The organism is Ruicaihuangia caeni (genome assembly GCF_029952955.1).
GTDB lineage: Bacteria > Actinomycetota > Actinomycetes > Actinomycetales > Microbacteriaceae > Ruicaihuangia > Ruicaihuangia caeni.
In genome coordinates this window covers 805577-920919 of the sequence record NZ_JASATX010000001.1, presented here as the reverse complement: position 1 = coordinate 920919, position 115343 = coordinate 805577, and the positions used below count along the sequence as shown (strand labels likewise).

The 115343-nt window shown below is 68.2% G+C and carries 97 protein-coding genes and 1 tRNA gene (2 of these 98 running past the window's edge); 31 read left to right on the top strand and 67 right to left on the bottom strand.

The features are described from left to right. Positions 1-450, bottom strand: partial view of a universal stress protein gene (locus QF206_RS04220; protein WP_281487927.1) — the 5' portion only. It extends 399 nt beyond the left edge of the window; 450 of the gene's 849 nt are visible here — the first part of the coding sequence; it begins with the start codon at positions 448-450; its stop codon lies beyond the left edge, outside the window. A 168-nt stretch (positions 451-618) separates the two neighbouring features. Between QF206_RS04220 and QF206_RS04215 the strand changes: the two genes are divergently transcribed. The 3 genes from QF206_RS04215 to QF206_RS04205 are packed head-to-tail and all read left to right on the top strand — an operon-like array spanning position 619 to position 6387. Next, complete coding sequence (locus QF206_RS04215; RefSeq protein ID WP_281487926.1) at positions 619-1374, top strand: hypothetical protein; 756 nt, start codon at positions 619-621, stop codon at positions 1372-1374. A 58-nt stretch (positions 1375-1432) separates the two neighbouring features. After that, complete coding sequence (locus QF206_RS04210) at positions 1433-2983, top strand: DNA polymerase Y family protein (RefSeq protein ID WP_281487925.1); 1551 nt, start codon at positions 1433-1435, stop codon at positions 2981-2983. After that, positions 2983-6387: an error-prone DNA polymerase gene (locus tag QF206_RS04205; RefSeq protein ID WP_281488131.1), complete on the top strand. Its 3405-nt coding sequence runs from the start codon at positions 2983-2985 to the stop codon at positions 6385-6387. Before QF206_RS04210 ends, QF206_RS04205 begins: the two co-directional genes overlap by 1 nt. Positions 6388-6432: 45 nt before the next feature. On the opposite strand, the gene QF206_RS04200 is transcribed toward QF206_RS04205, so the two are convergent. The 5 genes from QF206_RS04200 to QF206_RS04180 all read right to left on the bottom strand — a co-directional run bounded on the left by QF206_RS04200 (position 6433) and on the right by QF206_RS04180 (position 14120). After that, positions 6433-8004 (bottom strand): chitinase, encoded by a 1572-nt coding sequence (locus QF206_RS04200; protein ID WP_281487924.1) that lies wholly within the window; start codon positions 8002-8004, stop codon positions 6433-6435. Next, the gene (locus QF206_RS04195; protein ID WP_281488130.1) at positions 8001-10031 is read right to left on the bottom strand and encodes a glycosyltransferase family 2 protein; all 2031 of its coding nucleotides are present in this window, start codon (positions 10029-10031) and stop codon (positions 8001-8003) included. The genes QF206_RS04200 and QF206_RS04195 overlap by 4 nt, the downstream gene beginning before the upstream one ends. A 641-nt stretch (positions 10032-10672) precedes the next feature. Beyond that, on the bottom strand, positions 10673-12439 hold the full coding sequence (locus QF206_RS04190; protein WP_281488129.1) for a DEAD/DEAH box helicase: 1767 nt from the start codon (positions 12437-12439) through the stop codon (positions 10673-10675). Positions 12440-12502: 63 nt separating this feature from the next. Further along, complete coding sequence (locus tag QF206_RS04185; protein ID WP_281487923.1) at positions 12503-13768, bottom strand: DNA polymerase IV; 1266 nt, start codon at positions 13766-13768, stop codon at positions 12503-12505. Between the two features lie 91 nt (positions 13769-13859). After that, positions 13860-14120: a GlsB/YeaQ/YmgE family stress response membrane protein gene (locus QF206_RS04180; protein WP_281487922.1), complete on the bottom strand. Its 261-nt coding sequence runs from the start codon at positions 14118-14120 to the stop codon at positions 13860-13862. Between the two features lie 115 nt (positions 14121-14235). On the opposite strand from QF206_RS04180, the gene QF206_RS04175 reads away from it, so the two are divergent. Then, positions 14236-15021 carry an SGNH/GDSL hydrolase family protein gene (locus QF206_RS04175; RefSeq protein ID WP_281487921.1) on the top strand — a complete coding sequence of 262 codons (786 nt, stop codon included), beginning with the start codon at positions 14236-14238 and terminating at the stop codon, positions 15019-15021. A 92-nt stretch (positions 15022-15113) separates the two neighbouring features. Here QF206_RS04175 and QF206_RS04170 read toward each other — a convergent pair whose 3' ends face one another. Beyond that, positions 15114-16397, bottom strand: a complete 1284-nt coding sequence (locus QF206_RS04170) for a D-alanyl-D-alanine carboxypeptidase family protein (protein WP_281487920.1) — start codon at positions 16395-16397, stop codon at positions 15114-15116. A 28-nt stretch (positions 16398-16425) separates the two neighbouring features. Further along, on the bottom strand, positions 16426-17229 hold the full coding sequence (locus QF206_RS04165; protein WP_281487919.1) for a TrmH family RNA methyltransferase: 804 nt from the start codon (positions 17227-17229) through the stop codon (positions 16426-16428). Between the two features lie 127 nt (positions 17230-17356). Between QF206_RS04165 and QF206_RS04160 the strand changes: the two genes are divergently transcribed. Further along, positions 17357-18214, top strand: a complete 858-nt coding sequence (locus tag QF206_RS04160; RefSeq protein WP_281487918.1) for a Sir2 family NAD-dependent protein deacetylase — start codon at positions 17357-17359, stop codon at positions 18212-18214. Here the strand turns inward: QF206_RS04160 and QF206_RS04155 are convergent. Both QF206_RS04155 and QF206_RS04150 read right to left on the bottom strand, forming a co-directional pair. Next, complete coding sequence (locus QF206_RS04155) at positions 18183-19349, bottom strand: glycosyltransferase family 4 protein (protein WP_281487917.1); 1167 nt, start codon at positions 19347-19349, stop codon at positions 18183-18185. The genes QF206_RS04160 and QF206_RS04155 overlap by 32 nt on opposite strands. Further along, positions 19346-20284, bottom strand: a complete 939-nt coding sequence (locus QF206_RS04150) for an alpha/beta fold hydrolase (protein ID WP_281487916.1) — start codon at positions 20282-20284, stop codon at positions 19346-19348. The genes QF206_RS04155 and QF206_RS04150 overlap by 4 nt, the downstream gene beginning before the upstream one ends. A gap of 71 nt (positions 20285-20355) precedes the next feature. On the opposite strand from QF206_RS04150, the gene treS reads away from it, so the two are divergent. Continuing rightward, positions 20356-22080 carry a maltose alpha-D-glucosyltransferase gene (gene treS / locus QF206_RS04145; RefSeq protein WP_281487915.1) on the top strand — a complete coding sequence of 575 codons (1725 nt, stop codon included), beginning with the start codon at positions 20356-20358 and terminating at the stop codon, positions 22078-22080. A 72-nt stretch (positions 22081-22152) separates the two neighbouring features. Then, on the top strand, positions 22153-22842 hold the full coding sequence (locus QF206_RS04140) for a 3'-5' exonuclease (RefSeq protein WP_281487914.1): 690 nt from the start codon (positions 22153-22155) through the stop codon (positions 22840-22842). Between the two features lie 145 nt (positions 22843-22987). Here the strand turns inward: QF206_RS04140 and QF206_RS04135 are convergent, their stop codons facing one another. The 3 genes from QF206_RS04135 to glgA form a co-directional block, all read right to left on the bottom strand. Beyond that, on the bottom strand, positions 22988-23242 hold the full coding sequence (locus QF206_RS04135; protein WP_281487913.1) for a type B 50S ribosomal protein L31: 255 nt from the start codon (positions 23240-23242) through the stop codon (positions 22988-22990). Positions 23243-23372: 130 nt separating this feature from the next. Then, positions 23373-24155 carry an ABC transporter ATP-binding protein gene (locus QF206_RS04130; RefSeq protein ID WP_281487912.1) on the bottom strand — a complete coding sequence of 261 codons (783 nt, stop codon included), beginning with the start codon at positions 24153-24155 and terminating at the stop codon, positions 23373-23375. Between the two features lie 85 nt (positions 24156-24240). After that, a complete protein-coding gene (gene glgA, locus QF206_RS04125; RefSeq protein WP_281487911.1) occupies positions 24241-25446 on the bottom strand; it encodes a glycogen synthase in 1206 nt (401 codons plus the stop codon). A gap of 45 nt (positions 25447-25491) precedes the next feature. Between glgA and glgC the strand changes: the two genes are divergently transcribed. Next, the gene (gene glgC, locus QF206_RS04120; RefSeq protein ID WP_281487910.1) at positions 25492-26730 is read left to right on the top strand and encodes a glucose-1-phosphate adenylyltransferase; all 1239 of its coding nucleotides are present in this window, start codon (positions 25492-25494) and stop codon (positions 26728-26730) included. Between the two features lie 77 nt (positions 26731-26807). Continuing rightward, a complete protein-coding gene (serB, locus tag QF206_RS04115) occupies positions 26808-27452 on the top strand; it encodes a phosphoserine phosphatase SerB (RefSeq protein ID WP_281487909.1) in 645 nt (214 codons plus the stop codon). Positions 27453-27570: 118 nt separating this feature from the next. Here the strand turns inward: serB and fabG are convergent, their stop codons facing one another. Further along, complete coding sequence (gene fabG, locus QF206_RS04110; protein ID WP_281487908.1) at positions 27571-28284, bottom strand: 3-oxoacyl-ACP reductase FabG; 714 nt, start codon at positions 28282-28284, stop codon at positions 27571-27573. 158 nt (positions 28285-28442) lie between these two features. Here fabG and QF206_RS04105 point away from each other — a divergent pair, with 158 nt between their 5' ends. From QF206_RS04105 to QF206_RS04095, 3 genes are all read left to right on the top strand, one after another. Beyond that, a complete protein-coding gene (locus tag QF206_RS04105) occupies positions 28443-28793 on the top strand; it encodes a DUF3099 domain-containing protein (RefSeq protein ID WP_281487907.1) in 351 nt (116 codons plus the stop codon). A 110-nt stretch (positions 28794-28903) separates the two neighbouring features. After that, positions 28904-29035, top strand: a complete 132-nt coding sequence (locus QF206_RS12440) for a hypothetical protein (RefSeq protein ID WP_340309583.1) — start codon at positions 28904-28906, stop codon at positions 29033-29035. Beyond that, positions 29032-29877, top strand: coding sequence for an SURF1 family cytochrome oxidase biogenesis protein (locus QF206_RS04095; protein ID WP_281487905.1), 846 nt, complete (start codon positions 29032-29034; stop codon positions 29875-29877). Before QF206_RS12440 ends, QF206_RS04095 begins: the two co-directional genes overlap by 4 nt. Positions 29878-29980: 103 nt before the next feature. Here QF206_RS04095 and QF206_RS04090 read toward each other — a convergent pair whose 3' ends face one another. The 6 genes from QF206_RS04090 to sufB are packed head-to-tail and all read right to left on the bottom strand — an operon-like array spanning position 29981 to position 35637. After that, positions 29981-31579, bottom strand: coding sequence for an ABC-F family ATP-binding cassette domain-containing protein (locus QF206_RS04090; RefSeq protein ID WP_281487904.1), 1599 nt, complete (start codon positions 31577-31579; stop codon positions 29981-29983). Between the two features lies 1 nt (position 31580). Then, entirely contained in the window at positions 31581-31913 is a 333-nt protein-coding gene (locus tag QF206_RS04085) for a metal-sulfur cluster assembly factor (protein WP_281487903.1), read from the bottom strand. 4 nt (positions 31914-31917) lie between these two features. After that, positions 31918-32682 carry a Fe-S cluster assembly ATPase SufC gene (gene sufC / locus QF206_RS04080; RefSeq protein ID WP_281487902.1) on the bottom strand — a complete coding sequence of 255 codons (765 nt, stop codon included), beginning with the start codon at positions 32680-32682 and terminating at the stop codon, positions 31918-31920. A 24-nt stretch (positions 32683-32706) separates the two neighbouring features. Beyond that, positions 32707-33033 (bottom strand): non-heme iron oxygenase ferredoxin subunit, encoded by a 327-nt coding sequence (locus QF206_RS04075; protein ID WP_281487901.1) that lies wholly within the window; start codon positions 33031-33033, stop codon positions 32707-32709. Next, positions 33033-34217, bottom strand: coding sequence for a Fe-S cluster assembly protein SufD (gene sufD, locus QF206_RS04070; protein ID WP_281487900.1), 1185 nt, complete (start codon positions 34215-34217; stop codon positions 33033-33035). Before sufD ends, QF206_RS04075 begins: the two co-directional genes overlap by 1 nt. Position 34218: 1 nt before the next feature. Next, entirely contained in the window at positions 34219-35637 is a 1419-nt protein-coding gene (gene sufB / locus QF206_RS04065; protein WP_281487899.1) for a Fe-S cluster assembly protein SufB, read from the bottom strand. A 234-nt stretch (positions 35638-35871) separates the two neighbouring features. Here sufB and QF206_RS04060 point away from each other — a divergent pair, with 234 nt between their 5' ends. Continuing rightward, a complete protein-coding gene (locus QF206_RS04060; RefSeq protein WP_422785347.1) occupies positions 35872-36819 on the top strand; it encodes a COX15/CtaA family protein in 948 nt (315 codons plus the stop codon). A 388-nt stretch (positions 36820-37207) separates the two neighbouring features. Here the strand turns inward: QF206_RS04060 and QF206_RS04055 are convergent, their stop codons facing one another. Then, positions 37208-38128, bottom strand: a complete 921-nt coding sequence (locus tag QF206_RS04055; protein ID WP_281487898.1) for a heme o synthase — start codon at positions 38126-38128, stop codon at positions 37208-37210. A gap of 229 nt (positions 38129-38357) precedes the next feature. Between QF206_RS04055 and tkt the strand changes: the two genes are divergently transcribed. Genes tkt through pgl form a run of 6 tightly spaced genes read left to right on the top strand, consistent with a single transcriptional unit; the run spans position 38358 to position 46554 of the window. Next, entirely contained in the window at positions 38358-40451 is a 2094-nt protein-coding gene (gene tkt, locus QF206_RS04050; protein ID WP_281487897.1) for a transketolase, read from the top strand. A 26-nt stretch (positions 40452-40477) separates the two neighbouring features. Beyond that, on the top strand, positions 40478-41590 hold the full coding sequence (tal, locus tag QF206_RS04045) for a transaldolase (protein ID WP_281487896.1): 1113 nt from the start codon (positions 40478-40480) through the stop codon (positions 41588-41590). Further along, positions 41587-43179: a glucose-6-phosphate isomerase gene (locus QF206_RS04040; protein ID WP_281487895.1), complete on the top strand. Its 1593-nt coding sequence runs from the start codon at positions 41587-41589 to the stop codon at positions 43177-43179. Before tal ends, QF206_RS04040 begins: the two co-directional genes overlap by 4 nt. Before the next feature lie 47 nt (positions 43180-43226). Further along, complete coding sequence (zwf, locus tag QF206_RS04035; RefSeq protein ID WP_281487894.1) at positions 43227-44768, top strand: glucose-6-phosphate dehydrogenase; 1542 nt, start codon at positions 43227-43229, stop codon at positions 44766-44768. Next, the gene (locus QF206_RS04030; protein WP_281487893.1) at positions 44765-45736 is read left to right on the top strand and encodes a glucose-6-phosphate dehydrogenase assembly protein OpcA; all 972 of its coding nucleotides are present in this window, start codon (positions 44765-44767) and stop codon (positions 45734-45736) included. Before zwf ends, QF206_RS04030 begins: the two co-directional genes overlap by 4 nt. After that, on the top strand, positions 45733-46554 hold the full coding sequence (gene pgl, locus QF206_RS04025; protein ID WP_281487892.1) for a 6-phosphogluconolactonase: 822 nt from the start codon (positions 45733-45735) through the stop codon (positions 46552-46554). The genes QF206_RS04030 and pgl overlap by 4 nt, the downstream gene beginning before the upstream one ends. Positions 46555-46699: 145 nt before the next feature. Here the strand turns inward: pgl and QF206_RS04020 are convergent, their stop codons facing one another. From QF206_RS04020 to coaE, 12 genes are all read right to left on the bottom strand, one after another. After that, complete coding sequence (locus QF206_RS04020) at positions 46700-47065, bottom strand: RNA polymerase-binding protein RbpA (RefSeq protein ID WP_281487891.1); 366 nt, start codon at positions 47063-47065, stop codon at positions 46700-46702. Positions 47066-47083: 18 nt separating this feature from the next. After that, the gene (secG, locus tag QF206_RS04015; RefSeq protein WP_281487890.1) at positions 47084-47335 is read right to left on the bottom strand and encodes a preprotein translocase subunit SecG; all 252 of its coding nucleotides are present in this window, start codon (positions 47333-47335) and stop codon (positions 47084-47086) included. A gap of 65 nt (positions 47336-47400) precedes the next feature. After that, positions 47401-48189 (bottom strand): triose-phosphate isomerase, encoded by a 789-nt coding sequence (gene tpiA, locus QF206_RS04010; RefSeq protein WP_281487889.1) that lies wholly within the window; start codon positions 48187-48189, stop codon positions 47401-47403. Then, a complete protein-coding gene (locus tag QF206_RS04005) occupies positions 48180-49394 on the bottom strand; it encodes a phosphoglycerate kinase (RefSeq protein WP_281487888.1) in 1215 nt (404 codons plus the stop codon). The genes tpiA and QF206_RS04005 overlap by 10 nt, the downstream gene beginning before the upstream one ends. Before the next feature lie 71 nt (positions 49395-49465). After that, the gene (gene gap, locus QF206_RS04000) at positions 49466-50473 is read right to left on the bottom strand and encodes a type I glyceraldehyde-3-phosphate dehydrogenase (RefSeq protein ID WP_281487887.1); all 1008 of its coding nucleotides are present in this window, start codon (positions 50471-50473) and stop codon (positions 49466-49468) included. 97 nt (positions 50474-50570) lie between these two features. After that, entirely contained in the window at positions 50571-51197 is a 627-nt protein-coding gene (locus tag QF206_RS03995; RefSeq protein WP_281487886.1) for a superoxide dismutase, read from the bottom strand. A 109-nt stretch (positions 51198-51306) separates the two neighbouring features. Then, positions 51307-52287 (bottom strand): DNA-binding protein WhiA, encoded by a 981-nt coding sequence (gene whiA / locus QF206_RS03990; RefSeq protein ID WP_281487885.1) that lies wholly within the window; start codon positions 52285-52287, stop codon positions 51307-51309. 46 nt (positions 52288-52333) lie between these two features. Further along, positions 52334-53209, bottom strand: coding sequence for an RNase adapter RapZ (gene rapZ / locus QF206_RS03985; protein WP_281487884.1), 876 nt, complete (start codon positions 53207-53209; stop codon positions 52334-52336). Positions 53210-53240: 31 nt separating this feature from the next. After that, a complete protein-coding gene (gene uvrC, locus QF206_RS03980) occupies positions 53241-55160 on the bottom strand; it encodes an excinuclease ABC subunit UvrC (protein ID WP_281488127.1) in 1920 nt (639 codons plus the stop codon). Between the two features lie 71 nt (positions 55161-55231). After that, the gene (gene uvrA, locus QF206_RS03975) at positions 55232-58066 is read right to left on the bottom strand and encodes an excinuclease ABC subunit UvrA (RefSeq protein WP_281488126.1); all 2835 of its coding nucleotides are present in this window, start codon (positions 58064-58066) and stop codon (positions 55232-55234) included. Between the two features lie 148 nt (positions 58067-58214). After that, on the bottom strand, positions 58215-60278 hold the full coding sequence (gene uvrB, locus QF206_RS03970) for an excinuclease ABC subunit UvrB (RefSeq protein ID WP_281487883.1): 2064 nt from the start codon (positions 60276-60278) through the stop codon (positions 58215-58217). A 71-nt stretch (positions 60279-60349) separates the two neighbouring features. Then, positions 60350-60988, bottom strand: a complete 639-nt coding sequence (gene coaE, locus QF206_RS03965) for a dephospho-CoA kinase (RefSeq protein ID WP_281487882.1) — start codon at positions 60986-60988, stop codon at positions 60350-60352. 72 nt (positions 60989-61060) lie between these two features. Between coaE and QF206_RS03960 the strand changes: the two genes are divergently transcribed. Beyond that, positions 61061-61669, top strand: coding sequence for a DUF4126 domain-containing protein (locus QF206_RS03960; protein WP_281487881.1), 609 nt, complete (start codon positions 61061-61063; stop codon positions 61667-61669). Between the two features lie 27 nt (positions 61670-61696). Here the strand turns inward: QF206_RS03960 and QF206_RS03955 are convergent, their stop codons facing one another. From QF206_RS03955 to rpsA, 7 genes are all read right to left on the bottom strand, one after another. Next, a complete protein-coding gene (locus QF206_RS03955) occupies positions 61697-63067 on the bottom strand; it encodes an NAD(P)/FAD-dependent oxidoreductase (RefSeq protein WP_281488125.1) in 1371 nt (456 codons plus the stop codon). Positions 63068-63101: 34 nt separating this feature from the next. Then, positions 63102-64349 (bottom strand): flavin monoamine oxidase family protein, encoded by a 1248-nt coding sequence (locus tag QF206_RS03950; RefSeq protein ID WP_281487880.1) that lies wholly within the window; start codon positions 64347-64349, stop codon positions 63102-63104. Continuing rightward, entirely contained in the window at positions 64346-65743 is a 1398-nt protein-coding gene (locus tag QF206_RS03945; protein WP_281487879.1) for a cytosine permease, read from the bottom strand. Before QF206_RS03945 ends, QF206_RS03950 begins: the two co-directional genes overlap by 4 nt. Further along, positions 65740-65886, bottom strand: a complete 147-nt coding sequence (locus QF206_RS03940; protein ID WP_281487878.1) for a hypothetical protein — start codon at positions 65884-65886, stop codon at positions 65740-65742. The genes QF206_RS03945 and QF206_RS03940 overlap by 4 nt, the downstream gene beginning before the upstream one ends. 36 nt (positions 65887-65922) lie before the next feature. After that, positions 65923-67563, bottom strand: coding sequence for an amidohydrolase (locus QF206_RS03935; RefSeq protein ID WP_281487877.1), 1641 nt, complete (start codon positions 67561-67563; stop codon positions 65923-65925). Positions 67564-67648: 85 nt separating this feature from the next. After that, complete coding sequence (locus QF206_RS03930; protein ID WP_281487876.1) at positions 67649-68281, bottom strand: TetR/AcrR family transcriptional regulator; 633 nt, start codon at positions 68279-68281, stop codon at positions 67649-67651. 121 nt (positions 68282-68402) lie between these two features. Then, positions 68403-69851: a 30S ribosomal protein S1 gene (rpsA, locus tag QF206_RS03925; protein WP_281487875.1), complete on the bottom strand. Its 1449-nt coding sequence runs from the start codon at positions 69849-69851 to the stop codon at positions 68403-68405. 364 nt (positions 69852-70215) lie between these two features. Between rpsA and QF206_RS03920 the strand changes: the two genes are divergently transcribed. Genes QF206_RS03920 through QF206_RS03910 form a run of 3 tightly spaced genes read left to right on the top strand, consistent with a single transcriptional unit; the run spans position 70216 to position 73499 of the window. Beyond that, complete coding sequence (locus tag QF206_RS03920) at positions 70216-71073, top strand: DUF2510 domain-containing protein (protein WP_281487874.1); 858 nt, start codon at positions 70216-70218, stop codon at positions 71071-71073. Positions 71074-71079: 6 nt separating this feature from the next. After that, complete coding sequence (locus QF206_RS03915; RefSeq protein WP_281487873.1) at positions 71080-72717, top strand: hypothetical protein; 1638 nt, start codon at positions 71080-71082, stop codon at positions 72715-72717. Positions 72718-72722: 5 nt separating this feature from the next. Next, entirely contained in the window at positions 72723-73499 is a 777-nt protein-coding gene (locus QF206_RS03910) for a sensor domain-containing protein (protein ID WP_281487872.1), read from the top strand. A 46-nt stretch (positions 73500-73545) separates the two neighbouring features. Here the strand turns inward: QF206_RS03910 and QF206_RS03905 are convergent, their stop codons facing one another. After that, positions 73546-74886 carry a protein kinase domain-containing protein gene (locus QF206_RS03905; protein WP_281487871.1) on the bottom strand — a complete coding sequence of 447 codons (1341 nt, stop codon included), beginning with the start codon at positions 74884-74886 and terminating at the stop codon, positions 73546-73548. A gap of 16 nt (positions 74887-74902) precedes the next feature. On the opposite strand from QF206_RS03905, the gene QF206_RS03900 reads away from it, so the two are divergent. Continuing rightward, a complete protein-coding gene (locus tag QF206_RS03900) occupies positions 74903-75586 on the top strand; it encodes a vWA domain-containing protein (protein ID WP_281487870.1) in 684 nt (227 codons plus the stop codon). Further along, on the top strand, positions 75583-76806 hold the full coding sequence (locus QF206_RS03895) for a BTAD domain-containing putative transcriptional regulator (RefSeq protein WP_281487869.1): 1224 nt from the start codon (positions 75583-75585) through the stop codon (positions 76804-76806). The genes QF206_RS03900 and QF206_RS03895 overlap by 4 nt, the downstream gene beginning before the upstream one ends. Here QF206_RS03895 and QF206_RS03890 read toward each other — a convergent pair. After that, positions 76764-81566: an FtsK/SpoIIIE domain-containing protein gene (locus QF206_RS03890; protein ID WP_281487868.1), complete on the bottom strand. Its 4803-nt coding sequence runs from the start codon at positions 81564-81566 to the stop codon at positions 76764-76766. The genes QF206_RS03895 and QF206_RS03890 overlap by 43 nt on opposite strands. A gap of 164 nt (positions 81567-81730) precedes the next feature. Between QF206_RS03890 and QF206_RS03885 the strand changes: the two genes are divergently transcribed. From QF206_RS03885 to QF206_RS03870, 4 genes are read left to right on the top strand one after another with little or no spacing between them, the layout of a single operon-like run. Beyond that, on the top strand, positions 81731-81991 hold the full coding sequence (locus tag QF206_RS03885; RefSeq protein ID WP_281487867.1) for a WXG100 family type VII secretion target: 261 nt from the start codon (positions 81731-81733) through the stop codon (positions 81989-81991). 17 nt (positions 81992-82008) lie between these two features. Further along, positions 82009-82281, top strand: coding sequence for a hypothetical protein (locus tag QF206_RS03880; protein WP_281487866.1), 273 nt, complete (start codon positions 82009-82011; stop codon positions 82279-82281). Next, a complete protein-coding gene (locus tag QF206_RS03875) occupies positions 82278-83369 on the top strand; it encodes a hypothetical protein (RefSeq protein WP_281487865.1) in 1092 nt (363 codons plus the stop codon). Before QF206_RS03880 ends, QF206_RS03875 begins: the two co-directional genes overlap by 4 nt. Next, on the top strand, positions 83366-84178 hold the full coding sequence (locus tag QF206_RS03870) for a hypothetical protein (protein WP_281487864.1): 813 nt from the start codon (positions 83366-83368) through the stop codon (positions 84176-84178). Before QF206_RS03875 ends, QF206_RS03870 begins: the two co-directional genes overlap by 4 nt. 12 nt (positions 84179-84190) lie before the next feature. On the opposite strand, the gene QF206_RS03865 is transcribed toward QF206_RS03870, so the two are convergent. From QF206_RS03865 to polA, 3 genes are read right to left on the bottom strand one after another with little or no spacing between them, the layout of a single operon-like run. Further along, positions 84191-85909 (bottom strand): DUF885 domain-containing protein, encoded by a 1719-nt coding sequence (locus QF206_RS03865; protein ID WP_281487863.1) that lies wholly within the window; start codon positions 85907-85909, stop codon positions 84191-84193. Then, positions 85906-86175: an HPr family phosphocarrier protein gene (locus tag QF206_RS03860; RefSeq protein WP_281487862.1), complete on the bottom strand. Its 270-nt coding sequence runs from the start codon at positions 86173-86175 to the stop codon at positions 85906-85908. The genes QF206_RS03865 and QF206_RS03860 overlap by 4 nt, the downstream gene beginning before the upstream one ends. Before the next feature lie 39 nt (positions 86176-86214). Continuing rightward, the gene (polA, locus tag QF206_RS03855) at positions 86215-88893 is read right to left on the bottom strand and encodes a DNA polymerase I (RefSeq protein WP_281487861.1); all 2679 of its coding nucleotides are present in this window, start codon (positions 88891-88893) and stop codon (positions 86215-86217) included. Between the two features lie 36 nt (positions 88894-88929). Between polA and QF206_RS03850 the strand changes: the two genes are divergently transcribed. Next, positions 88930-89442, top strand: coding sequence for a PaaI family thioesterase (locus QF206_RS03850; protein ID WP_281487860.1), 513 nt, complete (start codon positions 88930-88932; stop codon positions 89440-89442). 54 nt (positions 89443-89496) lie between these two features. Here QF206_RS03850 and QF206_RS03845 read toward each other — a convergent pair whose 3' ends face one another. After that, positions 89497-90099 (bottom strand): ANTAR domain-containing response regulator, encoded by a 603-nt coding sequence (locus QF206_RS03845; RefSeq protein ID WP_281487859.1) that lies wholly within the window; start codon positions 90097-90099, stop codon positions 89497-89499. Between the two features lie 63 nt (positions 90100-90162). Between QF206_RS03845 and QF206_RS03840 the strand changes: the two genes are divergently transcribed. After that, positions 90163-90248, top strand: a tRNA-Leu gene (locus tag QF206_RS03840). A gap of 75 nt (positions 90249-90323) precedes the next feature. On the opposite strand, the gene pyk is transcribed toward QF206_RS03840, so the two are convergent. From pyk to coaBC, 21 genes are all read right to left on the bottom strand, one after another. Next, entirely contained in the window at positions 90324-91766 is a 1443-nt protein-coding gene (pyk, locus tag QF206_RS03835; RefSeq protein ID WP_281487858.1) for a pyruvate kinase, read from the bottom strand. Positions 91767-91931: 165 nt separating this feature from the next. Beyond that, positions 91932-93413 (bottom strand): glutamate synthase subunit beta, encoded by a 1482-nt coding sequence (locus tag QF206_RS03830; RefSeq protein WP_281487857.1) that lies wholly within the window; start codon positions 93411-93413, stop codon positions 91932-91934. Continuing rightward, positions 93406-97938 carry a glutamate synthase large subunit gene (gltB, locus tag QF206_RS03825; protein ID WP_281488124.1) on the bottom strand — a complete coding sequence of 1511 codons (4533 nt, stop codon included), beginning with the start codon at positions 97936-97938 and terminating at the stop codon, positions 93406-93408. The genes QF206_RS03830 and gltB overlap by 8 nt, the downstream gene beginning before the upstream one ends. 350 nt (positions 97939-98288) lie before the next feature. Next, entirely contained in the window at positions 98289-99272 is a 984-nt protein-coding gene (lgt, locus tag QF206_RS03820; protein WP_281487856.1) for a prolipoprotein diacylglyceryl transferase, read from the bottom strand. Between the two features lie 63 nt (positions 99273-99335). Further along, positions 99336-100118: a tryptophan synthase subunit alpha gene (trpA, locus tag QF206_RS03815; RefSeq protein ID WP_281487855.1), complete on the bottom strand. Its 783-nt coding sequence runs from the start codon at positions 100116-100118 to the stop codon at positions 99336-99338. Further along, positions 100115-101371 carry a tryptophan synthase subunit beta gene (gene trpB, locus QF206_RS03810; protein WP_281487854.1) on the bottom strand — a complete coding sequence of 419 codons (1257 nt, stop codon included), beginning with the start codon at positions 101369-101371 and terminating at the stop codon, positions 100115-100117. Before trpB ends, trpA begins: the two co-directional genes overlap by 4 nt. Next, positions 101371-102144: an indole-3-glycerol phosphate synthase TrpC gene (gene trpC / locus QF206_RS03805; protein ID WP_281487853.1), complete on the bottom strand. Its 774-nt coding sequence runs from the start codon at positions 102142-102144 to the stop codon at positions 101371-101373. The genes trpB and trpC overlap by 1 nt, the downstream gene beginning before the upstream one ends. A gap of 1 nt (position 102145) precedes the next feature. Further along, positions 102146-102376, bottom strand: coding sequence for a DUF6704 family protein (locus QF206_RS03800; protein ID WP_281487852.1), 231 nt, complete (start codon positions 102374-102376; stop codon positions 102146-102148). A gap of 39 nt (positions 102377-102415) precedes the next feature. Next, positions 102416-103003, bottom strand: coding sequence for a Trp biosynthesis-associated membrane protein (locus tag QF206_RS03795; protein ID WP_281487851.1), 588 nt, complete (start codon positions 103001-103003; stop codon positions 102416-102418). A 44-nt stretch (positions 103004-103047) separates the two neighbouring features. Continuing rightward, positions 103048-104571, bottom strand: coding sequence for an anthranilate synthase component I (locus tag QF206_RS03790; RefSeq protein ID WP_281487850.1), 1524 nt, complete (start codon positions 104569-104571; stop codon positions 103048-103050). Positions 104572-104573: 2 nt separating this feature from the next. After that, positions 104574-104975, bottom strand: a complete 402-nt coding sequence (gene hisI / locus QF206_RS03785; protein ID WP_281487849.1) for a phosphoribosyl-AMP cyclohydrolase — start codon at positions 104973-104975, stop codon at positions 104574-104576. Beyond that, positions 104972-105733 (bottom strand): imidazole glycerol phosphate synthase subunit HisF, encoded by a 762-nt coding sequence (hisF, locus tag QF206_RS03780; protein ID WP_281488123.1) that lies wholly within the window; start codon positions 105731-105733, stop codon positions 104972-104974. The genes hisI and hisF overlap by 4 nt, the downstream gene beginning before the upstream one ends. A gap of 74 nt (positions 105734-105807) precedes the next feature. After that, positions 105808-106647, bottom strand: a complete 840-nt coding sequence (gene hisG / locus QF206_RS03775; RefSeq protein ID WP_281487848.1) for an ATP phosphoribosyltransferase — start codon at positions 106645-106647, stop codon at positions 105808-105810. Positions 106648-106710: 63 nt separating this feature from the next. Then, positions 106711-106974, bottom strand: a complete 264-nt coding sequence (locus QF206_RS03770) for a phosphoribosyl-ATP diphosphatase (RefSeq protein WP_281487847.1) — start codon at positions 106972-106974, stop codon at positions 106711-106713. A 177-nt stretch (positions 106975-107151) separates the two neighbouring features. Continuing rightward, complete coding sequence (locus QF206_RS03765) at positions 107152-107520, bottom strand: FKBP-type peptidyl-prolyl cis-trans isomerase (RefSeq protein WP_281487846.1); 369 nt, start codon at positions 107518-107520, stop codon at positions 107152-107154. A 90-nt stretch (positions 107521-107610) separates the two neighbouring features. Then, on the bottom strand, positions 107611-108282 hold the full coding sequence (gene rpe, locus QF206_RS03760) for a ribulose-phosphate 3-epimerase (RefSeq protein WP_281487845.1): 672 nt from the start codon (positions 108280-108282) through the stop codon (positions 107611-107613). 53 nt (positions 108283-108335) lie between these two features. Continuing rightward, on the bottom strand, positions 108336-109679 hold the full coding sequence (locus QF206_RS03755; RefSeq protein ID WP_340309582.1) for an RsmB/NOP family class I SAM-dependent RNA methyltransferase: 1344 nt from the start codon (positions 109677-109679) through the stop codon (positions 108336-108338). Positions 109680-109861: 182 nt separating this feature from the next. Beyond that, positions 109862-110782 (bottom strand): methionyl-tRNA formyltransferase, encoded by a 921-nt coding sequence (gene fmt / locus QF206_RS03750; protein ID WP_281488121.1) that lies wholly within the window; start codon positions 110780-110782, stop codon positions 109862-109864. A gap of 165 nt (positions 110783-110947) precedes the next feature. Next, on the bottom strand, positions 110948-113041 hold the full coding sequence (locus tag QF206_RS03745; protein WP_281487844.1) for a primosomal protein N' family DNA-binding protein: 2094 nt from the start codon (positions 113039-113041) through the stop codon (positions 110948-110950). Then, a complete protein-coding gene (gene metK, locus QF206_RS03740) occupies positions 113041-114234 on the bottom strand; it encodes a methionine adenosyltransferase (protein ID WP_281487843.1) in 1194 nt (397 codons plus the stop codon). Before metK ends, QF206_RS03745 begins: the two co-directional genes overlap by 1 nt. 117 nt (positions 114235-114351) lie before the next feature. Beyond that, positions 114352-115343, bottom strand: the 3' portion of a protein-coding gene (gene coaBC, locus QF206_RS03735; protein ID WP_281487842.1) for a bifunctional phosphopantothenoylcysteine decarboxylase/phosphopantothenate--cysteine ligase CoaBC. The gene runs 214 nt beyond the window's last position; the window shows 992 of its 1206 coding nt (coding positions 215-1206); the start codon falls outside the window, past its right edge; its stop codon occupies positions 114352-114354.

The following is a 115343-nucleotide window of genomic DNA, read 5'->3' as shown; positions in this document are numbered from 1 at the left end:
GACGCCCACGACGACGCCGCGCCGCTCCGCGCCGTCGGTGGAGGGGATGACCGCCACGGGCGTTGTCACGCTCTGAACGATGTGCAGGCTGCGAGAGCCGAGCATGACGCGCTCGAACCGTGAGGGCTTGTGGGTGCCGATGACGAGCAGATCCGTCTCGGAGGCGCGCTGTCGCAGCTGGTCGACTGGGTCGCCGCGGAGCAGCACATCGCGGATGGCGTCTTCGGCGAGGGCGGGACGCGCCAGCTCGCGCGCGCGTGTGAGCGCCTTGCGGCTCTCGGCGAGGATGAGCTCCTCCGACCAGGTGAGGCGTCCCACCCATTCGTCGTCGATGACGTGCACGAGATCGAGGGTCGCGTGATGATCGGCTGCCCACTTCGCGGCCCAGGCGACAGCCTCGTCGCTGAGACCGGACGGGTCGACTCCGACGGCGACGGTATGAGTTGCCATGGCGCGTTGCTCCCCTCGTGCTGCGACCGCCGCGGCGCGCCGGTTCTGCGTTCAGCATACGCAGCGACCTGCTTCGAGTCTTCGCTTCGGTGATCTGCAGCCCATTGTCAGTAGGCGGTGACACACTCGAACATATGTTCGATACTTGAGAGAGGGAGGTGTAGAACGGTGAGAGCAGCGGGGATGGAGACGGCGGATGCCGTGCGCGAGCTCCGCGATCGGATACGGCGGCTTGAACAGCCTCGCTTGCGTGAGCGCACTCTTCCGACGCTTCCCGGGCTGGCTGAAGTGCTGCCGGGGGGTGGATTGCGGCCGGGGGCGAGCTATTCGATCGAAGGCTCTGCCCGTCTCGCCATGTCGCTCATGGTCGGGCCTGCGTCGGCAGGCGCCTGGTGCGGGGTCGTCGGCATGCCCGAGTTCGGGGTCGAAGCAGCGGCTGGCGTCGGGCTCGAGCTCGAACGCGTGGTGCTGATCCCCCGGCCCGGCGAGCACTGGCTCGCTGTCACCGCCTCGCTCGCCGATGCGCTCTCTGTGGTGCTCGTCAAACCCACCGCGCGCGTCGGTCATGCGACCGCATCCAAGCTCAGCGCGCGGTTGCGTCAGCACGATGCGGTGCTCATCGCCTTCGGCGATTGGCCTGAGGCAGAGGCCCGCCTACGTCTTGAAGAACCCCGCTGGCAGGGGCTCGGCCAAGGCAGCGGACATCTCACCGATTGCGAGGCCACGGTGACGGCGGTCGATCGTTCCGGGCGATCTCGCAGCGCCAGGTTCTCGGTCGGAGAGGCATCCACAGGCATGTTCGCCGTCGCTTCCGATGAGGTCGTGTCCGGCCGGCTCGAATCCGACACACTCCACTCCGGTATGCGCGGTTTGTCTGGAGCAGTGCGCGCGGCCGGCCGCTCCCGACTTCAACGGGTCTCTTGAACCGACCTCGAACCGAGTCTCCCGAACCGTCATCAACTGAACTGGGCTCCGAACCACCATGCACCGCTCCGACCATTCCCCCACCCGCACCCTGGTGCTCTGGGTCCCCGATTGGCCCGTGCTCGCCGCCGCGCAAGCGCATGGGGTGCCCGCCGATGCCCCGATCGCGCTTCGGTATCGCGGCATGGTGCACGCCTGCTCGAGCGCCGCTCGCGCGGAGGGGGTGAGGCGGGGGCTGCGCATTCGCGAAGCGCAGGCCCGATGCACCTCGCTTCAGGTGTTCGATCACGATCCGGCGCTCGAAGCCAGACTGTTCGAACCCGCGATCACTCGCCTCGAAGCCTCTACTCCTGGGGTGCAGGTGCTGCGTCCGGGGGTATGCGCCATTCGCGCTCGAGGCGTCAGCCGCTACTACGGTGGCGAGCAGGCGGCGGGGCTCGCGCTCGCCGGGCAGCTGGCCGAACTCGTGCCGACAGCATCCGCCGGTGTCGCCGATGGCCCCTTCGCGGCCGAGCATGCCGCGAGGCAGGCCGGTGCCGGCCGTGTGCTGGTCATACCGCCGGGTGACAGTGCCGAGTTCCTCGCGCCCTTGCCGGTGTCGGTGCTCGGCGTGCCCGAGCTCACCGGACTGCTGCAACGGCTCGGCATCCGCACGATCGGTGCATTCGCCGACCTCGACGCGCTCGATGTCGCTGAACGATTCGGCGCCGAAGGCCTGCGCCTGCACGGCATCGCCTCGGGCAGTGATGGCAGGCGGGTGCAGCCGCGAGTGCCGCCGGAAGAGTTCGAGACCACGATCGCGTTCGAGCCTGCCGTCGAGCGCATCGACCAGGCGGCCTTCGCGTTCCGTGAGCCCGCCGAGCGGTTCATCGCGCAGCTCACTGCGGCGCGTCTGGTGTGCACAGCGCTGCGCATCGAACTGGAGACCGACGACGGCGGCGGTTCCGAACGCGAGTGGTTGCACCCGCGCACCTTCTCGCCCGCCGAAGTGGTCGACCGGTTGCGCTGGCAGTTGCAGGGCGGTTCGACGGGCAGCGGCCTGCTCTCAGGGCTCGTGCACGTGCGCGTCACGCCGGTCAGTGTCGACTCGATCGGCAACCACGAGCGCGCGCTCTTCGGCGATGTCTCTGATGAGCGGGTGCACCACGCGCTCTCCCGAGTGCAGAGCATGCTGGGGCATGAGGCCGTGCTCACCGCCACCATCGGCGGAGGCCGGCATCTCTCGGAGCGTGCGGTGCTGGTGCCCTGGGGAGAGCGGGCCACGGTGCCCCGCAACCCTGCGCAACCCTGGCCGGGCAGCCTGCCCGACCCGCAGCCCTCGCTGGTCTTCCCTTCCCCGCTGCCGGTCGCGGTGTTCGACGAGCGCGGTGGTGAGGTCAGCGTTGACGCACGCGGCGCACTGTCGGCACCGCCCCACCGCCTCACCACGACGACCGGCGGCACCCGACGGATCGAGAGCTGGGCGGGGCCCTGGCCGCTCGAGGAACGATGGTGGGATGCCGCAGCCGCGCGCCGAGAGTACCGCTTCCAGCTCGTCGACTCGACGGGAGCTGCCTGGCTGCTCGTGCTCGACCAGCACGGGTGGCAGATCGAAGCGAGGTACGACTGATGGGCTGGAACAATCCGCCGATCAGCTGGTCGGAGTACGAGCGGCGCCTCTCCGGGGTGCCCGCATCCGGACGCCCGCCCGGCAATGGCTCGGGCGCGACCGAGCCAGCCGGAGCTCAGCAGCCGATGCAGGCGACGGATGCTGCGAGCACGGCTGGAGCGCCGGCCTCGAGCGTGCGCTACGCCGAACTGCACGCCCACTCGACCTTCAGCTTCCTCGACGGTGCGAGCACTCCCGAGGCCCTCGTCGAGGAGGCGTCGCGGCTCGGCCTGCACGCGTTGGCCATCACCGACCACGACGGACTCTACGGAGCGGTGCGCTTCGCCGAGGCGGCAGAGGAGACATCGCTGCAGACCGTCTTCGGAGCGGAGCTCTCGCTCTCGCTCAGCGCGCCGCAACTCGGGGCCGCCGACCCCGAGGGCGACCACCTGCTCGTACTCGCCCGCCGTGATGAGGGCTACCACCGGCTCGCCGCTGCGATCACCGACGCCCAGCTCGCCGGTGGCGAGAAGGGGCGCCCGAGCTACGACCTCGACCAGCTCGCCGAGCACGCCGGCGGCCACTTCAGCGTGCTCACCGGCTGCAGAAAAGGGACATTGCGTCGCGCGCTCGACCGCGGCGACCACGATGCCGCAAGCGCCGCTCTGGCGAGCCTCGTCGACCGGTTCGGTCGTGACCGCGTCGTGGTCGAGCTGATCGATCACGGGTACCCCGTCGATTCCAGGCGCAACACCGAGCTCGCCCAGCTCGCCGGTGCCTTCGATCTCTCTCTGATCGCCACGGGAAACGTGCACTACGCGACGCCGGCCGAACGGCGCATCGGGGATGCGCTGGCCGCGGTGCGCGCCAGGCGCAGCCTCGACGAGATGGACGGCTGGCTGCCGGCATCCGGTGGGGCCTTCCTGCGCTCCGGCCGCGAGATGGCGGCCCGTTTCGCAGATTTCCCCGGTGCGATCGAGCGCACCGTCGAACTGGCCGACGACCTCGCGTTCCGGCTGCGCAGTCTTCGTCCGGGACTGCCCAAGCAGCAGGTGCCGGAGGGGCACACTCCGATGAGCTGGCTTCGCCACCTCGTCTGGGAGGCCGTGCCGTTGAAGTATCCGAAGCTCACGGATGACGACCGCGCTCGCATCGAGCGCGAACTCGCCGTGATCGAGGAGAAGGACTTCTCCGGCTACTTCCTCATCGTGCACGACATCGTGCGGTTCGCCCGCAGCCGGGGCATCCTCTGCCAGGGTCGCGGGTCTGCGGCGAACTCGGCGGTCTGCTACCTGCTGGGGATCACCGCGGTCGACTCGATCTTCTACCGGCTGCCGTTCGAGCGCTTCCTCTCGAGCATGCGCAACGAGGAGCCCGATATCGATGTCGACTTCGACTCCGACCGCCGCGAGGAGGTCATCCAGTACGTCTATGAGAAGTACGGCCGCCGAAACGCCGCGCAAGTGGCGAATGTCATCAGCTATCGCCCGAAGTTCGCCGTGCGAGACATGGCGAAAGCGCTCGGGTTCAGCCCGGGACAGCAAGACGCATGGTCGAAGCAGGTGGATCGCTGGGGCGCACTGCAGCGCGAGCACACCGACATCCCCGATCAGGTGCTCGACCTCGCCGACGCGGTGCTCACCTTTCCGCGCCATCTCGGCATCCACTCCGGCGGCATGGTGCTCACCGATCGTCCGGTGGGCGAAGTGGTGCCCATCGAGCACGCCCGCATGCCCGGTCGCACAGTGCTGCAGTGGGACAAGGACGATTGCGCATGGATGGGTCTGGTCAAGTTCGACCTGCTCGGCCTCGGCATGCTCGCCGCGCTGCAGTACACGATCGACCTGGTGGCCGAGAGCACGGGTGAGCAGTGGACGCTCGACACCCTGCCGCGCGAAGAGCCGGGCGTGTACGACATGCTGTGCAGGGCCGATGCGATCGGGGTGTTCCAGGTCGAGAGCCGCGCGCAGATGGGGATGCTGCCGAGGCTTCGACCGCGCTGCTTCTACGATCTCGTCATCGAGATCGCGCTGATCCGTCCGGGGCCAATCCAGGGCGGCGCGGTCCACCCCTACATCCGGCGGCGCACCGGTGCCGAGCCGGTCACCTACCCGCATCCGCTGCTCGTCGAATCGCTGGAACGCACGCTCGGCATCCCGCTGTTCCAGGAGCAGCTCATGCAGATGGCGATGGCGGTAGGCGGCTGCACCGCCGAAGACGCCGATCATCTGCGCCGGGCCATGGGCTCCAAACGGGGCATCGAGAAGGTGTCGAAGCTGCGCGACAAGCTCTACGCCGGCATGGCTGCCAATGGGCTTCCTCGCGAGGTCGCCGACAGCGTGTACGCGAAGATCGAGGCGTTCGCGAACTTCGGCTTCGCCGAGAGCCATTCGATCAGCTTCGCCCTGCTCGTCTACGCCAGTTCCTGGTTCAAGCTGCACTACCCGGCGGCCTTCCTCGCAGCATTGCTGCGTGCACAGCCCATGGGCTTCTACTCGCCGCAGAGCCTCACAGCCGACGCCCGACGCCACGGGGTGCGCGTGCTCAGAGCCGACATTCTCCGCTCCGGGGTCGATGCCGGGCTCGAACCGCTCTCGGGGACTGCGGATGCCGCGTCCGCCACCGGCGACGACGCCTGTCTCGCGCTCGAGCAGCCACCCGTCGACGAGTTCGACGAACACGCCGCGCCCGATACGGAACGGCACCGCCGAGACGGGGCCTTCGCGGTGCGACTCGGCCTGGCCGATGTGCGCTCGCTCGGACGGCCGGTGGCCGAGCGCATCGTGTCGGAGCGCACCCGTGGCGGCCCCTATCGATCGATGGAAGACCTGGTCGCTCGCACCGGGCTGAACACCAAACAGCTCGAGGCGCTCGCCACCGCCGGTGCGTTCGAGGTGTTCGACCTCAACCGCCGGCAGGCGCTCTGGAACTCCGGCACGGCGTCGCAGCACCGGCCCGAGTATCTCACCGGCGCCACCGCCACCGTGCAGCCGCCGCTCTTCGCCTCCCCTGATCTGCTCGACGATCTTGCCGCCGACCTCAGCAGCACCGGCATCTCACCGGATGATCACCCGCTCCGCCATCTGCGAGAGGCGCTGCAGCGCCGGGGCGTGCTCTCGAGCAGCGACCTCGGTCTAGCCGAACCGGATCGTCGCATCGAGGTCGCAGGGGTGGTCACCCATCGGCAACGCCCCGCAACCGCGAGCGGTGTGACCTTCCTCAACCTGGAGGACGAGCACGGATTGATGAACGTCGTGTGCAGTGTCGGCGTATGGCAACGGCACCGAAGGGTCGCCCGGGAATCCGGGGCGCTCATCGTCCGCGGCATCCTGCAGCGCAGCGCGGAGGGGGTCACGAGCGTGCTCGCCGATCGTTTCGAGCAGCTACCGCTGGTGACGCCTCATCGTTCGCGCGACTTCCACTGACGCCGCGCGAACGAGGCCCGCGCGGCGTCAGCTGGTCAGCGAACGCTACTCCTCGGTGCTGATACCGAGTTCTTCGAGCACCGCCTCGATATCGGCGACCGAGAGCGGTGTCCAGGGCGAGCCGTCAGGGTTCGAGGAGGCCGCTGCCGGGCTCTCTCCCTGGTTCCACCATTTCGCCTGGAACGGGATGCCGTCGAAGAGCACGCGCGCGTCCTTCTCGTACACGGCCGCGCCGGCCCACTCGGGGTAGGTGCCGTCGGGCAGCGTCGGCGGTTCGACCGGCGTCTCGCCGGGCAGCACCGGACCGATGAGCTCCCACGGCGTCTCCCACTCGACCAGCACGGGGTTATCGGGCAGGTCGCCGCTCGTCCACCATTTCGCACGGTAGACGTTCCGGTGCCAGACCACCTTGGTCCCCGCGAGATAGGTGCCCTCTTCCGACCAGATCTGGTAGGGGCTCGTCGCCGGGTCATCGACCAGGTCATCAGGATCGACGGGTTCGAAGGTGGTGATGAGACCGGCAGCGCGCTCGGCAGTGCCCGAGAGCCCCTTGGCGAGAGCCTGAGCGAAGCGGAAGTCCTTCTGCTCGATACCGCTGCAGGAGTCCGACACCACTGACAGCGTCACGTAGTTCGCGCCGCAGGTCGTATCGCGATTGAGCGACCACATGCTCATGCGACCCACGCCCTTCTCGAGCGCGAACGTGTTGAGCATCTCCGCATCCGCCGGCAGGAACACCTCTTCGGCGTTGTCGTTCTGCCCGATCATCGGGGTGATCCCGATCTTCGCCCAGACGGCGGCGTCACTGAGTGGAGTGCCCGCGCGAGTGTAGAGCGCACTGAGCTGGCGGTGCGCAGCCTCCGCAGCCCGGATCGAGGCCTCGCCGAGGGTCTCGCCCTTGTCGCGACTCGCGCCGAAATTCATGGTCATCACGTTCACGCCCGCAAGATCGACGCCCGCCTCGAGGAACCGGGCGACCGTGTCTGTGCCCTCCTCGGTGAGCCCGAAGGTCGCACCGGGGAGCGTCAGCCAGACGGCCAGCTCGTCGCCCGCTGAGCGACGCTCGCTCTGAAGCTCGGCGACCGCTTCCGCCCGGCGCTCACCGCCCGCGGTGTCGGAGAGGTCATTGGCCTCGATGTCGAAGTCGACCGTGGTCACCTTGTACCGGTCGATCACCGCTCGATAGGCGTCGCGCAACTCGTCAGGGTCGGTGCACGAGGTGGCGAGCTCGTCATTGTTGAGACCGCCGAACGACACCGTGTACCCGCCACCGGCTTGCTCGAGGCGCACCAGCCTGCGGTCGAGGTCGAGCTGCTCGGCCGCCTCGTCCAGTGAGTAGGCACCGCCCCAGGTCGGCTCGCACCCCTCGGTCGGATCAGCGACGATGAAGGCGAGCACGACATCGTTCGCGGCGGCGTCGATGGGCGATTCGAAGGCGTATGACGGAGTCGCGGTGACATCCGCGTACCCTGCGAACCACGCCTCTGCTCCATCGACGGTCCGAGCAGAGGCCCACGCCTTGTACACGAAGAAGCTTCCCGCGATGAGTGCTGACAACACGATCACCGCGACGATCACCCGCCAGAACGACAGGCGCAGCGTGCCCCCGGCGGTCATGACTTCGCTCCGCTCACCGCGGGCGCGAGGGGCGCGATCCGCAGATCACTCGTGCGATGGACGACCTCGTCGGCCCGGCCGTGATAGAGCACAGCGCGCCAGTCGAGACTGTCGTCGGATGCCTCGGCCTCCGCGACCGGTGCCTGCTTCGGCTCGCGCGCGATGAAGAGCCAACGCAGCACCCCGCCGAAGAGATCGACCATCGAGGTGCCGATGCCGATGTAGGCCACTGTGATCCAGATCGCGAGCACCGCGTTGAATGCCGCGAACAGGGCGTTGCCCCAGTTACCCGCGGTTGCGTCACGCCACAGGGTGAACAGCGAGAAGGCGATGATCAGGTAGGGAGCAAGCACGTACAGCGCCGGCGCCGCGGTGCGGTTCCGCACCTTGGGTGTGCGTGCGAACGGGATCTTGCGGTTGGTGATCGCCTGTTCGATCGATTTGAGCACGCCCGCGAGGTTCACCGGCAGCAGGATCAGATTGAACCCGTAGATGCGAAGCACATCGAGCCGCTTGTAGCCGCAGTATCGCAGGTCGCTCGCCATCGCGATGAAGTACGGAAGAGCGGCGAGCACCACCACGGGGCTCAGCAGCCTGCCGTCGTAGGGGTACGCGAGGAGGAACACCAGTCCGAAGCTCGCCCAGGCGATCGAAGCCATGTAGTTCACGCGGAGGGCGAGCTCGAGCAGGCCCATGTGCTGGCCGCTGCGCCGACGGTCGCGCACCTGGCGCCACAGCTTCGGCATGATGAGGAGGCCGCCATTGGCCCAGCGGCGCCGCTGCACGATGAGCGAGCCGAAGTCAGGCGGTGTCGCGCTGTAGCTCAAGCGCTCGGGGTAGTTCACGAGCGTCCAGCCGTGGCTTCCCAGGTCGATGCTCGACTCGGTGTCTTCGATGACCGTGCGGTCCTGCACGTACCGCCGCACGGTGAAGCCGCCGACGGTCTCAGTCTCGACGATGTCAGCGAGCGCTGCCTTCCGGATGACGGCATTCGCGCCGACCCAGAAGGTCGCATTGTGCTTGGTCATGCCTTGGTGCAGCAGGTGCTGCAGGTCGGTGGTCGCGCCTGCGAGCCGCTCGATTCGGGTGCTCGCACCGCGGAAGGAGGAGTACGGCGTCTGCACGACCGCGACGCGCTCGTGCTCGGGCTGCTCCAGCAGGTAGACGAGGCGAAGGCAGTACTCCCGCAGCAGCAGGGAGTCCGCGTCGAGCGTCAGCACGTAGTCGGCGTCCGGAACGCAGAGGTCGCCGGGACCGGGTTCGTCCACGGGACGGAGGATGGTGCCATCCGGGGTCTCCTCCGGGCGATAGTGGCCGCCCATCAGTCCGAGGTAGGCGTTCAGGTTCATCGCCTTGTTGGCCTCGTGCGACACCGAGGAGTACAGCTTGCGCTCGAAGGTGCCGAGCGAGGCGGTGAAGATCCAGACCAGGCGCCGGTGCAGTTCGCCCATGCGTTCCGCGGTCGGCGCGGAGCGCTCGAGCACTGCCGCGTCGAGCGCCGACGCCGTGAGCTCGAGGTCATCGGCGAGCCCGCCGAGCACCTGCTCGGTGAAGAACACATCGACGTGGTCGACGATCGGCTCATCCTCGGCGCGCTGGCGAAGCCACCCCGCCGACCAGCGGTACAGCTCGGCGAGGGTGTGGACGGCCGGCGCCTCCACCCAGCCGCGATCCGCGTACTTCGATTCGAAATCGCGCAGTGCCGAGTCGGCGCGGAACCGCGGCTCCTCGAGTGCCGTCTCGATCTCCTCGGCGAGGCGGCGCGACCGGTCGAGCCGTTCCGCCACTGCGGGGTCGGTCGGGTAGGGCGGGTCGTCGAGGAGGAGCATGACCCTCATGGAGGGGTATTCCTGGAGGGCTGCCGACCAGAGGGTGGCTCGCACCACTTCGGGCTCTTCGGCATACGAGGGCACGAGCACCGTGAGATCGCGATCCGAATGGCTGAAATGGCGGTCGAGCTCGGCGCGAGGAACCCGTCGGTGGGCTTTGAAGCGCTCGAGTGCGCCCTGTCGGGCTACGAGGTACATGAGCGCCGAGAACGTAAGGAAGGTCACGACGATCACATAGCCGATGGCCTCGGTGGTGAACCTGAAGCCGCCGTTCCCGTTGTTGATGAACTCGCGCATGATCGTGTAGATCACGTACACCAACCAAAACACGACCGTCATCACGATCGCGATCCGGCCGAGCGCGATCTTGCGGTCGCTCGGGATCGGGTGCTGTGAGGGCAGCGGGGCGGTCGAGCGTTCCGCACCCCACTGACGGCGACGTGCCGACTTGCCGCCGACTGCGGAGGGGTGCTCCGCCGCCGAGGACGCGCCGGAGGTGGGGTAAGCGGACGGATTCTGGGCAGGGTGGAGCGTATCGGTCAAGGTTCGGGTTCCTTGTTGAACAGCGCCTCTCGAGGAAGCGCCTTGCGATTTTTCGGGTGTGTTCGGTTATCGATCTGCGGCACTCGGGGCGGTGCCGCCGGACGGGCGTAGAAGTTCGGGTTCCGCCCGTCCGTTGTGCTTCGGGTTCAGTGAGGGTTCTGCCATCGCTGGGCTTCGGGGGCCCTTGCGACAGCGATCACGCTACCGTTCCTGAAAGCGTTTCGCGTCCCCTATTCTGCCGACATCCATCGAAAACGGGGTACAAGCGTGCCCCCAGTAGTGGGGACCACGGAGCGTCAACCCCGTGTCAGCCACTTCCGAAGCAGGTCGATGCGCGCTTGTAGTTGGGCAACGCTCGCCTGCGCGACGGGCGGCCCGCCTGTCGCTCGACGCACCTCCGCGTGCACCATCGCATGAGGCTGATTCGTGTGCTTCGCCCGGATGCCGACGAGGCTGTTCAGCAGGGCCCGTTGCTCCTTGAGCGTGCGATAGAGAGGCTGCGGCACGTCGTCTTCCCGCTGCTGCGCGGGCCGCTCACGCATCCGCTTCGACTGCCGTCGCTGCCGGTGCCGGAGCAGATCGCTCACCTGCTCGGGATCGAGCAGCCCCGGAATCCCGATGAAATCGAACTCCTCGGGAGTGCCGGGCACGGCCAGTTGCCCGAACTCGTCGCCGTTGTACACGGCCTTCTCGAAGGTGGCGCTCGACTCCAAGGCCTGCCACGTGAACTCCTGCTGGAGCTCTGCCGAAGCCTTCTCCTCACGGTTGGCCTCGGCCAGCATCGCGTCTTCTTCGGCGAAGAGGTCGCCGTCATCCGACCGCTCGCGGTCGAGCGCGTGATCGCGCTCGAGCTCAAGACGGGTGGCGAGCGCGAGCAGTTGCGGCACGCTCGGAAGGAACACGGTCGCGGTCTCCCCCCGGCGCCGGGTGCGCACGAACCGGCCGATCGCCTGGGCGAAGAACAACGGGGTGGAGGCGTTCGTCGCGTACACGCCGACGGCCAGCCGCGGCACGTCGACGCCCTCCGACACCATGCGGACCGCAACCATCCATCGCGAGTCCCCGGCCGAGAACTCGTCGATGCGCTCTCCGGCCGTGGCGTCGTCGCTCAGCACGAGCGTCGGAGCCTCACCGGTGACCTCGCGGAGGATCGCCGCGTACGCCTTGGCCGCTGCGTGGTCGGTGGCGATGACGAGGCCTCCGGCATCCGGAACCGCCCTTCGCACCTCGCTCAGGCGCACATCTGCGGCGCGCAGCACGGCTGGGATCCACTCGCCCTCGGGGTCGAGCGCGGTGCGCCATGCCTGTGAGGTGACGTCCTTGGTGTCCGGCTCGCCGAGGCGAGCCTCCATCTCGTCGCCCGATCGCGTGCGCCAGCGCATGGTGCCCGCGTACGACATGAAGATGACGGGCCGCACGACGCCGTCTGCAAGGGCGCGCCCGTAGCCGTAGTTGTAGTCGGTCTGCGAGGTGCGGATGCCGCGCTCGTCGCGCAGATATCGCACGAACGGGATCGGCGCCGTGTCAGACCGGAAGGGAGTGCCGGTGAGCGAGAGCCGCCGTGTCGCCTGCTCGAACGCCTCACGGATGGCGTCGCCCCAGCTCAGCGCGTCTCCGCCGTGATGCACCTCATCGAGAATGACGAGGCTTCGGCCGGACAGCGTGAGACGTCGATGCACGCTCGCGTTGGTCGCCACCTGCGCATAGGTGATGGCGACGCCGTGATAGTGCCGGCCGTGCGTGCCGTGGCTGTTGCGGAACTCAGGATTGAGACGGATGCCGACGCGGTGCGCCGCGTCGGCCCACTGCTTCTTCAGGTGCTCCGTCGGGGCGACGACGGTGATGCGATCGACCGTGCCGCGCCGGAGCAGCTCAGTGGCGAGTCTCAACGCGAAGGTCGTCTTGCCGGCGCCCGGAGTCGCAGCCGCGAGGAAGTCGCGGGGCTCGCGCTCGAAGTAGGCGTCGAGGGCTTCCACCTGCCAAGCGCGCAGCTTGTCGGCGGTGCCCCAGGGCGCACGTGCCGGAAAGCTCGGAGAGAGGTGCTCGGCCGCGAAATTCCCCATTTGGGGTTGGAGCTGCGGCTGGGCGTTCACTTCAGCAAATGGTAGCCGCGACCGCCGACAAGGTCACACCGGACGGTCTCGATCCGCCTGCTCGCGCGCGTGGTGACGTCTGGCGCCCCCGGGGCCGAGCAATGCCGCGGGCCGCAGAGCGCCCTCCCCGAACTTCGCATTGAGCGCGTCGACGGCGGCTTCGGTGTCGCGCCACGATTCGTCGTCGTCCCAGAGGACGGCGCCGCCCCCGGCATCCGCGGAGAGCTGCTCCGCGCGAACCCCGATCAGGCGTACGCCCTCGCCATGTCGTCCGAGCGCCTCGAGCAGGGTGACCGCCTCCTCGTAGACCCGCCTGCCGAGATCGGTCGGCTCGTTCAGGGTGCGCGACCTCGTGAGCGTCGTGAAGTCGTGAAGGCGCAGCTTCAGGGACACCGTGCGGGCCGCGACATCGCTGCGTCGCAGGCGCTCACCCACGCGGAGCGACAGTCGGAGCAGTTCCCGCTTCAGCGTCTCAGCATCCCTCACGTCGGTCTCGAAGGTCGTCTCATGGCCGATGCTCTTCTCGGCCGAGACGGTGTCGACGATGCGCGGATCGCGACCCCACGCCAAGGCGTGCAGCCGCGTGGCCCCCGCATCTCCGATGGCCGCGCGCAGCGTCTCGATCGGTACCGCGGCGACATCCGCGACCGTTCTGAGGCCCAGCCTCGTCAGGTGATCCGCCGTCTTCGGTCCGACACCCCACAGGGCGGAGATCGGCTGCGGATGCAGGAATCGAAGCGTGTCGGGCTCGGGCACGATCAGCAGCCCATCCGGTTTCGCCCGGGTCGATGCGAGCTTCGCGAGGAACTTGGTCGGCGCCGCGCCCACGGAGCACGTCAACCCGGTGCGATCCAGCACGCGCCGACGCAGTTCGGTGCCGATCGCGTAGGCGCCGCCGAACAGCGCGCGGGCGCCGGTGATGTCGAGGAACGCCTCATCGATGCTGAGGGGCTCGACGCGCGGGGTGAACTCTTCGAAGATCGCGCGCACCTGACGTGAGAAGTGCTGGTAGCGGTCGAAGTGCGGTTCCAGCACAACGGCGTGCGGGCAGCGGCGCAGCGCGACGGCCATGGGCATCGCCGAGTTCACGCCGTAGCGCCGCGCTTCGTAGGTCGCCGCGGTCACGACCGAGCGCGCGCTCGCGTGGCCCACGATCACCGGCTTGCCACGGAGGTCCGGCCGCTCGAGCAGTTCGACGGAGGCGAAGAACGCGTCCATGTCGACGTGCATGATGGTCGCGGTGCGATCGTCGAGCGGCGCTGTGGTCACCTGCCTCGACGAGCCGTCTTGCTTGCTCACGCGAACATCTTCGCACCCGTACGACGCAGAACACCGGGGGCGGGTGCCGGTCGAGCCGGCCACCGCCCCCGGTGTCGATGGCTGTTGCGGACTACGCTCGCTTGCGAGTGAGAGCGCCCCAGATGAGCAGCACGATGATGGCCCCCAGAATGGCGAGCAACCACGTGCCGAGGTCGAAGAATTCGGTGAGGCCGCGGTTGAAGAACAATGAGCCGATCCAGCCGCCGAGGATGGCTCCGACGACGCCCAGCAGCAGCGTCACGAGCCAACCGCCGCCCTGCCGACCCGGCAAGATCAGCTTGGCGATGGCGCCCGCGATGAGTCCGAGGATCAGGAATGCGAGGAATCCCACGGTGTCCTCCCTTTCTCCGGGGTCCGTCGTTGTGGTCCCCGCCTGTGCAAAGAGTGACACGCCGGAAAACATGCGACAAGGGACGCCGTCCCCGCGTATTTGGGAGGCTTGACCCATGACGCAAGTGCACCCATGGACGCGGTACGTCGCGATCGGCGACTCGTTCACCGAGGGGATCGGCGATCCCGAGCCGCGGAGCGTCGGCGGCCATCGCGGCTGGGCCGACCGCGTCGCGGAGGTGCTCGCCCGCAGCCATGACGACTTCGCGTACGCCAATCTGGCCGTGCGCGGCCGCCTGCTGCAGCAGATCATCGACGAGCAGGCCGGCGCAGCCGTGGCACTGCAGCCGGATCTCATCACCGTGTCGGCCGGCGGCAACGACATCATCAGGCCCGGCACCGACCCTGACGAAGTCGCGAGCCGGATGGATGGCCTGGTCGAGACCCTGCGCTCCTCGAACGCGACCGTCGTGCTCTTCACCGGTCCTGATATCGGTCATACGCCGGTGCTCGGCAGGCTTCGCGGCAAGGTCGCCATCTATAACGAGAACCTGCACACGGTAGCCGCCAAGCACGACGCGATCATCGCCGACATGTGGGCGTTGCGCGAGCTGCGCGACGCGCGCATGTGGGCTCCCGACCGGCTTCACTTCTCGCCGCTTGGTCACCACACGATCGCGCGCATGGTGCTCTCGGCGCTGAACGTGCCGAACGATCTCGAACCGATGCAGCCCGAACCGCTCCCCCGGTACAGCTGGCGGCGCGCGCGTGCCGACGACATCGTCTGGGCGCGGGAGCACTTCGTTCCGTGGGTGATCCGCCGCATCCGGCATCAATCCTCCGGTGACTTCATCACCCCGAAGCGCCCGCTCCCGGGCTCAGTGCGACTCGAAGACGACTGAGCGTCAGCGCGCCGCCCGCGAAGGGCGAGACCGGCTGGATGCCGCGGCCGCAGACGATGTGCAGGCCACGTGGAGCGAGGGACTCCCGCCGTTCAGAACAGCTCAGCCGGGTTGGTCAGCCGCCACCAGGGGTCGGGCTCCGAGAGGGCCTCGTCGAGCACGAGTGGCACTTCGACGGTCTCGCCGCCCACGACGAAGGTCGCGACGCCGACCCTCGCCCCGGCCTCTGCACTGCTCAGCGGGGTCGAGCTCACCAGCACCGACACGGGCGTGTTCGACCACGCCACGATCGATGCGTCAGCGGCGGCAGTCAGCCGGGTGCGCTCGTCCCAGGCGGTCGAGTACGTGCCGAAAGCTTGTCCTGCCTGCGTCAACGACAACTCCTGGAACCCGCTGCCGGCACTCGCGAGCGCATTGCGAACCGCGTCGCTCAAGGCCTGCCGCCCTGGTGCTCCGAGTACGACCCCGTGCACGCGCACGCTGTGCTCGCCCACCGGGATGTCGGCTGCGAACAGGAGATTGTGGCCGAAGTCCATGAGCGTGCCGGTCTTCACGCCGATGACGCCAGGGTCGCCGAGCACGGGGTTCGTGTTCTCGTACGGCCCGATGTCGTGCATGCCTCCTTGAGCGATGCCGACGATCTCGGCGATGACCGGATGCTGCATCGCGAGTTCCGCGAGCGGCAGCAGGTGCGCGGCCGACGCCCGATTCGCCGGGTCCAGCCCGGTGCAGTCGACGATCGTGATGCCGGTGAGACCATTGGCGGACAGCCACGCCCCAGCAGCATCCACGTACGCGGCTTCTGAGCCGAACGCCCACGTGACGAGTGTCTCCGCGTAGTTGTTCGCCGAGACCACCAGGAGCAGTTCAAGCAGTTCGTGCTGCGTGAACGCCAGACCCGGGGCGACCGGCCGGACGGACCCGTTCCAAGCGAGTTGCTTGTGGTAGTGGTCGAGGTCGGCCGCGGTGGTGGCGATGACCGGTCCCGGTTCGCCTGCTTCGAGCGGGTGCGCATCGAGCACGACGAGCGCCGTCACGACCTTTGCGATGCTGGCGATCGGCAGGGCCTCGGCGCTCCCCGCCGAGGCGAGCAGGCCGACAGGATCGGCATCCGTCGGCACCCCGGCACCCTCCGGCGCGACCGCTGCGCGATCGCCGAACCCCTCGGCGCCGATCGCGCTAGCTCCCCACTCAGGCAGTGCCACCTGGGCCGCGGGGCCGCTCTCGACGGAGTACGGCGCGAGGGTCGCTGCGGCTTCGGGAAGAGGAGCCATCAGCGTCGCGGGAACATAGGCGCCGACGCCGAGCAGCACCGCGAGCGTGCCGAAGACGGCGAGCCTGCGTCGGAAGTAGATCTGTCGACGGGTCAGCGGCACCGCAACAGTCTAGGCACGAGCCCGGTCGTCAGCGGGTACGCAACTCCCAGAGCGCGACAGCCGCCGCAGAGGCGACATTGAGCGAGTCGACGCCGTGGTGCATTGGAATCCGCACCGCACGGTCTGCCGCAGCCATCGCCGCCTCGCTGAGCCCGTCGCCCTCTGAACCCATGAGCAGTGCGACGCGCTCGGGCGCTTCGGCCGCATACTCATCCAGCGCCACCGCGTCGTCGGTGAGCGCCAGGGCCGCGATCTCGAATCCGGCGCGGTGCAGCACCTCGCCGGCATCCGGCCACTCCGGGAGTCGAGTCCACGGCACCTGAAGCACAGTGCCCATGCTCACGCGCACGCTGCGGCGGTAGAGCGGATCGGCGCAACGCGGCCCGATCAGCACCGCGTCGGCCCCGAGGCCCGCCACAGCACGGAAGCCGGCACCCACGTTCGTGTGGTCGACGATGTCCTCGAACACCACCACACGGCGCGCTCCCTCCAGCAGTTCGGCCGGGTCGGGAAGCCGCGGGCGGTGCATCGCGGCAAGCGCGCCGCGGTGCATCTGGAACCCGGTGATCTGCTCGAGCAACTCGGCGTCCGCCATGAACACCGTCACGTCGTGGCCCTCGAGGAAGGGCGCGATGTCGCCGAGCCACTTGTCCTGCAGCAGCACCGACCGTGGCCGGTGACCGGCCTCCAGTGCCCGGCGGATGACTTTGGCGGACTCGGCGATGTAGAGCCCTTCGAGCGGTTCACGAACCCGGCGGAGCGCCACGTCGGTGAGGTTCCGGTAGTCGTCGAGTCCCTCGTGCTCGAGGTCGTGCACTTGCTCGATCCGCACCCGCGGCCTCCGCTTCCTCTGCCATGTGACGCCGCTCGGCCGATGGCCGTTCGCCCGCGGCGGCGCCGCGAGCGCGTCCCCGCCGTGCGGAACACTATCGCGCCCTCCGGTGTTATGACTGGTGACCATGAGACACCACGCGCACGCACCGGGCCTCGACGCTTCGCTCGGCGCGCAGGCTGACGCCGCGGCCGACTTGCTCGCCGGGCACCTCGTCGCGGTGCTCACCGGTGCCGGGCTGAGCACCGACTCGGGCATCCCCGACTACCGAGGAGAGGGCGCGCCGAAGCGTGCCCCGATGACGTGGCAGACCTTCAGCGGGAGCGAGAACGCGCAGCGCAGGTACTGGGCGGGCGGCCATCTCGGGTGGCGCCGCTTCGCAGCAGCGCAGCCGAACGGGGGTCACCGAGCGCTGGCCGAGCTCGAGCACGAGGGCGTCACCAATGGAGTGATCACCCAGAACGTCGATGGGCTGCACGTGCGCGCCGGTTCGAAGCGCGTGGTGGCCCTCCACGGCAGCGGTGACCGGGTGCGCTGCCTGGCCCACGGTCATGAGCTGCCGCGGGCCGAGATCGAAGCCCAGATCGGTCGCAGCAATCCGTGGCTCGACGCGATGTCGACGGATGCGGCGCTGAACCCCGACGGCGATGCCGAGGTGGCGGCGTACGACAGGCTGGTGCTCCCCCGGTGCCCCGTCTGCGGCGCTGCGATCCGGCCCGATGTCGTCTTCTTCGGCGAGCTCGTGCCGGCAGAGCGTTTCGCCAAGGCCGCGGCGATGGTCGAAGAGGCCAGCGCATTGCTCGTGGCGGGGTCGTCGCTGGTGGTGAACTCCGGCATCCGCATCGTCGAGCGCGCACGGCGCGAGCACAAGCCGATCGTGATCATCAATCGCGGCATCACGCGGGCCGACGGCAGATCGGTGCTCAAGCTCGATGCCGGCACCAGCGAGCTGCTCAGCGCGATTCGCGACCGCTTGCGTCGCTGACGGCGTTGCCGCGCTCGATCGAGCCGAGGCGCTCGACCCTGTCGCCGACTCTGCCCGTCTCACCGCTGCTCACCCGTTGGAGCAGCTCCAGCAGGATGCCCGCGGAGCGTTCCCAATCGAACAGCCGGGCCTGCTCGGTTCCCGACTTCGAGGCGGACAACCAAGCCGCGTCGTCCTCGAGGGCTCGCAAGGCGGAGGCGACCCCCTGGGCATCATCCGGGTCGAAGTACCGTCCGGCATCGCCGGCGATCTCCCTGAAGATCGGGATGTCGCTCACGACGACGGGCGTGCCGTGCGTCATCGCCTCGACGAGAGGGATGCCGAATCCCTCGTCGCGCGAAGCGTGCACGAGCGCAAAGGCACGCGAGAGCAGCTCGTCGTACTCCTCGTCGCTCACTCCGTCGTGGAACACGAGTGCGCCGGCCGGGGCGAGTTCTTCGTAGCGCCCGCGATCGGCATCCGTGATCCCGCTGAGCAGGTGCAGCCGATACCCGGGCAGAAGCCGCAGCGCGCGGGCGAGCACCTCGACGTTCTTGTACGGCATGAACGATCCCATGTACACGAGATCGCGGTTCGCCGGCGGTTGGCGCCTCGACCCCTGCTCAGCGCCGTCGGGTGCCGTGTCTGCGGCGTTCGGTACGACCGTGATCGAGCGCTTGGTGAGCCGATGCTCGATCATCGAGCGCTTGGTCGTCTCTGAGACCGTCACCACGGCGTCGGCGCCGTTCAGCAGCAGTCGTTGCGGCCACCACGCCAGGTGGTACAGCCGCCACAGCACCCGAACGAACCACGGCAGGTTCCGCGGCGGCATGGGATTGGAGTAATAGATCAGGTCGTGCAGTGTCGAGACCAGTCGGTAGCGTCGCCCGAGCGAGCCCATGGTCTGCATGGGCGTGAAGACGACGTCGGGCCGCAGCCGGTTCACCTGGAGCGCCACGAAGGGCTCCCGCCACGAGGTCGGCGATGACACCTTGCGCCAGGCGAGCGGCGGCAGCTTCTCCAACTGGCGTTCGTCGCTGATGAGCATGACGAGCGGATGCCGCTTCGCGAGTGCCGCGACGATGCCCGCCGTGAAGCGGCTGATGCCGTCGTGACGGCCCACGCGCACATACCGGCAGTCGACGATGAGCCTCATCCCTCTGCCATCCGCTCGGGTTCGGTGTGGGACTCGAGACCGAGGAACGACGCGATCTCGCCCGCTGCGAGCTGCGGTGCCTCGTAATGGATCAGATGCCCGACGCCGTGCACGACGGCCAGCCGCGGCTCCGCGAAGAGCCGAGCGAGGGTGTGCTGCTTGGGCAGCGGTGTGATCTGGTCGCGATCGGCGGCGATCAGAAGCGTCGGGGCGGCGATCTTGTCGGCGAATTCGCGAACGTCGTGCGACACCGACGCCTTGAATGCCTCGAGCACCACGGCGCGATCTCCGAACGCGCTGAAGTATCGATCGTGCTGGTTGTGCACGAACCGGCGAAGCACCGGATCCCGGCGTGTCACCATGGCGATGCTCATGACCCGCACGATGAGGCGGTTGCGCAGCAGCGCGAAGCCGAGCCGTTCAGGCAACGCGGCGGCGACCCGGTAGTAGAGCACCGCGAGCCGTGTGAGCACCCCGTTCGGTCCCTCGAGCGCGGGCGCCGCGATCGGGTTCACGAGCATGAGCCTCGATGCGCCGAGGCCATCAGCCGCTGCGGCCGCGACGACGATCGAGCCGAAGGAGTGCCCGAGCACGGGAGAGCCGCCGGCGCCTGCTTCGGCGACGAACGCGCGAAGCCACGCGGCGTAGCCGGCGATGTCATGGCGCCCATCCTGAAACGGCTGCGACTCGCCGAAGCCGGGAAGGTCTGGAATGACGACGCGGAGGCGCCCTGCTCGGATCGATGGCGCGAGACCCGCGACGATGGGCTCCAGGCCGTGGTGGTCGCCTCGGAACCCGTGCACGAAGACCACGGAGATCGCGGCATCCTCGTCGCCGTACTGCCAATACGCGGTGCGGGCGCCCCTCACCATCGCCTCCCCCCGGAGCACCGGGAGCGTAGCGAGCGCAGCGGCGTAGGGCGAGGGAACGGACATCCGTCAAGTGTATGAGTCGAGAGACGGGGCCACCTGGAGGGGCTCAGCATGCGCGCCTAGACTCGGCGGATATGAGCTTCACCGCGCCCATCACGCTGCCCGGCCTCGCGCTCGACCCTCTGTGGTACAAGCGGGCGGTGTTCTACCAAGTGATGGTGCGCTCCTTCGTCGACAGCAACGCCGACGGCACCGGTGACCTCGAGGGCCTCCTGTCGAAGCTCGACTACCTGCAGTGGCTCGGCGTCGACGCGCTCTGGCTGCCGCCGTTCTTCACGTCTCCGCTCCGCGACGGCGGCTACGACGTGGCCGACTACATGTCGATCCTGCCGGAGTTCGGAACCATCGAGCAGTTCCGCGAACTGGTCACCAAGGCGCACGAGCGGAACATGCGCGTCATCATCGACCTGGTGCTGAACCACACGTCCGACCAGCACGAGTGGTTCAAGCAGTCGCGCAGCGACCCCGACGGGCCGTACGGCGACTTCTACGTGTGGAGCGATACCGACGACAAGTACAAGAACGTCCGCATCATCTTCACCGACTACGAGGACTCGAACTGGGCATTCGACTCCGAGCGGCGCCAGTTCTACTTCCACCGCTTCTTCTCGCACCAGCCCGACCTCAACTTCGAGAATCCAGCCGTGCACGAGGCGATCTTCGAGATCGTGCGGTTCTGGCTCGATATGGGCGTCGACGGGTTCCGCCTCGACGCGGTGCCGTACCTCTACGAGTCGGAGGAGGGCAACGGCGAGGGCGAGCCGCCGACTCATGAGTTCCTGAAGCGGCTCCGCGCGCTGCTCGATCACGAGTACCCCGGTCGCATCCTCATCGCGGAGGCGAACCAGTGGCCCCGCGAGGTCACGGCGTTCATGGGTACGGAAGAAGAGCCCGAATGCCACATGGCCTTCGACTTCCCCGTGATGCCGCGCATCTTCTATGCGCTTCGCTCGCAGCAGGCGGACGAGCTCGTCAAGGTGCTGTCGGAGACGACCGACGTGCCGCCCGGCGCGGGCTGGGGCGTCTTCCTGCGCAACCACGATGAACTCACCCTCGAGATGGTGAGCGAGGAGTACCGCCAGGCGATGTACGGCTGGTACGCGTACGACCCGAGGATGCGGGTGAACGTCGGCATTCGTCGGCGTCTCGCGCCGCTTCTCGACAACTCGCGTCCTGAGCTCGAGCTCGCGCACGCGCTGCTGTTCTCGCTCCCGGGCAGCCCGTTCCTCTACTACGGCGATGAGATCGGCATGGGCGACAACATCTGGCTGCCCGACCGCGACGCGTCGCGCACGCCGATGCAGTGGACTCCCGACCGCAATGCGGGATTCTCGAGCGCCGACCCCGGCAAGCTGTTCCTGCCGGTCGTGCAATCGCTCGTGTACCACTACGGGCACATCAACGTGGAGTCTCAGTTGGCGCAGTCGCGCTCACTGCTGCACTGGGTGCGCAATGTGATCCACGTGCGCAAGGCGCACCCGGCCTTCGGACTCGGCACCATCAGGGTGCTGGAGACGGATCACCCCGGCGTGCTCGCCTTCCTCCGCGAGTACGAGGGCTCCGACTCCACCCCGGGAGATGAGCCCGAGCGGATCCTGTGCGTGTTCAGCTTCGTTCACAACCCGGTCTCGGTGCGGATCACGATGCCCGACGAGCCCGGAACCCCGACCTTCGACCTCTTCGGCGGGGCGCGCTTCCCCGACGTGGGCGAAGACGGAGCGCTGTCGTTCACGCTGGGCACGCAGAGCTTCTACTGGCTGCACGTCGGCCAGCCGCGATTCAGCGCCGCGCGCCTCTGATCGCGCGGCCCGGTTGCGGCGCACCGCCTGTCGCGGCGCGGCGATGACGGAGGGCTTCGATACGGTGCCCGTATGGGCGCATCGTGGTTGCAGCAAGTGGGAGTATTCGACCTCGAGACCACAGGCGTCGACGTGGAGACGGCGCGCATCGTGTCCGCACACGTCGGCGTGCTCGACGACGACGGCAACGTGGTTGAGCAGCTGGAATGGCTCGCCGACCCGGGCGTCGAGATCCCCGAGGGAGCCGCGCAGGTGCACGGCATCACTACGGAACGGGCGAGAGCCGAGGGGCGTGCCGCTGCTGAGGTCGTCGCCGAGATCATCGACGCGCTGCGCGGCCTGTTCGCGCGCGGTGTGCCGGTGACCGTGTACAACGCGCCGTACGACTTCACAGTGCTCGATCGCGAGGCCAGACGGCACGGGATCGAGCCGCTGGCCATCACCGGCACCGTCATCGACCCGCTCGTCATCGACAAGCAGGTCGACCGCTACCGCAAGGGAAAGCGCACGCTCGAGGCCGCCTCCGCGGTGTACGGCATCGAGTTGCTGCGCGCACATGACGCAGGATCCGACGCCATCGCCGCGGGCCGCGTGGCACTCGCCATCATCCGCGCACACGCCGCGCTGCTACCCGCCGACCCCGCCGAGCTGCATCGCTCGCAGGCGATGTGGTCGTCGGAGCAGGCAGCGAACTTCCAGGCGTACATGCGGCGCGTGCGAGACCCTGAGTTCGTCGCGCGAGGCAGTTGGCCGAGTTACTGAATCAGGTGCGGCGAGGGCGACCCCGAACGGGATCGCCCCGCTGCATCAGACGCGAAGAGGCGACCCCGAGTGGGATCGCCCTGCTGCACCAAATGCAAAGAGGCGACCCCGAAAGGGATCGCCTCTTCTGTGCTGGTGCTGCGGCTTACTTGCTGCTGCCGAAGCCCTTGAAGCGCTGGTTGAACTTCTCGACGCGGCCCGCGCTGTCGAGGATGCGCTGCTTGCCCGTGTAGAACGGGTGCGACTCCGAGGAGATCTCGACGTCGATCACCGGGTAGGTCTCACCGTCGAGCTCGATGGTCTTGTCGCTCGTCGCGGTCGAGCGCGTGAGGAACGTGGCGCCCGACGCGAGGTCGCGGAAGACGATCGGCTGGTATTCCGGGTGGATGTCGGTCTTCATGGTGATCCCTTGAGGTTGTGGTTCGTGCTGCGATCGCTCTGCCGAGCGCTTGACCGGAACGCGGTGCAGCGAAATCTACGGCTGTGGAGCCAGCGATCTACATTACCAGATCGAAGGCATAAGGATGCGGTCAGGCAGCGCGGGCGCTGAAGCGTCCGTCGCGCTTGGTGACCTCCAGGTCGAGCCCGAAGGTACGGCCGAGGTGCTCGGCCGTGATCACCTCGTCGACCGGCCCAGAAGCTGTCACGTGACCATCTGTTAGGAGCAGGGCATGCGTGAACCCTGGCGGGATCTCCTCGACGTGGTGCGTGACCATGACGAGCGCGGGCGCCTCCGGGGCGCTCGCGTAGCCGCCGAGCAGTTGCAGCAGCTCTTCACGCGCGCCGAGGTCGAGGCTGGCGGCAGGTTCGTCGAGCAGCATGATCTCCGGGTCGGTCATCACTGCGCGAGCGATCTGCACTCGTTTCTGCTCGCCATCGCTCAGGTCGCCGAAGCGACGCGAAGCAAGCCCGGCGAGGCGCCACTCCTTCAGCACGCGCTGCGCGCGGCGCACGTCGAGATCCTCGTACTGCTCGTTCCACCGGCCGGTGACCGAGTATGCCGCGGTCATGACCGCATCCAGCACCGTCTCGCCAGCGGGGATCCGCCGGGCCATGGTCGACGACGCGAACCCGATTCGGGGACGCAACTCGAACACATCGGTCTTCCCGAGCACTCCTCCGAGCACTTCGGCGCGACCCTGCGTCGGGTGCAGGGCAGCCGCGGCGATGCGGAGCATGGTGGTCTTGCCGGCGCCGTTCGGCCCGAGAATGACCCACCGCTGGTCTTCTTCCACCTGCCAATCGACTGCGTCGAGGATCGCATTGCCCTCGCGGATGACCGAGACACCGGAGAAGTCGAGTACGCGTGACATGGTGCCTCAAGCTTAGGGTGCGCCAGGCGAGCAGGGCCGGAACGACGGACCCGCGATCGTCACGGGGCGCGGCCGTCCTGTCCGTTCAGTCGGTTCCGCCCATGAGCGAGCGGTACACCCCAAGCGTTCGGTCGGCGATCCGGTCCCAGCCGAACTCCGCCTCGGCTCTCGCCCGGCCTGCGCGGCCCATGCGCGCAGCTGCCTCGGGATCGTCGACGACCTCGTTGAGGGCGTCAGCGAGGTCGCGCTCGAAGCGCTCGGGGTCGAGCGGTGTTCCGGTGCCGTCATCGAGCTGCTCCACGGGCACGAGGCGCCCGGTGACGCCATCATCCACAACCTCTGGGATGCCGCCGGTGGCCGTCGCCACGACCGCTGCGCCGCAGGCCATGGCCTCGAGGTTCACGATGCCGAGAGGCTCGTACAGCGAGGGGCACACGAACACCGTGGCCGCCGTGAGCAGCGCGGCGAGCTCACGCTGTGCCAGCAGCCGTTCGTGCCACACGACGCCGCCTCGCGATGCCTCGAGTTCCTGCACCTCGCGCTTGACCTCCTCGAGCAGTTCTGGTGTGTCAGGGGCCCCGGCGCAGAGCACGAGCTGCACGTCGGCGGGCAGGTTGCGGGCGGCGCGAAGCAGATGGGGAAGACCCTTCTGCCGCGTGATGCGGCCCACGAACACGACGCTCGGGCGCTGAGGGTCGACACCGAGACTCCGCACGAGGTCTGGGTCGTCGACGGGCCTCCACCGATCGGTATCGATGCCGTTGTGCACCACGTGCACGCGGTCCTCCGCGATCGCAGGGTAGGAGCCGAGGAGGTCGCGACGCATGCCGTGGCTCACTGCGATCACAGCGTCTGCCGACTCGATGGCAGCGCGTTCGATCCAGCTCGAGACTCGATAGCCTCCCCCGAGCTGCTCGGCCTTCCACGGTCGAAGCGGTTCAAGACTGTGGGCGGTCATCACATGCGGCACACCGTGCAGCAGCTTCGCGAGGTGTCCGGCCCCGTTCGCGTACCAGGTGTGCGAGTGCACCAGATCGGCGCCGCCGGCATCCTGGGCCATCAGCAGGTCGACTCCGAGCGTGCGCAGGGCCGGGTTGGACTGCGAGAGCTCCGCCGGTGCTGCGTACGCGCGGACATCCTCAGCGTGGCGCTCCGCGCCGAAGCATCGGACCCCGACCTCGAACCCGCTCGGGGCCCCGTTGCGGAGCGCCCGCACCAGTTCGTCCACATGCACGCCCGCGCCGCCGTAGATCTCGGGCGGGAACTCGCGGGTGAACACTTCTACGCGCATAGCCAGAACCTAGTCCGCCGGCACGCTCGGGCCTACTGTGGGCGCATGGGGGCGCCCAAGGTGTTCGGCATCGTCCTCGCCGGGGGCGAGGGCAAACGGCTGATGCCACTGACCGCCGACCGCGCGAAGCCGGCCGTGCCCTTCGCGGGCAGCTATCGGCTGATCGATTTCGCGCTCTCGAACCTCATCAACTCAGGGCTGCTGCAGATCGTCGTGCTCACCCAGTACAAGTCGCACAGCCTCGACCGTCATGTATCGCAGGTGTGGCGGTTGAGCGGTGTGCTGAATTCGTACATCGCATCGGTCCCTGCTCAGCAGCGGCTGGGGAAGCGCTGGTTCTCAGGCTCTGCCGACGCCATCTTCCAGAGCCTCAACCTCATCCGCGACGAACGACCGGACATCGTCGTCGTCGTCGGCGCCGACCACGTCTACCGCATGGACTTCGCACAGATGGTCGACGCGCATATCGATAGCGGCGCGGGCGTGACCGTCGCGGCCATCCGACAGCCGATCGGCTTCGCAGACCAGTTCGGCGTCATCGAGGCGGAGCCCGACGACCCGGGCCGGATCGCCCGCTTCCTCGAGAAGCCGAGGGATGCCGCCGGTCTTCCAGACTCGCCCGACGAGATCCTCGCCTCGATGGGCAACTATGTCTTCGACGCCGACGTGCTGATCGACGCTGTCACACGCGACGGCGCGAGGCCGGGCTCGGGGCACGACATGGGCGGCGACATCGTTCCCGATTTCGTCTCGCGCGGTGACGCCGCTGTGTACGACTTCAGGAACAACGAGGTGCCAGGATCGACCGACCGGGACCGCTCCTACTGGCGCGATGTCGGCACGATCGAGTCCTTCTTCGAAGCGCACCAGGATCTCGTGTCGAAGCTCCCAGTGTTCAACCTCTACAACCGTGCCTGGCCGATTCATAACCAGCAGCTCAATGCTCCCCCGGCGAAGCTCGTGCGCGATGCTTCAGGAGTCGCCGGAACAGCGATCGACTCCCTGGTGTCGCAAGGATGCGTGGTGTCGGGCGCATCGATCAAACGCAGCGTGCTCGGCCCCTGGGTGTCGCTGGACTCGGGCACCGAGGTCGCTGATTCAGTGCTGTTCGAACGGGTCGAGGTCGGCGCGGGGGCCAGAGTGCGCAACGCTATCCTTGACAAAGAGGTCGTCGTCGCGCCCGGTGCCGAGATCGGCTTCGACACCGCCGCGGATCGCGCACGCGGATTCACCGTCACGGAGTCGGGAATCACCGTGGTGGGCAAAGGCTCGCTCGTCGGTTGAGCCGCTCCGCGGTCGAGTGCGGGCGGATGCCGGGGCGACCCGCGGCATCCTGACCACAAGTGAAAGGCCCCTCCCGAATGGCGCGACCCGCCCGGTTCCTCGTCGTGCTCGATGTCGATTCGACGCTCATCGAGAACGAGGTGATCGAACTGCTCGCGGAAGAGGCGGGTTCGCTGGATGAGGTCGCCGACATCACCGAGCGCGCCATGAACGGCGAGCTCGATTTCGCCGCCAGTCTTCGGGCGCGGGTCGCGACGCTCACCGGGCTCAGCACCGGCGTGTTCGAGCGTGCCCGGCAGCGCGTCACCGTGACCAACGGTGCCGAGCGGCTCATCGAGGGCGTGCACTCCGCCGGGGGTCGCGTCGGCGTCGTATCGGGCGGGTTCCACGAGGTGCTCGACCCGATCGCCGAGGAGCTCTCGTTGTGGAACTGGTCGGCGAACCGGTTGGCGGTGCTCGATGACCGGCTCACTGGCGAGGTCGACGGGCCGATCATCGATGCGGAAGCGAAGGCGGAAGCGCTGCGCCGCTGGGCGGGCGAGCTCGGCGTGCCGATGTCGCGCACGGTCGCGATCGGCGACGGTGCCAACGATCTGAAGATGATGGCCATCGCCGGGCTGTCGGTCGCCTTCGACGCCAAGGAGCCCGTGCGGCGGGCAGCAGCGGTCTCACTCGATCAGCGAGACCTCGGCCAGGTGCTGCCGCTCCTCGGCTTGCGCTGACGCGCTTCCCCAGCGCTGTGCAGGCCCGCGGTCGTCTTGGAACGGCCTCGTCGAGCCGATGCTCACGGCCGGCCTGCTGATCAGACGCGCCGGCGCTTCGTGGAGGTTCGGGGGTCGCTCAGTGCCCCATGCCGAGGCCACCGTCGACCGGAATGACGGCACCCGAGATGTACGCCGCGTCGTCGCTCGCCAGCCAGGTGATGGCCTTCGCGACCTCTTCCGGCCGGGCGAATCGGCCGGCGGGGATGTTGCGCTTGTACTCGGCCTGCGTCGCCTCCGGGAGCACCGCGGTCATCTCTGTCTCGATGAACCCCGGCGCGACGACATTCGCGGTGATCCCGCGGGAGCCCAGTTCGCGAGTCAGCGAGCGTGCGATGCCGATGAGCCCGCTCTTCGACGCCGAGTAGTTGATCTGGCCTGCTGAGCCGTACAGGCCCACCACGCTCGACACGAGCACGACCCGGCCGAACTTCGCCTTCAGCATGCCCTTGGCGGCACGCTTGACCACGCGGAAGGCGCCGCTCAGATTGGTGTCGACCACATCGGTGAAGTCGTCCTCGCTCATGCGCAGCAGGAGCGTGTCGCGCGTCACACCCGCGTTGGCTACGACGACCTCGACCGGTCCGAACTTCTGCTCGACCTCGGTGAACGCGGCGTCGATCGACGCGGCATCCGTCACATCGGCACGCACAGTGAGGCTCCCCTCGGGGCCCTCACCAGAGCGCGCGGTCACCGCGACGCGGTGGCCCTCCGCGAGGAACGCCTCGGCGATCGCGAAGCCGATACCGCGGTTGCCGCCGGTGATGAGCACGGTGCGAGGAGTCGTCGTCATGGATTCGAGCCTATCGTCGCGCCAAGCGGTGCCCTCCCTTCTCTCGGTTCAGCCAAGAGCGCCGAGCGCGAGGTCCCGGCGATCTCGCTCAAACAACAAGGGGTCTGCACGCAGCGCGGCGGCGTACCCTTGGAGCAGACCATGGATCACATCCCCCGATGAAGCACCGCACCGCGATCACGACGCTTCCGCTCTCCCCCGACGAGGAGCGCGGCATCCGCATGCTCAAGTACGGCATTGCGATGGGCGTCAGGCTCGCGTGCGTGATCGCGTGCTTCTTCACCCCGGGCTGGTGGATCCTCGTACCGGCGGTCGGAGCGGTCGTGCTGCCCTACGTCGCCGTCGTGATCGCCAATGTGCAGCGCACGGCTCCAGGCGCTGTCGAACGTCCTGGAGGACTCGTGCGTCATGACGACGGCCGGTGGTTCACCGCCGATCAGCAGGAACAGCAACGTCAGCAAGGTCCGCAAGGTCAGCAGGGCGCTTCTGGTGAGGGCGATCGATCGTGATCGGACTCGGGGGCGGCCCGGCGGGCCGCGTCTGCTCACGCGCGGGTTGCGGTGCGGCCGCTGCGTGGTGCATCAATTGGCGCAACCCACGCATTCATCCTGAGAGCCGGGTGAAGATCTGGCTCGCCTGCGACGACCATCGGGATTGGTTGCGCGACTACCTCGCCGCACGTGCGTTCCCGGTCGTCGTCACCCCGATCGATGAGCCGCTCGAGCGGCTTCCTGAGGAGACGCCTGCGTGAACCGGCTTCGTTTCGTCATGAATCGCCGCTGGGCCGGGTACCTCGGCGTGGCCGTGCTCTTCGCGATCGCCTGCGTGCTGTTGAGCCGTTGGCAGTGGGCTCGGCTCGACGAGGTGCGCGCCGAGAACGAGCGCGTCGCCCAGAACTGGGATCGCGACGTGCAGCCGATAGATGAGGTGCTGCCGACGCTCGATGACTGGCACGACGACCTCAAGTGGACACCCGTGGAGCTTCACGGGCGCTACCTCGCCGACGAGCAGTTGCTGGTGAGGAACCGCCCCATGAACGGCCAGCCGGGCTTCGCGGTGGTCGTCCCGTTCAAGACCGACGCCGGGGCGGTCTTCGTGGTCGACCGCGGATGGGTTCCGACCGGCAGTGAGCAGGACGCGCCGGATGCCGTGCCCGCCCCGCCCGCCGGAGACGTCACCGTCGTCGCCCGGCTCAAGCCCGGTGAGCCCACCCTTCCCGGACGCAGCGCGCCCGAGGGTCAGCTCGCTACTGTGCACCTTCCCACGGTCGAGGAGAAGGTCGGTGAGCCGACGTACACGAACGCCTACGGCTTGCTCGCGAGCGAGAGCCCTGCCCCCGCAGAGTCGGCTCCCCTGGCGACGCCGAAACCGCCAGAGGACGAGGGCCCCCACCTCTCATACGCGCTGCAGTGGATCGCCTTCGCCGTGATGGGCTTCATCGGGCTCGGCTGGGCGGTGCGCACCGAGTACCGCATCCGGAACGCCGACGACCCGAAGGTCCGCATGCAGGAGGAGCGCCGCAGCGAGCGGCGCAAGGCCAAGGGCCCGAGCGACGCCGAGATCGAGGACGCGCTCATCGATTCGCACCGCTGACCGGCGGCATCCGAGGTCGCAGCCGGCAGCCCAGCACCAGCCCCGCCCAGCGGCACGTCGCCGCGCACGGGTTGCACGACGTCTCCGTCGGCACTGAACGGCGTCAGGCAAGTTCGACGAGCTCGGCGTAGTCCTTGTTCCAGTGGTCCTCGACGCCGTCCGGCAGGATGAGCACCCGCTCTGGGTTCAGTGCCTCCACGGCGCCCGCGTCGTGGGAGACGAGCACCACCGCGCCGGTGTAGCCCGCGAGCGCCCCGAGGATCTCTTCGCGGCTGGCCGGGTCGAGGTTGTTCGTCGGCTCGTCGAGCAGCAATACATTCGCGCCCGAGACCACGATCATCGCGAGGGCGAGACGGGTCTTCTCGCCGCCGGAGAGCACCCCGGCCGGCTTGAGCACATCGTCGCCGGTGAAGAGGAACGATCCGAGCACGCGCCGCGCTTCTGTCTCGGTGAGCTGAGGAGACGCGGAGACCATGTTCTGCAGCACCGTGCGCTTCACGTCGATCGTCTCGTGCTCTTGCGCGTAGTACCCGATGCGCAGGCCGTGGCCGGGCTCGATCACCCCCGTGTCGGGCTCGTCCACACCGGCCAGCATTCGCAACAGGGTGGTCTTGCCTGCGCCGTTCAGCCCGAGCACGACCACCTTCGACCCGCGGTCGATCGCGAGGTCGACGGCAGTGAAGATCTCGAGCGAGCCGTAGCTCTTGCTCAGATTCTTCGCCTGGAGCGGCGTTCGGCCGCACGCGGCCGGTTCGGGGAAGCGCAGCTTGGCCACGCGGTCGACGGCCCGCACCGCTTCGAGGCCGGCGAGCAGCTTCTCCGCGCGAGCCACCATCTGGTGGGCTGCGGCGGCCTTGGTCGCCTTGGCACCGAAGCGCGCCGCCTGCAGTTGCAGCGCGGTCGCCTTCTTCTCGGCGTTGAGCCGCTCCTTCTTGCGCCGTTCCTCATCGGCTTCGCGCTGGCGGAGGTAGTGCTTCCACCCCATGTTGTAGATGTCGATGACCTGGCGGTTCGCGTCGAGGTAGAAGACCTTGTTGACCGTCTCGCCGACGAGCTCGATGTCGTGGCTGATGACGATGAACCCGCCCGAGTATCCCTTGAGGAACTCCCGGAGCCACACGACCGAGTCCGCATCGAGGTGGTTGGTCGGCTCGTCGAGGATCATCGTGCTCGCATCCGAGAACAGGATGCGGGCGAGCTCGATCCGTCGGCGCTGCCCGCCCGAGAGCGTCTTCAGGGGCTGATCGAGAATACGGTCGGGCAGGTTGAGGTTGCTCGCGATCGAGGCGGCTTCGGCCTCAGCGGCGTACCCGCCGAGGGCGAGGAAGCGGTCGGTGAGCCGTCCATAGCGGTGCATCGCGGCATCCGCGATCGAGGCATCGTCGCTGGCCATCTCCTCGGTCGCCCTCTGCATGCCGAGCACGATCTGGCCGAGCCCGCGGGCATCGAGGATTCTCGTTCGCGCGAGCTGTTCGGGATCGCCGGAACGAGGGTCCTGCGGCAAGTAGCCGATCTCACCCGAGCGGGAGATCGTTCCCCCGGTGGGCAGGGTCTCGCCCGCGAGGGCTCTGGTGAGGGTGGTCTTGCCGGCACCATTTCGGCCGACGAGCCCGATCTTGTCGCCGCGATCGACCCGGAAGTCGACGCCCTCCATCAATAGGCGGGCGCCGACGCGGATCTCGAGGCCTTGTACGGCCAGCACGTCAGATCGAGAAGCCGAGCGCGCGCATCATGTCGCGCCCGTCTTCGGTGATGCGCTCCGGGCCCCACGGCGGCATCCACACCCAATTGATGCGGAACCGCTCCACCACGCCGTCGAGCGACTGCGCGGTCTGCTCCTCGATCACATCAGTGAGCGGGCATCCGGCCGACGTCAGCGTCATGCTGACGACCAGCGCGTCGGCTTCGTCGTCCCACGTGAGGTCATAGATGAGCCCGAGGTCGACGATGTTGACGCCGAGCTCGGGGTCCATGACGTCCTTCAGCGCCTCTTCGACCTGGTCGAAGAGTGCCGGTGCGAGAGCCGAGGTTGCCATGGGCTCAGTTTACGCCGCTGCCGCTGAGGAACCGGTCATAGCCCTCTTCCTCAAGGCGCTCGGCGAGCTCGGGACCACCCTCCTCGGCGATGCGGCCGTCGACGAAGACGTGCACGAAGTCGGGCTTGATGTAGCGAAGGATCCGCGTGTAGTGCGTGATCAGCATGATGCCGAGGCCGTTCGCTTCGCGCGCCTTGTTCACACCGTCGGAGACGATCTTCAGCGCGTCGACGTCGAGTCCGGAGTCGGTCTCGTCGAGCACCGCGAACTTCGGCTTCAGCAGCTCGAGCTGCACGATCTCGTGACGCTTCTTCTCGCCGCCGGAGAAGCCCTCATTGAGGTTGCGCTCCGCGAACGAGGAGTCCATGCGCAGGTTCTGCATGGCTTCACGCATCTCCTTGATCCACGGCCGCAGCGCCGGGGCTTCCCCGTCGATGGCGGTCTTCGCGGTGCGCAGGAAGTTCGCGACCGTCACCCCTGGCACTTCGACCGGGTACTGCATGGCGAGGAAGAGACCGGCGCGGGCGCGCTCGTCCACGCTCATCTCGAGCACGTCCTCACCGTCGAGCGTGATGGTGCCGCTGTCGACGGTGTAGCGCGGGTGACCGGCGATCGTGTAGGCCAGGGTCGACTTGCCGGAGCCGTTGGGGCCCATGATGGCGTGGATCTCGTTGCTGTTCAGCGTGAGGTCGACGCCCTTGAGGATCTGCTTCGCACCCTGATCGGTGTCGATGCTGACGTGAAGGTCCTTGATTTCGAGAACTGACATGTCGTGTGTACTCAATCCTGTTGTTCAGACGGCGACAGTGTCGCTCGGGTCGATGTAGATGGCACCGTCGCGAATCGTGACGACGTAGACGGGCACGGGTTCGTAGGCGGGCAGCGTCAGAGGACGGCCGGTGGTGAGCTCGAACTTGGAGCCGTGGGCCCAGCATTCGAGCGTTCCGTCTTCGACGAAGCCCTCGGAGAGCGAGATGTCGCCGTGGGTGCAGGTGTCTCCGATTGCGTGGATGTCACCCGCCGAGTCCTTCACGACGGCGATCGGCACGCCGTCGATCACGACGCGTTTCGCTTGATTGACCCCGACCTCGTCGATGCCGCAAGCGCGCGTTGCCGCCATCACGCTCTCCCGCTCGCGGCGACCTCGGCCTCGAGCAGCGCTTCGAGTCGCTCTTCGAGCTCGGCATCACCGATCTGCTGCACGATCTCGAGCAGGAAGCCGAGCACGACGAGGCGTCGGGCCTCGTCCTCCGGCACGCCGCGCGACTGCAGGTAGAAGAGCTGCTCGTCGTCGAAACGGCCGGTGGTGCTGGCGTGGCCGGCGCCTTCGATCTGACCGGTCTCGATCTCGAGGTTCGGGATCGAGTCGGCGCGGGTGCCGTCGCTGAGCACGAGGTTCCGGTTCTGCTCGTAGCTGTCGGTGCCGGGAGCGCTTCGAGCGATGAGGACATCGCCCACCCAGACCGTGCGCGCGCCCTCGCCGTTCAGCGCGCCCTTGTAGTTGACGCGGCTGCGGGTGTTGGGCGCATCGTGGTGCACGAACACGCGCTGCTCGAGGTGCTGCCCGGCATCCGCGAAGTACAGACCGAGCAGTTCGCCGTTCGCGCCCTGCTCTGCGAGGTGGGCCGACGGGTTCACGCGAACCACGCCGCCGCCGAGCGAGACCTGGATGTGGCGCAGAGTCGCGTCGCGGCCAATGCGGGCGAAGTGGCTCGCCAGGTGGTGGGCGCTGTCGTCCCACTCCTGCAGCGTCACGACTGTGAGGTTCGCGCCGTCTTCGACGACGATCTCGACGTTCTCGCTGAGCCGCGCGTCGCCGGTGTTCTGCAGCAGCACGAGCGCCTGGGAGTTCGGCTTGGCCGTGATCACGGTGTGCGCGGCACGAGGGGTATCGCCGAGCTGCGAGCGGTCGAGCTTGAAGCGCGAGGGCTCCTCACCCGACACCGTGATCGCGAGCGCCTTGGCGAAATTCGTCCAGGCGTTGGCGGAAGCGCGCTCTTCGGGGATGCCGGCGCGGCCGATACGAGCGTCATCGCGGCCGATCCACTCGACGGTCACGCCGTCGACCGAGGCGTGCTCGATCGGGTAGTCGGCGCCGTCGAGCTCGCCGTCGATGAGCTCGCGAATCCTGTCGACCGGGGTGAGCTTCCACTCCTGCTCGCGGCCGGTGACCGGCGGATGCTGGTCGTGCTGCGTCGAGGTGAAGCGCTCCGAGCGCGTCTGAACAGGGACCAGTCCCCATCCGCCGTCGCTGTGCTCCTTGAAACCGTGCTGTCCGGGGGCGGTGGTCGTAGGGGCGGTCATATCAGCCGACTGATCCTTCCATGCTCATCTCGATGAGCTTGTTCAGTTCGAGCGCGTACTCCATTGGCAGTTCGCGCGCGATCGGCTCGATGAAGCCGCGCACGATCATCGCCATCGCCTCTGCCTCTTCAATGCCACGCGACTGCAGGTAGAACAACTGCTCCTCGCTCACGCGCGACACAGTGGCCTCGTGCCCGAGCTGCACGTCGTCGACGCGGATGTCGATCGCCGGGTACGTGTCGGAGCGCGAGATCGTGTCGACGAGCAGCGCATCGCAGTTCACCGTGTTCGCGGAGTGGTGCGCCTTCGCGTCGATCCTCACCTCGCCTCGGTATCCCGTGCGGCCGCCACCGCGGGCGATCGACTTCGACAGGATGTTCGAGCTCGTGTACGGAGCCATGTGGATCATCTTCGCGCCGGCGTCCTGGTGCTGGCCGGGACCGGCGAAGGCGACCGAGAGCGTCTCGCCCTTCGCGTGCTCGCCCATCAGGAAGATCGACGGGTACTTCATGGTGACCTTGGAGCCGATGTTGCCGTCGACCCATTCCATGGTGGCGCCCTCGTGGGCGACCGCGCGCTTGGTCACGAGGTTGTACACGTTGCTCGACCAGTTCTGGATGGTCGTGTACCGCACCCGCGCGTTCTTCTTGACGATGATCTCGACGACCGCCGAGTGCAGCGAGTCGCTCTTGTAGATGGGAGCGGTGCAGCCCTCGATGTAGTGCACGTAGCTGCCCTCATCGGCGATGATCAGCGTGCGCTCGAACTGGCCCATGTTCTCGGTGTTGATCCGGAAGTAGGCCTGCAACGGGATCTCGACGTGCACCCCCGGTGGGACGTACACGAACGATCCGCCCGACCAGACGGCAGTGTTCAGCGCTGCGAACTTGTTGTCGCCTGACGGGATCACCGTGCCGAAGTACTCCTCGAAGAACTCGGGGTGCTCCTTGAGCGCGGTGTCGGTGTCGAGGAAGAGGACGCCCTGCTCCTCCAGATCCTCGCGGATCTGGTGGTACACGACCTCCGACTCGTACTGCGCGGCGACGCCGGCGACGAGCCGCTGGCGCTCGGCCTCGGGGATGCCGAGGCGCTCGTAGGTGTTCTTGATCTCCTCCGGAAGCTCCTCCCAAGAGCTGGCCTGCTTCTCGGTGGAGCGCACGAAGTACTTGATGTTGTCGAAATCGATCCCGCTGAGGTCGGCGCCCCAGGTGGGCATCGGCTTGCGGTCGAAGATCTTGAGCGCGTTCAGGCGGCGCTGCAGCATCCAGTCCGGTTCGTCCTTCAGGCGCGAGATGTCTTCGACCACCTCATTCGACAGCCCGCGACGAGCGGAAGCGCCCGCCACATCCGGGTCGGACCAACCGAACTCGTACTGTCCAAGACCGTCGAGTTCTGGCCGTTCGATGAGCACGTCAGACATAACTCCCTCTCTTCCCCCGGTTACAACCGATGGGGCTGCTCCGGCATTCCTGACACAGCGAAGCAGCGGGAGCAGACGGTGGCCAGCGCCGGTGCGCGGTTGCTTAGACTTGACGACGACGCTCGGCCCTGATCGGCACGGCGTCAACCCTGACTCCCGGCGATGGCTGTGTTCTTGGAACCCGGCCAATTCTACAGAGAATGCGCTGAAAAGGAACGGAAGGACATCCGGCACGTGACCACGCCCGCCGTGCGGCCCTCACTCCCCCGCCGAGGCCTCGCCGCCCGGCTGCCCGCGACGGTCGACCGGCGCGTGCGGCTGTTCGCCTGGCTCTCGTTCCTGAGCGAGGTGCTCATCATCGGCACCGGCGGCGCAGTGCGTCTCACCGGTTCGGGTCTCGGCTGCCCGACCTGGCCCACGTGCACGCCCGAATCCCTCGTGCCGACCCCCGAGATGGGCATCCACGGGGTGATCGAGTTCGGCAACCGAACCATGACGGGCCTCGTCGGCATCCTGGCGGTCCTGGTGCTCGTGCTCATCTGGCGCTTCCGGCGCCAGCGGCGCGACCTCTTCGTGCTCGCCTGCATCGTCCTCGGTGGTGTGGTTGCGCAGGCGGTCATCGGCGGCATCACAGTGTGGACGGGGCTCAACCCGTTCATCGTGGGCTTCCACTACGTCGCGTCTCTGCTCCTCGTGTGCGTGACAGCAGCGTTCCTCGTCTTCGCCTATGAACCGGCCGGTCCGAGGGTGCGCACGGTGCAGCGGGGCTTCGCCGCGCTCGCGCACGCGACGAGCGCGGCACTCGCGCTCACCATCGTCTTCGGTGTGATCACCACCGGCGCCGGCCCGCACTCCGGAGACGCGGATGCCGGGCGCAACGGATTCAATGCAGAACTGCTCGAGCATGTGCACGCGTGGCCGAGCTACGCGCTGTTCGCGCTCACTGTCGCGCTGGTGATCGCCTCTTACCGCACGCGCTTCGGCGGTCGTCGTTGGGTGGTCGCCCTGCTGGCGATCGAGCTCGTGCAGATCGGAGTCGGCCTGTACCAGGCGAGAAACGGCTTGCCTGCGCTCTCCGTGGGTGCGCACATGGTGCTCGCGGCGCTCACGGCCGCTGCGATGACCGTGGTGCTGCTGCGCATGAAGCGCCGAGAGCCGCTCGAGCAGACGGCCGTGGCGTAACCCCGCTCGAGCAGACGGCCGTGGCGTAACCCCGCTCGAGCAGACGGCCGTGGCGTAACACACAGGTCCCCGCTTGACGGTAGGCGCCGCCTGAGCACTTGGGGGCCGCGCCCGCTCGCCAGCGGTCGCCGGCGCCGCTCACGAACCGTGGGTGGCCGCTCACCACTCGCGGGAGCGCTGTGACCCTCCTTCGGTCGCGCCATCGACGGCTTCAGGCAGCGCCTGCTCGGCACTTCGGGCAGCATCCGCGCACGATTCGCGGAAGCCCGCGTCACGAGCCAGGGCAGCGCCAACCACTGCTTGCGACCAGCGCCGCCCGTTCACTGCGGCGGCGTTGTGCCGCTCACACGCGTGCGGGGAAGCCGGGTGCGCTAGTGAGCGGCTCCCGTCAGAAGGGCAGCAGCGGGTCGACGCCGACGGCGACGAAGAGCAGCGTCAGGTAGGTGATGCTGGCCTTGAACACGAGCATGGGCTTCGGCTCTTCGCCACGGATCGCCCTGTTGTACAGACGGTGGGTCTCGGCGATGAACCAGAAGCCTGAGCCTGCGGCGACGACGGTGTAGACGATGCCCATGGGCGCGACCGGAACGAGCAGCAGCGAGGCGGCCACGGTGGCCCACGCGTACAGGATCGTCTGCAGCCCCACGGCCGCGCGACCGCGAGTGACCGCCAGCATCGGCACGCTCGCGCTCTCATAGTCGGCGCGGTACTTCATCGACAGCGGCCAGTAGTGCGGTGGCGTCCAGAGGAAGACGACGAGGAACAGGATGAGCGGCGCCCAGTCGACGCGTTCGGTGACCGCGGCCCAGCCGATGAGCACCGGGAAGCAGCCGGCGATGCCGCCCCAGACGATGTTCTGCTCGGTGCGGCGCTTGAGCACCAGGGTGTACACGACCACGTAGAAGAAGATGGCCGCGACCGACAGTGCGGCGGTCAGCGGGTTCGTGAACACCAGCAGCCACACGGTGGAGAGCACCGCGAGCACCCACGAGAAGATCAGCGCAGCTCGAGGGGTGATCTCGCCAGTGACGAGCGGCCGGTTCTCGGTGCGATGCATCAGGCGGTCGATGTCGCGGTCGATGTAGCAGTTGAACGAGCTCGCCGCGCTCGCACTGAGCGTGCCGCCGATGAGCGTCGCGACCACGAGCCAGAGGTTCGGGATGCCGCGCTCGGCGAGGATCATCACGGGCGCAGTCGTCACGAGCAACAACTCGGTCACCCTGGGCTTGGTGAGCGAGACGTATGCCTTGAGGGTGCGGCGGAAGCCGATGCTCGGACGCTCGGTCGTGCTGGAAACGGCTGCGCTCATTGCTCCTCGAAAACTGCTGATCCGGGTGGCCCGAGTCTAGTCGATGCGTATGTGGGCCTTCCCTATACTTGAGGTTGCTCGCCCGATGGGGTGCGGCATCCCTCGAGGCGGAGTACACCGTCCTCGACGACACCAGCGCCGTGCTGAGTGGAATCCGTGCTGATACCCGTAGGTGGCCGCACGCGAGGATCGACACCGCTCCGGCGCCGCAGAGAAGGGTTGTTATCCAGTGGCAGCACTCGAGTGGGAGTCCATCGACGATCAGGCGGTCGATACGGCGCGCATCCTCGCAGCCGACGCCGTTGAGAAGGTGGGCAACGGACACCCGGGCACCGCGATGAGCCTGGCACCCGCTGCGTATCTGCTGTTCCAGAAGGTGATGCGCCACGACCCCTCCGACCAGCACTGGCTCGGCCGCGACCGGTTCATCCTCTCCGCCGGGCACACATCGCTGACGCAGTACGTGCAGCTCTACCTCGGCGGATACGGCCTGGAACTCGATGACCTCGAGGCGCTGCGCACCTGGGGCTCGAAGACCCCCGGACACCCTGAGTACGGGCACACCGACGGCGTCGAGATCACCACCGGACCTCTGGGCCAGGGCCTCGCGTCGGCTGTCGGCTTCGCTTACGCGCAGCGCTTCGAACGCGGTCTCTTCGACCCTGAGGCCCCTGCCGGCACCAGTCCCTTCGACCACCACATCTACGTGATCGCCAGCGACGGCGACCTGCAGGAGGGCGTGACCAGCGAGGCCAGCTCGCTCGCGGGACATCAGCAGCTCGGCAACCTGGTCGTGATCTACGACAGCAACCAGATCTCGATCGAAGACGACACCGACATCGCGTTCACCGAGGACGTCGCGAAGCGGTACGAGGCCTATGGCTGGCAGGTGCTCACGGTCGACTGGAAGAAGACCGGCGAGTACGTCGAGGACGTAGCCGAACTTCACCGGGCCATCGAAGAGGCCAAGGCGGAGACGAGCAAGCCCTCGCTCATCGTCCTGAAGACCATCATCGGCTGGCCGTCGCCGCACAAGCAGAACACCGGCAAGATCCACGGCTCCGCCCTCGGCGCCGACGAACTCGCCGCGGTCAAGCGAGTACTGGGGTTCGACCCCGAGAAGCACTTCGCTGTCGCCGACGACGTGATCGCGCACACTCGCAAGGCGGTCGACCGGGGCCGCGCGGTACGCGCGGAGTGGCAGAAGGACTTCGACAGCTGGGCCGCCGCCAACCCTGACCGGAAGCAGCTGCTCGATCGTCTGCTCGCCGGTGAGCTGCCCGCCGACATCGACGACGCACTCCCAGTATTCGAAGCGGGCAAGGACGTGTCGACTCGCGCAGCATCCGGCAAGGTGCTCGGCGCGCTCGGCGCCGCGCTTCCCGAGCTCTGGGGCGGTTCCGCCGACCTGGCGGAGTCGAACAACACGACCATCGAGGGTGCGGCGTCGTTCGTCCCCACCGAGCGCTCGACCGAGCTCTGGAAGGGCGACCCCTATGGCCGGGTGCTTCACTTCGGCATCCGCGAGCACGCCATGGCCTCGATCCTCAATGGCATCGTCCTGCACGGCCCCACCCGCCCCTTCGGCGGCACATTCCTGATCTTCAGCGACTACATGCGGCCCGCGGTGCGCCTGGCAGCGCTCATGAAGGTGCCGTCGATCTTCGTCTGGACGCATGACTCCGTCGCGCTGGGCGAAGACGGGCCGACCCACCAGCCGATCGAGCAGCTCTCCTCCTTGCGGGCCATCCCCGGGCTCGACGTGGTGCGGCCCGCTGATGCCAACGAGGTCGCCTGGGCCTGGAAGACGATGCTCACGCGTCGTCACGCCCCGGCAGGCATCGCTTTGACGCGCCAGAACGTGCCCGTGTTCGAACGGGGTGACGGCGATGCTCACGGCGACACGCTCGCCTCCGCGAGCAACGTCGCCAAGGGTGCATACGTGCTCGCCGAGGCCCCAGGCGGTGCGGCTGACGTCATCCTCATCGCCACCGGTTCGGAGGTGCAGCTGGCGCTGGAGGCGCGCGAGCGCCTTGCCAGCGACGGCATCAACGCCCGTGTGGTCTCTGCTCCTTGCCTCGAGTGGTTCGAGGAGCAGAGCAGCGAATATCGCGAGTCGGTGCTGCCAGCATCCGTTCGCGCTCGGGTCTCGGTCGAAGCCGGGCTCGGACTCAGCTGGAGGGGCATCGTGGGAGATGCGGGCCGCAGCGTCTCGATCGAGCACTTCGGTGCCTCGGCCGATTACAAGACGCTGTTCCGCGAGTTCGGAATCACGACGGATGCCGTGGTGTCCGCAGCCAAGGAGTCGCTGGCGGCGCTCTGAGCCCCGCCGGTCAGGAAGGAACCGAGATGTCCGCAACCACCCCCACCCAAGCCCTCTCCGAACTCGGAGTCAGCATCTGGCTCGATGATCTCTCGCGCGAGCGCATCCTCTCCGGAGACCTCAAGCGCCTGATGGACGAGCGCAATGTCGTCGGCGTGACGACCAACCCCACGATCTTCGCCAACGCCCTCTCCAAGGGGCACGCCTACGACCAGCAGGTCGCCGAGCTGGCGAAGCAGGGCGCGGATGTCCAGACGGCGGTGTTCGAGATCACCACTCACGACGTCGCCAGCGCCTGCGACATCATGCGTCCCGTCTACGACGCGACCGACGGCCGTGACGGCCGGGTGTCGATCGAGGTCGAGCCGGGGCTCGCCCACGATGCTGCCGGCACCATCGCCGAGGCCAAGACGCTGTGGGAGAAGGTCGACCGGCCCAACGTCATGATCAAGATCCCGGCGACGGATGCCGGGCTCGAAGCGATCACCGCAGCCACCGCGGCGGGGATCAGCGTCAACGTCACGCTCATCTTCAGCCTCGACCGCTACCGCCAGGTCATCAACGCCTACCTGCTCGGTCTGGAGCAGGCGCGACAGGCCGGCATCGACCTCTCGACCATCCGCTCGGTCGCCTCGTTCTTCGTGTCGCGCGTCGACACCGAGATCGACAAGCGGCTCGAGACGATCGGCACCGACGAGGCGCTGGCGCTCAAGGGCAAGGCCGGCGTCGCGAACGCTCGGCTCGCCTATCAGGTCTTCGAGCAGTCGTTCGAGACCGAGCGGGCTCGAATGCTGCTTGACGCCGGAGCTCACCGCCAGCGCCCGCTGTGGGCGTCGACAGGCGTCAAGGACCCTGCTCTCCCCGACACGCTGTACGTCGTCGAGCTCGCGGTGCCCGACACCGTGAACACCATGCCCGAGAAGACCCTCGAGGCCACCTTCGATCACGCCGAGGTGCTCGGCGACCGCATCACGGGCGAGTACGACGACGCCGAGCGCGTGCTCGACGCCATTGCGGCGCTCGGCATCTCCTACGCCGACGTGACGCAGTTGCTCGAGCGCGAGGGGGTCGAGAAGTTCGGCGCCTCCTGGGATGAGCTCCTGGCGGATCTCGAGGCGGCGCTCGAGGCAGCACGATGACCGTCGAGATCGCGGCGCGGGGCGCCGCCAAGGAGGCCATCGACCGCACCGTGCCGCAACTGGTGGACGATCTCGTCGCCAGCCGGATCACGGCCCAGGACGAGACGCTCTGGGGCCCGGATGCCGAGGCGGAGGCGTCGATCAGGCTCGGCTGGACCGAGGCCGTCGCCGTCTCGGAGCCCCTCGTGGAAGAGATCATCGAGCTTCGCGATCAGCTCCGCGAAGCGGGCGTGAACCACATCGTGCTCGGTGGAATGGGCGGTTCGTCGCTCGCGCCCGAGGTCATCACACGCACACAGGGCGTCGACCTGACGGTGCTCGACTCGACCGATCCCGGTCAGGTGCGAGCGGCCCTCAGTGACCGCCTTGCGACGACTGCGGTGGTCATCTCGTCGAAGTCGGGCAGCACGGTCGAGACCGACAGCCAGAAGCGCGTGTATGAAGCGGCCTTCCGCGAGATCGGGATCGACCCGGCAGAGCGCATCGTCGTCGTGACCGACCCAGGCTCGCCGCTCGATCGTTCCGCCCGCGAAGACGGATACCGCGTCTTCAACGCCGACCCGAACGTCGGCGGCCGCTACTCGGCGCTGACCGCCTTCGGGCTGGTGCCGTCGGGGCTTGCGGGGGCCGACATCCGCGAACTGCTCGACGAGGCCGAGGCCGTGACGCTGCAGCTCGCCCAGGACTCCCCCACCAACCCGGGGCTCATCCTCGGCGCCGTGATGGCTGGGACGAAGCCGCTCAAGGACAAGCTGGTGATCGTCGCCGACGGCACCCATATCCGCGGTTTCGCCGACTGGGCCGAGCAGCTCATCGCCGAGTCGACCGGCAAGCACGGAACCGGCATCCTGCCCGTCGTGGCCGGACCGGACGCGCCTGAGGTGACGCACCCGCCTGCTGATGTGCAGGTCGTGCGCCTGGTGGCGGATGCCGCAGCCACCCGCGAGGTGAACGAGGGCGAAGTCGAGATCTCGGGCTCGCTCGGCGCTCAGCTGCTCGTATGGGAGTACGCGACGGCGGTGGCCGGTCGCCTGCTGGGAATCAACCCGTTCGACCAGCCCGATGTTGAGTCGGCGAAGGCGGCGGCCCGCGGCATGCTCGACGATCGTCCGGCTCCTACTCCGCCGCTGTTCACGGATGACGGCATCGAGGTCCGCGGCGACATCGGTCAAGGGCAGCAAACCCTCGACGGCGCGCTTCAGGCGCTGCTCGGCTCGCTCGGCAGCGACGGGTATGTGGCTATTCACGCCTACACCGACCGCACCGCGTACCCGGAGCTCGAGTCGCTCCGCGACGCCGTCGCGCGTCGCACGGGCCGCCCGGTGACCTTCGGCTGGGGACCCCGCTTCCTGCACTCGACCGGGCAGTTCCACAAGGGCGGTCCGGCAGTGGGCGTGTTCCTGCAACTGCTGGCGCCATCGGCGGATGACGTCGAGATCCCTGGTCGGCCGTTCACCTTCGGCGAGCTCATCGCAGCTCAGGCTGCCGGTGATGCCACGGTCCTGGCCGAGCACGGCAGGCCGGTGCTCACGCTCACGCTGACCGACGTCGCCGCGGGCGCAGCAGCGCTGCGCCGGCTGCTCGGCTGAGTCTGCGCGCGGCCCGCGCCGGACGGCATCCGTTTTCAAGGAGTTCAATGCCCCCCGTGGAGATCACGGCGCAGCACAATCCGCTGCGCGACCCCGCCGATCGGCGACTCAACCGCATCGCCGGCCCGAGTTCGCTCATCATCTTCGGCGTGACCGGAGACCTGTCACGCAAGAAGCTCATGCCGGCGGTCTACGACCTCGCCAACCGCGGATTGCTGCCCGCGGGGTTCGGCCTGGTCGGGTTCGCCCGCCGCGAGTGGGCCGATGAGGACTTCGAGAAGGTCGTGCACGATGCCGTCAAGCAGTACGCGCGCACACCCTTCGACGAGGACGTGTGGCGCCAACTCCGGCAGGGCGTGCGGTTCGTGCAGGGCACGTTCGACGACGACGACGCGTTCGAGCGTCTGAGGACCACGCTCGAAGAGCTCGACCGCACTCGGGGAACGATGGGGAACCACGCGTTCTATCTGTCGATCCCGCCGAAGTCGTTCCCGCAGGTCACGGAGCAGCTCCGCCGCTCAGGGCTCGCGCATGCCCGCGAGGGCGCATGGAGCCGGGTCGTCATCGAGAAGCCGTTCGGCAGCGATCTGCGGAGCGCGCGCGAACTGAACGATGTCGTCGAGTCGGTGTTCCCCTCCGAGTCGGTGTTCCGCATCGACCACTATCTCGGCAAGGAGACGGTGCAGAACATCCTGGCGCTGCGCTTCGCGAACCAGCTGTTCGAGCCGATCTGGAACGCCAACTACGTCGACCACGTGCAGATCACGATGGCCGAGGACATCGGAGTAGGGGGCAGAGCCGGCTACTACGACGGCATCGGCGCGGCGCGTGACGTCATCCAGAATCACCTGCTGCAGCTGCTCGCGCTCACGGCGATGGAAGAGCCCAACTCGTTCGACGCGGCCGACCTGCGCACCGAGAAGGAGAAGGTGCTGGCTGCGGTGCGCCTGCCCGCCGATCTCGCGCTGGGAACCGCTCGCGGCCAGTATGCGAGCGGCTGGCAGGGCGGCGCCAAGGTGGTCGGGTTCCTCGAAGAGGACGGCATGAACCCCGAGTCGACGACCGAGACCTATGCGGCGATGCGACTCGACATCAACACCCGCCGCTGGGCGGGGGTGCCGTTCTACCTCCGTGCAGGCAAGCGGCTCGGCCGCCGGGTCACCGAGATCGCCGTGGTGTTCAAGAGGGCACCGCAGTACCTCTTCGCCGAGGCGCAGACCTCCGAGCTCGGCGAGAACGCGCTCGTCATCCGCGTGCAGCCCGACGAGGGCGTCACGATCCGCTTCGGCTCGAAGGTGCCGGGCGCCGGCATGCAGGTGCGCGACGTGACGATGGACTTCGGCTACGGTCACGCGTTCACCGAGGCGAGCCCCGAAGCATATGAGCGGCTGATCCTCGACGTGCTCCTCGGCGATCCGCCGCTCTTCCCGCGGCACGAGGAGGTCGAGCTCAGCTGGCGCATCCTCGATCCCATTGAGGAGTTCTGGGCGACGCAGGGCCGGCCCGAGCAGTACAGCCCCGGCACTTGGGGCCCCGACTCCGCCGACGCGCTCATGGCGCGCGACGGCCGCAGCTGGAGGCGACCGTGATCATCGATCTGCCCGACACCACCGTGAGCGCCGTGTCGAAGGCGCTCGTCAACATCCGCGAGGAGGGTGGCGCCGTCGCGCTGGGCCGCGTGCTCACACTCGTGATCGCCGCTGCGCTCGGCGAGGAGGAAGAGGCCATCGAGGCCGCCAACGATGCGTCTCGCGAGCACCCGATGCGCGTCATCGTGATCTCGACCGATCCGCAGCGCACCGACCACGGGCAGCCGCAGGCCCGCCTCGATGCTCAGATCCGCGTCGGCGGTGACGCGGGCGCGAGCGAGGTGCTCGTGCTCAAGGCCTACGGCGAGATCGCCGACGACGCTGCGGGGCTCGTGATGGGCCTGCTCCTGCCCGACGCCCCTGTCGTCGCATGGTGGCCCTACAACGCGCCGGAGACGCCGAGTGCATCTCCCCTGGGCCGGATCGCGCAACGGCGCATCACGGATGCCGCGACAGCTGCCGACCCGGCCTCAGCCATCCGCGACCTGGCCGATTCCTACCGGCCCGGTGACACCGACTTCGCGTGGACTCGGCTGACGCTCTGGCGAGCCCAACTGGCGGCAGTGCTCGACCAGCCCCCGTACGAGCCGGTCACCGCGATCGAGGTCGTCGGCGCGGCCGACTCCCCCTCGACGCAGTTGCTCGCCGGCTGGCTCACGCTGCAGCTCGACGCTCCGGTCGAGGTGACGGTGACCGATCCTGCACACGGCCCGAGCGGCATCCGTCGCGTGCAATTGCACCGGCCCTCGGGCGTGGTCACGCTCGAGCGGCCCGGTGCCGGTGTCGCCGTGCTCACGCAGCCCGGTCAGCCCGCCCATGACATCTCGTTGCCTCGCCGATCCCTGCGCGACTGCCTCGCCGAGGAGTTGCGGCGGCTCGACCCCGACGAGGTGTTCGGGGCCGTCATCCGTGAGGGTCTGCCGAGATGCTCCGTGACCACGGTCGCACAGGAAGGAACTACCCCATGAACGATCGCCGAGTAGTCGTGCTCGACGACGCCGATGCGCTGGTCGCAGCGGTCGCGGCCCGGTTCGTCGAATTGCTGAGCGAGGTGCTCGCCGGGCAGGAGATCGCGCACGTGGTGCTCGAGGGCGGGCGGGTGCACCTGCGCACGCTCAGCGCCATCGCCGAGTCGCCAGAGCTCGAGGGCATCGATTGGAGCCGCGTGCACATCTGGTGGGGCGACGAGCGCTTCGTGCCGCACGACGATGCGGAGCGGAATGCCGGGAAGGCGCAGCAGCTGCTGCTCAACCGCATCGACATCCCCCAGTCGAACGTGCACGCCATGCCGGCCTCGGACGAGATCCAGTCGCTCGACGAGGCGGCTGAGCGGTACGCGCAGGAACTCGCCCGCTTCTCAACCGGCGACGACCCCTTCCCCCACTTCGACATCACGTTCCTCGGCGTGGGACCGGATGGCCACACGGCGTCGTTGTTCCCTGGCAAGGATGAGGTGCTCGACAAGGAGTCGACCGTGCTCCCGGTGCGCAACTCGCCGAAGCCTCCGCCCGAGCGGATCACCCTCACCAGGCGAGTGCTCAACGCCTCGCGTCGCGTGATCGCGTCGCTCTCCGGTGACGACAAGGCTGCCGTGCTTGGACTCGCTCTCGCCGGTGCTTCGTACGCTGAGGTTCCCATTGCGGGCGTCAAGGGCCGGCTGTCGACGACGTTCTACGTCGATGAGGCCGCGGCAGCGCAGGTTCCGGAAGAGCTCATCGCCCCCGGTGCCTACTGGACGGCTTCGGATGCGGGCGAGGAGCCGGGACCTGAGGATTCCGCCGACTGAGCGCGGGCCTCTGCTCGAAACGTGAAAGGGCCGGTATCCACACGGATACCGGCCCTCTTCGTGCTCGGCTCGGGCGCTGCGTCGGCGAGACGGTTCGCCGCGCGGCCCTGCGTGACACGCGACGATGCGTGTCAGTGGCCGATCGTCAGGCCGTCGCGCCGCCGGAGCGACGGGCACGGAGCTTCTGCAGAGCCTCCTCGAGCAGCGATTCGGCTTCCTCGTCGCTGCGACGCTCCTTCACGTAGGCGAGGTGCGTCTTGTACGGCTCGTTCTTCGCCAGCTGCGGCGGATTGTCACGGTCGCGACCCGCGGGCAGCCCGGTCGACGGCGAGTCGATGACCTCCGGGATCTCGTCTTCCGGCAGGTTCGCCGCGAAGTACCGCACGGTCTCGTTTCCGAGCGCATCCCAATACGACACGGCGACGCGCTCCGCGTGCACGCCGTGGTCCTGCTCCCCCATCGGTCCGGCGCCGACGCGCGAGCCGCGGATTGCACTACCCCCGATAGCCACGATTCCCTCTCCCGCCGGTCAGACGCCGGCTTCGAACTTGGTGATGAGCCCCAGCAGCACGATGGCCGAAACCCACACGAGCCCGAGCACAACGGTCAATCGGTTGAGGTTGCGCTCAGCCACGCCCGACGATCCGAGGTTCGAAGTGACGCCACCGCCGAACATGTCGGAGAGTCCTCCGCCTCGACCGCGGTGCAGCAGGATCAACAGCGTGAGCAGAAGGCTCGAGATGCCCAGGAGCACCTGGAGCACGACCTGCAGAATTTGCACGCGGAACAGCCTTTCGGGTTGAGGGGCGTGTACCAGTATAGGACGGGCGCGTCGTCACGCCCGGATCACAGGCCGACGTGCTGCCGGTACCGCGCGATGCTTGCGAACTCGGCCACGTCGAGACTCGCTCCGCCGACCAGTGCGCCGTCGATATCGGGCTGTCGCATGAACCCCGCGATGTTGGCGGCTTTCACCGATCCGCCGTAGAGGATGCGAGTGGAAGCTGCGGCATCCTGCCCGAGCGCTTCCTCGAGCGCCGTTCGCAGCGCCTTGCAGACGGTCTGCGCCTGCTCCGGGGTCGCGGGTGTTCCCGAGCCGATCGCCCAGACGGGTTCGTAGGCGACGACGAGGTCGGCGGTCTTCGGCAGGCCCGCGATAGCGGCCTGAAGCTGCGCGACGGGAACGGCACTCGGTCCGTGCTGCTCGAGGTCGTCAGCCGTCTCGCCGACACAGAGCACCGGTACCAGGCCGTTGCGACGGGCCGCAGAGACCTTTGCGGCGACGACCTCGTCGGTCTCAGCGTGGTACTGCCGGCGCTCGGAGTGCCCGACGATGACGTACTTGCACTCGAGCGCCCGCAGGAAGGCTCCTGAGATCTCGCCCGTGTACGCGCCCGAGTCGTGCTGGCTCACGTCTTGCCCGCCGAACTCGAGCGGAAGCTTGTCGGCGGCGATCAGCGTCTGCACGCTGCGCAGGTCGGTGAACGGCGGGAACACCGCGACCTCGACCTGGTCGAAGTCGTGGCGCGCATCCTTCAGACTCCACGCGAGCTTCTGCACGAAAGCGATCGACTGCAGATGGTCGAGGTTCATCTTCCAGTTGCCCGCAATGAGCGGGGTGCGGTTCACTGCCATCCGAGTGCCTCCAGTCCGGGCAGTCGCTTGCCCTCGAGGAACTCGAGGCTCGCGCCGCCGCCGGTCGAGATATGAGAGAAGTCGTCGTCGGCGAAACCGAGTGCGCGCACGGCCGCGGCGCTGTCGCCGCCGCCCACGACGGTGAACCCGCTTGCCGAAGCGAGTGCGCCGGCGACGACACGGGTGCCCTCCGCGAAGCGTTCGAACTCGAACACGCCCATGGGTCCGTTCCAGAACACGGTGCGTGCCGCCTCGATGACGTCAGCGAATCGTTCCGCTGTTTCCGGGCCGATGTCGAGACCGATGCCCGCGGTTCCGAAGCTCGTCTCCTCGATGGCGTCGGATGCCGCGATCTCCGACTGCGCGTCGGCCGCGAACCGCGATGCCACCACCACGTCGCTCGGGAGCACGACCTCGACGCCGAGCCGTTCCGCTTCTGCGAGGTAGCCGCGTACTGTCTCCAACTGGTCTGCCTCGAGGAGGCTCGACGCGACGCGGTGCCCCTGCGCGGCGAGGAACGTGAACAGCATCCCGCCGCCGATGAGCAGGGAGTCGACGCGGGGCAGCAGGTGCTCGATCACACCGAGCTTGTCGGCCACCTTCGACCCGCCGAGCACAACGGCGTAGGGGCGCTCCGGGCGCTCGGTCAGACGCTCGAGCACGGCGAGCTCTCGCTCGATGAGGCGCCCCGCCGCGCTCGGCAGCGCCGCGGCGAGCTCGAAGACGCTCGCCTGCTTGCGGTGGACGACGCCGAAACCGTCGGAGACGAATGCATCGCCGAACGCGGCGAGACGACGCGCGAAGGCTTCGCGCTCGGCATCCGTCTTGCTCGTCTCCTCCGGGTTGAAGCGTAGGTTCTCGAGCACCGCGACCTGACCCGGTTGCAGGGCCTCGACGGTCTGCTGAGCGGATTCGCCGACCGTGTCTCGAGCGAACGCCACATCGTTGCCGAGCAGCTCGCCCAGGCGGTGAGCTGCAGGAGCGAGGCTGAATTCTGCTTGGACCTCGCCCTTCGGCCGGCCGAGGTGCGAGATCACCACGACGCTCGCGCCCGCTGCGATGAGCTCACGAATGGTGGGGAGGGAAGCGCGGATGCGGCCGTCATCGGTGATGACGCCGTCGCTCAGCGGCACGTTCAGGTCGCAGCGGACCAGTACGCGCTTGCCGGCGAGCTCGCCGAGCGATTCGATGGTGCGCAGTGTCACGCGGGTCTCCTCCTGGTTCGGGCCCCGAGGCACAGGAATGGGGCCGCCTCGCGACGGCCCCATTCATGTGATCAGAGGCGTTCTGCGACGTACTCCGTCATGTCGACGAGGCGGTTCGAGTAGGCCCACTCGTTGTCGTACCAACCCGAGAGCTTCACCTGGTCTCCCACGACGACGAGCATGCCGGCGTCGAAGATCGACGAGTGCGAGTCGCCGACGATGTCGCTCGAGACGATCTCGTCCTCGGTGTACAGCAGGATGTTCTTCAGCGGACCGGCGGCGGCGTCGCGGTATGCCGCCTTGACCTCGTCGGGGCTCACGTGACGCGAGGCGACGACCGTCAGGTCGGTGATCGAGCCGACCGGCACGGGCACGCGCAGAGCGAAGCCGTCGAGTTTGCCGGCGAGTTCAGGCAGCACCAGGCCGATCGACTTCGCGGCGCCGGTGGAGGTCGGGATGATGTTCTCGGCCGCGGCCCGGGCGCGACGCAGATCGCGGTGCGGCCCATCCTGGAGGTTCTGGTCAGCGGTGTAGGCGTGAATGGTCGTGAGCAGGCCGCTCTCGATGCCGAACGCGTCGTTGAACACCTTGGCGAGCGGGGCCATGCAGTTCGTGGTGCACGACGAATTGGAGATCACGTCCATGGTGCTCGCGTCGTACAGGTGGCTGTTCACGCCGTAGACGAAGGTGCCGTCGATCTCGCCCTTGGCGGGCGCGGAGATGACGACCTTCTTCGCACCGGCCTCGAGGTGCTTCGCCGCATCCGCACGCTTGGTGAAACGGCCAGTGGACTCCACCACGATGTCGACGCCGAGCGCACGCCAATCGAGCTGGGCGGGGTCGGGGTTCTCGAGCACCTTGATCGAGCGGCCGCCGACGATGATCTCGTCGGCGCTGTGCTCGACGGTCTCGCTCAAGCGGCCGAGCACGGTGTCGTACTTCAGCAGGTGCGCGAGCACGGCGTTGTCGGTGAGGTCGTTCACGGCGACGATCTCGAGATCGCTGCCCTTCGCGAGTGCCGCGCGGAAGAAATTACGGCCGATACGGCCGAAGCCGTTGATGCCGATGCGGACGGACAATGTTTCTCCTGTTGCTCAGGCGCCAGGTGGCGCAAGGGTGGTAGATGCAACTGGCGAGAGGGCCGGGGTGCCGGAGCACCCCGGCCAAGACGCACGCTTACGAAAGTATCAGCAGACCTTGGGTCTTCTCGCGGGCCGCGTCCAGACGCTGCTGCACGTTCTCCCAGTTCACGATGTTCCAGAACGCCTTCACGTAGTCGGCGCGAACGTTCTTGTAGTCGAGGTAGTACGCGTGCTCCCACACGTCGAGCATGAGCAGCGGGACAGTGCCGATCGGGAAGTTCGCCTGCTGGTCGAAGAACTGCACGATGATCGGCTTCTGGCCGAGCGAGTCCCAGGCGAGCACTGCCCAGCCGGAGCCCTGCACGCCCATCGCGGTCGCCGTGAAGTGCGCTTGGAACTTCTCGAAGCCGCCGAATGCGTCGTCGATCGCGGCCGCCAGCTCGCCGGTGGGCTTGTCGCCGCCGTCGGGCGACATGTTCGTCCAGAACACCGAGTGGTTCACGTGGCCGCCGAGGTTGAAGGCGAGATCCTTCTCGAGGCGGTTGACGTTTGCGAAGTCGTTGTTGTCGCGGGCCTCGGCGAGCTTCTCGAGTGCGGTGTTCGCGCCGGTGACGTAGGCCTGGTGGTGCTTAGAGTGATGCAGTTCCATGATGGCGCCGCTGATGCTCGGCTCGAGCGCCGAGTAGTCATAGGCGAGGTCGGGCAGGGTGTACGCAGCCATCTGTATCTCCTAGCGATTCGAATCCCGCACGTCGAAGCGGCGGGCGCGTCTTCGAGTCTACTGAGGCGTGCTCGGCTGCGTCCGGAATTGGGCGGGAATGCCCAGCCGCTCAGGCCCCGTCGAGGTCGCTGCCCAGTACGGCCTCGGTGCTCGGCACGCCGAGCTCGGCGGCGCGCTTGTCGGCCATCGCCAGGAGACGACGGATGCGCCCGGCGACCGCGTCCTTCGTCATCGGAGGCTGCGCCTGGTGACCGAGCTCGTCGAGGCTCGCCTCGCGGTGCTGGAGACGCAGCTCGCCCGCGTATCGCAGGTGCTCGGGCACGTCGTCGCCGAGGATCTCGAGGGCGCGCTCGACGCGAGCGCACGCCGCCACAGCGGCCTGCGCCGAGCGACGCAGGTTCGCGTCGTCGAAGTTGACCAGCCGGTTCGCGTTCGCACGCACTTCACGACGCTGGCGCAGGCGCTCCCACTCGTCGACCGTTGCGCTCGCCCCCATGAGCCGCAGCATCGACGCGATCGCTTCGCCGTCGCGGATCACGACGCGGTGCACGCCGCGTACTTCGCGCGCCTTGGCGGGCAGTTCGAGACGGCCGGCTGCGCCCACAAGCGCCATCGCGGCTTCATTGCCCGGGCAGACGAGCTCGAGCGACGCTGAGCGACCCGGGTCGGTCAGCGAACCAGCGGCGAGGAAAGCGCCGCGCCACACGGCTGCGAGCTCTGGCCTGGCGCCCGTGGTCAATCGGTTCGGCAGGCCACGGATCGGTCGACGCCGCGCATCGAGCAGTCCCGTCTGCCGTGCGAGCGTCTCGCCGCCCTCGAGCACGCGCACCAAGTGAGTGCCGCCCCGGCCTACGCCCGGTGTTGAGATGAGGCGGAGCTCGCTGCGCACGCCGTAGAGCTCGGCGATGCTCTGGCGCACTCGACGCGCGAGCTCGGCGGAGTCGAGCTCGGCTTCGATGGCGATTCGGCTCGAGATCACGTGAAGTCCACCGGCGAAGCGCAGGATGGTCGCGAGTTCCGCTGCCCGCTCCGCTGTCGCAGCGGTGCGCGTGGTGAGCAGTTCTGCTTTGACGTCTGCGGTGAGTGCCACTGGTCTTCCTTTGCTGAGAGCGCGGGTGCGGGATCGGCCGAAGAGTCTATTCTCGGCCAAGATCCCGGTGACGGATGCTGACTCCCACCCCGGGCAGCCCGCGCAGCATGGTCGCGAGCTCCTCGACGAGGGCCACGGAGCGGTGCTTTCCGCCGGTGCAGCCGATGGCGATGGTCGCGTGCCGCTTGTTCTCCCGCTGGTACCCGGCGAGGACCGGTTCCAGCGCGGCCGCGTAGGTGTCGATGAACTGGCGAGCGCCATCCTGTGCCAGCACGTAGTCGCTCACTTGGGGCTCGGTGCCGTTATGGTCGCGCAGTTCAGGCGTCCAGAACGGATTCGGGAGGAAGCGGGCATCGGCGACCAGGTCGGCATCCTGGGGCAAGCCGTACTTGTACCCGAAGCTCACCAGGGTGACCTTGACGCCGGGCGCGTCGGCCTCGGCGAACTTCTCCTGGATCGTGGTGGCGAGCTGGTGGATGTTGAAGTCGGTCGTGTCGATGATGATGTCGCTGGCGTCGCGAAGTTCCGAGAGCCGTCGTCGCTCAGCGACGATACCGTCGAGCAGGGTGCCGTTCTCCTGGAGCGGGTGGGGCCGGCGCACTTGCTCGAAGCGGCGCACGAGGGCGCTGTCAGTGGCTTCCAGGAAGAGCATTCGCACGTTCGAGTTGTCGCGAAGCGCCGTAATGGCTTCTTGCGCATCGGCGAAGAGCCGCCCGCCGCGCACATCGACGACAGCGGCCAACTTGGGGATCGCGCTCCCCGCCTTCTCGGCGAGCTCCGTGAGCGGACGAAGCATGACCGGCGGCAGGTTGTCGACCACGTACCAGCCCAGGTCCTCGAGCGCCTTGGCCACGGTGGACCGGCCCGCGCCCGACATGCCAGTGACGATCAGCAGTTCTTGAGCCGCCGATTGGCCGTTCATGTCGCCCTCTCCCCTGATCGCAGCCTCCAGCCTATCGAGCGTCCGCCGCTGCTTCCTCATCGGGTGCCTCGATCGGCACTCCCCCTTCGGGGGCGGGAGCACGCAGGGCCTTCACGATCGTCTCGGCGAGCACCGGCCCGATTCCCGGCACTTCGGCGACGGCATCGGCCTCCGCGGCTTTCAACCGTGCGACCGAGCCGAAGTGTCGAAGGAGCGACTGAACGCGCCTCGGGCCGAGGCCCGGGATCTCGCCGAGCACGCTCCCGATGTCGCGCCGGCGCTTCTGCCGCTGGTAGCTGATGGCGAACCGGTGGGCCTCGTCGCGCAACCGCTGGAACAGGAAGAGCGCGTCGCTCGTGCGAGGCAGGATCACCGGGAAGTCGTCGCCGGGCAGCCAGATCTCCTCGAGCCGCTTCGCGATGCCGCAGACCGCGATGCCCTCGACTCCCGAATCGGCGAGTGCGCGCGCCGCCGCAGCGACCTGTGGCTGCCCCCCGTCGACGACCAGCAGGTTGGGACGGTAGGCGAATTTGCCCGGCCGTCCGGCCTCGGGATCGGGCTCATCCTGGTCGTCGTCGATGTGTGCGAGCCGGCGCATGAGCACCTGGTACAGCGCTTCGGTGTCATCGGCGTACTCAGGGATGCTGAAGCGACGATAGTGATTCTTCTTCGGGGCACCGTCTTCGAAGACCACCATCGACGCGACGATGTTGGTGCCGGCGAGGTGCGAGACGTCGTAGCCCTCCATGCGCAAGGGCGCCTCGTCAAGCCCGAGCGCCTCTTGAATGTCTGCGAGCGCTTGCGACCGAGCGACGAAGTCGCCCGCGCGGCGCGTCTTGTACACGGCCAGCGTGTGCTTCGCATTCAGCGTCGCCGTCTGCAGCAGTGCGGCCTTGTCGCCTCGTCGCGCCGTCCTCAGACGCACCGCCCGGCCGTCTCGCATGCCGCGCAGCCACTGCTCGAGGGCTTCGCTGTCGTCGGGCAGTTCCGGCACGATGATCTCGCCGGGCGGTTCGTCGTTCTCGTACGCGCTCTGCAATACCGAATCGACGAGCTCGGCGAGGCCGAGATCGAGTTCCTTGTCGACGACCCAGCTGCGCACACCGCGGATGCGTCCTCCGCGCACGATGAACTGCTGCACCGCTGCGGCGAGTTCGTCGTGCTCGATGCCGAAGAGGTCGCTGTTCACCGACTCCGGGAGCACGACGGCGCTCTTCTCGAGCACTGCCTCGAGCGCCAGCACTCGGTCGCGCAGGGTCGCGGCAACCTCGTAGTCCTGGGCGGAAGCGGCATCCTGCATCTGCTTGCGCATGCGCGTGATCACCGAACGGTCGTGGCTGGCCATGAAGGCGACGAACTGGCCGACGATCTCGCGGTGCTCCGCGATCGAGACGCGGCCAGAGCACGGACCGCCGCAACGGCCGATCTGCCCCGGGAAGCAGGGCCGCCCAGAGTCCATGGCCCGCTTGTAGCTCGAATCGGAGCAGGTGCGGATCGGGAACGCCTTGATCATCAGGTCGATCGTCTCGCGCACCGCCCACACCTTCGGGTACGGCCCGAAGTACTTGGCGCCCTTGATGCGGTGGTTGCGGGTCACCATGACCCGAGGGGCTTCGTCGGCGAGCGTCACTGCGAGATAGGGGTATGACTTGTCGTCGCGGAACTTGATGTTGAACGGCGGCTCGAACTCCTTGATCCAGGTGTACTCGAGCTGCAGAGCCTCGATATCGCTCCCCACGACCGTCCACTCGACCGATGTGGCGGTCGTGACCATCCGCCTGGTGCGCTCGTGCAGCGTGCGGAGCGGAGCGAAGTAATTCGACAGCCTCGCGCGCAGGTTCTTCGCCTTGCCGACGTACAGCACGCGGCGGTCGGGTCCGCGGAACCGGTACACACCGGGCGCGGTCGGAATCTCTCCCGGCCGGGGCCGGTAGTCAACCGGGTTGCTCAACCCGTGCGAGTCGAGGACGTGCCCGGTCGAGCCGCGAACGCTGGACTCTGTGGTGCTCGGCACGGGCGCCCTCATGGCTTAAGGATCTCAGCGAGGAATCGACCCGTGTGACTGCCCTTCTTCTTCGCAACCTGCTCGGGCGTGCCGGTGGCCACGACAGTGCCGCCGCCGGATCCGCCCTCGGGGCCGAGATCGATGACCCAATCAGCGCTCTTGATCACATCGAGGTTGTGTTCGATCACGATGACGGTGTTGCCCTTTGCGACGAGCCCCGAGAGCACGAGGAGCAACTTGCGCACATCCTCGAAGTGCAGACCGGTGGTCGGTTCGTCGAGCACGTAGACGCTGCGTCCATTCGATCGGCGCTGGAGCTCGGTCGCGAGCTTGACGCGCTGCGCCTCTCCCCCGGAGAGCGTCGTGGCGCTCTGCCCGAGCCTGACGTAGCCGAGACCGACGTCGACGAGCGTCTTCAGGTAGCGGTGGATGCTCGAGATCGGCTCGAAGAACTCGGCCGCCTCGCTGATCGGCATGTCGAGCACCTCGGCGATGTTCTTGCCCTTGTAGTGCACCGTGAGGGTGTCTCGGTTGTAGCGCGCCCCGCCGCACACCTCGCAGGTGACGTAGACGTCGGGTAGGAAGTTCATCTCGATCTTGATCGTGCCGTCACCGGCGCAGTGCTCGCAGCGCCCGCCCTTCACGTTGAAGCTGAATCGCCCGGGCAAATATCCGCGGGCCTTCGCCTCCGTGGTCTCGGCGAAGAGATTGCGGATCTTGTCGAACACGCCCGTGTACGTCGCCGGGTTCGAGCGAGGCGTCCGGCCGATCGGCGCCTGGTCGACGTGCACGACCTTGTCGAGGTTGTCGAGACCGGTGACGCGAGTGTGCTTGCCGGGGATCTGCCTCGCTCCGTTCAGCCGGTTCGCCAACACCTTGTAGAGGATGTCGTTCAGCAGGGACGACTTGCCGGAACCGCTCACGCCGGTGACCGCCGTGAACACGCCGAGCGGGAACTCGACCGTGACGTTCCTGAGGTTGTTCTCGCGCGCACCGACGACTGTGAGGATCCGCTCGCGATCGATGGAACGGCGCTTCTTCGGCACTTCGATGCTGCGCCGTCCACTGAGGTAGTCGCCCGTCACCGAGCGACGGTTGTCGAGCAGGTCGACGTAGCCGCCGGAGTGCACGACCGTACCGCCGTGCTCGCCGGCGCCCGGACCGATGTCGACGATCCAGTCGGCCGTGCGGATGGTGTCCTCGTCGTGCTCGACCACGATCAGCGTGTTGCCCAGGTTCTTGAGCTTCACGAGCGTGTCGATGAGCCGGCGGTTGTCGCGCTGGTGGAGACCGATGCTCGGCTCGTCGAGCACGTACAGCACACCAGTGAGGCCGGAACCGATCTGCGTCGCCAACCTGATGCGCTGCGCCTCACCGCCCGAGAGCGTGCCTGCCGCGCGGGCCAGGTTCAAGTAGTTCAGCCCCACCTCGATGAGGAACTCGAGTCGCAGCCTGATCTCGCGCAGCACCTGCGCGGCGATCCGCGATTGCCGCTCGGTGAGCACGAGCGACTGCATGAACTCGAAGGCGTTGTCGAGGCTGAGGTCGGTCACATCGGCGATGCTCCGGCCGTCGACGAGCACGGAGAGCACCTCTGGCTTCAGTCGCTTGCCCTCGCACACCGGGCACGGGATCTCACGCAGGTACGCCTGGAACCGCTCACGTTGCACATCGGTCTCGGCCTCGGCGTACTTGCGCTCGATGTACGGGACGACGCCCTCGAACCCGGTGGTGTACTTCACTTCGCGGCCGTAACGGTTGCGCCAGCGCACGCGTACGTCGAAGTCATTGCCTTCGATGACGGCCGCGCGGGCCTCCTCGGGCAGGTCCTCCCACGGTGTGTCGAGGTCGAAGCCGAGCTCCTGCGCCAACCCGTCGAGAAGCTTCTGGAAGTAGCTGTACACGCCCTTGCCCTGTTGCGCCCAGGGCAGGATCACGCCTTCATTCAGGCTCAGCGACGGGTCGCCGATGAGCAGCTCGGAGTCGACCGACATGCGAGTGCCGATGCCCGAGCATTCGGGGCAGGCGCCGAATGGAGCGTTGAACGAGAACGTGCGGGGTTCGATCTCCGTGAGCTGCACGGGATGACCGTTCGGGCAGGAGAGCTTCTCGCTGAAGCTTCGCCACGCGCCGTCGCCCTCCTGGTCGACGAAGTTGACCTTCACGATGCCGTCGGTGAGTGACAGCGCGGTCTCGAGCGAATCGGTGAGGCGCGAAAGGATCTCGTCTGACGCCACGAGGCGGTCGACCACCACAGCGATGTCGTGCTTGACCTGCTTCTTCAGCTTGGGCGGGTCGGCGAGTTGCACGGTCTCGCCGTCGACGATGGCGCGCGAGTAACCAGCGGCGGATAGCTCACGGAAGAGGTCGACGAACTCGCCCTTCCGCTGCACCACGACGGGACTGAGCACCTGGTAGCGCGTGCCGTGCTCCAGTTCCATGAGCTGGTCGGCGATCTGCTGCACCGTCTGGCGCTGGATCTGCTCGCCGCAGGTCGGGCAGTGCGGCACGCCCACGCGCGCCCACAGGAGCCGCATGTAGTCGTAGATCTCGGTGATGGTGCCCACCGTCGAGCGGGGGTTGCGGTTAGTGGACTTCTGGTCGATCGAGACCGCCGGGCTGAGTCCCTCGATGAAGTCGACATCGGGGCGGTCGACCTGCCCGAGGAACTGACGTGCGTACGCGGAAAGCGATTCGACGTAGCGGCGCTGTCCTTCCGCGAAGATCGTGTCGAAGGCCAGCGAGGACTTCCCCGAACCGGACAACCCGGTGAAGACGACCAGCGAGTCGCGAGGGATCTCGAGGTCGACGTTGCGCAGATTGTGCACGCGGGCACCGCGCACGCTGAGCACAGCGGACGACGGCGCCGTATCGGCTGCGGAGACCGCATGGGCCCCGGCGGGCGCGTGGTCGCTCGTGACCGCCTGGGCACCGGAAGAAGGGGGATTCAGCACTCAGCCAATGTTACGGCGCGCCACTGACAGCGGGCTGACCAGGGGGTTAGCGCACGTGCCCGGCCGCCTCCATCTGCCGCAGTTCCTTCTTGAGGTCGGCCACCTCGTCGCGAAGTCGGGCTGCCAGCTCGAACTTCAACTCCCCCGCGGCCGCGAGCATCTGGTCGTTCAGATCGGCGATGATCGTCTCGAGCTCTTCGGCACCGGATGCCGCCAGGCCCTTGCGGCGAGGGACCGCAGCGCCCTTCTTCTTGCCGTCGCGTGCGGCGAGCAACGCGGCGGTGTCGGCCTCTTCGCGAGCGAGCACCTCGGTGATGTCGGCGATGCGCTTCCGAAGCGGCGTCGGATCGATGCCGTGCTCGGCGTTGTACGCGACCTGCTTCTCACGGCGCCGGTTCGTCTCGTCGATGGCGTGGCGCATCGAGTCGGTGACGGTGTCGGCGTACATATGCACCTCGCCCGAGACGTTTCGGGCAGCGCGGCCGATCGTCTGGATGAGAGACGTCGATGAGCGAAGGAACCCCTCCTTGTCGGCGTCGAGGATCGCGACGAGCGATACCTCGGGCAGGTCGAGGCCCTCTCGAAGCAGGTTGATGCCCACGAGCACGTCGTAGATGCCCGCACGGAGCTCTGTGAGCAGTTCGACGCGACGCAGTGTGTCGACGTCGGAGTGCAGGTAGCGTACGCGAACGCCGTGCTCGCCAAGGAAGTCGGTGAGCTCCTCGGCCATCTTCTTGGTGAGGGTGGTCACGAGCACGCGCTCGTCGCGCTCCACACGCAGGCGGATCTCTTCGAGCAGGTCATCGATCTGCCCCTTCGACGGCTTCACCACGATGGCGGGGTCGACCAGCCCGGTCGGACGGATGATCTGCTCGACGATGCTGTCGCTCACACCGAGTTCATAGCGGCCAGGTGTGGCCGAGAGGTACACCTTCTGACCGACGCGGTCGAGGAACTCCTCCCAGCGCAGCGGCCGGTTGTCGAGTGCGCTCGGCAGACGGAAGCCGAAGTCGACGAGCGTGCGCTTTCGCGATGCGTCTCCCTCGTACATGGCCCCGATCTGAGGCACCGTGACGTGCGACTCGTCGATGACGACGAGGAAGTCGTCGGGGAAGTAATCGAGCAGGCAGTGCGGCGGTTCCCCTGCCTGCCGGCCGTCGATATGGCGCGAGTAGTTCTCGATGCCGTTGCAGAAGCCGATCTGCTCCATCATCTCGAGATCGAAGGTCGTGCGCATGCGCAGACGCTGAGCCTCGAGCAGCTTCCCCTGTCGCTCGAGTTCGGGCAGTCGCTCGGCCAGTTCGGCCTTGATGCTGCCGATCGCTCGCTTCATCGTCTCGGGGCTGGCCGCGTAGTGGGTGGCCGGGAACACCGAGACCGCATCCATCCGCCGGATGACCTCGCCGGTGAGCGGGTGCAGCTCGTAGAGCGCCTCGATCTCGTCGCCGAACATCTCGATGCGGATCGCGTGCTCTTCGTACACGGGGATGATCTCAATGGTGTCGCCGCGCACGCGGAACTTGCCTCGGGAGAAATCGACATCATTGCGCTGATACTGCATCGCGACGAACTCGCGAATGAGGACGTCGCGCGGCACCATCTGGCCGACCTGCAGCGCCACCATGGCGTCGAGGTATTCCTCGGCGGCGCCGAGCCCGTAGATGCACGAGACGGTCGATACGACGACGACGTCGCGCCGGCTCAGGAGCGAGTTCGTGGTCGAGTGCCGCAAGCGCTCGACCTCGGCGTTGATCGACGAGTCCTTCTCGATGAAGGTGTCGGTCTGCGGAACGTACGCCTCTGGCTGGTAGTAGTCGTAGTAGCTGACGAAGTACTCGACTGCGTTGTTGGGCAGGAGTTCCCGGAACTCGTTCGCCAACTGGGCCGCAAGCGTCTTGTTGTGCGCGAGCACGAGCGTGGGGCGTTGAACCGCCTCGATGAGCCACGCGGTGGTCGCAGACTTTCCGGTACCGGTCGCCCCGAGCAGCACGACGTCGGTCTCGCCAGCATTGATGTGGGCTGCAAGCTCGGCGATCGCCTGCGGCTGGTCGCCGCTCGGCTTGTACTCGCTGACCACTTCGAAGGGGCGCACTGAACGGGTGGGTTGCACGGTTCCAGGGTAGGCCGCTCCCCCGACAGTGCGCTGGATCGGGCGCCGCTCCCCCTGGGACGGCGCGGAGGTCAGCCGCTGCGGGAAGTCGAGTCAGCCGCGGCGGTCTCGTGCTTGAGCCGGGCCCAGAGGGCGTCGACCTGCTCGAGCGTTCGAGCGACGGGACCGTCGTTCCGGATGACGATGTCCGCCGCAGCGAGACGGTCAGCGTCGGAGGCCTGTGAGGCGATCCGACGTTCGGCGTCGTCACGCGACAGCCCGCGGTGCTCCACCATGCGCTGCAGGCGGAGTGCGGCGGGTGCATCGACGACGACGATGTGATCGAACGGGAGTTCGTGAGCGCGTCCCGCTTCGACGAGCAGCGGCACGTTGTACACCACGACGGCGTCGGGGTCGGCGTCGCTTGCCTCCGCGATGCGCTCCGCGACGCGCTGCTTGACAGCGGGGTGAACGATCGCGTTGAGGCGGTCGAGTCGCTGCCGGTCGCCGAACACGAGCGCCCCGAGCGCGGGTCGATCGAGCGAGCCGTCTGGGCGCAGAACCCCCTCGCCGAAGGCCTGTCTGATCGCCTCGAGCGCTGGCGTGCCGGGCTCCACCACTTGGCGGGCGATGACGTCGGCGTCGATGTGCACGGCCCCGAGGGACTCAAGGCGGTCGGCGACAAGGGACTTGCCCGACGCGATCCCGCCGGTGAGGCCGATCAGCAGCATCCGTCAACTCTAGCGACGGTGCCACAATGGCGCGTACGAGATGAACGTCGCGCCGGATGAGTGTCGTGCCGGATGAGAGGGGGCCGCGTGCTCGAGATCCTGACGGGAGCCGGGCTGGCGATCGCGGCCGGCATGAACGCATACGTGCCATTGCTCGCGCTCGGCGTGGCGGACCGGTTCATCGGAGCCGTGGACCTGCCTGCCGCGTGGCAATGGCTGTCGAACGAGTGGGTGCTCGGCGTGCTCGGACTGCTGCTGGTCGTCGAGATCGTCGCCGACAAGATACCGCTGGTCGATTCGGTGAACGACTGGCTGCAGACGATCATCCGGCCCACGAGCGGAGGAATCGTGTTCGGCAGCGGCGTCGCCTCCGAGACTGTCGCAGTGACCGATCCGGCAGAGTTCTTCTCCTCCGACCGGTGGGTGCCCATTGCGATCGGGGCAGGCCTCGCCCTGACGGTGCATGTGGTCAAGGCGCTGGCCCGTCCGGCGCTCAATACGCTCACCGCCGGCGCCGCCGCACCCGTCATGAGCACCCTGGAGGATATCGGCAGCGTACTGCTCACGCTCGCGGCGATCGTGCTGCCGATCCTCGTGATCGCGGGCGTCGTGTTCGTCGTCGTCGCGGGGCTCTTCGTGGTGCGACGGGTGCGTCGAACCAGGCGGCCGACGCCGGTCTGATGGGGAGCCGCCTGGCCGAGCGCGCGGTCAGGGCTTTCCTGTGACGAAGTCGGCAAGGTGTGCGATCGGGGACGTGGTCTCGCGCCCGGCGAGTTCGCTCTGGTCCGCCATGCCGTAGGCCGCGTACAGCGTTTTCGTCGCGATCCACCGCAGCGGCTCGGGCTCCCATCGGCGCACCCGGTGGTTCACCCACGGCAGATCGACGATATCGGTGCTGCGCTCGAGGATCAGGTCGGTGAGGGTGCGGCCCGCGAGGTTCGTCGAGGTGACTCCGGTGCCGACGTAGCCGCCGGCCCAGGCCATGCCGGTCTGGCGTTCGAGACCGACAGTGGCCGCCCAGTCGCGCGGCACTCCGAGTACGCCGGACCACAGGTGATCGATGCGCGCGCCCGCGGCTTGCGGGAAGAGCCGGTAGAGGATTTCGCCGAGGGTCGTCGCGGTGATGGCCTGCGTCGATCCGTCATTGTCGGTCTGCGAGCCGTACCGGTAGGGCACGCCGCGGCCGCCGAGGGCGATGCGGTCGTCAGCGGTGCGCTGCGCGTACATGTAGACGTGTGCGAAGTCGCCGAGCACCTCGCCCTGGTTCCAGCCCAGCTGATCCCACACTTCGGCAGGGAGCGGCTCGGTGGCGATCAGCGACGAGTTCATGGGGAGCCAGGTGCGTCGCTCGCGCTTGAGGCGCGCGGTGAAGCCCTCGGTCGCACGGACGACGATGTCGGCCGTGACCACTCCGCGTGATGTGCGGAGGGTGCGCGGCTCGATCTCCTGCACCCTGGTCTGCTCGTAGATCCGCACGCCGAGCCGCTCGACCGCGTCGGCGAGTCCGGCGGCGAGCTTCGCGGGTTGAATCCGAGCTGCGTGCGGATGCCACACCGCTGCGCGCGTGTTCGCGACGTTGATCTTCGACTGCGCCTCGGGGGCCTCGAGCAGTCGGAGGTCGGTGTGGTTCCACGACTGCTCCGCCGCGGCGAACGCCCGGAGCCGCCGTTCCTGCGCCGGGGTGTAGGCGACATTGAACTCGCCGCCCTTGACGACGTCGGCGTCGATTCCCTCCGCACGCGTGACACGGATCACCTCGTCGACGGTCGCGTTCATCTCGCGCTGGAAGCGTTCGGCTGCGTCTCGGCCATGGCTGCGCAGGTATTGCGTGCGTCCGCCGGTGATCGAGTTCGTGAGCCAGCCGCCGTTCCGGCCCGATGCGCCGTAACCGGCGTGCTCCTGTTCGATGATCGCGATGTCGAGGTCGGGCTGTGCCTGCTTGAGATAGTAGGCGGTCCACAGCCCGGTGTACCCGGCGCCGGCGATCGCCACGTCGCAGCGCGCGTCGCCCGGCAGTGGAGCGCGGCTCGCCGGCGCGCCGATCGTCTCCCACCAGTGGGAGACGCGGCCGTTGATCATTCCTGGGTGGGCGGTATGTGCGGGCATGGTTCTTTCAGTTCGAGGCGAGCAGGTGCTGTGCGGCGCGACGGCCGCTGCGGAGCGCGCCCTCGATCGTGCCGGGGAACTCCGGGTCGAGATCTCCGCCGACGAGCTGCAGCCGGGGCGAGCCGGCGATGAGGCCGTCGAGGGTCGCGTACTGGCCGGGCCGCGGCACGAACCATGTGCCTCGCGCGTACCGGTCGGCGTTCCAATTGTGGCTCGTGCGTGCGCGGATCGTCGCGCGCGGAACGTAGTTCGCGCGCAACTCCGACTGCAGTTCGTCGGTGCCGAGCACGCCATCGGCCGAGGGTGCGAGCCCGACACAGAGCATGCCGCCGTCGGCGAGCCGCTCCTCCGAACGGAAGTACCCGTATGGCCCGTGCGAGCCGAAGACGCGGAAGTGCTCCTCGACTCCGTCGAGGATGAGCCAGTCCTTGTGCGAGGCACCCGCGTGCCCGGCCGCGGCGAGCTCGGCGTATTCCCCGAGCACGCCCGGTTCGAGCGAGAGATCGCGCAGGCAGTTGAGCGGGAGCGCGACGACGACGTGCCGGGCAGAGAATGCTGGCCCGGCATCCGTCGCCACGCGGAGGCGGTCGCCAGAACGGGCGATTCCTGTGGCGCCGACACCGAGCCGCACATCGGCGGTGCTCCGCTCCGCGAGCGCCGTCACGAGCGTGCGGGTCGTGCCCTCAATCTGGGTGCGGTAATGCTCAGGGTCCGCGATGTCGTCCGGCGGAAGGAGCAGATGATCGGCATCGACCGTTTCGAGCGGGGCCCCGGCGAGGTATCGCTGCGTGGCGCGCAGCCAGTCCTCGATGAGCGCACTCATGGGTGCATCGCCCGACCGGGCGGATTCGAGAGCCCGCTCAGCCGAGACGGGCATCGGCTCCCTTCCGACGAACCCGCCGAGACGGGCGAGCGCGGCCTCGAGCTCGCCTCGCTCCCCGAGCGTCAGCTGTTCGCGGTTCGCGGTGCCGTCGCGGAAGTGCGTCAGCCAGCGGGCGGGCTCGGGAGAGTCGAGCGTGCGGATGCCGAGTTCACGCAGCAGCCCGAACGACTCGGTGAACGATGGGAGCAGCCAGGTGCCGCCCAGGTCGATGCGGCGGCCCGCGGGCTCCCAGTACTCGCCGTGGGTGCGCCCGCCGAGTCGGCCCTGCGCCTCGAGCAGCGTGACGGCGCGTCCCGACTCGCGGAGGGCATCGGCGGTGGCGAGCCCTGCGAGCCCGCCACCGAGCACGAGCACATCCGTATCGATGCTCACCGTGCGGGCACCCGTGTCCGCACGCCCCGGAAGGCGAGGTAGTAGACGACTCCCGAGACGATCGCGCTCGGGATGCTGGCCCCAAGGAATCCGAACCCGTCACGCGGCACATACGCGATGGGGTCGAAGACGACGAAGAACACCACCATGCCGACGATCATCGCGGCGAACCCGGCGATATTGAAGCCGCCCGAGTACCAGTAGCTGCCGCCGCGAGTGGTTGAGTACAGGCCGCTCGCGTCGAGCGACTGCTTGCGGATGACGAAATAGTCGACGATCTGAATGCCGCAGATCGGGGCCATGAGCACGCCGGAGAACGCGAGGAAGGTCGGGTACGAGGCGAGGAACGCGTCACCGAAGAAGATCGAGACGATGAGCACGGGCACGAGCGTGAGCACCGTCGCGCCCCGCCAGCTGATGCGCGACTCGATGCCAGGGGTCTGCTTGAGCGCGAGCACGCTCGTGTAGGTGCCGACCATCATGGTGCCGATGTTCGCGAAGAAGAGGAAGAGCAGCCCGCCGAGGCCGAACCACACCCCACCGGTGTTCGCGAGCAGGAAGACCGGGTTGCCGCCCGAATCCGGGAGCATGAGCATGGTCATGACCCCGAGGCCGCAGACGAGCGACATGATGACGCCGAGGCCGAGCAGGCTCGGCGCAATCGCCGAGTTAACGCTGCGGCTGTACCGCGTAATGCTTCCGAGGTACGGCCACCACGACAGACCGCTCGCGACACCGAGTTCGACGATGATCATCACGTTCAGGTGCGACTGCTCGAACGGCGCGAGCGGTTCCGCGGCTACGATCGCCTCCCAGCCGAAGGTCGTGAGCAGGAACACGAGCATGAGGATCCCGAGCAGGATCACCGCGACGGTGATGACCGGCCCCGCCCACCTGAGCGCGCCCGCGCCGCGGCTCACGATGACGAATACGAGTGCCACTGCAAGCACCAGGATCGCGATCTGGGCGAACTGGGCGGCGCCATCTGGGAGCACCCCCATGGTCTGCATGGTGGCCGATGCGGATTGCATGAGCACGATGGCGAGCACGGAGTTCCAGCCGATGAGCGTCGCGAAGACGAGGATCACCCCGAAGACGCTGCCGCGCACTCCGAACGAGGGGCGGAGCGAGCGCACCGCTTCCAGCCCGTAGCGCTGCGAGACTGGCAGGGCCGCGAGTAGCACGAGGAACAGCCCGATGAGTACGCCGGCCATGGTCGTGATGATGCCCTGGACCGTGCCGAGGTAGTACGCGACCGTCGCGCCGGCGACGAAGCTCCACGTCGCGATCGCCGCGGAGGTGGTGTTCCCGAACGTCGCGAGGAACCCCCATTTCTTCTCCGCGCGGGTGAGCGGCATGGTCGAGGTGTCGGTGAATTCGCGCTGCCGAGTCATGCGAGCGAGCTCCCCACCGCGATGAGCGCGATGACCGGAATGATGAGGGTGAAGACGGAGAGCGAGAGCAGCTGCCCGCCGGTGAATCGCCCGTGGAGCGCTTCGTCGGATTCGAGCACCGTGAGCACGTCGTCGTGTTGCATCGCTGTACCAATCTGTGAGTGGTGAGTGGTGAGGGGTCAGGGGCGTGAACTGGAAGCCGCCATCGGCGCTGGGGTGGAGTCGTGGACGATCCGGCCGTCGACAATGGTGGCGACGATCTCGATAGCGATGAGTTCTTCGGGGCTGGCGGCGACCGGATCACCGCCCCAGATCGTGAGATCGGCGACCGCGCCCGGCGCGAGCAGGCCCCGATCCATGTATCCCCGAGCCTGTGCCGGCCACAGCGTGTAGGCGCGGAGCGCTTCATCGCCGGTGAGCCGCTGATCGGGTTCGAACACGTGGGCCGATGCCGATTCGGGCGCGTGACGGCCGCGTGCCCACGCCATGCCGATGCGAGGGTCGTAGTGCGCGACCGGCCAGTCGGAGCCGAGCACCACTCGCGTGCCGGTGTCGAGCACGGCCCGCACTCGGTAACCGGTGCCGGCGCGAGTGCCGAGTCGCGCCGCCCAGTTGTCGCTCAGATCGGGCGCGCGCCACTGCATGTGGAGCGGCTGCATGGAGGCCGTGATGCCCGATCCCGCGAGCGCCGTGAGATCTTCGTCGGCGAGTACCTCGAGATGCTCGATCGAGTGAGCCGGCGACCCGTCGCGCTCGGCGAGGCCCCGATACGTCTCGAGCACCTGATTCACTGCGAGATCGCCGACGGCGTGCGTCGCGATGAGCATGCCCGCGTCGTGATATGCGCGCACGACCTCTTGGAAGCGACCCCAGTCCGGCCAGAAGGCGTGCTCGCCGTCGCCGCAGGCATCGGCCTCGTGGAGCAGCGCCGTTCCGGTGTCGATGACACCGTCGCTGAACAGCTTGACCGCGTTGGTCTCCCAGAGGGTCCCTCGTCGATCCTTCGCTGCGATGACGCGGGTGATCGCCGCGTCATCGTCGTGCACGGCGTGCCAGTGGTGCACGACGAGTCGCTGATCGAGCTCTCCGCGCGCTTCGATTTCTTCGATGAGGTCGACTGTTCGCGGCTTGCCGTCCATGATCGCGCCGCCGGTGAGTCCGACCGCCGTGAAGCGCCGGAACATATCTCGAAGTCGGTCTCGCTCCTCGTCGTGCCCGAGGGGAGGGATCACGTCGAAGACGAGTCGATACGCCGTGGACTCGCGAAGCTCTCCGGTGAGTTCGCCCGCCTCGTCGACGACCAGCTCGGACGTGTCATCGAACCGCGGACGGTTCACGATCCCCGCCGCTGCGAGCGCCGCCGGATTGGCGATCGCCGTATGCAGGTCGTAGAACATGGCCGCGAACGGCCGGCGATCGCAGGCGTGGTCGAACAGTCTGCCGTTCACTCCCGTGTCGGCGAAGGCGTCGAACTCGAGATTCCAGCCGACGACCCAGGCGCCCGGAGGCAGTGTCGCAGCGTAGGCGGCGGTGGCCGCCTGCAGTTCGCTGACGGTGTCGATTCCGCCGAAGTCAATGCCTCGGGTCAGTTCGGCCGCCCAATGAGGATGGGTGTGCGAGTCGAACAGGCCGGGGGTGATCACCGCGCCTTCGAGGTCGCGCACCTCGATGCCGAGGTCGCGCGCCCGCGCGCTCACGTGCGCGTCGCGGCCGAGCAGCGCGATCCGTCCGCCGGTCACGAGCACCGCGGTCGCTTCGGCGTCCGCTTCGGTGTTGGTGATGAGCTGCGCGTTCACAAGCGCCAGGTCACGAGTGACCACGGGACTCCTTCGTCCGCCGGAAATAATCTTCACGATGAAGATATAGGCGGCGAAGGATGCTGTCAACGCGCCCTTGGCGTGCGGCTCAGACTCCTCGGACCAGACTCAGCGCGACCTTCCGAACGCGTGCGCGGATCGCATCGGAACCGAGGTCGCGCTGCGGCAGCGAGGCCTCGAGTCGCGGGAAGTCGCCCTGTTCGATGGCCTCGGACGAGAAGAGCGTGCTCCATGACGTCTGCTCGAAGATGAGCGAGAACACGCTGTGCTCGACATCGAGCAGCAGTTGCAGTGCCGGAGCGCCGGTGAGCCCTGCCCGCTCGGCCCGCGCGAGGAACGACTCGTACACCCGCAGGGTCGTCGGGTCGGTGATGCGATGCAAGAAGAAGACAGAGCTCGCCTGCCTGAGCGGGCTGAACGCCAAGTAGTAGGTGTCAGCGAAGCGTACGACGCTTTCGTGCCAGTCGTCGGTCTCGAACACGCGGAGGTCGACTGCCGCACACAGCACGCTCCGGGCAGCGTTCACCGCGTCGGAGAGCGTGCTCACGTGGTGATACAGGCTCTGCGAGCGCACCCCGAGCTCCGCCGCGATCTTCGACATCGAGAGTTCCCCGGCGCCGAGGGTGCTCAGCACGCGCACCGTCGCCTCGCCGATCATCTCGCGGTCGATGGTGCGGGTGCCACGTTGCGGCCGGCCCGGCCTCCTTGCTGAGGTGCTCATGATTCCGACAGTCTGCCATCCGCGTCGAGGCGCGATGGACAGGCGCCGCCACGACCCGTGCCCTCGAACAGAAGCGGCCGGCCCCCGTGGGGGGACCGGCCGCTTCACTGAACGTCTAGGCTCAGCTGTTGCTGGAGAGCTTCTCGCGAAGCGCGGCCAGCGACTCGTCGTCGGCGAGCGTGCCGGCGCCAGCCGACTCGCTCGTGAACGAACCGCTTGCAGCCGCACCGCCGAAGTCGGCCTCGGCAGCCATGGCGGCCGCGACCTGCTTCTTGTGGGCCTCCCAGCGAGCCTGGGCGGCAGCGTATTCCTGCTCCCACTTCTCGCGCTGGGTCTCGAAGCCTTCCTTCCACTCGTTCGTCTCCGGGTCGAAGCCCTCGGGGAACTTGTAGTTGCCCTGCTCGTCGTACTCGGTGAGCATGCCGTAGAGCGCCGGGTCGAACTCGGTGCCCTCGGGGTCGACGCCCTCGTTGGCCTGCTTGAGGCTGAGCGAGATGCGGCGGCGGTCGAGGTCGATGTCGATGATCTTCACAAAGACCTCTTCACCCACCGAGACGACCTGCTCCGCGAGCTCGACGTGCTTCGAGGAGAGCTCGGAGATGTGCACGAGGCCCTCGATGCCGTCGGCGACGCGAACGAACGCACCGAAGGGCACGAGCTTCGTGACCTTGCCCGGCGCGACCTGGCCGATCGCGTGGGTGCGGGCGAACACCTGCCACGGGTCTTCCTGAGTCGCCTTCAGCGAGAGCGACACGCGCTCGCGGTCGAGGTCGACCTCGAGGATCTCGACGGTGACCTCCTGGCCCACCTCGACGACCTCGCTGGCGTGCTCGATGTGCTTCCAGCTGAGCTCGGAGACGTGCACGAGACCGTCCACGCCGCCGAGGTCGACGAACGCACCGAAGTTGACGATCGACGAGACGACGCCCTTGCGGACCTGGCCCTTGTGCAGGTTGTTGAGGAAGTTCGTGCGGCTCTCGCTCTGCGTCTGCTCGAGGAGCGCACGGCGCGACAGCACCACGTTGTTGCGGTTCTTGTCGAGCTCCAGGATCTTCGCCTCGAGCTCCTGGCCCAGGTACGGCGTCAGGTCGCGCACGCGGCGCAGTTCGATGAGCGAGGCGGGGAGGAAGCCGCGCAGGCCGATGTCGACGATCAGGCCGCCCTTGACGACCTCGATGACCTGGCCGGTCACGACGCCGTCGGCTTCCTTGATCTTCTCCACATCGCCCCAGGCACGCTCGTACTGAGCGCGCTTCTTCGACAGGATGAGGCGGCCTTCCTTGTCTTCCTTCTGGAGGACGAGGGCTTCGACCGTGTCGCCGACCTTGACGACCTCGTTCGGGTCGACGTCGTGCTTGATGGAGAGTTCGCGGGAGGGGATGACACCCTCGGTCTTGTAACCGACGTCGAGGAGCACCTCGTCACGGTCGATCTTGACGACGGTGCCCTCGATGAGGTCGCCGTCATTGAAGAACTTCAGAGTCTTCTCGACCTCGGCGAGGAAGTCATCAGCAGATCCGATGTCGTTGATCGCGACCTGCTTGGGCGCCTTGGTCGTTGCGGTTGTCATGTAGTTAGTGCTCCGTAGTGGACATTTATCGGGCCGTTGAACCTCATCTGTCGAGACGACAACGGCGGGTGGGTAGTGAAAGTGCGCACAAAGCGACTCCTCAGCCTATCGTCTCGGGCCTTGCTGTCTCAAGTCACCGCTGACCTGAAGGGGCGTTGAAGTGCCGCTGAAGCAACAGTGATCGACTCTCGCCTCTCGGGGCGCCTGGTCCTATGCTGTGAGCACCCGAACAGGCCTTTGCATACCCGATGAGGAGGCCGCGATGAGCGATGACGCTCTGCCCCGTGTTCCTTCTGCGCCCTCAGCTCCCCCTGGCGAGGCCATTCCCGCCCGCTGGAGGGAAGCGCGCCCAGGAGTGATACGAATGCCGGGCGCTCTGTCGCGACTCGGGCCCCCGGCGCAGGCCGCCGCGATCGTATTCGCGATCGCTGCGCTGTGCCGCTTCGTCGGCACGTTGATCGTGGAGGACGCTCCTGCCCTGTTCACCGTGCTCGCGATCATCGACTCGCTCGCGGTCGCCGCCGGATGGGCGATCTTCGCGCTGAGCGGGCTGACCGCCGGCAGCAAGGTCGCGCGCATCGCGGCATGGGCGCTCGCGGCGCTCTTCGCGGCGGTGCTCGTGTCGGGGCTGCTGACGCTGATCATCCCCGAAGCCTTCTTCGCCACCGGCATCCTCGCGTGGATCATCCTGGCCGCCGGCGTTGTGCTGGGCATCGCGATGTCGCGCGATACGAGCCTCCCCCAGCGGTTCCGGATGCTGCCCCTCGCGTACTTCGTCATCTTGATCGCCTGTGTGCCGATCTTCGCCGGAGAGCCCGAGCTCGCGAGCTACTCGAACGCCGTCATTCTGCTGCTGTTCGCGCTATGCCTGTACTTCGTCGACCGCCGGGATACCGCCGCGCAGCCGGGAGGCGACGCAACGGGGCCGGCATCTGTGAACCGCGTGTCCTCGGCTGAAGGCTCGGTTCGTCCTGTCGACGATTCTCCCCCCGACGGAGCCCCCGCGTCCTTGCCCGATGGCGCAGCCGCGCCGGCCGCTCCGAAGACGCCTTCGCTCGCCAACGCGTTATCTCCGCCTGATCCTGCCTCGCGCGCGCCGGTCCCCGGCTGGTACGACGATCCGCTCCAAGAGCGTGCGCTGCGCTGGTGGGACGGATCCGCTTGGACGCGCGAGGTCCGCGACGACGCGACTGAACGGCGCGACGCGCCTGGTGGGGCGTGATGGTCGATGTCCGAGCGACCGAGACCCCCGTTCGACGATCCTGACTTCGACGGCGTGCTCGTCGAGGTCGTCGCGCAGTTCGGACGCCGCATCGTCGACCGCCCGGAGCGGCTCCGGGCGGTGCTCGCCGACACCGTGGGCACCGCTTCAGCGACGGTGGAGAGCGACGCAGCGCTGCGCGCGCGCATCGATGCGATCGTCACCGCCTCGGCCTTGGGCGTGGCCTCCAGCATCCGAGACTCCGATCCGGCTGTCGCAGCCACACCCGATGAGATCCGCGCCTGGTTCGACCAACTGGTGCAGGCGGGGCTCTCGCTGCGCGATGCCGCGCTGGCCGCGCACAGCTGGGCGACGGCGTTCAACGCCTCGGCCACCGCGCAGATGACCGAGGAGGTCAGCGACCAGCTCTCGCAGTCGGAACCCGCCGCCGAGGATGTCGCAGACCGCGATGTCACAAACTGCGCGGCCGCGTCGGCATCGGCGAGCAGCACGGGCGCAGCCGGCGCCGGTGCGGATGCGACGGCCGACAGCGGAGCGATGCCGCAGACGGTGCTCGGTCCCGAGTTCGACGAATCGCGAACAGTCGGCGTGGAGGGCAGCGTGCTCGTCGCACCCGCGCCGACCGATCCGGCACTCGCTGCGCTCGCGCCTCCCCAATCAGCACCCACCCGCAGTCTCCTGCAGCCGCCTGCTCCACAGCATCATCAGCCTGTGCCAAGGAATCATCAGCCTGTTCCACAGGGGTTTCGGCCGTCGCTCGAGCAGCTCGCCCTGCTCGCGCCTCCGAACGGCGCACCGGCAACAGGCCTCGAGGCGCCCGCGGGCCCGATTACCCGGCGTGCCCCCCGACCCGCTTCGGCTCCATCCGCGCCCGGCGCCCGTGGGTGGCCGATGTGGCTGCGGACGCCCTGGCCCGCCGTGGTCGCGGGGGCCCTCGCACTCGCGGCAGCGGCGATCACGGTGCCGATCATCTTGGGAGGGCCTCCCCCACCGCCTGAGCCCGGTGAGCTCACCGCCAGCGCCGGCGCCCTGTTCACCGAGGGCGAGGTCGCATTGTTCGTGCTCGACGAGGATGCACTTCGCTCGATGTCGCCCGCATCGACTGACATCTCGGCTCCCTCCGATTGGGGCGTCACCGAAGTCACCCCGGCTGAGACCACAGCCAGCGCTGCTGAATGCGCGCCTCTGCTGTGGTACTCACCCGGCACGAACGGCACCGGGGTCAACGCAGCGGCGAGCGGCAGCTCGGTGTACGGCGGATATGCCTGGAACGGCTACGACGGCTCCGTCACCTCATACGGACGCATCTACCCCACGCCAGAGATCGCGGCCGGCGCGCTCCGCGCACTCGCGCCGGCCTCGTGCGAAGCCGGGTTCGAGACCACCTCGAAAGGAGAGACACTGACTCCTGTTGTCGATGTGCAGGATGTGTTCACGTACGAGGGCGGGATCGAGGTGCTCGAGACCGGGCTGGCCTTCCGCGACCGCACCGAGTTTCGGGTTTGCGGTCGCGACCTGAACCTCGTCGTCTGCCACTGGACAGTCGAGCTTCCGGAAGGCAGCGCTGGACCATCGATCGCAGCACTGGTGAACGCATTCGTTGACACAGCCAACGCATACCAGCCGCTGATGGGGCGGGGGTGAGCGACATGGGGATGCTCAGCCCGCGTGATCGCTGGCCGCTCATCAACCTCGCGTCCGTGGTCGCAGCGGTGCTTGTCGCAGGCACCCTGTCGGCCTGGGCATGGAACGCCGCCCAGCGGAGCCCGATCGATCCGGTCGCCGCCGCCGAGACGGTACTGCTCGACGAATCCAATGCCACCAGCGTGCTGCTCTCCGCGGACGAACTCGCGCCCATCGTCGCCGTCACAGGCGGAGAGGTCACCCCGCGCGAGAACCTCGCTGCTGTTGAGATCGTGCCGACCGAGCTCGATCCTGCGTGCCGACCGATCTTCTGGCCTCAGAGCCGCCCGGTCGCACAGCGCGGCACCGATCAGAGCTCGTTCCATGAGACCGGCGGATTCGCGAGGGCCATCGACCGTGCCGACGTGTTCCGCAGCGCCGAAGCCGCCGAGCGCCGATTCGACGAGCTGCTCACCGCGTTCGCCGACTGCCCTGAACTCACCTATCGGGTCACCACCTCGACCGCGACCTACACCCGCACCAACTCGGCAGAGTTCGATGCCACCCGGTTGCTGCCGACGATCCAGTTGGAATCGGCTCTGTCGTACACGATCGAGGCGACCGACTACCTGCAGGTGTTTCGGACGACCATCACACGGCTCGGCAACACGCTCGTCACGTTCTCGACCGCGTACTTCGACGACACCGAACCGCCGGCTGAGGACGACTCGTTGCGCGAGGACCAGTACCAGAAGCTCATGGTTCGAGCCGAGCGCGTCGCGAAGGCTTGGAACAATGGGTGAGGGGGAAGCGCGCCGGCTAGGGCTTGAGCGGCTTCGCGGGAGCCGGTCAGCCCGCATCCGTCGAGATGACGAACCGCGACCGGCCCACGATCAGCTGCGCGCCCTCGATGAGCGCCACGGTCTGACCGGGTCGCACCACCAGCGGCGCGTGGCCGATCCGCTCCAACCGCCACGGGTCGTCGCCGACATGCCGAAGCCCCCACATGCCGCGCTCCTCGTCGTGCACGACGACGCCCACCGCGGTGGCCAGATCGTAGTCACGCGCGATGTGGTGGCGTGTGAGCTGCGTGCCCTGGTTGAGCGTGATCGAGCTCCGCTCCCCCAGAAGGCGAACCGGCGCGTCGAGCGGCCTGCGGCACGACGCGCACCGGCTCACGGCACCCGCATCGCTGAGATGCTGCTCCCCGCACCACCCGCACTCGTGCAACCCATCGCGCAATCGGGTGAGCGCCGCACGCCAGACGCTCTCCCGCACTCTGCGCGACGGGTCGTGAAGTCCTGCGGTGAAGGTCTGCGTGAACAGGGCCTTGATCGACTCCGGCAGCCGCTGCCAACGGGCAAGCGGTGCCGGCTGCGTGGCCGGATCGGGCCGGTTCCTCTCGTCGGCCGGGTCAAAGATGAACAGGGGATGCCGGCCGAGGAGGTCGAGCTCTCCATCCCGTCCGCGGTGCTCGCTCTCGAGACCCCCGATGAGCGGATGGTGCCGCGCCAGGATGAAGAACAGCAGCACCGCCAGCGAGTGAAGGTCGCTCTGCGCCGACGGCAGCGCATCGCCGCGAATCACTTCGGGCGCCATGAACCGTCTGGTGCCGAGCACCGCGGTGTACGAGGCGCCGTCGACGCCGACGTTGTCGTTGTCGCATACGAGCGCATCACCCGTCGTCGGGTCGAAGAACACATTGCCGAAGCTGATGTCGCGATAGCACAGTCCCTCGACGTGCAGCAGCAGGAATGCGTGAGCGAGCCCGGTGCACAGCGCGAGCGACAATCGCGGCGGCGCCCCGACGCGCCCGAGCAGGAGGTCGCCGACAGGACGGAAATGCTCATCGCGGAGCGGCATCACATAGCCGAAGCCCCCGGCATCCGGATGCGTGACCAACTCGAGCGGCCAGAGGAACATCAATCCGGGCGCCCCCCGCGTGATGAGCCGCTCGATCGCATCTCGCTGCCGAGGAGTGGCTGCTCGATCGTGGTACCACTTCAGCGCAAGCGGCTCGCTCGCTGCGCCGGCGGTACCGTCGGCGTCGTCGACGGTGTAATCACCGTGTGCTGCCGGCAGCGGATCGAGCCGGTGCACCGATCCCTGCCCGCCCTCGCCGATGAGCGGGCCCAGCCGCCAGGCGCCGCCGGTGCGCGGCAGGTTGATCACGGCGCCTTCCTGCAGCATGCGCCAAGGATCGCACATGAGAGGCGGGGCGACCATGGTCGATGAGCTCCCCGTCATGGCGCGTCAGCCGCTGCACTGCTTCTTGCTGCTCGACTGCTCGGGCTCGATGGCGTCGGACGGGAAGATCCAGGCACTCAACGCGGCGGTGCGCGAGGCGCTCCCGCATCTGCGCGAGGTCGAGTCGGCGAACCCCCACGCGCAGTTGCTCGTACGGGCGATCGCGTTCTCCACCGACGCCCGCTGGCACCTCGCAGAGCCGACACCGGTCGAGCAGCTCGACTGGCGCCCCGTCACCGCGGGCGGCTATACCGACCTGGGCGCCGCGATCGACCTCCTGCTGCCGGAACTCGAGACTCCCCCGATGCCACCCAACGCCCTTCCGCCGGCGATCGTGCTCGTGTCAGATGGGATGCCTACCGACGACTACGAGCACAGCCTCGAGGCGCTGCTGCACAGCGAGTGGGGCGCGCAGTCACTGCGCGCCGCCATCGCGATCGGGAAGGACGCGGATCGCGCGGCACTCGCCGCGTTCATGGACGGGGCGGCGCCGCTCTCAGCGAGCGACCCGGAGCAGCTCGCCGGTGCGCTGCGCTGGGCCACCTCGCGGGCGACGCAGCTCGCATCGACCCTGTCGGAATGGGTGGACCGTGCCCATGCTCCGCGCGCGGTGGACGGCGATGTCGAGGAGGCGGTGTGGTGAGCCCGCCGCAGCAGAGGGCGATGAGCGGCTTGCCCGCACCTGGCGTAGCGCTGCTCGGCCCGCTCGAGGTGCGCTCCTTCGCCGGGGTTGTCGCGCTCGGCGGGGAGAAGCTGCGCGCGGTGCTGGCGCTGCTGCTCCTCGAGCATCGTCGCGTGGTCGCAGCGGCTGACCTCATCGATGCGGTGTGGGCGGAGTCGCCCCCGCCGACCGCCACGAACGCCGTGCAGGTATACGTCACCGGCATCCGAAAGGCTCTGCGCCAGGCCGGGCTCGGTGACGCGCTGGGCACGACCGGGCGCGGCTACCGACTCGATCTTCCCGATGGCGCGATCGACCGCGATGGGTTCCTCGACGCCCGGGCGCGCGCATCGGCGGCGATCGCGAGTGGTCGTCGCGACCTCGCGGCGGACGAGTACCGCGCGGCGCTCTCGATGTGGCGCGGACGCGCCTTGAGCGATGTGCAGACGGTCGCCGCTGTGCGCTCGCAGGCCGAGCAATTGGATGAGCTCGAGCGCGCGACTTTCGAGTCGTACGCGGCGAACGAACTGGCCCTCGGTCGTGCCGCCGAAGTGCTGCCCGCACTCGCCGAGCGCGGTGCTCGGGAGCCTGTGCGGGAATCTCTGTGGGCGCTCATCGCCCTCGCCCAGTACCAATCCGGGGCGCAGGCCGCAGCGCTCACCAGCCTGAAGCGCGTCAAGACGGCGCTGTGGGACCAGCTCGGCGTCACCCCGGGCACGCGACTGCGGATGCTCGAGACAGCGATCCTTCGACACGATCCCGGGCTGCTGGTTCCGGCGAGTTCAGCCGCCGTGCATGGGTTGGCGGAGCGCGCGATCGATCGCCGTGTGGTTGCGACCAGGCCGCCGGGCGACGACGAACGGACCGTGACCGTGCCGGTTGAAGACCCAGAGGCGGTCAGCGCCGCGCTCGAGCTCCCCGATGGCACGACCACCAGGGTCGGCGGCGAGCCGGTGCTGCTCGGCCGTGCCACGGGGTGCGACGTGGTGCTCGCCGACCCCTCTGTGAGCGCGGTGCATGCGCGGATCCGCGCGGTGCGCGGGGCGCATGTGGTCGAGGATTTCGGTTCGAGGAACGGCACGCTCGTCAACGGCGAAGCGGTCGCCAGAGCGCAGCTCGCCGACGGCGATGAGCTCGTGCTCGGCCGCTGCCTACTGCGCTATCGAGACGAGTCTTCGGCTGGCGCGGATGCCGGAGGCTGAGCGGTGACCGGCGTGGCGGTGATGGGCGCGCCCGCAGAGGGGTCGATCCGAAGATCGCCCCACGTCGTCGGCAGGCGGTGACTCGACGACAGGCGGTCCGGGCTGCCCTTCGCGGTGGCCGTCGCGGGGTTCGACGGCCATGAGACCTGCATGTGCACCGGTTCGCCGGTTGCGATCAGATAACCTCGGCCTGGCGCCCTGGGGGCGGGTGCTCGTTGGGGCAGGCGCACATCGAAGAGCGGCGCGAGGTCGACGAAGTTCGACAGCACCAGTGCATGACGCAGACTGCCGAGATAGCGCACCCAGGGGTCGAACGAACGCACCCAGTCTGCGGCCCTGGCCGATACGGCGATGAGCAGTCCGCGTTCCCGGCCCGTGCGGAGCAGTCGTTCGAATCGATCGCCCAGGTCTCCCACGAGCTCGTCGGCGTCGTCGATGACCAAGAGGGAGGGCGCCGGTGCCGCGGGCCCGTTGACGTGGGCCTCCAACCGGTTGAGCAGCGAGGCGAGCTCCCGTCTGCCGTGCGCGATCCGTACGGTCGACTCGAAGGCATCGAGGGGCCCCGGGCGCATCCCGGCGAGGTACACCGAGGTTGCCGGTGCGGCGGCGATCACGGCCGCGACAGTCGCGGCGAGGGCGGTGCTGCGTCCACTGGCCTGTTCGCCGAGCACGACGATGTGGGCTCCCGGCCGGGTATCGAGCAGCACCGGCTCGAGTTCCGGTCCGCCGACCCCGAGTACCGGAAGACCCGGATGCGCGGCGAGGAGCGCGGACTGCTCCACCAGCCTCGGCATCCGTTCGATGCCGCGCGGGAGGGCGGCGGACGATGTGCTGGCCGCGATGCTGCGCAGCATCTGCTCGTCGGTGTAGGCGAGCTGCAATTCGACGGGGCCGGATGTCATCGCCCGGCCTGCGATGGGCGGTGGCAGGTCGTCTGCCCCCGGGCGCCAATCGATGGCCAGCGCGTCGCTGCGGTCGACGAGCCTGAGCATGAGGCGATGGCTGAACGCGCCGAAGACACCGAGGCGGAGGTCGGTCGGCTGCGAGGTGCTCATGGCCACGTGGACCCGTGCTGCACGACCGTTCGCGATGATCCGATGCAGCGACTCGAGCGCACTCGCATCGCCGTCGCCGAGGGTCTCGCGCACCGCCACATAATCGTCGATGAGCAGGAGCACGGTGGCACCCGACTCGGGAGCGGTGGCACCCGATCGCCGAGCCTCGATGAGGGCTTGAAGGCGCGCGAGCATGCGGCGCACACGCTCATCGTCGTCGACCTGCACGACCGCTGCGGCGTGCGGCAGCAGCTCCAGCGCGCGGAGCGAGTGCTCACCGGTCAGGGCATAGACGTGGAGCGTGTCGGGCGGTGAACGGTGCGCTAGCGCCGCCGCGACCGTGACCAGCGCGGCGGATCTGCCTGAACCGGGCGCGCCGGTCAACAGCAGGTGCGAAGCGCCCAGATCAACTGTGAACACCGGTTGCGATTGTTGCTGCACGAGATCGGATCGGCCGAGCGGAACAGTCATCGGCATCGCGGCGGCGGACTCGGAGCGGGCCCCATGGTGCCTCAGCTGCGCCTCGTGCTCGTCGAGCACCTCACCGAGCGGGAGCACGCTCGACAGCGGTGGCAGCCAGAGCCTGGGTGCGGGGGCCTCCTGCGCGACGGCGATCTCACCGGTGGCCTCGGCGAGGAGCGCATCCAGTTCGCTCGGACCGTGAGAGACAGCAGTCGGATGCGTGTGAGCCGCACCACCGGCATCCGCGAAGGGCTCGATCGAAACGCTCCGCCCGGCTGAGTCGAGCGGCACGGTGACCCGAGCGCACTGGAACGCCGTGGTGCGCTGTTCCGCTCCGCGCCTCAACAACACTCTTCCAGGACGATCGATCGGCAGCCGCGCCGCCTCATCCGTGCCGAGCAGTTCACGAGACTCCGCTTCGTTCACCACTCGCAGGCACAGCCAGAGATTGGTGTTCGCGCGGATCGCAGGAGTGATCACTCCCCCGGGGCTCTGGGTGGCGAGCAGAAGATGCACGCCGAGGCTGCGCCCCTGGCTCGCCACGGTATCGAGCCGGCTCTTCACCTCGGGCTGCTGTTGCACGAGCAGCGCGAACTCGTCGATCACCACCAGGAGAGAAGGGACCGCGCCATCGGGCTCACCCGCGGCGCGGTATGCGCCCAGGTCTGCGCATCCCGCTCGGGCGAGCACCGACTTGCGGCGTCGAAGCTCGGATTCGAGCGCCGTGAACGCCCGTCTCGCAAGCGACGCATCGCCCTCGAGATCGGTGACGACACCGGCGGTGTGCGGCAGATCCGCGAACCTGGCGAAGGTCGCACCTCCCTTGAAGTCGATCAGGAACAGCGCGAGCTCTGAGGCGCGATGCGTGCCCACGAGGGCTGCGAGAAGCGAGGCGAGCACCTCGCTCTTTCCCGAGCCTGTGGTGCCGGCGATGACACCGTGAGGGCCGTCGTGCGCGAGATCGACCATGACCGGATCGCCGTCGTCTCCAACTCCGATCGCGACCGACAGATCATGCCGCATCCTCGACGCCCGAGCCGCAGCGAGGTCGATCGAGCCGTGCCGACGGATGCCTGCCAGCTCGAGCAGTGTCATCGTTCCCGCAGCGCCCGGCTCCTGCAGCCTGGGGTCGCGCAGTCGACCGATGTCGCGTGCGAGCCGGACCGCCGGCTCCCGCGCGATCGAGACCGGGTCGACCTGGCCGATCGGCGCACGTTCGTAGGCGCCATGCACCGCGATTGCGCCTGCTGCGAAGACCGCGCGCACCGTTGCTTCGATCGGGAGCGACCGTGCCTCGTCTGCGAGCACGACGAGCAGGCCGTCATCGTGTGTCCAACTCTGCAGCAGGCGGTCGATGGCGGGCTCGCGATCGACGAGCGCCTCCCTGGTGATCACGACGAGACGTTTGACCGCCTGCTGCTCGTTGTGCGGCCGTTGCCGGCGTTGCACGATGGCTTCGACCAAGCGCTCGGCGAGCCGGCGCGTGTCTTCCCGGTCGCGACCGAGCGTGACGGGAGCCGCCGCGTCGTCGGCGAGCAGATGGGGCAGCCAGCGGGCCCAGTCCCACCCGTGGTCGGTCGCGAGCAGCGTCAGGCTCAGCGACGATGGAGCGTGCAGCACGGCGGCCTCCAGCAGGAGGTGCGCGACGAGTGCGTCGACCTGCCGCGCCGGCCCTGCGATTCCCAGCACGCCCCCGGCCGGAGCGAAAACCGGGCCGGGCGGCAGCAGACGCTGGGCGCCGGCCTGCTGGGCCGCGTCGGCCAGTGATCCGGTTTCCGCACCGGGGGTCGTCTCGACGCGCACTGCGGCCTCCCGGACACCGCGGCCGAGCGTCAGCGCGAGGAAGTCGGCATCTCCAGGCCGGCGGCACCAGAGGCGCGCATCGTGGCGTGCGATGAGCTGCTCCCACTCGGAGGCTGGCGGGGCGTTCATGCGGGCGCGGTCGGCCTCGGCCATGATCGCGGCATCCACGCGTTCCTGAAGCCGGTCGAGCCGCTCGAGGAAGGATGCCGCCTGTGCGCGCCGCCGCGAGTGCTCGGCCAGGATGCCGAACCCCATCGTGCCGAGTCCCGCGATCGCCCCGAACAGGGCGAACAGCCAGTTGCCGGTGACAGCGCCCAGGGCGAGGCCCCCGACCACGCCCAACGCGCCGCCTCCGAGCTGCCAGAGCAGACCGCGACCGCGCAATGTGGCCTGCTCAGGAGGCCGCGGGACTTGGAATCGTTCAATCGCCGACCACTGCGCAGCGTCGAGGCGGGGGGTGATCTCGATCACATGGTCGTCCCGTTCGGCCGTGACGAGCGGCACGACTTCGCCGGGGAATCCGGCGCGCGCGACGGTGCAGGCGTCACCGCGCGCCAACGGTGCGGCGACCCACGGATCGTCGGGGTGCAAGAGCAGGCCGTCATCGGCCCGGTACAAGGTCCACGCCGCGGCGGCCGCGGACGAGTGCGCGTGATCGTCCTGCGCGGCGACTCCCAGCCAATCGGCGAGAGCAGAGGCGACATCTCCCACTCGCACGCTCTCGGCCGAGCGCACCCGCACGGCGCGCTCCAGGCCCGGCATGATGCCGTCGACCGGTTCGGCTCGGACGAGCAGCTCGAACACCTTGGGCAGGGGGTCGGCACCGGCGGTCGCCTGCAGCCGGTAGCCGGAACCACGCAGCAGCAACTCATCCCCTGGGCGCAGCGCGTGCGGTCCGTCGAGTCGCCGGCCGTGCAGTGACACTCCATTGCGCGAGCCGAGGTCTGTGGCGACAACCGTCGACCCCTCACGCCGCAACTGCAGATGCCGACGAGACACGGCGGGATCGTCGACCACGATGTCTGCGCGCCGGCCGATCACGACGGTCGCGGAGTCGGGGACCGTGATCGGGGTGTTCGTGCCATCAGGTGCGAGGAGTTCGAGGCGCGGACCGGGCTCGATCGTGAAGCGGCGTCCCTCGAGCAGGAGCAGCGAGGTGTCGCCAAGGCGCGCCACCGTTCCTGGCGTGAATGCGACCGGCTCGTCGACTTCGCGGCCGTTGAGGAGGGTGCCGCCGCTCGAGCCGGCATCCGCGATCGTCGCGAAGCACCCGGCATCCGTTTCATGCAGCGCGATCACTGCGTGGAACCGCGACACCCGCTCATCCTTCAGCGCCAAGCCGGCGCCGGCGCGTCCCACCGGAAGCCGGTCGTCGAGGCGCGCCTGAGCGCCGCAATCGGGTCCGGCGATCACCCGTACGGCCAAGCAGGCGCTGTGCATGCCACCAACCCTCCGTCGCGTCGGTGGGTCGACCCTATCGCCGCTTCGCGGAGGCGGTCCATGCACGTGCAGGGCGTGCTTAAGCGTGGTTTCAGGGGTCGGGTCTGCAATTGGTCAACCGACCGCCGGAGCCTCCGCGCGGCGGCAGCACGAAGGAGACGATCATGGCCATCAGCGGCGACCTCGAGCAACTGTTCGCGCTGCAGAACACGCTCACGCGCAACAGCGGCACGGTCGAGGAATTGACGACATCAATCAGGAACGAGCTCAACAACGTGCGTTGGGAAGGACCGGCTGCCGATCGCTTCCGCGCCACGTGGACGGGCGAGTTCGAACCCGGGCTGCGCCGGCTTCGCGAAGCGATCGACGATGCCGCGGCTGAAGTCAGCCGGCGTCGCGAAGCGCTCGCTCAGGCCGGCAACTGACGTTCGGGAGCCAGACGATGACCTCGGTGCAGGAGAACCCTGCCGCGCTCCGGCAGACGGCGTCGACGATCAGGTCGATCGCCGATGAGCTCTGCGGGTACACGGCCGGCGTGGTCTCGTTCTCGCGGAACCTCGGCTACGAGGGTCCCGCCGCCGATGTCTACTACGACGTGTTGCAGCGATCGCACAACGGCGTGCATTCGGAGGCGGAGAGCCTGTACCGCCTGGCGGCGAGGCTCGAGGCCGGCGCCGATGAGGCTGAGATCAGGATCAGGGCGGAATCGATATGAACACCATTGCGCGGTGGAGCGTGCGCACGGTGCACGATGCCGAGCTCGTGCCACACGGCATCCGGGTCGAGCACTCGTCGGTGCCCGCCATCGCAGGGCTCGAGCTCTCAGATGTCGCCGCATGGCAGATCGGCGCTGTAGCCGATCACCGCGCGGCACTGAGCGTCGGCTCGGGTGAAGCCAGCCCGGTCGGTCCTGCTGGTGCTCTGCTGCACCGCTTCGAGTTCCTCGAGCACGGCGTTCCGCGGCGTGGTGTCGCGCTCTTCGCCACGATCGGCGACACCGTGCACTGGGTCGTGGCGGATGCCGAGGCCGACCATGAGGAGGACGCCCTGCTCGCCGCTGCCGTCGCCTGGCTCGCGGCGCAAGCCAGTGTGCTCGTGAGCGCGCTGGAACTCCGCGTGCTCACGGATCTGCTCGGGCTCGATCAGGTCGCGTTCGTCGGAGCACGCTGGTATCTCGGGCTTCCCGAGCAACAACGCACCGCAGTCTCCGCCGACGTCTTCGGCGGGCTGCTGCGGCGGGGCATGCTCTCAGGTGACCCCGAGTCACCGTTGGCAGAACACGCCGACGGCCTCGTGCGAACGGTGCTCGACGGCGACCACATCGTCGTCATCACGATCACCGAGGCGGGCGGTGAGACCGAGGTGGCCGTCGCCGCCCGATCAGCGGACGAGTGGATGCTGTTGCGCGCGGAACCGGACGGCATGCTGCGGCTGACACCGGTATTCGGAGCGATCGGAGACGAACTGGCGGGGTTGGTCGGCATGACGACGCTGATCGAGCACGCCGCTGCGCTCGACCCCGGCCGCCGGCGTCACACCACCATCGAACAGGTGCGTCACGAACTCGCCGGTGGCTCGGAGCTCTGGCGGGGCGCGCTCGGCGTCCACGCCATTCGCCGAAGCCGGGCCGGGCTCGAGTCGGTCGAGCACAGTTGGCTGCTCGACGATGCCGGCGCGGTGTGGCGGGTCGACGCCTCGCTGGAGCGAGGCGACATCACGCTCGAACCGGTCGGGGTCGCCGACGTGTTGGATGGGCTCCATGAGGCTTCCACGGGAGCCGAGACCCTGGAGGAAGCATCATGACTTGGATCAGGATCGACCCCGCCCAAGCCCTGCTGGTGGGCGTCAAGATGATCGACAGCGCCCTGAAGGGAAATGCCGCGCTCGACAGGCTCGGCGCGCTCGCGGGCACTCCCGGCCTCGGAGCGCATGCCGCTGCCGTGGAGTCGGAGACGCTCGGCGCTCGCACCCGTATCGCGCGGTTCAATCAGGACTGGATCGATCAGGGCACCGACATGCTCGCGCGCACGAACAAGCTCCTGGCCGACCAGCGGGCCGCATCGATGGTGGGCACCGTCGGGTCGGTCAGCGCAGCGATCATCGGTGGGCTCGGCACGCTCGGCGGCGCACCGACTTCGTTCTCGCCCACGGTCATGGGCGGGTTCTCGTCGTACACCGGCTCGGCGATGCCCTCGATCGCCAGCATCGTAGGCGGGACGACAGTTGGTGGCACCGGTCCGTCATTCGGTTCGACCACGATGTCGATCAATTCGGGAGCCGGGAGCGGTCCAATGGCGTTGGCGGCTGTCGTTCAGAAGCGTCAGGAGGCGATGCGCGCGAAGCTCGATGCCGCGTCGCGGGCGGGTGCTGCCGGCGCGCGGACCTCGAACGACCTGGGGGTGCAGGCCGTCGTCAATTCGCAGACCATCAAGCAGTACTGGAACACGATCGGGCGCATCGACGCGAGCCAATCGCTGATTCTGGCCCCCTCGGGATCGCGCATCAACTCGTCCGGTAGCGTCAGCGCCGGCTACCAGTCGGTCGGGAGCTACGGCTCGGTGAAGATCGAGGCACCGATCTACCGCGACAAGTACGGGCGCGGCATCCCCTGACGCAACGGGCGGTCACCCGGCCGCGAGCAGTGCACTCCGCAGCGTGTCGAGGCCGATGCCGCCGATGTCGAGTGCGCGCTTGTGGAACGCCTTGTCGTCGTAGGCCGACCCCTCGCGACGGCGGATCTCATCCCGCAGCTGCTCCCAGATGCGCTGGCCCACCTTGTACGCGGGCGCTTGGCCCGGCCAGCCGAAGTAGCGGTTCACTTCGAACCGCACGAACGCCTCTTCCATGTTGACGTTCCGCTTCATGAAGTCGAAGGCGTAATCGAAGTCCCAGGTTCCCGCGCCGTCAAGCCGCGGCTTGCCCAGGTGCACTCCGATGTCGAGCACGACGCGGGCCGCCCGCATCCGCTGCGCGTCGAGCATCCCGAGCCGGTCACCCGGATCGTCGAGATAGCCGAGTTCCTCCATGAGACGTTCGGCATACAGGGCCCAGCCCTCGGCATGGCCGCTCGTGCCCGCCAGCTGTCGCCGCCATGTGTTGAGGCTGTCGCGGTTGTAGACCGCCTGGCCGATCTGCAGGTGGTGGCCCGGCACTCCCTCGTGGTACACCGTGGTCGTCTCGCGCCAGGTATTGAACTCCGTCACGCCCTCGGGCACCGACCACCACATCCGACCGGGACGGCTGAAGTCGTCGCTCGGCCCCGTGTAGTAGATGCCGCCCTCCTGCGTGGGGGCGATCATGCACTCGAGGCGGCGCACCGGCTCTGGGATGTCGAAGTGCGAGCGTGCGAGTTCGTCGACCGCGCGGTCGCTGAGCTGCTGCATCCACTCGCGCAGCGCCTGGGTGCCGGTCAGCCTCCTCGCCGGGTCGGCGTCGAGGCGTGCGATCGCCTCGGCCACTCCCCCACCAGGAACGATGGTTGCGGCCACCCGCTCCTGCTCGTCGGTCATTCGCGCGAGCTCTTCGATCCCCCACTCGTAGGTCTCGTCGAGGTCGATGGTGGCGCCGAGGAACGAGCGGGAGCATAGGGAGTAGAGCTCTCGGCCGATCGCGTCGGTCTCGGTGGCGGCGGGCGCCAGTTCCTGTTCGAGGAAGTCGGCGAGCCGCAGATAGGCCGCGGCAGAGACCTCTGCGCCGCGAGCGAGGTCGCTGCGCATGGAATCGGGCAGGGCGGAATCACCGGCCGTCGCGTTCTCCGCGAACTCGAAGAAGAAGCCGTCGCTCGCGCCGTAGCGGCGAGCTTGGGTTGCGACCTCCGCCACCTGGCGGCGAGCCGGAACCTGCCCCGACGCGATGCCCTCGCGCAGCGTTTCGATATACCCGTCGATCGCGCCGTCCAGCGTGTTCATGCGGCTGGCGATCGCCTCCCAATCGCCGACGGTGGCGTGCGGCATGAGATCGAAGATGTCGCGGATGCCCTGGGCCGGCGACGCGATGACGTTGAGGTCGCGCCGATGCAGGCCGGCCTCGTGACGCTCGACATCGAGTTGCAGGGAGGCGCCGAGATCCGCCTTGGTGACCTCGTCGACCGCGTCGACAGGCGCCTCGGCCTCGAGCTCGGCGAGCGTCGCGCGAGTCGCCTCCATGCGCTCGGCGTGTCCCCGAGGCGAGAAGTCCGCGAACTCTCCGGTTCTGCCGGGCAGCCCCACCCAGATCGCCACATCGGGATCGAGGCGAGCGAGGGTCTGCACCCAGTTCTCCGCGATCGCATCGATGCGAGTGGGAACCCGAACTGACGCCGCCGGACGCTCCTGCCCCGCCGAATCGCCCACCAACGCGGTCATGCGTCGAGGTCCGACTCGAGAAGGCTCACAAGCTCATCGAGCGCGGCATCCGCGCCATCGCCGTCCGCGCTCAACGTCACCTCTTCACCATGGCCGACGCCCAACGACAGCACTCCGAGGATGCTCGCGGCGTTCACGCTCCGGCCGGCACCGTTGGTGATCGTCACGACGAGCGGCGCTTTCGCTGCGGCGGCCTGGCTGAAAGTCGCTGCAGGCCGGGCGTGCAGTCCGACTGATGAAGCGACGGTGACGGTGCGTTCGGGCATGGTGCTCCTCTCGGATGCCGCGGTGGAGGATGGTGAGGATCAGTGGGCCGCGGCGTCCCAGTCTGTTCCGGTGCCGACCTGCACGTCCAGGGGCACGCTCAACTGCGCTGCCGATCCCATGCGCGTGCGCACGATCTCGGTGAGGGTCTCGAGCTCACCGGGGGCGACTTCGAAGATGAGTTCGTCGTGCACCTGCAGGAGCATCCGCGACGAGAGCTGCTGCTCGTTGAGGTCGGAGTCGATGCCGAGCATCGCGATCTTCATGATGTCGGCTGCGGACCCTTGGATCGGCGAGTTGAGCGCCGCCCGCTCGGCGTTCTCGCGCAGCACGCGGTTCGGCGAGTGCAAGTCGGGAAACGGCCGCCGTCGCCCGAAGATCGTCTCGGTGTACCCGTCAACGCGCGCCTGTTCCACCACGTTGCGGAGGTAATCGCGCACCGCTCCGAAGCGCACGAAGTAGTCGGTCATCAGTTGCTTCGCCTCGGCGGTCTCGATGCGGAGTTGCTTCGAGAGCCCGAACGCACTCAGCCCGTAGGCGAGTCCGTATGACATGGCCTTGACCTTCGTGCGCATGGTCGGCGTGACATCTTCCGGGGAGACGCCGAAGATGCGCGCTCCTACGAAGCGGTGGAGGTCTTCCCCCTCGTTGAACGCCTCGATCAGCCCGGGATCGCCGGACAGGTGCGCCATGATGCGCATCTCGATCTGCGAGTAGTCGGCCGTGAGCAGGCTCTCGAAGCCCTCGCCGTAGGTGAACGCGGAACGGATGCGGCGGCCGACCTCGGTCTTCACCGGGATGTTCTGCAGGTTCGGGTCGTTCGACGAGATGCGGCCGGTGCTCGTGCCGGTCTGGTCGTACGTCGTGTGAATGCGTCCGTCGTCGGCGATGCTCTTCTCGAGCGTTTCCACGATCTGGTTCAGCTTCGTCACGTCGCGGTGCTGCAGGAGCAGCCCGAGGAAGGGGTGCGGCGCCTTCTCCTGAAGGTCGGCCAACGACGCAGCATCCGTCGAGTACCCGGTCTTCGTCGCTCGCGTCTTCGGCATGCCGAGCTCTTCGAAGAGCAACTGCTGCAACTGCTTCGGCGAGCCCAGGTTGATCTCGCGGCCGATGACGTCGAACGCGCTGGAAGCATGATCGGCGGCGGATGCCGAGAGGCTGCTGCCCAGCGCGCGCAGGCCGTCGCGGTCGACGCTGACGCCGGTCAGCTCCATGCGACCGAGCACCGGCACCAGCGGCAGTTCGATCTCGCGCGCGACCCGAGTCGAGCCGTCATCGAGCCTGTCGGCGATCGCATCGACGAGGCGCAGGATGTACCAGGCCTCGGTCGCCGGACTGACGCCTTCCTGCTCCGGCAGCAATTGGTTCGGGTCGCCTTCGGGCAGGGTCTCGCCCAGGTGGTCGTACACGAGCGTCGCGAGGTCGTCGTGCTTGAACGACGGCCGCAGCAGCCACGCGGCGATCATGGTGTCGTACATGATGCCGTTCAGGGCGAGCCCGACTGCGTCGAGCGCCTTGTACTGGCGCTTCGAGGCGTGCATCGCCTTCGGTGACGCGCTCGCCAGCCAGCGTTCGAGCGCTGCGTAGTCGGGCCGGCCCGGAGCCCAGGGCACGTAGACGGAGTCGTCCTGGGTCGCGATGCCGAATCCTGCGAGCCCCGAGGGACCGAACTCGAGCTGCAGCCCGAGGGGCGTCGTGCCGCCCGCCGAGGCGCGATCGAGCCACAGGGCCAGTTCCTCGTCGACCATGGTGCGAACGACGGGCGTCGGAGGGATGCCAGGGGCATCGTCGACCGGCGCGATGGGTGCGACGGCATCCGTGACGCCCTCCTCGCTCGCGAGCTTGAGAACGCGTTCGAGCAGCGTGCGGAACTGCAGACGATCGAACACCGCGCGTACCGCGGCCGGGTTGATCGGGGCGCGGGCGAGATCATCGGGGCCGAGCGGAAGCTCGACGTCGCGGACGAGCCGGTTCAGCCGGCGGTTGCGCTCGGCACGGTCACGTTGATCGCGGAGGTTCTGGCCGACCACGCCCTTGATCTCGTCGGCGCTCGCGAGAAGGTTCTCGAGGCTGCCGTACTGGTTGATCCACTTCACCGCGGTCTTCTCGCCGACCTTGTCGATGCCGGGGAGGTTGTCGCTCGTCTCGCCGACAAGCGCCGCGATCTCGGGATACTGGTGCGGTTCGACGCCGTAGCGCTCGACCACCGCGTCGCGGTCGTAGCGCTTCAGCTCGGATACTCCGCGCGCGTTCGGGTACAGCAGGGTGATGTCATCGTCGACCAGCTGGATGGTGTCGCGGTCGCCGCTGACGACGAGCACGTTGTAGCCGGCATCCTTGCCGCGAGTGGCGAGCGTGGCCAGGATGTCGTCGGCTTCGTAGTCCTCCTTGCTCAGCGTGCGGATGTTCATCGCCGCGAGCGCCTCTTCGAGCAGCGGAACCTGACCCATGAACTCCGGCGGGGTCTCTCCGCGGGTGCCCTTGTAGTCGGCGTACTCGCGAGTTCGGAACGAGTAGCGCGAGATGTCGAACGCGACCGCGAGATGCGTCGGGCGCTCCTTCTGCAGCAGGAGCAGCAGCATGGAGAGAAAGCCATGGATGGCGTTCGTGTGCTGCCCGTCTCGCGTGACGAAACTGTCTACTGGAAGCGCGTAGAACGCGCGGAATGCCAGCGAATGGCCGTCGACGAGCAGGAGGGTAGGCTTTGCGGAGTCCGACACAGGGCAAGCCTAGCTGCGGGTACTGACACGGACTCGATGCCAGCGCAGCCCAGGCTGAGCGGCGTCCTCGCAGAGGGGCAGTACCGTGCAGAGGTGCCGAAAGGCGCCGCAGAAGGTCATCGTCGAACGGAGCCGGTCATCAACGTCGCACGCGATTCGTCCGCCTACACCCGTGTCGGCGGCGCGCTCACGCAGAAGATGGGCATCGAAGTGCTCGAGCTCACCGCCGCGCACTCGGTGGCGCGGATGCCGGTCGAGGGCAACACCCAGCCGCTCGGGCTGCTGCACGGCGGCGCGCATCTGGTGCTTGCAGAGACGCTGGGGTCGCTTTCGGCAGCGGTGCACGCCGGTCCGGGGCATTACCCCGTCGGCATCGAGATCGGCGCGTCGCACACCGGGTCGGTCCGCGAAGGGTGGGTGATCGGCACCTGCGACGCCATCGCGCTCGGACGCACCCTCGTCACGCACGAAGTGGTGATCCGGGATGAGGCCGGCCGCCGGCTGTCGACCGTGCGGATCACGAATCTCATTCGCGAGGTGCGCGAGTAGCGCAGCAGCGCTTCCCGGACTTGCGCTGTCTGAACCGCGCGCGTCGCGGACCGCTTACTTCTCGCCGAGCTGCTCGATGATCGTCTTTGCGACGTCGTGCATCGTGAGACGGCGGTCCATCGACGCCTTCTGGATCCAGCGGAACGCCTCGGGCTCGGTGAGCCCCATCTTGTCGTTGAGCAGGCCCTTGGCACGGTCGACGAGCTTGCGGGTCTCGAACCGCTCGACGAGGTCGGCGACCTCGGACTCGAGCGCGATGATCTGCTGGTAGCGGCTGAGCGCGATCTCGATGGCGGGGATCAGGTCGTTGGGGGTGAACGGCTTCACCACGTAGGCGAGTGCGCCGGCCTCGCTCGCGCGCTCGACGAGCTCCTTCTGGCTGAACGCGGTGAGCAGCACGACGGGCGCGATGTGGTTCTTGGTGAGCCGTTCGGCTGCCGAGATGCCGTCGAGCTGCGGCATCTTCACGTCCATGACCACCAGGTCGGGGCGCAGCTCTGTCGCGAGGGCGACGGCGGTCTCCCCGTCACCGGCTTCGCCGACGACCTCGAAACCGTTGTCGCGCAGCGTCTCGACGATGTCGAGTCGGATGAGCGACTCATCCTCCGCGACGACGACTCGACGGGGTGCAGTGGCGGTTGATTCCTGGTCGTTCACGCCCTAAAGCCTACGGTATCGTTGCGATCGGCGCTGTCCCGAGCAACCTGCTCGATGGTGCGCGCCGGTGTGGCGGAACGGCAGACGCGGAGCACTCAAAATGCTTTGTCCGAGAGGACGTGTGGGTTCGAATCCCACCACCGGCACCAATTGCCGCTGAGTCGCGGCGCCGGTGACATCCGGCGCCGCGACTCAGCGAAGTTCCTGCGCGTGCTGTGGCGCTGCTATTGCGCCCAGACGGGCGCGGCGCGGTTCACTGCGTCGCCGATCCGGTGGACGCGGATGTCGTTGGTCGAGCCCGAGATGCCGGGGGGCGATCCGGAGATCACGACCACCTTGTCGCCGACCTTGGCGAGGCCCTTGCCGAGCAGAATCTCGTCGACCTGCTTGAACATGTAGTCGGTGTGGGTGACCGGGTCGACCAGGAACGATTCGACGCCCCACGTCAGCGACATCCGGCGCATGATCTCCGGCAGCGGCGTGAACGCGAGCATCGGCAATGGGCTGCGAAGCCTCGACATCCGGCGCACCGAGTCTCCGGACTGCGTGAAGACGCAGAGGTACTTCGCGTCGACGAACTCGGCGACCTCGGTGGCGGCGAGCGTGATCGCCCCGCCCTGCGTCTTCGGCTTCACTCCGATCGGGATGATGCGCTCGAGGCCGTGCTCCTCGGTGGAGTTGATGATGCGCGCCATCGTCTTCACCGTCTCGACCGGATACGCGCCCACGCTGGTCTCGCCCGAGAGCATGACCGCGTCGCAGCCGTCGAGCACCGCATTGGCGCAGTCCGAGGCCTCGGCCCTGGTGGGGCGCGGGCTCGAGATCATCGATTCGAGCACCTGCGTCGCGACGATCACTGGCTTCGCCATGCGGCGGCAGAGCTCCACGGCGTGCTTCTGCACGATGGGGACCTGCTCGAGCGGCAGTTCGACGCCGAGGTCTCCACGCGCGACCATGATGCCGTCGAACGCATCGATGATCGCCTCGAGGTTCTCGACCGCCTGCGGCTTCTCGATCTTCGCGATGACGGGGACGCGGCGGCCGCTCTCGTCCATGATCGCGTGCACGCGCTCGACATCGCGCGCGTCGCGCACGAACGACAGCGCGATGTAGTCGGCCCCGAGCTCCATCGCCCAGCGGAGGTCGGCCTCATCCTTCTCGCTCATGGCTGGAACGCTCACGGCCACACCGGGAAGGTTGATGCCCTTGTTGTTCGACACCGGTCCGCCGACGACGACCTCCGTGGTCACCACAGTGCCGTCGGTTTCGAGCACCTTCAGGGCGACTCTGCCGTCGTCGATCAACAGCGGATCGCCCGGCTTCACGTCGCCGGGGAGGCCCTTGTACGTGGTGCCGGAGAGCTCCCGGGTGCCCACGACATCCTCGATCGTGATCTTGAAGATGTCGCCTACGGCGAGTTCGTACGGGCCCGCCTCGAACTTGCCGAGCCTGATCTTCGGCCCCTGCAGGTCGACGAGCACCGCGACCGGCCGGCCAACGTGCTTGGCGGCGCCGCGCACATTGGCGTAGACCTCCTCGTGCACGTCATAGCTGCCGTGACTGAGGTTCAGCCGAGCGACGTCGACTCCCGCTTCGATGATCGACCTGACGTTCTCATACGACGAGGTGGCCGGGCCGATGGTCGCTACGATCTTGGCGCGTCTCATGGATTCCTTCACTGCGGAGTGATTCGAGGGCGCCACCCGTGGGAAGTGGCACCGACGTGGGCGATGGCCCGGGCGCCGCCGTCGATGGCGAGCGTGTCGTCTCTCACGCTAGCCATCTCGACAGGATGCTGCAGCACGACCTACCGGCCCACGTCGAATATCAGCCTAGGCATCCAGCGCGATAGGGCGGTCATCCGGTCGCACGGGCGACGGCAGGGTGGTAGAGCCCTCCAGGTGCCGGTCGATCGCGGCTGCAGCCGCTCGGCCCTCAGCGATCGCCCACACGATCAACGACTGGCCCCGACCGGCATCGCCCGCGACGAACACCCCTGGCTCGGCGGTCTGGTACTCCGCGCCACGCGCGAGGTTTCCACGCGCATCCGCTTCGAGTTGCCACTCGCTATCGATCGTGTCTCGCTCTGGACCGGTGAAGCCGAGGGCGAGCAGTACGAGGTCGGCCGGGATCTCGCGCTCGGTGCCCGGCTTGGGTACGCGCTTGCCATCGACGTACTCCGTCTCGGCGACCTTCACCGCTCGCACCTGGCCGGCGGCATCGCCGAGGAACTCGACGGTCGAGGCCAGGAAGACCCGCTCGCCGCCCTCCTCGTGAGCCGATTGGACTTCGAACAGCGTCGGCGACGTGGGCCACGGCTGGTCCGCTGAACGTTCCTCCGGGGGGCGGCGCCCGATAGCGAGCGTCGTGACGCTGATCGCCCCCTGTCGGTGAGCGGTGCCGATACAGTCGGCGCCGGTGTCTCCCCCTCCGAGGACGACGACATGCTTGCCCGCCGCCGTGATGGCGGGCACCTCGGCCGGCCGCCCGTCGCGGACGGCATCGGCGTTGGCCCGGTTCTGGCCGACGAGGTACTCCATCGCGACATGCACGCCGCCCAGCTCCCGTCCCGGGACGGCGAGCTCGCGAGGTACCGTCGCACCGGTGGCGATCAACACCGCGTCATAGCGCCGGCGTAGTTCGCTCCACGAGATGTCGACGCCGATCTCGACGCCAGGCCGGAACCTCGTGCCCTCCGCCTCGAGCTGGGCGAGTCTCGCGTCGAGATGGTGCTTCTCGAATTTGAACTCCGGGATGCCGTAGCGCAGCAGTCCCCCGATCCGGTCGTCGCGCTCGAATACCACCACGGTGTGACCGGCCCGGGTGAGCTGCTGGGCCGCCGCGAGACCCGCGGGACCGGATCCGACGATGGCAACCGTGTTCCCGGTCAGCCGGTCAGGCGGCTGCGGGGCCACCCAACCGCGGTCCCACGCCTCATCGATGATGGACACTTCGACCTGCTTGATGGTGACGGCTGGTTGGTTGATGCCGAGCACGCACGCGGACTCGCACGGCGCCGGGCACAGCCTTCCCGTGAACTCGGGGAAGTTGTTCGTCTTGTGCAGGCGCTCGCTCGCCTCGCGCGCGTCGCCGCGCCACATGAGGTCGTTCCACTCCGGGATGAGGTTGCCAAGCGGACAGCCCTGGTGACAGAACGGCACTCCGCAGTCCATGCAGCGCCCCGCCTGACGTCGCAACTGCGACGGGTCGCCCTGTTCGTACACCTCGCGCCAGTCCATGAGCCGCACGGGCACGGGGCGCCGTGCGGGGAGTTCGCGCTCGGGCGTGTTCAGAAACCCTCGTGGATCAGCCACGGGTCACCTCCAGAATCCGTTCCCAGGTATCCGCGCCGTCGGGATCGATTCCCCGTTCGAGGGCGGCTCGGCGGACCGAGACGACCGCCGCCCAATCACGCGGCACTACCTTGGTGAGCCGCGCGAGCGCCTCATCGAAGTCGGCCAGCATCCGCCCCGCCACCGGTGATGCCGTCTCGTTCGCGTGCTGGTGCAGCAGCTCGCGCACGGTTGCAGCGTCAGACTCGTCGAGCGGTGCGAGGCCGAGCTCCCCGGAGGTCAGCATCTCCCGGTTCACCGCGTCGCGTCGCAAGTCGGCGATGTACGCGATCCCGCCCGACATGCCGGCGGCGAGGTTCCTGCCGGTGGGCCCGAGGATGAGCGCTGTGCCCCCGGTCATGTACTCCAGCGCATGATCGCCGACACCTTCCACGACGGCGGTCGCGCCGGAGTTGCGCACAAGGAACCGCTCGCCGACGGTGCCTCGGATGAAGAGGCTGCCGCTCGTGGCTCCGTAGCCGATCACATTCCCCGCGATGACGTTGTGCTCGGCCGCGAAGCGCGCCCTCGGGTCGGGCCGCACCGCGATCCGACCCCCTGACAGCCCCTTGCCCACGTAGTCGTTGGCCTCGCCCTCCAGCCGCAAGGTGATGCCCCCCGGTAAGAACGCGCCGAGCGACTGGCCTGCGGATCCGCTGAGCCGGATGTCGATGGTGCCCTCGGGCAGGCCGCGCTCCCCCCGGGCCGCGGTGACAGCATGGCCGAGCATCGTTCCGACTGCGCGGTCGGTGTTCGCGACGGGCAGGTCGAGCGAGAGCGGCTCGTTGCGCTCCAGAGCGGCGGATGCGGCGGCGATGAGACGCGCGTCGAAATGCTCGTCCAGCCCGTGCTGCTGCTCCCGCATCCGGCGTCTCGGCGAACCGGCCGCGTCCACGGGAAGATGCAGCACCGGCGCGAGATCGAGCCCGGAAGCCTTCCAATGCCGCACCGCTCGGTCGACGTCGAGCAGATCGACCCTGCCGACCGCTTCATCGATCGATCGGAGGCCGAGCGCTGCGAGGTGCTCGCGCACTTCCTGCGCGATGAACTCGAAGAAGTTGACGACGAACTCCGGTTTCCCCGTGAAGCGCTCGCGCAGCGCGGGGTTCTGCGTCGCGACGCCGACAGGACAGGTGTCCAGGTGGCAGACCCGCATCATGATGCAACCCGTCACGACGAGCGGTGCCGTGGCGAAGCCGAACTCCTCCGCGCCCAGCAACGCGCCGATCACAACATCCCTGCCGGTCTTCAGCTGCCCATCGACCTGGACGGTCACTCGATCGCGAAGCCCGTTGAGCATGAGGGTCTGCTGCGTCTCGGCAAGACCGAGCTCCCACGGGGTGCCCGCATGCTTCAGCGAGTTGAGCGGGCTCGCCCCGGTGCCCCCGTCGTGGCCGGATACGAGGACCACATCGGTCAACGCCTTGGCGACCCCGCTGGCGACGGCTCCGATCCCGGACTGGCTCACCAGCTTCGTGTGGATGCGAGCATTCGGGTTGGCGCGCTTGAGATCGAAGATCAGCTGCTTCAGGTCTTCGATCGAGTAGATGTCATGGTGCGGCGGTGGGGAGATGAGACCCACCCCGGCGGTCGCGTGCCGGGTGCGCGCGACCCATGGGTACACCTTGCCCGGGGGAAGTTGGCCGCCCTCCCCCGGCTTCGCGCCCTGTGCGAGCTTGATCTGGATGTCGTCGGCGTGAGTGAGATACATGCTCGTCACGCCGAAGCGCGCCGAGGCGACCTGCTTGATCGCGCTGCGGCGCTCCGGGTCGAGGAGCCGTTCGACATCCTCGCCGCCTTCGCCGGTGTTCGACTTGGCACCGAGCCGGTTCATGGCGATGGCAAGCGTCGTGTGCGCCTCCTCCGAGATCGAGCCGTAGCTCATCGCGCCCGTGGAGAAGCGCCGAACGATCGACTCGACCGATTCGACTTCTTCGATCGGGATCGGATGCTGCGCTTGCTTCAGCCGGAACAACCCGCGCAGTGTCATCAGTTGCTCGGACTGCTCGTCGACGCGGCGCGTGTACTGCTTGAAGATGTCGTAGCGGCGGGTGCGGGTCGAGTGCTGCAGCCGGAACACCGTCTCAGGGTTGAACAGGTGCAACTCGCCGTCTCGGCGCCACTGGTATTCGCCGCCGGTCGCAAGGCGCTCGTGAGCGTTCGCCGCGGGATGCTCAGGATAGGCAGAGCTGTGACGGCGCAGGTTCTCTTCGGCGATCACATCGAGTCCGACTCCGTCGAGACGGCTCACGGTGCCCGTGAAGTAGCGATCGACGAGGTCTTGGCTGAGCCCGATCGCCTCGAAGGTCTGGGCCCCCGAGTACGAGCTCACGACAGAGATGCCCATCTTCGACATGATCTTCATCACGCCCTTGCCGAGCGCGGTGATGACGTTGCGCACCGCTTCGTCGACGGTGATGTCCCTGATGACCCCGCGACGCACCAGATCTTCGCAGGTCTCCATCGCCAGGTACGGGTTCACCGCAGACGCCCCGTAGCCGATGAGGAGTGCCACATGGTGCACCTCGCGCACATCCCCCGCTTCGGCGATGAGGCCCACGGTGAGGCGGCGGCCGGTGCGGACGAGGTGATTGTGCACGGCCGACACCATGAGCAGAGACGGGATGGGCGCGAGATCCTTGTTGGAGTCGCGATCCGAGAGCACGAGGAACTCGGCACCCTCCTCGAGCGCCTCGTCGACTTCGCGGCACATCTCCTCGAGACGCCGTTCCATGGCATCGATTCCGGCATCGAAGCGGTAGAGGCCCCGGATGGTTCGGGTCACCCGGTTGTTGGGCCGTGGGTCGATGTGCTGGATCTTCGCGAGTTCGTCGTTGTCGATCACGGGGAAATCGAGGATCACCTGGCGCGTGTGCTTCGGCCCCGCGCTCAGCAGATTTCGTTCGGGACCGATGCTCACGCTCATCGAGGTCACCACGGCTTCACGGATCGAGTCGAGCGGCGGGTTCGTGACCTGTGCGAAGCTCTGCGTGAAGTAGTCGAAGAGCAGTCGCGGCCGTTGCGACAGCACCGCGATCGGTGTGTCCGATCCCATGGCCCCGATCGGCTCGGCTCCATCGCGCGCCATCGGCGCGAGCAGCATCCGCACCTCCTCCTCGGTGTAGCCGAAGGTGCGTTGACGTCGCGTCACCGACGCAGTGGTGTGCACGATGTGCTCGCGCTCCGGCAGGTCTTGCAGGCGGATGCGCCCCGCGTCGAGCCATTCGCTCCACGGCGCGGATGCCGCGAGCTGCGCCTTGATCTCCTCGTCCTCGATGATGCGGCCGGCCTCGGTGTCGACGAGGAACATGCGCCCTGGTTGCAGTCGTCCCTTGCGCACGATCGTCGCGGGATCGATGTCGAGCACACCGGCCTCGCTCGCCAGCACGACGAGCCCGTCATCGGTCACGAGGAAGCGACCGGGGCGAAGACCGTTGCGATCGAGCGTCGCGCCCACCAGCGCTCCGTCGGTGAAGGTCAGCGCTGCCGGCCCATCCCACGGCTCGATGAGCATGGAGTGGAACTCGTAGAACGCGCGCTGCGCTGGTGGGAGCGCCGTCTGGTTCTCCCACGCCTCGGGCACCATCATCAACATGGCGTGCGGCAGGCTGCGACCGGAAAGAGTCAGCAGTTCGAGCACCTCGTCGAATGACGCCGAGTCGCTCCCGCCCTCAGTCACGATCGGCAGCAACGACTCGAGATCGCCGAGGAGGTCTGAGGCGAGTTGCGACTGGCGCGCACGCATCCAGTTGCGATTGCCCTGCACCGTGTTGATCTCACCGTTGTGGGCCATCATGCGCAGCGGCTGCGCCAGCGGCCACGACGGGAAGGTGTTCGTCGAGTAGCGCGAGTGCACGATCGCGAGCCTGGATTCGAACCGCTCGTCGCTCAGGTCAGGGTAGAACGGCTCCAACTGGAGCGTCGTCACCATGCCCTTGTAGGTGATGGTGCGGCTGCTGAGCGATGCGAAGTACGCGCCAAGTTCGTGCTCGGCACGCTTGCGGAGCCGGTACACGAGCCGGTCCAGCTCGAGTCCGGCTGGGGCGGGCCCTGCATGGCCTGAGGCGCAGACGAAGAGCTGCTCGAATGAGGGCATGGCCGCACGCGCGAGCTCCCCGAGCACCCCGGGCTTCACCGGGACCGCTCGCCACCCGAGCAGCTCGAGGTGCTCTTCCTCGGCGATTCGTGCGATCCCGGCTTTGACCACGGCGCGCTCTGCGCGGTCGGCGGGGAGGAAGCCGATCCCGACGGCGTAGTGGCCTCGCGGGGGCAGCGGAAACGCCGTCTGAGTCCGCAGGAACTCATCGGGCACCTGCGTCAGGATGCCGGCGCCATCACCCGTGCCGGCGTCTGACCCCACTGCGCCGCGGTGCTCGAGGTGCCGGAGCGCGTCGAGCGCGAGCCGCACGATGTCGTGGCCAGCATGCCCGCGCAGCGTGGCGACCATCGCGAGGCCGCAGGCGTCGCGTTCGAAGCGTGGATCGTAGAGGCCCTGTGCCTCGGGCATGTCGCGCGCACCGGGTGCGGCGCTGCGGTGTTGGGGGTGGCGTTCCGTGCGGCCGTATGGCGTCGGCGGAGTGGACTGGGACATGGTGTCGTCCTCAGGGGTCGGTGGTGCGCCGCCGTCCCGAGGCTCTGAGCGGCCAGGGTCGGCGGAAAGTCGCACCATCGGCGATCCGGATCGCGCCCGAATGGGTGAACGTCGGCGCGACGTGCGATCCGGTGGTCCGTCGTCGAACAGCGGTCGTCGAAGAGTCGACGCCGATGCGTGCGGGCCCGGTTGCTGAGAACCGAGCGTTCGCGTGGCGACGGATGCTGATGCGTGGCGCTCCGGTCATGACCGGAGCGGGCGGGGCGCTACGCCTTGGGTGCGGACCCGCCCGAAGCGGAGGAGTCGACCAGTTCGGCGGGTGCGGCATCCGCGGTCGCCGTGAAGTCTTCCTCGCTGTAGACGTCAGCGTTCGCCTCGGCTGAAGGAGGCAGCCACACGCGACCGGGCACGTAGGGGCCGGGCTCGAAGCCGGGGTGGCGGCGACCCTGCACCCACATGATGACGATGCCGAGCACGATGGCGGCGAAGGCGGCCCACACGTTGACCCGGATGCCGAGGATGACCTCACTGGGGTCGATGCGGATCGACTCGAACCATGCGCGACCGAGTCCGTACACGATCAGGTACAGACCGAGCACGCGGCCCCACTGCAGTCGGTACTTGCGCTCGAGGAAGAGGATCAGGGCGACTCCGGCGAGGTTCCAGAGCACCTCGTAGAGGAATGTGGGGTGGAACAGCGTGCCCGCCGGGAGTCCCACCGGAAAGGCGGGATTGGTCGACTCGATCTCGAGCCCCCAGGGGAGGTCGGTCGGCACGCCGAAGAGCTCGTGGTTGAACCAGTTGCCGAAGCGCCCGAACGCCTGCGCCAGCAGGATGCCGGGGGCCACCGCATCCGCGAAGGTCCAGAAGCGGATGCCGGTCATGCGGCAGCCGATCCAGGCGCCGATCGCACCGCCGATCAGCGAGCCGAAGATCGCGATGCCGCCCTCCCAGATGAAGAACGCAGACCACGGGTTCTGCCCGTTGAAGTAGTCGTCCGGGTGGGTGAGCACGTGGTACGCGCGCGCTCCGATGATGCCGAGCGGCACGGCGAAGAGCGCGATGTCGAGCACCACGCCGGGCTCCGCGCCGCGCTTGGTGAGGCGCCGGCTGGTCATCACCGTCGCGACGATGATGCCCGCGAGGATGCACAACGCGTAGGTGTGGATGTTGAACTGCAGCCCGAAGAGGTCGAAGCTGAATACCCGCCAAGCCTCATCCGGGCTCGGGATGCTCAGTGGTGCGATCACGCTTCGGTCGCCTTTCGGTCAGTTCGTGCGGGTGGCGGCCGAAACCGCTCGCAGGATTGGAGTCTACTTGCCGTCGGCCAGTGCTCGCGCCGTGCGGGCGAGGCCCGCTACACCGTCGTCGGCGAGCGACTTCACCAGCGCTGTGCCGACGATGGCGCCGTCGGCGTACTCGAGCACTTGGCTGACCTGGTCGGCGTTCGATACGCCGATTCCGACACACGTGCGCTCGGCCCCTGCGTCGCGAAGCCGCGAGACCAGTCCGCGAGCCGCAGCGTCGAGATCTTGACGGAGTCCGGTGATGCCCATCGTCGACACCGCGTAGACGAAGCCGCGCGTCGCTTGCGCGATCTCGCGCAGCCGCTCATCCGTCGACGTAGGGGCCGCCAGGAACACTCGGTCGAGGCCGGTGCGGTCGCTCGTGGCGATCCAGTCGGCGGCCGAGTCAGGCGTGATGTCGGGAGTGATCAGGCCGCAGCCGCCGGCATCCGCGAGAGCATCGGCGAAGCGATCCACGCCGAACTGCACAACCGGATTCCAGTAGGTCATGACCAGTACGGGCACGTCGACGCGTGACCGCACCGCCTCGACCGCGGTGAAGAGGTCACGAAGACGGAATCCGTTCGCAAGCGCCTTCTGCGTCGCCTGCTGAATCACGAGACCGTCCATGACCGGATCGGAGTACGGCACGCCGAGCTCGATCGCGTCGACCCCGTTCTCGGCAAGAGCCACAGCCGCGTCGATGCCCGTCTGGAGGTCCGGGAAGCCTGCGGGCAGATAGCCCACGAGCGAGCCCTCGCCGCGCGCGATGCGCTCGTCGAGCACCTCGCCCACTGATCGCGCTTTCACGCCTGCACCGCTCCTTCGTCGAAGAGGTCGAACCAGCGCCCGGCGGTCGCCACATCCTTGTCGCCGCGGCCGCTGAGGTTCACGAGAACGATGCCCTCGGGCCCGAGCTCGCGCGCCAGGTCGAGTGCGCCCGCGAGGGCGTGCGCCGATTCGATCGCGGGGATGATGCCCTCGGTACGGCTGAGCAGGCGGAGCGCGTCCATCGCCTGGGTGTCGGTGATCGGCCGGTACTCCGCCCGGTGGATGTCGGCGAGCCAGGAGTGCTCGGGGCCGACACCCGGGTAGTCGAGACCCGCGGAGATCGAGTGCGACTCCTGAGTCTGGCCGTCTTCGTCTTGTAGCAGATAGCTGCGCGCGCCGTGCAGGATGCCGGGCCGGCCCTTGCCGATCGCTGCCGCATGCCGGGGAGTGTCCACGCCATCGCCGGCCGCTTCGAACCCGTACAGCTTCACGCCGGCGTCGTCGAGGAACGCGTGGAAGATGCCGATCGCGTTCGAGCCGCCGCCGACGCAGGCTGCAACGGCATCCGGGAGTCGTCCGGTGCGATCGAGCACCTGCTGCCGCGCCTCCTCGCCGATGATCTTCTGGAAGTCGCGCACCATGACGGGGAATGGATGCGGGCCCGCCGCAGTGCCGAAGACGTAGTTCGTCGTCTCGACCGTCGTGACCCACTCGCGGTAGGCCTCATTGATCGCGTCTTTGAGGGTGCGGGAGCCGGTCTTGACCGACACGACCTCTGCGCCGAGCAGCCGCATCCGGGCCACATTGAGCGCCTGGCGCTGAGTGTCCACCTCGCCCATGTAGATGGTGCATTCCAGGCCGAACAGCGCGGCAGCGGTCGCGGTCGCGACACCGTGCTGCCCCGCGCCGGTCTCGGCGATGACGCGGGTCTTGCCGAGGCGCTTCGTGAGCAGGGCCTGGCCGAGCACATTGTTGATCTTGTGCGACCCGGTGTGGTTGAGGTCCTCGCGCTTGAGGATGATGCGCGCACCGCCGGCGTGCGCCGCGAAGCGCGGCACCTCCGTGATGATCGATGGCCGGCCCGTGTACTCGCGGTGCAGAGTTGCGAGCTCGTTCTGGAAGACCGGGTCGTTCTTGGCCTCTTCGTACGCTGCTGCGATCTCATCGACAGCGGCGATGAGCGCCTCGGGCATGTAGCGCCCGCCGTACTCGCCGAAGTAGGGGCCGCGCTGGTCGCGCAGGTGGGTCTCGTGCTGCTGGGTCTCGCGCTGTTGGGACTCGTGCTCTGCCATCAGACCGCCAGGAATTCTTGCAGTCGCGCGACCGGGTCTCCCCCGGTGACGAGTGCCTCGCCGACCAGCACTGCGTCAGCGCCGGCGGCCCGGTAGTGCGCTACATCGGATGCCGAGAGCACCGCCGACTCGGCAATCTTCACGACGCCGGCCGGGTACCTGTCGACCAAGCGACCGAAGAGGTCGCGGTCGAGCTCGAACGTGCTGAGGTTGCGGGCGTTGACGCCGACGAGCTTGGCCTCGAGTGCGAGGGCTCGGTCGAGCTCCTCCGCTGAGTGGGCCTCGACGAGCGCTGCCATGCCGAGGTCGGTGATGAGTCGGTACAGCGATCGCAGTGTCGCGTCATCGAGCGCAGCCACGATGAGCAGCACGATGTCGGCACCGGCGGCGCGTGCCTCGAGCACCTGGTACGGGTCGGCGATGAAGTCCTTGCGCAGCACGGGCACAGAGACGCGATCTCGCACTGACTCGAGGTCGCCGAGCGAGCCGCCGAACTTGCGGCCCTCGGTGAGCACGCTGATGGCGCTTGCGCCACCCCGCTCGTAGTCGGCCGCCAGCGCTGCCGGATCGGCGATGGTCGCGAGCGCACCCCGTGAGGGCGAGGCGCGCTTGACCTCGGCGATGATCTTCACCCGCTCGGCGGGCGCAAGAGCGGCGACGGCATCCAGTGCCGGAGTGCGTGCGAGGGCTGCGCGCTCGACCTCTTCGAGCGAGCGCACGCTGCGGCGGCCGGCGGCGTCTTCGACGGCACCGGCGACAAGCTCTGACAGCACTCTAGGAATGCACCTTCGGCTGGTACTTGTCGCCGTTCACGCCGTACCCGGCCTTCGCGAGCACCCAGCCCACGATCAAGCCGACCACGAGGAGCGCGGCGGAGGCCCACACGAGCCAGGACATGTCGAACCAGAAGGCGAACGTGCCGATGATGAAGGCGGCCAGCATGATCACCACGGCCGTCCAGGCGGCGGGTGAGTTGCCGTGGCCGGGGTCATTCGCTGCAGACACAGTGCTCCTTGGGTCGTCGTCTACGGGGGCCGCTTCAGTCTATCGCGCAGTCGGGTCGTCGCCGCCGCTGAGCGCGTCCCAGTCGCCGATGGCATCACGGGGAGGCTCCGCGCCGCCGTCACGCCGTGCTCTCGCGCCCTGGTCGTCGGCGCGTTCGAAGCGCTGGCCCGAGCGGGGCCACTTGCGTGCGGTGGCGAGCACGAACGCGCCGTGCAACACGCACAGGCCGCCACCGATGATGGCGATGACGGGCCAGGCGGTCCACGCGACGTCGCCCAGCAGCGCGGCGACCGATTCGGATCCGGTGACCCCGGTGAGCTTGGTTACGGCAGGCGCGGCCGTTGTCGCGGCGCTCGAGAGAGCGAACGCGGTCGATGCGACGACCGTGACTCCGATCAGCGCTTGCAGCACCGCCAGCACGACCCGGAACACGACCCCCGCAAGGGTCAGTGCGGCAGCAAGCGCGAGGGCGGCGAGCCCCAGCGCGGCGAGTGCGGGTGCGGCATCCGATCCGGTGAGCTCAACGGTCGCACCGGTGGTGAGGTCGACGTTCGCCCACGGCTGGGTCCATGCAAGCAGCAGCAGGCCCGCGATGGCGAGACCGCCGACGATCGCGATGAGCCTCATGCGTCTCGCCGTCGAAGGCGGCCGAGCGGGGGCACTGTCGCTCATCAGCGCACCCGGCGCATCGCGTTCGCGATGGCGACCGCACGGAGGGGCGCGGCGGCCTTGTTCTGAGTCTCGATGTGCTCGGTCAGCGGATCCGACTCGGCCACGAGTCCGGCGCCGGCCTGCACCCGCGCCACCCCGTCGGCGATCATCATGGTGCGGATGGCGATCGCCACATCCGCATCGCCCGCGAAGTCGAAGTATCCGACGACGCCTCCGTAGGGCCCGCGCTGCGCGACTTCGAGCTCATCGATGATCTGCAGCGCGCGCGGCTTCGGAGCGCCCGAGAGCGTGCCCGCGGGGAAGGTGGCGCGGAAGGCATCGATGGCGTTCTGGCCGTCGCGGAGGTCGCCTTCGACCGACGATACGAGGTGCATGATGTGGCTGAAGCGCTCTATCTGCATGAACTCGGTGACCTCGACCGTGCCGGCCTTGCAGACCTTCGACAGGTCGTTTCGAGCCAGGTCGACGAGCATAAGATGCTCGGCTCGCTCCTTCTCGTCGTGCAGCAGCTCCTCTGCGAGAGCGACGTCGTGCTCAGGCGTGTCGCCGCGCGGACGAGAGCCCGCGATCGGATGCGTGAACGCGCGTGACTCCACCACCTTCACGAGGGCCTCGGGCGACGAGCCCACGATCGAGTACGGGTCGCCGTCGACGGTTTCGAGCGCGAGCAGGTACATGTAGGGGCTCGGGTTCAGCACGCGCAGCACGCGATAGACATCGAGTGGATCGGCATGCGCCTCGTGGTCGAAGCGCTGCGAGATGACGACCTGGAACACGTCGCCGTCTCGGATGTGCTCCTTCGAGCGCACGACGGCCGCCTGGAAGTCCTCCGGCGAGATGCGCGGGTGCGGCGATGGCGACGCCGCCATATCGACCTCGCCGAGCCAGGTCTCGGTCGGCTTGGCCAGGCCCTGCTGCAGCCGGTCGAGGTCGGCCTGCGCGTCGGCCCACAGTCGCTCTTCGTCGTGGGTGCCGTCGCCGAGCACGCTCACGATGAGCAGCACGCTCCCGGTGCGGTGATCGAGCACGATGAGCTCCTTGACGAAGCTCATGGCCTGGTCGGGTGCGTCGAAGTCGGCCGGAGGCGCGTCGGGCAGCCGCTCGAGTTGACGGACCGCATTCCACCCGATGAAGCCGACGAGTCCGCCGGTGAGCGGCGGGTGGCCCGGCTCGCTGGGCGTCGCCCAGCGCTCGTGCAGCGCCGACAGTGCGTCGAGCGGCGCCGTGGGCGCGTCCGTGCCGAGCGCGCGTTCCGCCGCGAGCCCGTAGTCCATCCAGCGAGCAGTGCCATCGTGCTCGGTCAGCACACCGAAGCTCGAGACTCCGACGAAGCTGTAGCGAGACCAGATTCCGCCCTGCGCGGCCGATTCGAGCAGGAAGCTCCCCGGGCGATCCTGCCCGAGCTTGCGGTACACCCCCACCGGGGTCTCCCCGTCGGCGAAGAGCTCGCGGATCACTGGCACAACGCGGTGCCCCGCTTCGAGACGCCGCGCGAAGTCATCGCGTGTGGTGGTGCCGAGCACGGTCAGGCTCCTTCCCCGCCAAGTGCTGGCGTGAGTGGGTCGACGTCGAAGCAGGCGTGGGCGCCGGTGTGGCAGGCGGCGCCCACCTGGTGCACTCGCACGAGCAGCGTGTCGCCATCGCAGTCGAGCGCCGCGCCGCGCACGTACTGCGCGTGGCCCGAGGTGTCGCCCTTGCGCCAGTACTCCTGGCGGGAGCGGCTCCAGAAGGTGACGCGGCCCTCGGTGAGCGTGCGGCGCATCGCCTCGGCATCCATCCAGCCGAGCATGAGCACCTGCTCGGTGCCCTCTTCCTGGATGATGGCGGGCAGCAGGCCTCGTTCGTCGAAGCGGGCCCGAGCGACAGCGGCTTCGGCGTCAGGGCGAAGCTCGGCTCTTTGCTCGGCGTCGTGCGGTTGGCTGTTCATCGCACCGAGATCCCCTCGTCGCGCAGCGCCTGCTTCACCTGGCCGACGGTGAGCTCGGCATTGTGGAACACGGATGCTGCGAGCACCGCGTCGGCGCCGGCCTTCACGGCCGGAGCGAAGTGCTCGAGCCTGCCGGCGCCGCCTGAGGCGATCACCGGCACGCGGCTGAGCTCGCGCATGGCTGAGACGAGTTCGAGGTCGAATCCCTCTTTTGTGCCGTCGGCATCGATCGAGTTGACCAGCAGCTCGCCTGCGCCGCGTTCGATCGCCTCGCGCGCCCACGCGAGCGCGTCGAGGTCGGTCTCCCGGCGTCCGCCGTGCGTCGTCACCACGAATCCCGACTCGGTGCGCGGGCTGCGCTTCACATCGAGCGAGAGCACGAGCACCTGCGACCCGAACCTGTCGGCGATCTCGCTGAGCAGCTCGTGCCGGGCGATCGCGGCGCTGTTCACGCCGATCTTGTCTGCGCCACTCGCGAGCAGCCGGGCGACATCCTCAGTGCTGCGCACTCCCCCGCCGACCGTGAGCGGGATGAAGACTTGCTCGGCGGTGAGCCGAACCATGTCATAGGTGGTCGCGCGGTTCTCGACCGTCGCGGTGACGTCGAGGAAGGTGATCTCGTCGGCGCCCTGCTCGTAGTACTTGCGCGCGAGCTCGATCGGATCGCCGGCGTCGCGCAGGTTGAGGAAGTTGACGCCCTTCACGACCCGGCCGTCTGCGACATCCAGGCATGGAATGACCCGCGTCGCGACGTCCATCGAACGCTCGCTCGCAGGTGCCGGATTCGCCGAAGTCGTCTCCACGGGAACCTCCTCGATCGAAACCGTGCTCATCAGATTCTCGCGGCGTGGATCGGTGTCACGAGAATCGCCCTGGCACCGAGGTCATAGAGCTCATCCATCACCTGGTTCACGACCTTGCGAGGCACCATGGCGCGCACTGCGACCCACGCGGGGTCGCGCAACGGTGAAACGGTTGGCGACTTCAGGCCAGGGGTGATCGCTGAGGCCTGCTCGATGAGATCGGCGGGCAAGTCGTAGTCCATGAGCACGTACTGACTCGCGACCATCACGCCCTGCAGGCGCCGCTTGAGCGTCTCCAGGCCGTCGAGCTCTGGCTTCGAGCTGATCAGCACTGCCGCCGATTCGAGGATGACGGGACCGAAGATGTCGAGGCCCTGCTTGCGCAGAGTGGTGCCGGTCGAGACCACATCGGCGACAGCATCCGCCACACCCAGGCGCACGGCCGATTCGACCGCGCCATCGAGCTTCACGAGGTGCGCCTTGACACCGTGGCGCTCGAGGAAGGCTCCGACGAGGCCGACGTAGCTGGTGGCGACCCGCACGCCCTCGAGGTCTTCGAGACGGTGGAAGTGCCCGGCCGGGCCGGCGAACCGGAACGTCGACTCGCCGAAGTCGAGCTCTGCCGCCTCGAGCGCTTCGGAGCCGGAGTCGAGCAGCAGGTCGCGGCCGGTGATGCCGACGTCGAGTGCCTGCGAACCGACGTAGGTGGCGATGTCGCGGGGGCGAAGGTAGAAGAACTCCACGTCGTTGCGTGGGTCGGAGACGATGAGCTCCTTGGGGTCGCGGCGGGTGGCGTACCCCGCCTCGTGCAGCATCTGCACAGCGGTGTCTGAGAGCGACCCCTTGTTGGGCACGGCTATGCGCAACATGTCACGTTCATTTCTCGCCGCTCACTTGCGGCGCTGGTGTGGCTGACGGATGACGGAGCGTGATCACAGATGTCGATACACGTCATCGAGCGTCAGGCCCTTCGCGAGCATGAGCACCTGGAGGTGGTACAACAGCTGCGAGATCTCTTCGGCGGTCTCGTCGTTGCTCTGGTACTCCGCCGCCATCCAGACCTCGGCGGCCTCCTCGACGATCTTCTTGCCGATGGCGTGCACGCCCGCATCGAGCTGAGCCACTGTGCCGGAACCGGCCGGCCTGGTCTCAGCCTTCTCGCGCAGCTCGCCGAAGAGGTCGTCGAAGGTCTTCACAGCAGTCAAGGCTAGCGGAGCGCGACTGCGCGCCGGTTCGGTGGGCCGCGGCTCACGCTCGAGCGGTCGCCTCAAGCATGACGCACCGACGTCGCCGGCCTGGGTTCGACGCGGTGGCGCTGGGAGAGCCCCCGCCACCGCGTCTAGCCCCGGCCGCGACCTAACGCTCGAAGCGCGTCAGCTGACGCCGAGGAGGTCGATCACGAAGACGAGGGTGCGCCCCGAGAGGCGGTGTCCGCCGCCGGCGGGGCCGTAGGCCATGGCGGGCGGGCAGACGAGCTGGCGGCGGCCGCCGACACGCATGCCGGGAATGCCCTCCTGCCAGCCCTTGATGAGGCCTTGCAGCGGGAAGGTGATCGACTCGCCGCGGTTCCAGCTCGAGTCGAACTCCTCGCCGGTCTCGAAGTCGACGCCGACGTAGTGCACCTCGACGCGAGCGCCGGGGGTCGCCTCTGGGCCGTCGCCGACCTCGAGGTCGGTGATCACGAGCTCGTCGGGCGCGTCGCCCTCGATGAAGTCGATCTCGGGCTTGGTCTTGTCTGCCATGGTTCCGTCCATTCGGTTGTGGTGGGCAGGGTCTGTCAACTGCTGGCTCTGTGCGTCGTATTCGACGGAACACCGATCGGATGCCGCTGGTCAGCGGTGCGCGTGCGCGTGCGCCTCCGCGGCAGCCCGCAACGCCGCGATGTTCTCGGTCGGGTCGCCGCTGTTGTAGACGCTCGAGCCCGCGACGAAGGTGTCGGCCCCGGCATCCGCGGCGACCGTGATGGTGTCGGCCGTGATGCCGCCATCGACCTGCAGCCACACCGCGAGTTGCTCGCGCTCGACGACTTCGCGCGCGCGGCGCAGCTTCGGCATCATGTCGGCCATGAATGCCTGGCCGCCGAAACCGGGCTCCACGGTCATGATGAGTAGCTGGTCGAGCTCGGGGAGCAGCTCGAGATAGGGCTCGACATCGGTGCCGGGCTTCAAGGCGATGCCGGCACGCGCGCCGATCTCGCGGAGGCGCCGGGCGAGCTTCACCGGGTCTTCAGCGGCCTCGGCGTGGAAGGTGACGGAGGCTGCGCCGAGCTCGGCGTAACCGGGCGCCCAGCGGTCGGCATCCGTGATCATCAGGTGCACGTCGAGCGGAATCGGCGACACGTCTTGGATACGCTGCACCATCTGCGGGCCGAAGGTCAGATTCGGCACGAAGTGGTTGTCCATCACATCGACGTGCACGAGGTCTGCCGTGGCGACCCGGTCGAGCTCGGTCTGCATGTTCACGAAGTCGGCCGACAGAATGCTCGGGTTGATGCGCACGGTCACCTGCCCACCTTAGCCAGGCCGTGCACCGGTGCTCGATTCCGTCGGCTGCGACCTCAGCCGGCCGACTTGGTGAGCAGTTGGATGAACATGGCGTCGGTGCCGTGACGATGCGGCCAGAGCTGCACATGCGAGCCTTCGCCCTCGTTCGATCCGACTGGGAGATCGAGCGGATGCCGCGCTATCCCGTCGAGCACGGCTCGAGTGTCGAGCCTCTGCACCTTGCCACCGGCGCGGCGCACGGCGTCATCGACGATGAACCGCGTCTCGGCGAGGTGCGGGGAGCAGGTCACATAGGCGAGCACTCCCCCGGGCTTCAGCGCGGTGATGGCACCGTCGAGGAGCCGCGACTGCAGCGCGGTGAGCGCGGGAACATCGCGAGGCTGCTTGCGCCAGCGCGCTTCGGGCCGCCGGCGGAGCGCGCCGAGTCCGGTGCACGGTGCATCGAGCATGATGCGGTCGAAGGCGTCTGGCATCTCGGCGGCGAGCTCGGCGCCGTCGCGCTCGAGCACCGGGGGTGCCGGGTCGAACGGTGCGAGTGCGGTGCGCACCAGGCCGGCACGGGCGGGCACCAGTTCGTTTGCGGTCAGCGTGGCACCGCCCAGTGCTGCTTCGGCAGCCAGCAGCGCCGCCTTGCCGCCGGGGCCCGCGCAGAGGTCGAGCCAGTGCTCACCGGGCTGCACCGGCCGGGCGCGGCTGAGCGCCAGGGCAGCGAGTTGCGAGCCCTCATCCTGCACGCGCGCGGTGCCGTGCCGGACCGCGGCTAGCCGCGCTGGGTCACCCGCCGGTGCGGCGGCTCCGACCGGCGAGTAGGTAGCAGCGGCGAGCGGCTGCTCGACTGCGTCGTCGTCGTGCGGAAGACCGGGAAGCAGCGCAAGGCTCACGCGCGGCGCGGCGTTGTCAGCGTTGAGAAGCGCCTCGAGCTCGTCGACGCGTTCCTCGGCCGCGAGCGCCTGTCGAAGCGCTCGCACGACCCAGGCAGGGTGCGAGTGCTCGATCGCCAGTCGCTCGTCGGGGTCGGTGACACCCTTGAGCAGTTCGGCACGCCAGCCCGCGGCGTCGAGGGAGGTGATGCGGCGAAGCACTGCGTTGGCGAAGCCTCCTGCTCCTCCACCGGCGTTCGCTCGAGCGAGGGAAACACCCTGGTCGACTGCGGCGTGGGCTCCGACTCGCATGCCGAGCAGTTGGTGCGCGCTCAGGCGAAGCGCGTCGAGCACCGGGGCGTCGATCTTCTCGACAGGGCGTCCGGATGCCGCGGCGATCACCGCGTCGTAGAAGCCGAGGCCGCGCAGTGTGCCGTACGTGAGCTCGGTGGCGAACGCCGCGTCGTTGGGAGCGAGGCCGGAACGCGCGAGGCGAGGCGGCAGGAGCAGGTTGGCGTAGGCATCCGAATCGGTCACAGCGCGGATCACCTCATAGGCGATGCGCCGGGACGGCTCGACCCGCCGCTGCTGCTCGGCCGATGCTCCGCGGGGCCGAGGGCCTCCCGAGCGGTCCCGTTGGGGGCCGCCTCTGCGAGTACCACCGTTCGATCGCTCCTGGCCGCTGCTGCGCCTCCGATCGCGGTGTCCGCCCGATGCGTTCACTGTGCCTGCTCCGGCCGGTGACCGCGCCACCAGTCGGCGGCGCGCATGGGCTTCCGGCCCGCCGGCTGCACCTCGAGCAGTTCGATCGGCGTCGTGCCGGTGCCGGCCAGCAGTGCGCCGTCGTGAAGGCGGAGCGCGCCCGGTGCAAGGTCAGGCATCCGATCGTCCGCAACGTGCAGTGCCGCACGCAGCACCTTGAGCCGGGCGCCGTCGACTTCGGTGAACGCTCCCGGTTCGGGCGTCACTCCGCGCACCCGGTTGTGGATCGAGCGCGCGTCGAGCTGCCAGTCGATGCGCGCGTGGCGCTCGGTCGGCTTGGGCGCGAGGGTGACATCTCCCTGCTGCGGAAGGGCCCTCGCCTCGCCGCGCGCGATGGCATCGACCACTTCCGCCAGCAGGCGCGCTCCGGAGTGCGAGAGCCGCTCGAGCAGTTCGCCGGCGGTGTCTGCGCTGCCGATCGGCTCGGTGAGGTGTCCGTACACGTCGCCGGCGTCGAGCTCCTCGACCAGTTGGAAGACGCAGGCTCCAGTGATGTCGTCGCCCGCCATGATCGCGTGCTGAACCGGCGCGGCCCCTCGCCAGCGCGGCAGCAGTGAGAAGTGCAGGTTGATCCAGCCGAGGCGCGGGACGCTGAGCAGCGGTTCTCGCACGAGTGCGCCGTACGCGACGATCACGCCGAGGTCGGGTCGCAGTGCAGCGATGCGCTCCCCCGCCTCGTCGTCGAGGCGGTTCGCCTTCAGCGTCGGGATGCCGAGCTCATCCGCACGCGCACCGACGGGTGTCGGAGTGATGACGCGCTTGCGACCGAGCGGCGAGTCGTGGCGGGTGATGACGCTCTGCACCGTGTGGGGACTTGCCGAGATCGCGTCGAGCGACGGCACGGCGACAGCCGGGCTGCCGGCAAAGACGATTCTCAACGGATCCACCGTTCGATTCTCCCCGACCTTCGGCGTGCCCGGGAACTGCACGCGAATGGCGGCGCTTGCAGCCGGTCTTGACCGCTGGGGCACAGTCGAACGCCTTCGCCCGTCGCGAGATCGACGGGCGCGGCGCTGACGGTGGTGCTGGCAGCGGCGCGACCACTATTCGGTGAAGGGATCCGGGTCGTCGAACCGTACGCGCAGCAACGGCGTCTGCGAGCGATTCCTCGGCTGCCCGGGAACGGGCTTGCGTTTCGCTGTCGCTGCCCGGATGACGGAGGCCTTCAGCGACTGCGCGACTCTCGCACCGGCGCCGTAGTCGAAGCGCACGATGGCCCGTGTGACCCCTGGCTCAGTCACGACTGGACCGAGCACATCGAGGCCGCGCACGTCGGAGCGCGGTTCGGGCCGTGCGCCGTCGCCATGCGGTTCGGAGCCCGCCACGTCGCGCTCGAGCTCCGTGATCGCGCGCTCGACCACATCGCTCCGGCCAGTCAGTGTCGCGACGCGCACTGCGGGCGGAAACCGAAGCCGACGACGGTCGCCCAGTTCACGTTCGGCATGGCGATCGAATCGCCATAGTGCGAAGTCTGTGGCGATGTCACCGTCGACGCCGACGAGCATCACGGGAGCACCGTCAGCGGCGAGGGATGCCGCATGGCTCCACCATCGGAGGCAGTCCTCAGCCACGCGAAGGCTCTCGCGGGCGAGCATCGAGGCCCCGTCGAGCAGTAGCACCGCGCGGTAGCCGCCGTCAGCGATCGGCTCGGCTCCGCGCGTGGCGACCACGAGCGCGGGTTTCCCGCCGACGCGCTGCAACGGACGTTCGCCGTCGGCGACTCGCACAAGCGCACCCGGAAAGGCGCGGCCGAGGTCATCGGCCGTGCTCACACTGCCCGAACCCGCACGTCGCATTCGAGCGCCATCGCAATGCGGGCATCGCCAAGCGGCAGCGAGGGCCCCGCACCAGCGGCACACCGGGGGCGACGACGCCGAACGCTGCACGAAGGGGCCGTCGCAGCGCTGGCAATGGGCAGTGCGTGCGCAATCAGCGCAGACGAGTCGCGGCGCGAATCCCGGCTGTGCGACTTGCACGAGCACCGGTCCCTCCTTGACAGCGGCAGCAGCGGCCTGCCACGCCGTCGAGGGAATGCGGGCCGTGTCGGCGATTCGATCGCCGCTGCGCTGCAGCGCGGTCAGCACGATGCGTGGTGCGTGTTGCGGTGCTGCCGTCTTCGGCTGCACCCAGCCGATCTCGACGAGTCGCTGCACATCGGTGGTGCGCGTATGCCCGGCGAAGATGAGCGCGCAGTCCTGAAGCTGCTGCCGGATCAGCGCGACATCGCGCGCGTGCACGGCCGGAGTGTGCGGTTCTGCGAAGAGCGGGTCGCCGTCGTTCCACATCGCGATCAACCCAAGATTCGCTGCCGGTGCATAGAGGGCGACGCGGGTTCCCACGATCACGAACGCTTCGTCGTCGGGAGACGCCGTCTCGAGGCATCGGAGGTGTGCGCGATAGCGCTCCGTTCCGGTTTGCCGGGCGTCGGCGCGCACGACTCGGTCGGCCGGAAGACGGTCGAGCAGGGCGGTTTCGAGCGCGGCCTGATCGCGATAGTCGGGCACTGCGATGATGGCGGTGCGTCCGGCTGCGATCGTGGCCGTCGCCGCGTCGGCGAGCATCGCAGCCCAGCGCGGCACCCAAGTGCCGTCACCGGTCTGCTGCACTCCCGCAGGTGCCGCTATGGCGACGCGCGAGCGCTCCTCGACAACAGCCGCGAGTCCCGCGTCGAGCGCGCCGGAGGACGCCTCGGCATCCGTGTTCCGATCGGATGCCGGCTCGGGCGCTCCGCTCACTGAAGGAGCACGCTCCCCGCCTCGACGCTCCAACCACGTGCGCTCGGCTCGCACATACCGACGCGGCACAGCCAGCCGCAGCACATCGGAGGCAGTGCCGGCCGCGCGGTCGGCCACCCTGCGCGCGAGCTCCCAAATCTCCGGCGCCAGCGCCGGCACGGGTGACACGACATCGTCGAGTTCGCTCAGCACGCCGTCGTAGTCGACGGCATCCGTCAATTCGATGAGGTAGCCGTCAGCGATCCGACCGGCGCTGCGGAGCGGTACTCGGACCCGCACCCCCGGCCGTGCTTGGCCGACGAGCGTCTCGGGCACTTCGTAGTCGAAGAGCCGGTCGAGTTGCGGCAGAGGCGAGTCGAGCACGACCCGAGCGATCGTGCGGCCACCCTCGACGGGGGTCATCAGAGGCCCGCGGCGCGGCGCAACTCCTCGACCCGGTCAGTGCGCTCCCACGTGAACTCGGGCAATTCGCGGCCGAAGTGGCCGTAGGCGGCGGTCTTGGCGTAGATGGGACGCAGCAGATCGAGTGCCTTGATGATCGCGGCTGGGCGCAGGTCGAACACCTCGGTGATCGCGCGGGTGATCACCTCGTCTGAGACATGGCCGGTGCCGAACGTCTCGACGTAGAGTCCGACCGGCCGGGCCTTGCCGATCGCATAGGCGACTTGCAGTTCGAGCCGGTCGGCGAAACCAGCGGCGACGGCGTTCTTCGCGACCCAGCGCATCGCATAGGCGGCTGAGCGGTCGACTTTCGAAGGGTCTTTGCCGCTGAACGCACCGCCACCGTGGCGGCTCGCGCCGCCGTAGGTGTCGACGATGATCTTGCGACCGGTGAGTCCGGCGTCGCCCTTCGGGCCGCCGATCTCGAACCGACCAGTCGGGTTGACCAGCACCCGCACATGAGAGATGTCGAGCGACAACGTCTCGAGCACCGGGCGCACCACAACGGCCTCCACGCGCTCGCGCAGCTCGTCCGTTGAGATGTCGTGGTCGTGCTGCGTGGAGACGACGACCGTCTCCACGGTGCGGGGCACCGTGCCCTCGTACCCGATGGTCACCTGCGTCTTGCCGTCGGGACGCAGGAACCGGAGCTCACCCGACTTGCGCACGTGAGCCAGCCGCTCGGCCAGCCGGTGCGCCAGCCAGATCGGCAGGGGCATCAACTCTGGAGTCTCGTTCGTCGCGTAGCCGAACATGATGCCCTGATCGCCGGCGCCCTGCAGATCGAGCGCGTCGGTGCTCGACTCCTCACGCGCCTCGAACGCGTGGTCGACGCCTTCGGCTATATCGTGCGATTGCTCGCCGATCGACACGGTGACGCCGCACGACCTGCCGTCGAACCAGACGTCGGAACTCGTGTAGCCGATGTCGGTGATGGTCTTCCGAACGATCGCCGGGATGTCGACGTAGGTATCGGTGGTCACTTCACCCGCGACATGCACCAGGCCCGTGGTCACGAGAGTCTCGACCGCGACCCGAGCGGAGGGATCCTTCTCCAGGAGCGCATCGAGGATCGCATCGGACACCTGGTCGCAGATCTTGTCGGGATGACCCTCGGTGACGGATTCCGAGGTGAAGAGGCGCAGGGCGGTCATTGATGATTCCCGATCGTCAAGGGCGTGAAGGTGGGGTCAGCGTGGCTCTCCGTTGCTGCTCGATCCGCTCGTCGCGGGTGCCAGAAGGGGCGCCCGATGCTGCGGCTGCGCGCCGGTTCAGCCGATTGCGTCGAGGATACGGTCGGCCACCGACATCTTGCTCCCCGAGGCCTCGGCAACTATATCGCCGCCCCGATCGAGCACGATGATCTCGTTGTCATGCGACGCAAAGCCGCGGTCCCACCCGACGACGTTGACGACGAGGAAGTCGCAGCCCTTGGCGTCGAGCTTCTTCCTCGCGAGCGCAAGGAGCGCGTCTCGATCCGGCTCGGTCTCGGCGGCGAAGCCGACGACTAGCCTGCCCTCGGCGCGCTTCTCAGCGAGCTCCTTGAGGATGTCGGGGTTGCGCACCAGGCGGAGCGAGAGCTCGTCTCCCTGCTCATCCTTCTTGATCTTGCCCTCGCTGATCGCTGCCGGCCGGTAGTCGGCGACCGCAGCGGCCATGATGACGACATCCGCCTCTGCAGCGAGTGCGACTGCCGCTTCGCGGAGCTCAGCCGCGGTCGAGACGGGAACGAGCTCGACCTCGGAGGGCGCGGCGGTCTCGAGGTTCGCCGCGATGAGGGTCACCGTGGCACCACGCCTGGCTGCGGCACGGGCGATCGCGACTCCCTGCCGTCCGCTCGAGCGGTTGCCGAGGTAGCGCACGGGGTCGAGCGGCTCTCGCGTGCCACCGGCGGTGACCACGATGCGACGACCGTGCAGGTCGCCCTGCTCGACCGCTGCAAGGGCCGCCGCGACGATCTCGTCCGGCTCGCTCATGCGACCGGGGCCGGTGTCGGCGCCGGTCAGTCGGCCGCTCGCTGGCCCCACGATGACGGCGCCGCGTTCGATCAGTGCTGCGATGTTCTTCTGCGTCGCCGGATGCTGCCACATCTCGGTGTGCATGGCGGGCGCAATGACGAGGGGCGCGGTGCTCGCGAGCACCGTGTTGCCGAGCAGGTCGTCCGCGAGCCCGTTCGCGAGCTTGGCGATGGAGTTTGCGGTCGCCGGCGCGATGACGATGAGGTCGGCGCGCTGTCCGAGGGCGACGTGCCGCACCTCGTCGA

Bases quoted from the DNA above. Each gene is read 5' to 3' on its own strand.
- sufB (WP_281487899.1), bottom strand. From the start codon at position 35,637: ATGTCTGACGTGCTCATCGAACGGCCAGAACTCGACGGTCTTGGACAG.
- tal (WP_281487896.1), top strand. From the start codon at position 40,478: ATGTCCGCAACCACCCCCACCCAAGCCCTCTCCGAACTCGGAGTCAGC.
- fabG (WP_281487908.1), bottom strand. From the start codon at position 28,284: ATGACGACGACTCCTCGCACCGTGCTCATCACCGGCGGCAACCGCGGT.
- pyk (WP_281487858.1), bottom strand. From the start codon at position 91,766: ATGAGACGCGCCAAGATCGTAGCGACCATCGGCCCGGCCACCTCGTCG.
- QF206_RS04205 (WP_281488131.1), top strand. From the start codon at position 2,983: ATGGGCTGGAACAATCCGCCGATCAGCTGGTCGGAGTACGAGCGGCGC.
- treS (WP_281487915.1), top strand. From the start codon at position 20,356: ATGAGCTTCACCGCGCCCATCACGCTGCCCGGCCTCGCGCTCGACCCT.
- QF206_RS04085 (WP_281487903.1), bottom strand. From the start codon at position 31,913: ATGGCAACCTCGGCTCTCGCACCGGCACTCTTCGACCAGGTCGAAGAG.
- QF206_RS03905 (WP_281487871.1), bottom strand. From the start codon at position 74,886: ATGCTGCAGGAAGGCGCCGTGATCAACCTGCCGCGCACCGGCGGCGCC.
- QF206_RS03880 (WP_281487866.1), top strand. From the start codon at position 82,009: ATGACCTCGGTGCAGGAGAACCCTGCCGCGCTCCGGCAGACGGCGTCG.
- QF206_RS04055 (WP_281487898.1), bottom strand. From the start codon at position 38,128: ATGAGCGCAGCCGTTTCCAGCACGACCGAGCGTCCGAGCATCGGCTTC.
- QF206_RS04160 (WP_281487918.1), top strand. From the start codon at position 17,357: ATGAGACACCACGCGCACGCACCGGGCCTCGACGCTTCGCTCGGCGCG.
- sufC (WP_281487902.1), bottom strand. From the start codon at position 32,682: ATGTCAGTTCTCGAAATCAAGGACCTTCACGTCAGCATCGACACCGAT.
- pgl (WP_281487892.1), top strand. From the start codon at position 45,733: ATGAACGATCGCCGAGTAGTCGTGCTCGACGACGCCGATGCGCTGGTC.
- QF206_RS03915 (WP_281487873.1), top strand. From the start codon at position 71,080: ATGTCCGAGCGACCGAGACCCCCGTTCGACGATCCTGACTTCGACGGC.
- serB (WP_281487909.1), top strand. From the start codon at position 26,808: ATGGCGCGACCCGCCCGGTTCCTCGTCGTGCTCGATGTCGATTCGACG.
- hisG (WP_281487848.1), bottom strand. From the start codon at position 106,647: ATGTTGCGCATAGCCGTGCCCAACAAGGGGTCGCTCTCAGACACCGCT.
- QF206_RS03945 (WP_281487879.1), bottom strand. From the start codon at position 65,743: ATGACTCGGCAGCGCGAATTCACCGACACCTCGACCATGCCGCTCACC.
- glgA (WP_281487911.1), bottom strand. From the start codon at position 25,446: ATGCGCGTAGAAGTGTTCACCCGCGAGTTCCCGCCCGAGATCTACGGC.
- QF206_RS04040 (WP_281487895.1), top strand. From the start codon at position 41,587: ATGACCGTCGAGATCGCGGCGCGGGGCGCCGCCAAGGAGGCCATCGAC.
- QF206_RS03910 (WP_281487872.1), top strand. From the start codon at position 72,723: ATGGGGATGCTCAGCCCGCGTGATCGCTGGCCGCTCATCAACCTCGCG.
- QF206_RS04150 (WP_281487916.1), bottom strand. From the start codon at position 20,284: ATGTCCGTTCCCTCGCCCTACGCCGCTGCGCTCGCTACGCTCCCGGTG.
- rapZ (WP_281487884.1), bottom strand. From the start codon at position 53,209: ATGAACGGCCAATCGGCGGCTCAAGAACTGCTGATCGTCACTGGCATG.
- metK (WP_281487843.1), bottom strand. From the start codon at position 114,234: ATGACCGCCCTGCGCCTCTTCACCTCGGAATCCGTCACCGAGGGTCAT.
- QF206_RS03930 (WP_281487876.1), bottom strand. From the start codon at position 68,281: ATGAGCACCTCAGCAAGGAGGCCGGGCCGGCCGCAACGTGGCACCCGC.
- rpsA (WP_281487875.1), bottom strand. From the start codon at position 69,851: ATGACAACCGCAACGACCAAGGCGCCCAAGCAGGTCGCGATCAACGAC.
- QF206_RS04200 (WP_281487924.1), bottom strand. From the start codon at position 8,004: ATGACCGCCGGGGGCACGCTGCGCCTGTCGTTCTGGCGGGTGATCGTC.
- QF206_RS03955 (WP_281488125.1), bottom strand. From the start codon at position 63,067: ATGATCAACGGCCGCGTCTCCCACTGGTGGGAGACGATCGGCGCGCCG.
- hisF (WP_281488123.1), bottom strand. From the start codon at position 105,733: ATGGACGTCGCGACGCGGGTCATTCCATGCCTGGATGTCGCAGACGGC.
- QF206_RS03795 (WP_281487851.1), bottom strand. From the start codon at position 103,003: ATGAGGCTCATCGCGATCGTCGGCGGTCTCGCCATCGCGGGCCTGCTG.
- tpiA (WP_281487889.1), bottom strand. From the start codon at position 48,189: ATGGCAGTGAACCGCACCCCGCTCATTGCGGGCAACTGGAAGATGAAC.
- hisI (WP_281487849.1), bottom strand. From the start codon at position 104,975: ATGAACAGCCAACCGCACGACGCCGAGCAAAGAGCCGAGCTTCGCCCT.
- QF206_RS03850 (WP_281487860.1), top strand. From the start codon at position 88,930: ATGCCAGCGCAGCCCAGGCTGAGCGGCGTCCTCGCAGAGGGGCAGTAC.
- QF206_RS04175 (WP_281487921.1), top strand. From the start codon at position 14,236: ATGACGCAAGTGCACCCATGGACGCGGTACGTCGCGATCGGCGACTCG.
- QF206_RS03890 (WP_281487868.1), bottom strand. From the start codon at position 81,566: ATGCACAGCGCCTGCTTGGCCGTACGGGTGATCGCCGGACCCGATTGC.
- QF206_RS03920 (WP_281487874.1), top strand. From the start codon at position 70,216: ATGCCGGGCGCTCTGTCGCGACTCGGGCCCCCGGCGCAGGCCGCCGCG.
- sufD (WP_281487900.1), bottom strand. From the start codon at position 34,217: ATGACCGCCCCTACGACCACCGCCCCCGGACAGCACGGTTTCAAGGAG.
- QF206_RS03860 (WP_281487862.1), bottom strand. From the start codon at position 86,175: ATGCCCGAACGCACCGTCACCGTCGCTTCATCAGTCGGACTGCACGCC.
- QF206_RS04210 (WP_281487925.1), top strand. From the start codon at position 1,433: ATGCACCGCTCCGACCATTCCCCCACCCGCACCCTGGTGCTCTGGGTC.
- gltB (WP_281488124.1), bottom strand. From the start codon at position 97,938: ATGCCCGAGGCACAGGGCCTCTACGATCCACGCTTCGAACGCGACGCC.
- coaE (WP_281487882.1), bottom strand. From the start codon at position 60,988: ATGCTGCTGATCGGCCTCACCGGCGGGATCGCGTCGGGCAAGTCCCTT.
- QF206_RS04190 (WP_281488129.1), bottom strand. From the start codon at position 12,439: ATGGGGAATTTCGCGGCCGAGCACCTCTCTCCGAGCTTTCCGGCACGT.
- QF206_RS04140 (WP_281487914.1), top strand. From the start codon at position 22,153: ATGGGCGCATCGTGGTTGCAGCAAGTGGGAGTATTCGACCTCGAGACC.
- QF206_RS03995 (WP_281487886.1), bottom strand. From the start codon at position 51,197: ATGGCTGCGTACACCCTGCCCGACCTCGCCTATGACTACTCGGCGCTC.
- QF206_RS04130 (WP_281487912.1), bottom strand. From the start codon at position 24,155: ATGTCACGCGTACTCGACTTCTCCGGTGTCTCGGTCATCCGCGAGGGC.
- QF206_RS03940 (WP_281487878.1), bottom strand. From the start codon at position 65,886: ATGCAACACGACGACGTGCTCACGGTGCTCGAATCCGACGAAGCGCTC.
- QF206_RS04155 (WP_281487917.1), bottom strand. From the start codon at position 19,349: ATGAGGCTCATCGTCGACTGCCGGTATGTGCGCGTGGGCCGTCACGAC.
- zwf (WP_281487894.1), top strand. From the start codon at position 43,227: ATGCCCCCCGTGGAGATCACGGCGCAGCACAATCCGCTGCGCGACCCC.
- QF206_RS03865 (WP_281487863.1), bottom strand. From the start codon at position 85,909: ATGACCGCGTTGGTGGGCGATTCGGCGGGGCAGGAGCGTCCGGCGGCG.
- QF206_RS03765 (WP_281487846.1), bottom strand. From the start codon at position 107,520: ATGGCAGACAAGACCAAGCCCGAGATCGACTTCATCGAGGGCGACGCG.
- QF206_RS04075 (WP_281487901.1), bottom strand. From the start codon at position 33,033: ATGGCGGCAACGCGCGCTTGCGGCATCGACGAGGTCGGGGTCAATCAA.
- glgC (WP_281487910.1), top strand. From the start codon at position 25,492: ATGGGGGCGCCCAAGGTGTTCGGCATCGTCCTCGCCGGGGGCGAGGGC.
- QF206_RS03875 (WP_281487865.1), top strand. From the start codon at position 82,278: ATGAACACCATTGCGCGGTGGAGCGTGCGCACGGTGCACGATGCCGAG.
- QF206_RS03885 (WP_281487867.1), top strand. From the start codon at position 81,731: ATGGCCATCAGCGGCGACCTCGAGCAACTGTTCGCGCTGCAGAACACG.
- QF206_RS04195 (WP_281488130.1), bottom strand. From the start codon at position 10,031: ATGTACCTCGTAGCCCGACAGGGCGCACTCGAGCGCTTCAAAGCCCAC.
- trpB (WP_281487854.1), bottom strand. From the start codon at position 101,371: ATGGCAGAGCACGAGTCCCAACAGCGCGAGACCCAGCAGCACGAGACC.
- QF206_RS03960 (WP_281487881.1), top strand. From the start codon at position 61,061: ATGAGAGGGGGCCGCGTGCTCGAGATCCTGACGGGAGCCGGGCTGGCG.
- QF206_RS03745 (WP_281487844.1), bottom strand. From the start codon at position 113,041: ATGACCCCCGTCGAGGGTGGCCGCACGATCGCTCGGGTCGTGCTCGAC.
- QF206_RS04105 (WP_281487907.1), top strand. From the start codon at position 28,443: ATGAAGCACCGCACCGCGATCACGACGCTTCCGCTCTCCCCCGACGAG.
- QF206_RS03900 (WP_281487870.1), top strand. From the start codon at position 74,903: ATGAGAGGCGGGGCGACCATGGTCGATGAGCTCCCCGTCATGGCGCGT.
- QF206_RS03870 (WP_281487864.1), top strand. From the start codon at position 83,366: ATGACTTGGATCAGGATCGACCCCGCCCAAGCCCTGCTGGTGGGCGTC.
- QF206_RS04135 (WP_281487913.1), bottom strand. From the start codon at position 23,242: ATGAAGACCGACATCCACCCGGAATACCAGCCGATCGTCTTCCGCGAC.